Origin of the sequence: Streptomyces sp. NPDC053427 (assembly GCF_044544985.1) — a bacterium.
In the GTDB taxonomy this organism is placed as follows: Bacteria; Actinomycetota; Actinomycetes; order Streptomycetales; family Streptomycetaceae; genus Streptomyces.
Genome location: NZ_JBITYA010000018.1, coordinates 52,285 through 138,204, shown reverse-complemented (window position 1 = coordinate 138,204; position 85,920 = coordinate 52,285). Strand labels below are relative to the sequence as shown.

The following is an 85,920-nucleotide window of genomic DNA, read 5'->3' as shown; positions in this document are numbered from 1 at the left end:
TTCAACTGCGAAGTGACCAACGCGATCCTCTGCGAAGACGCGGTGCTGGGACACCGCATCGGCGTCAACTCCGCGCTCATCGGGGCGGGCGCCCACCTGTCGGCAAACGTCACCCTGGCAGCGATCAGCCTGAGCCCTGACATGCGACGACCCGAACGGGAAATCGTGCTGCGGACCCCGGGCGGGCTCTACCGGTGCGGGACAGCAGCCTTCTCCGCGCTGATCGGAGACCGAGTACAGACCGGCAACTCCATCAGCCTGGGGCCCGGGGTTGTGGTCGGGCGCGGCACCAGCATCAGCAGCGGCGTCATGCTGGCCGCCCGGTGCCTGCCCGCAGAACACCACGTCGCGGCCCCCCACGCCACCGACGCGCACGTCCGGCCCCGGCCCCGGTCGGCCGCCCCGCAGGACGCGACCCCGTGAGCAGCCCCGACTACCCGGACCAGCGGCCGCGCGGCAGCCTGCGGATCGCGATCGGCAGCGACCGGGCCGGCTTCGCCTACAAGCGCGCCCTGGAGACGGAACTCAGGCGGAGCCCCCAGGTGGGCGCGGTGCTCGATGTGGGAGTTGACGAGCGGGCACGAACGGCCTACCCGCTCGTCGCCCTCGCAGCCGGTCAGCTGATCACCGAGGACAAGGCCGACCGCGCCCTGCTGGTGTGCCACACCGGCCTGGGCATGGCGATCGCCGCCAACAAGGTGGCCGGCGTGCGCGCGGTCACCGCCCACGACCCCTACTCCGTACGGCACGCAGTGCTCCACAACGATGCCCAGGTCCTCGCACTAGGGGCCGGCATCGTCGGCCTGGCGGTTGCCCGGCAACTGGTCGCCGCATGGCTGAACCTCCGGTTCGACCCCCGTAGTTCCGCCGCGGCCAAGGTCGCGCTCCTCGGACGCATCGCCCCTTCACAGCCCCTGGCAGCCCCGCACGGTGAACTGCCGCCTGCGGACGGACGAATCGAGGCCCCCTGATGCCCACGGACCCCACCACAGTGCCTGACCTGCGCCGCCCCCTGCACTGGCCCGTCGAACCGGCCCAAGGCGGCTGGTACACGCCCGCCGAGCACGCCGCACTCGCCGCGGCGGCCGATGACTCCGCCAACTGGCGCACCGGCTGGAAACCCACCGCGGCCACCGTGACATTCGAGGAAACCTTCGCCGGATTCTGCGGAGCCCGGCACGCGATCGCCTGCAACTCCGGCGGCTCCGCCCTGGACATGGTGCTCGACGCCCTCGCGCTGCGGCCGGGCGAAGAGGTGATCTCCTGCGCCATCAACTTCGTCGGTCCGCACCTTGCGGTCATACGCCACGGCGGGCAGTTGGTCCTGGCCGAGCCGGACGCCACGACGCTCAACCTGGATGCCCAAGACCTACCTCGCCTGTTCAGTGCCCGTACTCGGGCCATCCTGGTCACCCATTGGAACGGCGCCGTGGCCGACCTGGCGCCCTACCTGGAAGTGGCGGCCCGCCATCCGCACCCGGTGCACGGGCCCCCGGTCGTCATCGTGGACGCCGCCCGAGCCTGCGGCGGACGCGACAGCGCCGGTGTACGCGTCGGGGCCGGCGGCCAGGCGTGGGCCACGGTCTTCTCCTTCGAGTCCAAAAAGCTGATGACGACGCTCGGGCAGGGCGGCATGGTCACCACCTCCGACCCGGTCTTGGCCGACCGCTTGCGTCGGGCCCGCGGGTACGGCGGGCTGGAGGAGTGGGGCACCAACCGGCTCATGACCAAAGCCCAGGCCCAAGTCGGACTGATCCAGCTCGCCCGCCTCGACGCCATGAACGACGCCCGCGTCGAAGTCGCTTCCACCCGCACGGCCGCACTCGGCGACATAACCGAGCTGACCATGCCGCCGACTCTGTCAGGCCAGCGCCACCTCTACTACCGGCACAACCTGCTGGTGCCCCCGAGCTGGGGAGCCGCCGGCCGAAACGCCCTGATGGACGCCCTCGCCAACGAGTACCGCGTCGGCAGCATCATCAGCGATCCGCCCACCTACCGCAGCCACCGCCTGATCGACTTCCACACCCACGACCAGCGCTGCCCACGAGCCGACGCCCTCGCCGACCGCCTGCTGTGCCCCATCCTGCACCCCCAGCTCAGCGACGAGGAACAGACGACCATCAACGCCGCGATCCGCGACGCCACCGCCGACGTCGCCCGCACCCACCCCACCTCCTGACCCGCCCCCGGGGTGCCCGCTTCACCTGGAGCCGACGCCCCGGGGCGACTTCCACACGACCAAAGAAGGGTCACATTGTCATGCTCGCATCCGCGCTCGACACCGAGACCGCCCGCATCCGCGCCCGCGAAACCGTCATCGGCCCCCCGTACGACCGGCCCGACGATCCGGCCGCCGCGGGTCTGCTGCGCATGGTCTTCCTCATCCCCTACGGCCACGCCTACAGCCTCATGTGCGGAGGCCCGATGGGCCTGTACGACATGATCAACCGCAGGGACGACCTGCCCGCCGTCGCCGAACGCGCCCTCGCCTACGACAGCCTGGTGTCCGAGGCCAACCGCTTAACCGTCGCGGACGGCGCCCCGTACCGCACCATCGAGTCGCCCGTCCCCGTTGCCCAAGCCGACATCGTCGGTGTCTCCGCCATCTACTCCGGCGGACTGCACACCATCCTGCGCATGCTCGACCTGGCCGGCATCCCCCGCCGCACCGCGGACCGCACCCCGGGCATCCACCCCCTGGTCGTCGGCGGCAACAGCGGACTGGCCAATCCCGAACCCCTCGCCGACTACCTCGACGTCGTCGCCCTGGGCGACGCAGAGGAGTCCCTGGCCGAGCTGATCCGCATCCTCCACGCCCACCGCTCCAGCCCCCGCACGGACGGACCCTCCCTGCACGAACAGCTCGCGCAGGTTCCCGGCCTGTACGTCCCCTCCCTGTACGAGCCCAGCTTCCTTCCGGGAGGGGGCGTGTCCGCCATGGCCCCCCGCACACCCCACACCCCGGCCCGCGTCCACCCCCAGTACCTGCCAGCCCACGCCCTGCCCGCCGGGCACGTCACCTACCCCATCACCGACGGCACAGCAGCCGGCCTGCACCCCGTCCTCGGCTGCCGCCACAGCTGCCACTTCTGCAACCTGGGCACCCCACCCTTCCGGCAGACGCCGCTCAAACTTCTGACCGACTACATCGACCGCCTCGAACAACTCCGCGTCTCCACGGTCATCATCAGCGCACCCACAATCACCCAGTACCGCCACCGCCAAGAACTCCTGGAGTACCTGGCCGGCTACGTCCAGCGAGCCGCCGCGCAGGACCGCACCGTCACCACCATCATCGGCTCCATCCGAGCCGATGAAATCAACGCCGAATACCTCGATGCCGTCGCTGCCCTCGAAGGCGGCCACCTGTTCACCGAGCTGCAAAGCAGCCAGCACCAGGAGCGCGGCATCATCACCATCGCCCCCGAATGGGCCAGCCCCGACCTGGTTGCCCTCTACGGCAAGACCATGACCCGCCAGCGCGTCGACCACGCCCTCGACCTCTGCCGGGAAAACGGTGCCGTCCGCACCCTGATGCTGTACTTCATCATCGGCGCCCCCGGCGAACGCCCCGAAGACCGACTGGCCATCGCCGACTACGCACGCGACGCCTACGACCGACTGGGCCACCCCGACGCCCGGGTGATCGTCAAACTCCTCCAGTTCATGCCCACCCCCAACACCCCCACCCAACGGCTCGCCATGGCCGACCCCGACTGCGTACGAACCTACGGCGACACCGTCCGCGACCGCCTCCAACACCTCGTCGGCCGGGAGAAGTTCGCTCACTTTGATGTCGTCTACGGCGAGACCAGCCGAATGCACCTGGAAGTGGTCTGCTCCCGCGCAGACCGCCGCATGGGCCATGTTCTGGAAGACCTCTTCAACGCCGGCACCGATCTCGAAACCGTCACCAAAGACGCCCTCATCACCGCTCTCACCCGCCACGGCCTGGACTACGACCACCACCGGCGACACATGGACGACACCGTCCTGCCCTGGCACCCCACCAACCAAGTTGCCCGCGCTGTTGAGGATCGACTCGCCAACGCCCTGTCCCGCCGCGAGCACCAGAGCGAGCCGAACGCATGAACGAGCACCCCGTCCCCCTGCTGCCCGGCAAGCACACCCTGCCGTCCGTCACTGACCCCGCCGAGCACGCCGCCTACGTCCGCACCCGCCACCCCAGTGCCACCCTCACCCACACCGCGGGCACCGTTTTGATCTACCAGCGCGCGCTCCTCGAACACGCCCGCACCCAACCCCACACCCGCTCCAACACCGGCTGGGTGCGCGGCGACCTGCTCATCCACGAGCCCCCCGGCCACGACCCCGTCGCCATCTGCGGCGGCTTCGGCGTCGGCGGCCCGGCAGCCGCCCTCGCAGTCGAACAACTCACCGCCCTGGGCACACCCCGCATCATCACCGTCGGCACCGCCGCAAGCCTCCACAACAGCCTCCTCCCCGGAGACCTGATCGTCTGCGACCGCGCCCTCCGCGGCGACGGCACCTCCCACCACTACCTACCGCCCGGCCCCTACGCTCACCCCTGCCCCCACCTCACCCGCCACGTCGCACACACCCTGCACGCCGCCAACACCCGCTTCCAACACGCGGCGACCTGGAGCACCGACGCCCCATATCGCGAAACAGCGCAGGAAGTGACCTACTACGCCGGCCACGGAGTGATGCTCTGCGACATGGAAACCGCCGCGGTCTTCGCCACCAGCGGCTACCGGGGCCTGCCGGCTGCTGCCGCCTTCAGCACCGCCGACTCCCTGGTCAACCGTCAGCCGCGGCGCCACGAACCGGCCACCGACGCAGGACTGCTCCAGCTCTACGACGCTGCCCTGACCACCTTGCGAGACACCAGAACTGCGCAATTCGCACGCTAAGGTGACCGGAACGCAGCCAGTCAGCAAACACCGCACGACACCCCGTGCATTCGAACGCGGCAAAGGACATCCATCCCGTGCAAACCAACGATGCCGCCCCCCGCGTCGGGGCAGTCGTCTTAACGATGAACGACCGGCCGGAGGACTTCCCCCGCGCGATGGCCACGCTCCTCGACCAGGAGGGCATCGACCTCCGCATCGTCGTCGTAGGCAACGGCTGCACACCCGAGCAGGTCCCCCACGCGGACAACATCCGCTGCGTCGCGCTGCCCGACAACGTCGGTATCCCCGAAGGACGCAACATCGGTGCCCGCCACCCCTACCTCGCGGACAGCGACTGCCTCTTCTTCTTCGACAACGACGCCGTGCTACCCGAACGCAACATCCTCACCGCCTTGGCCGGCGAACTGCGCCACCGTCCCGAACTGGCCTACGTCCAGCCCCGCATCACCGACCCCGACACCAACGTGACCCTGCGCCGCTGGGTACCACGCCTGCGGGCCGGAGACCCCGAACGCGGCGGCACCGTGACGGTCATGGCCGAAGGCGTCGTCATGATCCGCCGCACCTCGTTCGACGCTGCCGGAGGCTGGCCCGGCAGCTTTTTCCTCTTCCACGAGGGCATCGACCTGTCATGGCGGCTGTGGGACCAAGGCGGCAGCGGCCTCTACACACCGCACATCGTCGTTCACCACCCCGCCACCGACCCGGCCCGCCACGCCACCTTCTACCGCCTCAACGCCCGCAACCGGGTCCTGCTCGCCCGCCGCAATCTCCCCGCTCTGCTGATCCCTCTCAACCTCGCCACCTGGGTCGTGCTCACCCTCTGCCGCGTACGTGACCGATCCGCGCTCAGCACCTCGTGGGCAGGCTTTACCGAAGGCGTGCGCAGCCGCGATCACGGACGCCAGCCCATAAGCTGGCGAACCGTCACGCGGCTCACTCTCGCCGGACGCCCCCCGATCTTCTGACAGCGGCTCGCGCCAGCGGGGGGGACTGCTGGTGCCCCCGCTGTGTACCGCCTGGCCGTCTCTGCGGTGAGCCGTGGCGTGCCGCATGCCGACAAGGCCATCTTCGCCCTCGACGCATCGCTCGCCGACGCCTGCGCACCCCCCTGAGTGGCGCCCGGGAGTTCCTTCGTCTCATGAGGACGGGACGCAGAACGGTCGAGAGTTGTAACGCCTGGCGCGGTGACTACGTCTACAAGGCAGGTCAGGCGCTGGCGCTCGGCCATGATTTGATGTATCGCCGCCGGGAGGACCCGCACTGTGCCGACCTCGACTTCAGTAGTCCGCGATCAACTGGAATTCGAACCCTTCGCTGATCTCTTCGCCCTGCCGCAAGAAACTGGCGAGCCGGCCGCCGTCGTCGAAGAGCCGGAAGAGTCCTTGGCGCACGTCTGGATCGTCGCCGCAGAGATCAAGGTTGAGGACAGGGTGGCGAAGCTCGCCGACTTCCGCGGCTCGTTTACGACCGTCCAGGGCACCCGCGTTGACGCCCTTGAGGTGTACTGCCGCTCATGCCGTCGGCCGTACGAAGATGTTGCCGATCAGGACTGCGAGGCCCTGCTCGACAACCGGCACCTGATCGGTGGTGACCAGACACAGCGGGCCAAGCGGAAGGTCCCTGAGCTGCCATCGAATGCAAAGGTCATTCCCGGCGGCGTGATCCAGCGGCGCGGAATCGGTGCTTACGTCTCCGGAGTCTCCCGTCCAGCCCGATAGGTCACCGTGCAGGTACGAGTGCAGCGTCAAGCTGCTCGACGGCCCAGGGCAGCACGACACAGGCCAGCAGAAACCAGGGGTCGAATCGCTTCAGGTCCCAGCTCTCCACGTCGAAATACAGCCCCTCGTAAGAGCATCCGTGCATCTCTTCAAATGCACGGATAGCCGCTCGCAGGCCACCCTCGGTGCTGAGATCGTTCACAAGGCGGCCGTCGAGAAGGTCGCTGTCGATGTCGTAGGGCAGACGGGGAAAGGTGTCGGCCATGTCGGCAACGGTCTGGCGGATGTGGGCGACCGCTCGTTCCGGTGAGTGCACGCGCGCCGTGCCGCTGCCCGGGGCGAGCTTCCCCTCCCAATACAGCGGGTTGACCCGCTCCGAGTGCGAGTTGGGCCGGAACAGCTTGGTCACGTCCTCAGTGTCGACGAACATCCAGCTACCCAGGCCGCCGCGCAGGACGAGCGCGCCGGGCCAGGTAACGACCTCGCACCAGGCCCACGACGCCCGGGGGAAGACGAAGCGCAGGTGCCGATAGGCCCCATCGTCTTTGAGTACGGTCATCGCCGCCCCCTCGACTTCTCCGTCGAAGCGTTCCTTGGCCTGGGCGAGGTGCTGCGCCAGCTCGTCGTAGAGGTCAATCGGGCTCATGAGCGGTTCCTCTCGCTTGGACCCGGGCGCCTGTCGCCGAGCCTCCACCAGTACAACGAACGGCTCGACTGCTGGGGTGCGATGAGATGACGCCGAGCACAGACGGCTGACCCACTCGCCAGGCCGAGACGCAAGCCGCACGGCTTCCTACGGTCCGCCGCGTGAATCCTCCAACGCAGTCTCCGACCCCCGACCACCGGGCGCCCCGGCGTCGCATCGCCCGCGACCTGATCGGCCTCCTACTGGTAGGCACCGGGCTGGTCGGTCTGCTCGGGGCCATCTCCCTCACCGCCCCGCTTGTTGCACTCTTCCTGACTGGGCTATGCCTGGCCGGCGGCGGGATGACCGTCCTCTACCTCAAGCCGCCGCTCCCTGGATGGGCCCGGCTCGTGGCCGGCTACTGCGCACTGTCGACCGGCCTGTGGGTCCTGACCGGGCTCGCGCTATACCTCACGCCGTGGTCCGTGCTCTTCGCCCTGGTGCTCGCGCTCGGCGTCTTCCTGAGCAGCGAGGGGGCCTGACGTGGCGAGACGTCGATGGCTTCCCGCCCTGCGTGCGCGCTTCGCTACGTCACGCCCGCGGGACACCGAAACGAAGACGGTCTCCTGGACCGGCGGCTACACCTCTACCAGCTACGCGGGCACCGCGAACATCTGGTCCACCGAGGGCCGAGCGGACGGATGGGACATCGGGCGCGTCGTCACCGAGGGGTATGAGCGCGTCGTCTGGGTGTACAAGGCCATCGACACCATGGGCAAGCACGCCTCCCGGCTGCCGCTGGAGATCGGCCGGGGCCTGACCGAGGACGGCGAGTTCGCGGAGGTCATCGAGGACCACCCCCTTCTCCGTGTCCTCAACGGCCGTGCCAATCCGGTCGAGACCGGCGCCCAGTTCCGCAAGCGCCTGTCCGCGCAGATCCTGCTCTCCAAGCGCGGCGCGTTCGTCGAGGTCACTCGCTCCAACCGCGGCACCATCACCAGGCTCGACCTCCTGCCACCCGACCGCGTCATGCCCGTGCCTGACCCGCGCGGCGAGTACATCCTCCACTACGAGTTCACGACCCTCCACGGCGAAGTGCGGGAGCTGGACCCCGAACGCGTCCGCTGGATTCGCGACCCCCACCCGACCGACCCCTTCTCCGGCACGACACCACTGGAGGCCGCGGGGATCAGCGTCGAACTGGACCATCTGTCGCGCCTCTACAACGTGGCCTTCATCAAGAACGATGCGCGCCCCGGCGGCATCGTGGCCGTCGACACGACCTCCCTGTCCGACCGGGAGATGGACCGCCTGGAAGCCCGTTTCCTCCCGGGGAGCGAGTTCGCCGGCCACGTGTCCGTGGTCGGCTCCGGCCCCGGCGGCATGAACTACGTCGACCTGGCGGCTCGCCCCAGAGAGATGGCGTACGAGCACGCCGCGCAGAACGCCAAGATCGAAATCCTGGCGGCTTTCGGCGTCCCCGAATCCGTCACCGGCAACGCCTCCGGACGCACCTTCGACAATGCCGAGCAAGAGGAGTTCGGGTTCTGGATTCACACGGAGCTGCCCCACCTGGAACTGATCTCTAACGCGTTCGCCGGTGACCTTGGCGGCCTGGACCGGGCTCTCCGCTTCGACACCAGCACCGTCGAGGCGCTGGAACTCCCCCGCCGCAAGCGGCGTGCTGAGGCCCGCGAGGAGTGGGAGGCCGGGCTGATCTCCGCCGACGAGTACCGGCGGCGCGCGGGGCTCCCCGCGTTCGACAACCCCCACACCCGTGCCCTGTGGATCTCCCCGCAGAAGGCCCCCGTTCCGGCCCGACCCGAGGACGCCGCGGCGCTCGGCATCGCAGGCCCCGGCGACGCCTCCGGCGGCAGCCCGCCGCAGCTCCCGCCCGGCGCCGGCCAGCCCAGTCCGAACGTTCCCCTCCCGCCGAACCCCGACGCGGCCGGCGGGGAGGCGGCGGACGTCGTCGCGCAGGCCCGAGCGGAGGCCGACCAAGCGGCCGTTCCCGGGGCCGCCGCCGCGGCGGTTGCCGGCGCCCGCAGTGACGAGGCTGCAAGCGGCGAACCGGGAGCAGCAGCTGCGGCCGTGGCCGAAGCGCGTCAGGAGCAAGACCGGATACCCGGTGACGCGGCGGCGGCCGTCGCGGAGGCCCGCGGCATCCAGGTCAAGGCGCTGCCCGACGGCACCCCTGGATTCGAAGTCACCGACGACGACTTCAACCAGGCGCAGGAGGCCATCAGCTTCGCCCTGGCCCCGCTGTTCGCACGGCAGGAAGGCGTCATCACCGCCCGACTGCGTTCCCCGAAGGCCCGCAAGGGCACCCGCTTCTGGAAGGACGACGGGCCCACCGACACCCGCGGCGGAGGCCGGCTACTCGACATCGAGCGCATCGTCGGCACCGACCGATGGCTGGAAGAGATCGACAGCGCCCTGTCCCGGGCCCTGGCCGGGCTCGCTTCCGCAGTCGCCGAGCGCACCGCAGCCGCCTTCGGCGCACCCGTTCCGTCGTCGGTTCAGCCCCTGATCACCGTCAGGCTGCTCGACGCGGTGGCCGGCGCCGAGAAGGCGGCCCGGTCGTTCCTGACGAGCCTCGCGACGCTCCTCGCACAGGGCCAGACCGTCACCGACGACCTCGACGACCTGGTCGCGATCGTGCGGACCGCGTTCACCGACATGGCACCACACACGATCAACGGCGCCTCGGAGGCCGCGGCCGTCGCCACCGTCAACGGGACTGCTGAAGCGACCGCCGCGGCGATCGGCCCCGGCATCGTCCGCACCTGGGTCACCCGTCGCGACGACCGCGTACGCGCAGCGCATGAAGTGGTCGATGGCGTCACCCTCCCCGTCAACGCGCCGTTCGACGTGGACGGCTTCCCCATGCGCTTCCCCGGCGACCAGCTCGCCCCCCTCCACCTCACCATCAACTGCCGCTGCCGCCTGCGGTACCGAAATGAAGGAGACACCCTGTGAGTGCGATCGTCTGGGCCGTGTGGACGGCTCTGTTCGGCCTGTTCGAGACGTGGGCGCTGATCAACAAGAAGGACGGTGACACCCTCAGCGAGAACACCAGAAAGCTGTTCCGCACCCGCACTTCGAAGGCGGGCCGGGCCATCTTCGCCGTCGGCTGGATGGGGTTCTCGGGCTGGTTTCTCCTGCACATCCTCACCGAGACCATGTAGCCCGCCCGGCCGGAATTCGAGGACGCGACGTTAACCCCCTCGGGTGTGCATGGTCCGCCGCATGCAGATCACGAACGCCGCTGACCGTGTCGCCGCCACTCTCGAAGCCAAGCGCAGCCGCCGCTCCTGGAACCCTGATCTGCATCCCCGTGACTCGAAGGGGCGCTTCATTGAGACGGGCGGCATCGCCCGTATGTGGGGCGGCGGCATGGCCCGCGTCATCCGGGCGCTCGGTGGCCGGAACGTCCTGGTGGAGAACGTCACCACCCACCAGCGATCGACCGTCAATGCCTCCCGCCTCACGATGGTCGCCCGCCCCGACGGCACCGCCCCCACCCGCAGCAAGCGGAAGGTGCGCGACGAGGACGAACGCCGCACCGCCGACACCCGCCGCGGCAACGGCGTCGACACCGACGACCCGGGCGACAACGGCGACACCCCCGATGAGCCGCACCGCAAGGACGACGAGGGCGAGGACATCGGGGCTGACAAGGAAGGCGAGGACCACGGCGCCGGCCCCGAGCCCGCAGACGATGATCCGCTCGTCCACCGGGGTCGTGTCATGCCCAACGACAAGGACGACGAGGGCGACCCGCTCCCCTCCAACCTTGACGGCAACCGGCGCACCCGCCACCACCCGAACCTGCTGCCCATCGACGGCGGAGAGCGCGCCGGACACGTAGCCGGCCGGGGCGATGCCCTCCGAGCGCGCGGCCCCAAGGCCACCGCGAAGAACCCTGACCGTGAGCAGCAGTTCCAGGACACCGAGCACGCGCGCCGCGCGGTCGCCGAGCTGGCACACGACTACTTCGCCGACCTCGAAGCGGTCATGCCCCGCGACTGGGACAACGCCGAGGCACGCGCCGCATACGACGAGCTGTACGAGCTGTCGGGGGACGGCCTCGACCTCGACGAATTGATCGACGGCGACATCCCCCTGGAGACGAACAAGCCCCGGGGACAGTACGACTCCGAAGACCTCTCGACTATCCGAGACCTTGCGGAAGAAGCCGAACACCTCGCCGAACTCGCCGAGGCAGACGGTCGCGACGAAGTCGCCCGCTACGCCCAGAATCTTGCCGACGCCCTGAACCTGACCGTCGAGCGGTTCGAGGCCCACGACGGCAAGAAGATCCCCAAGGCCAAGAAGAACGGCAAGCCCACCCCGCAGGCCTGGGCGGACGAGCCCATACCGGCGCCGAAGGGCGCGCCGGCCCGACCGCGGCCCAAGAAGGCCGCGGCGCCGAACCGCCGCAAGGACCCCACCCGCCGCTTCAAGAGCCTCGACGACGTCCGCGCACACTGGGCCAGCGGCAACCTCACGCCGTACACCTCCGACAAGGACGCGCAGGACAAGCACACCGCCTCGACGGCCGAGCTGTTCGACAAGCTCAAGAACCCGCAGCTTTCCCGCAACGGGCACTTCGTCATCGGCGAGATGGGCGTCCAGCGTCGCAACGGGGAGATCCACCACGGGTGGGGCGTCATCCTCACCGACAGCGGCGTCCGGCTGGCCATGCCCACCCGCAAGGGCGAGGCCGCCGACTTCGTGAAGCGTCTGGAGGCCGCTCAGCTCAACGGCGAGCCGTTCGACTGGGACGCTCCCGACTACCAGTCCCGCCTGAACACCCCCGAGGGCCGGGCCATGGTCCAGGGCGCGGCGAGCGCCGCGCAGAAGGCCTTCGCCGATAAGGCGGCCAAAAAGCGCGCCGGAGCCGCCGCACGCACCACCCCCGCCCCGGCGAACCCCGAGCAGCATGCTGCCCAGGAGGTCGCGGCCCGCACCGGAGTGCCGGACACCAACGTTGGCGTCGGGCACGTTGGTCCCCAGCCGTTCGGCGACGAGCGCGGCCGTCCCCGCAACAGCGATGAGCTGCGCGAGTTCTGGAAGCGCGGCGGCAGCGACGACACCCCCGAGGCCCAGCGCGACGTCATGCGCCGGCTCGCCACCGACCCGAACATCACCTTGCACCTGGCCGACCACCGCGGCTTCGCCATCCTGGAGCACACCGACCGCGACGACGAGTACCGCTTCGAGGTGCGGGCCGTCGGTACCGCCCGCTCCCTGTCCGGGCTCGGAACCCGAGGCCTGCACACCTACGGCAACTTCGCAGACCGTGACACTGCCGACCGGTTCACGCTGTACCTTGGCAGCCGCCTGCGCGACCATGATGGCCGTACCGTCGACTGGGGCTCCCCGAAGCTGAACCAGGAGCTGAACGAGTTCCGCGACAAGGACGGCAACCGATCCGGCCGGGCGATCTGGGAGATCGCCGGAGAGTTCGACCGCGAGCGCAGCGTCGACAGCCATGCTGCCCGTACCGGCCGTCCCCGTACCCCGGACAACGACGAGCGCGACCCGAACCCCGACGCCCCGAACCCGAATGCGCCGGGTGAAGATGTCCCGACCCCGCAGCAGGCCGCCGGCCCGCAGCAGGAAGACCAGGAGGAGCAGCAGAGTGAGCGGCTACAAGGCGCTGGTGAAGGCGTACTGGGAGACGTACAGGCCGGAGGCGCTGGCCGCACTGGCGGAGACGACGCCGCCGGAGACGTTCTTCGCACAGATCAGCGCGGAGATCGAGGAGCAGATCGCGGAGAGGCGCGACGAGTTCAGGGAGGGGACGAAGCCGGGAGCGGACTTCAGGGACGCGCTGGCGGACGTCAACATGGCGACGATGCGGGCGAGGGAAGCGGTCCTGCACGAGATGCTGTACGACCTGCCGAAGGAGAGCGGGACGGAGGACAAGGAGATGCCGAGGGTGAGCCTGCCGAAGATCGCAGCTCAGTAACCTTCGGCTCCCCTGAGCAGGAGCAGACCGCACCGCAGTATCAGCCGCCGGAGGACGGGCGCAGTCTCGTCCCCACCGGTGTCCTCCCCCGCGTCAAGGCGAACATCGCCGCCATCGAGACGCTGCGCCGCCTGGAGGCCGAGAACCGGCCGGCCACCGCCGCCGAGCAGGAAACCCTGGCGCGGTGGTCCGGCTGGGGCGCCACTCCGCAGGTCTTCGTGGACGACCCGAAGCCGGAGTTTGCGGCCCTCCAGAAGAAGCTTCGTGGGCTGCTTTCCGACAAGGAGTGGGACGCGGCCAAGGAGAACACCCTCAACGCCCACTACACGGACCCGGCCATCGTCCAGGGCGTTTGGAACGCCGTCCGCGAACTCGGATTCGACGGCGGCAACGTCCTTGAGCCGGGTTCGGGCTCCGGCAACTTCATCGGCTACGCGCCGGACAACGCCGAGATGACCGGCGTCGAACTGGACCCGATCACCGCCGGAATCGCCAAGGCCCTCTACCCGCACGCGACCGTCCGCAACGAAGGGTTCGAGGAGACCCGGGCCGCGGACGGCACGTTCGACATGGCCATCGGCAACGTCCCGTTCGGTGACTACCAGGTCGTGGATCTCCGCCACAACAAGGGCGGCCACAACATCCACAACCACTTCATTCTGAAGAGCCTGGACCTGACCCGCCCCGGCGGCCTGGTCGCCGTCGTCACTTCCCGCTACACCATGGACGGCTCGACGCCCCGCGCCGAGGACGCCCGTATGGAGATGGCGCGCAAGGCGGACCTGGTGGGCGCGATCCGCCTTCCCACCGGCGCGCACCGTCGTACGGCCGGCACTGACGTCGTCACCGACCTGCTGATCTTCCGCCGCCGCGAGAAGGACAAGGACTTCACCTCGGGCCGCACTCGTACCGGCGCGGTCAAGACGCCGGACCAGCGGAAGAAGGACGACCCGCCGATGTGGGTCCACTCCGCGCGCGTCGAGGATCTGCCCGGCCAGGAGCTGGACGAGGACGAGAAGCCGGACGACGCGCCGAAGGTCTACGTCAACCCGTACTTCCTGACGAACCCGAGCCACGTCCTCGGCCACATGGCCGTGGGCCACGGCATGTACGGCCCCGGCGAGCTGCGCGTGGACGGCGACGGCGACCTCAACACGGCCTTCGACAAGGCCCTCAAGAAGATCGTCACCCGCGCGAAAGACGCAGGACTCAGCTACACCCCGGACACCGGGGAGCGCCGCAAGGTCGAGATGCTGCCCGAGGGCTCCGACCGGGTCGACGGACATGTGCAGGTCGCGCCGGACGGAACGTTCACTCAGGTCCGCGACGGCATGATCCATCCCTTCGAGGTGCCGAGCACTCAGGTGGAGGAGGCCCGACAGCTCCTCGACCTGCGCGACTCCATGAAGGCCCTGGTGCGCGAGGAGTCCCGCCCGGACACCGACGAGCAGCACGTCGAGGCCCTGCGTGCCGACCTCAAGGCCCGATACGACGCGTACCACGCCAAGTTCGGCTCCCTGAACCGCTTCGAGTGGGCCACCCGCAAGAGCACCGACCCCGAGACCGGCCAGCAGGTCGAGAAGGCGTTCCGCAAGCGGCCCCAGATGGGCGGGCTGATCACCAAGGACCCGACGATGGCCGTCGTCCTGTCCCTGGACTCCTACGACGACCACTCCCAGACCAGCACGCCGGCCGCCATCTTCACCAAGCGGCAGTCGCGGCACCGCACCATCGCCGACCGGGCCGACAGCCCCGAGGACGCCATGGCGATCGTCATGGAGCAGCGCGGCAGCCTCGACACCGAAACCCTCGCCAAGGTCATGGGCACCAGCCCGGACAAGGCCCGCGAGAGGCTGCTCGCTGCCCGCTCGACCGATCCCGACACCGGCACCGAATACCCGCTCGTCTTCGAGCCGCACAACGGCGGCGACCTCATCCCCGCGGCCGACTACCTCTCCGGCAACGTCCGCGAAAAGCTGGAGCAGGCGCAGGCCCTCGCCGCCGAGGACGCCCGCTTCGAGATCAACGTCAAGCAGCTCGAAGACGTCCTCCCGCCGGACCTCTCCCCGGGCGAGATCGACGCCCCCATGGGCGCGTCCTGGCTCGGCGCCGGCCCGGTGCAGGCCTTCCTGCGCGAGAAGCTGAACACGCGGAACGTCAAGGTCAGCTACCAGGGCGGATCGCTCTGGAAGGTCGACGCCCCCGACGGCGTGAAGAAGAGCCGCGCGGCCACCGAGGTCTGGGGCACCGGCGACTACAGCGCCATCAAGCTCGCCGAGACGATCCTCACCAACGGGCGCATCCGCGTCACGTACAAGGACGACTCAGGCAACACGTACGTCGACGAGGAAGCCACCGCAGCCGCGCAGACCAAGGCCGACGAGCTGCGCGAGGAATTCCAGGACTGGCTGTGGGCCACTCCGGAGCGCTCTGACCAGGTCAAGAAGCGCTACAACGACATCCACAACAACCTGGCGCTGCGCTCGTATGACGGCCAGCGCCGCACCATGCCCGGCCTCGCCGAGTGGTTCAAGCCGCACGCGCACCAGCACGCGGCCGTGGCCCGCATGGTCAATGAGCCGGCCGTGCTCCTGGCGCACGAGGTCGGCGCGGGCAAGACCGCCGAAATGACCATGGGCGTGATGGAGCTTCGGCGACTCGGGCTCATCAACAAGGCCGCCATGGTCGTCCCGAATCACATGCTTCAGCAGTTCCACGACGAGTTCGCGGAGCTGTACCCGGAGTCGGCGTCGAACGGCCGCATCCTGGCTGCGTCCAGCGAAGACCTCCAGGGCCGCAAGCGCCGTGAGTTCATCGCCCGGGTCGCGACCGGCGACTACGACGCGGTGATCCTCACCCAGAACGCCTTCGAGTCGATCCCCATGCGCCCCGAGGTGCAGCTCGAATACGTCAAGAGGGAGAAGGAACACCTCCAAACCGCTCTGCGCAGGCAGAAGGAGCAGGACGAGCTGGACAACCCGGGAGTCACCCGTGACTCCCGGATGGTCAAGGAGATCCAGAATCGGCTGAAGAAGCTGGAAGCCAAGATCAACGCGAAGATCAAGGCATCCAAGGACACGGCTGGCCTGTACTTCGAGGACACCGGCATCGACTACGTGGTGGTCGACGAGGCGCACCACTACAAGAACCTGTCGACGAACTCCGGCATCCCCGGCGCCGCGATCGAGGGATCGAACCGCGCGAGCGACCTCGACATGAAGCTGGAGTACCTGCGGGCGAACACCAAGTCCGGCCGCGTCGTCACCTTCGCCACGGCCACCCCGATCTCCAACAGCGTGACCGAGGCACACACCATGCTGCGCTACCTGCGGCCCGACCTCCTGGAGAAGGCCAAGGTCCGCAACTTCGACGAGTTCGCGTCCACCTACGGAAAGATCGTCAACGGCGTCGAGCTGGCCGCCGACGGCTCCGGGTTCAAGGAAGTCGCCCGCTTCGCCGCGTTCCGCAACATGCCCGAGCTGCTGCGCATCTGGCGCACCGTCGCCGACGTCAAGAACTCCGACGACCTCGCCGAGTACCTGGACACCCCGGACGTCGCAAGCGGCAAGGCCATCACCATCTCCGTCGAACCGACGGACGAAATGCTCGCGTACCAGAGGGAACTCGCCGCGCGAGCCAGGGACGTCAAGCAGGGGAACGTCGACCCCCGCGAAGACAACATGCTCAAGATCTCCAGCGACGGGCGCAAGGTCAGCCTCGACCCGCGCATGGTCGGCCTGGACGAGCAGGGCAACAAGCTGCCGAAGGCCGCAGAGAACATCGCGCGGATCTACGAGGAGACCAAGGACGCGGTCTACCCCACCTCGAAGAACAACCCCACGCCGCACGACACCCCCGGCGGCCTCCAGATCGTGTTCCTCGACATGGGCACGCCCCAGGACCCGGGCAAGGCCAAAAAGAAGGGGAAAAAGGACGACAGCCCGACCAGCGTCGAGGAACTGTCCCAGTCACGCTTCCCGGCCTACCAGGAGCTGAAGGATCTCCTGATCGAGCGCGGCGTGCCGGCCGAGAAGATTCGATTCATCCACGAGGCGAAGAACGACGCCGAAAAGGCCCGCCTCTTCAACGACGCCCGCACCGGCAAGATCGCCGTGCTCGTCGGCAGCACCACCAAGATGGGCACGGGCACCAACGTCCAGCTCCGGGCGACCGCCCTGCACCACCTCGACTGCCCGTGGCGGCCGGCCGACCTGGAACAGCGCAACGGCCGCATCATCCGGCAGGGCAACGCCAACCCCGAAGTCGCGATCTTCCAGTACGTCACCGAGCAGAGCTTCGACGGCTTCTCGTGGCAGACCGTGGCCCGGAAGGCGAAGTTCATTCGCCAGATCATGAAGGGCAACCTGACCGACCGCACCGTCGAGGACATCCCCGACGGCGTGTTCAACGCCGAGCAAGTCACCGCCATCAGCACGGGCAACCCGTACCTGCTGGAGCAGGCCAACGTGAAGGCCTCCCTCGCGATCCTCAAGCGCAAGCTCAAGGGCCACATGCGCACGATCGAGGGCTACAAGAGCACGATCCGCGGCGCCGAACTGCTGCGGGAGAGCACGGACACGCTCGTCGCCCAGCTCCAGGACGTCATCGCCCGCCGCAAGAGCACCCGCGGCGACAGCTTCAACGCCACCTTCGGGCACAACGACTACACCAAGCGAGATGAGGCGGCGAAGGCCTTCGCAACTGCCGCCCACGCCGTCCTCCGGCAAGGCAAGGCCGACCCATACCGCTCGGGCGGGCACCCCAAGATCCCGATAGGCAAGATCGGCAACATCGAGGTCACCGCCCAGTACCGCACCGCATGGGGCGACTTCGGCCGCGTCCACCTGGTCGACATCAGCTTCCCGGACATCCCGCAGAGCCGTCACTCCTACCAGGAAGACGACCTGAAGAAGGAGTCCACCCTCCCCATCACCCGCCTGGAAGACTCGCTCGCCGACGTCGACAAGCGGATCGTGCGGGCCGAGTCCCACCTCCGCCAGGAGGAGCGCGCGGCCGAGACCGCCCGCGAGCGGGTCAACCGCCCGTTCGAGCAGGCCGACGAACTGGACTCCGCCGAGCGCCGCTCCAAGCTCATCGGCGCACTCATCCGCGAGCAGTCCAAGGACACCACCAGCGAGGAAGCCGGACGCGAGAAGCGCGCCCGCCTCGATGCACTGGAACACCAGCTCCGTGAAGCCCGCCTGGCCGCCGGCGAGGAGTCCGGCGACGTGGACGACCCGGCCGCCGCGCAGGACACCGACCTCCTGCCGCGCACGCCGGCCGCCCCGTCCATCAGCACCGACGACAAGGGTCGGCCGCGCATCCTGTGGCCGGATGCCGAGGCGCGGAAGGCCGCCAAGGAGCGCGAGAAGAAGGCCAAGATCCAGCGGGCACGCGAGGAGCGCGGGGAGACCACCCTCGCCCCGGAGCAGGTCCGGTCGGACCTGGACTCTCTGCGCGAGGACGCCCCGGAGGAGTCCCCCGAGCAGCGCGACGAGAGCAACGCTCCGGAGGGTACGCCCGCAGCTCCGGATGCCTCGGAGGCCGAAGCGCCGCAGACCGACACTGCCGGGCAAGAGGACGACACGCGTGAGGAGACCACCACACTCGACCCGGCGGCCGTGCGCGCAGACCTGGACGCCATCAGCCCCGAGGGCCAGGACAGCGCCGACGCCGAGCCGGAGGACCGTACGGCCGACGTCACCTCCGTTCCCAGCACGGAGCCGGGGGAGCTGGTCGGCGCCGACCAGGAGGACACCGACGCCGCCGAGCGGGAAGAGACCGCCCCGACCGCGGGCACCGCAACGCAGGCCGACAACGACCAGGAGGAATCGGAGAGTGACGCCCCGGCCGCCGACCTCCCCACTGTCGGTGACCAGGTGAACAGCCCGGACGGGCTCGGCGAAGTCATGGCCGTTCACAACGGGTCGGTCCTGGTTCGTGCCGAGCGCGGCACCCGATCGCACGCGTTGAAGTACGTGACCCGCCCGGACGGCACCCCCTTCAACGGCGACCTCCCCGACAACACCAAGGAACAGCAGAACGCCGAGAAGATCGCCCAGGCCGCCACCCATGAAGGCACCGAGCTCTCCACCGGGCACCGACTGCGAGACCTCGACATGGACGCCGGGCACGGCACCATCGTGGACCGCGACGGCAACACGATCGGCTGGGTACGCGCACGAATCGGTGACGACGGCCGCCGTTACTGGTGGGGGCAGGACGCCGACGGCGGAGCCCCGGCCGAGATGCAGTGGCATGAGGAGATGGCCTCGCAAGCCGGGGCGGCACCGATCCGCGCCGCGTCGATCGTCCGCGACGGGCTCGACTCCATCCGCCTGAAGTACACCGGCAAGAACGACGAGAACGGCAAGCCGGAGCAGGAGAAGCGCAAGCCGATCACGCCGGACCGCGCTATCACCGAGATGACGCTCACCCCGGCTCAGGTGCGGGAGTTGAGCAAGCTCACCCTTTCCGGCGAGTACGCAGACGGCACCCCGATCGACACCTTGCCGTGGGACCCCGGGCACCGCCGTTACAGCCCCTACTCGGCACAGGCCGGAGCCATCGCCGCCGCCGCTCGCCAGGCCGCCGCGCAGCAGGACGAGGGCACCTTGGAGGGCCGACGCAACAAGAAGGTGCTACTCGGCGCCGCCCGCAAGATGGAGCGTCAGCAGTACGACTCCGCACGCAGCGCGGCGACCCTGCCCCCGATCGGCGAGCCGGACGCGTACGACAAGCCGTACGAGCCCCGTCCCGAGGAGCCGGAGACCGACACGCCGGACGTGACGCCCGAGCAGAGCGCTCCGGAAGCCGGCCGTGACGGCGCCGCTCCGGCCGGGCCTGACGAGCCTGATGAGACGGACGCGGCGCTGGACGATGACGCCGACGACTCCGAAGTCCTCGACCCTGGCACGGCGCAGATCGGTGACTACATCCGAGCGGAAACGCAGACCACCGCGGGCAACTCCGTCGTACGAGAGGGGTACCTCCTCGCCGCTCCCAAGAAGGTCACCGCGACCCGTGACCGGAAGTCCGTGAAGGCGTGGCGCCTCCACATCGGCCGGGAAGGCGAGAAGCCGTCCACCCGCAACGCCGTCACGATCCTGACGGACGAGAAGATCGAGCGTCTGCCGGCACCCGAGCCGATCACGGCTCCGGCACCGGACGACGATGTCGAGCACACCAATACCCTGGGCTGGAAGGGCCCGGAGGAGACGCGGGAGACGGTCGGAGAGCACGACGGTAAGCCCGTCGAGGTCGGCGGGCTGCACATCGACGGCCGGTCCGTCGGCCGCGCGGTCTACCTCGACGGCAAGCGCATCGGCCGCCTGCATGGTGAGAACGGCGGGTGGCGTGCCGAGAGCGACCGCCACGGCTCGGTCGGGAGCGGCTGGTTTGTCCGCGGCTTGGGGGACGACGACCCCACGGCCAGCGCCGCGCTCACCATTGCGCGCACTCACGAGGATGGGGAAGACGGTCCCCGAACCCGCTTTGAGCATGGTCGTGCCGTCTCACAGGACGAAGCGGAGCGGCGGATCGCAGAGCACATCGACCCGCGAAGGCCGGAGCTGGGCCCCCCGGCCGCTGCCGACACCCCCAGCGGGGGCGCGGCGACGGACGAGGACGCTTCGACCGAACGACCGCCGCTGAGCTTCCCCGACGGCGGAAGCCGGGCAGAGGAACCCCGACGTTGGGTCGGCGTGTGGGCCGAGCCCCAGCCCGCCGGTCTGCGCAACGTCTTCCTCGACCGGGTGATGGCTGCTCAGGGCGACCGCGGACTGCCGTCAGACCCCTGGGAGACGCGGTTCTGGATCAGCTCCGCCTTCGAGGCCGAACCGCTGGCACAGTTCGATGAGAACACCCGATACCACCTCGGCCAGATGCCGGAGAGCGCACGCCCGTTCCTTGCTGACCAGGCTGGTGAGCTGCGCTCCCTCGTGCAGCACCTCGGCGAGGAACTGCGGGCGGACATCCGGCCCGTCCTGATGGACAACATCGCCACCCGCAGCGGCCGGAAGAAGGCAAACGAACGGCTCAACCAGATAGTCCAGGATGCGTCGAAGAGGGCCCGAGAGGCAGTGCGCGAGCAGATCGCGCGAGCCCGTGAGGGCGCCGCGGAACACGGCCTCTCCGCGCAGCAGGCAGAGGACTTCATCGCCGACGTCGCTGGCGGAGACAACCCCGACCAGATGGCGTACGGGGTGCCCGGGGAATTCCCTGAAGCGATCCGACCGCTGGCAGCGGCTATCGCGGATGGCCGTGCCTACCGGGGCGCCTTCGCCGGCTGGGCTACGCAGGATGACACCTCGAACTGGGCCGGATGGCATCACATGAACGGCCGGCGGTCCGCGATGGGCTTGCCCATGACGCCCGCAGCCGATCCGCGGACCGGTACTGGAGAGCTGAAGATCGGTGAAGCCGCGCTGCCCAAGGGCATGAGGTGGGCGCGAGCCTCCGAGCTGCGGCAGGGAGACATCTTCCACCCCGTGCACCCCCGGATGGGAACGACCGACGCCTTCGACGGGATGCATTCGCCGCAGTACGTCATCCATACCCACCGCGACGGCCTTGAGGGAGCTATCCGCTCGGTGACGCTCGACTCCCACCGTGGTGGCCGCGACCCCGAGCCCGGCGACCACGTGGTGATTGTCGAGAACCCGGAGCCGGCCGTACGCAAGCGGGCCTCCCACCGGGCACGCACCGACGTGTACACCAAGGGGCAGCTGCCGAAGGATGAGGAGGCGTACGCCGCCCAGTCCCATCTGCCCAAGCACCCTGAAGGCGCGGCGGTTGCCCCGCAGTCCCTGGCGGAGGGCGACCTCGTGCGCGTCCGCGGCACGGAGCGCCACGGCGGAATCGGGCAGTTCGAGGGCTACCTGTACGAGACCCCGGAGCGCACCACGTTCTGGCGGCACGGCAAGGAGTCCGACGGCTGGAAGCTGCGCCTGGGGTCCAACCCCGAACAGCTCCAGAACCAGCACGCGACGGGCTGGAACTACTACATCGCAGCAGATGATGACGACAACTGGGTGGAGCGCATCGACTCGATGCAGACCCAGCATGCGTACAGGGCACTGGCAACGCGTCCCGACATGGACGGGCACCGAGCAGGCCAGGCCTCGGACGAAAGCGAGGCCCGCGAGGAGGACGAGCGCCAGGACGAGGACGCTGAGGACCGGGACTCGCGTCGGCGGGCGCCGGCCCGAGGCGAAGGGAACGAGCCGGACAGTGGCGATGGCGCCGATGTGCCGGGTGCCGGCGTACCCGCGCCGGACACTGCCGATGATGACCGCGCGGACGACGGCAACGGAGACAACGACGACCAGGCCGCCAGCGACGCCGAGCAGCCTGACGGCGAGGACCAGAAGGAGAACGACCGCGACGGGCGGAGGCGCCGCAACCGGCGTCGACGCCGTGACCGCGACGGCGGCGGGCGGAATGGGGGCGAGCCGAACGGCGGTCTCCCGCGCCTCCCCAACCTCCCGGATAACGGCAACGACCGCTCGGGCGGCGACGATGACGCCCGCGGCGCCGTGGGCGCAGGCCGCACGCGACGGCTGGCAGACCTGAAGGACCGGTACCGCTCCGGGCAGGCATCCACCCCGCGAGGCGCCAACCCGGAGGAGCACGCCGCCTACCTGCGGAACCTGGCCGACAACGACACACTTGCCCTGTCACCCGACGGCGGCCTGATCACCTGGTCCGACGACGACGGCCGCACCTGGCAGTTCGGCCACGCCGTGAGCGGCATGCACCTGGCCGGATGGGACGCCAACGGAGAGGAGATCGGTGGCGCCGCCGGTGCGCGCCGTCTCGCGGGCGAATACGAGCAGCTTCGGGACCCCAACGGCGACCGGATCGACTGGGCCAGTCCCGACCTCGACGAAGCGGCCCTGCGCGCCTGGCACAACGCTGAGGGGATGCCCCTGGGCAGTGCCGTCGCTCAGGCCCGGCAGTTCGCGGCCGAGCTCCACCGCGGCAACGCGGACCGGTCTGAGACACCGGACGCAGACATGCCCGGCCAGATGGGCGGCAGCCCGGATGGCGCGGACCAGCGGGACGACAGGGGGCAGAACCTTGCGAATGCCGTAGCCACTGCTACGGAAGGCTCGGATGGCCAGGACACGGCCACCGCAGGCGCCGAGCCGGCGTCTGCCGCCACGTCCCAGTACGCCGTCAACGCCGAACACCCGCAGGGAGAACGCCGCGCGGGCACTGTGAACGGGCGGCGCGTCCCCACGGCCGAGGAGATGAAGCAGTACGAGAGCGGGGGGAAAGACCGCGTCATCAGCGAAGAGGGTGAGCGTGCCCTCTTCGGATCGCCCGAGGGCATGCGGGAACTCGCGGCCCAAGGCTTCGTGCCCGCCCCTGTGATCCGTTCGGACCGCGACGGCGAGATCTGGCGCAACGGCCGGCTGATCGGCACTTTGCGTGAGCCGAACCGCTCCGGATACCACCTGTCTGAGCCCGATCCTGTGTGGTGGAGCGAGCCTTCCTTCGGACCGTCGCTTCATTTCTCCAGCCGGGAAGCTGCCATTGCCCATGTCGTGCTGCGCGACATGGAGCGCGGCGAACCGGACCTGAACATCGTCCACCCCGACATTGCGTGGGACATGCGGCACACCAACCGCAGCCTCGGGTTCCCGGACGAGAATCTGCGCGGCCTGGAGAGCTTGAACGACAGCCCGGCCGACATGGATCGCTACCGGGAACTGCGCCGGATAGTCGACAGGCTAGGCCGCGGGGAGACCGTCACCGGGAACGTGGCGGACGACCTCGACCACCTGCACGACGAGCTGCGGTGGCTCGACGCGGTCCACTACCAGCACCAGCCCGCCAACCTGAAGGACAAGTACATCCTCGGGCCCGGCTGGTTGGCCGACAAGATCCGCGAGTACCTGGACGTGCTGCGGCCCGAGGACCCTCGGGCGATGCACCATGACACCCGCAATGATCGCGCCGCCAAGCAGGTCCTCGACGCGCTGCGAGCCGACGGTGGCAGGGATCGCGCAGAGATTGCCCCTGTCGGCAACATCCGGCAGGGCGACGTCGTGTACCTCGATGGCCGGGTCACCGGCCGGTACGCGGGAGCCACCAGCCGCATGACCGGATACGTCATCGGGGAGCCCCGCAAGGCCACGCTCACCACCAATGGCAAGCGGCAAAAAGCCTGGCGCATCACGGTCGGCCTCAGCCCGCGAGACGGCAAGAACGCCGACTCCGAAACGTTCATCATCCCTGTCGGGGAGAACGTAGCCCGGCTCGCCTCCGTGGACGACATCGACCTGCCCCTCGATGAGCACACCTACGGCCGCCGAGTTGGCGAGGCCCCCCAGGTCGACGTCACCCCTGACCAGGCTGCGATGCCGGACGCACCGGAGGCCCGGACGACGCCGGACGGTACCGAGGAGCTGCGTCCGAACACGGCCCCTCGCGCCAACGCTCCCTCCGCAGCTGCCCAGTCAGGTAACGAGCCGGCCGCAGGCCCCTCCGGCGGCATCGACACCGAGCGTGCGGCCACCGACACACCCGAGCAGGGCAGCACTGCACCGGCCCCGGCCACGCCGCACGCCGAGACCCCCGGCAGCCGGAAGAAGAAGGAGGAGGAGATCCCGGCGCCCGACACCGATTCGGCCGAGGAGCCTCCGGCGCCCGAGCCGGTCGGCGGCCGGCCCGCGGAATGGGTCAAGGTCGGCGACCTCGGCCTCCGGGACCTGGTCCGAATCGAGGGCATCACCAAGGGCGGCACGCCGCGCACCCTCGCCGGATACGTCGTGGACGGCCCCAAGAAGGTACCCACGACCAAGGCCCGCCGCGTGCAGGACATGTACCGCGTCCTGATCTCCGACACCCCCGACGGCCGCGGCAAGCGGAACTCGATCTGGGTCATGCCGGACGCCACCGCGGCGCGCGCCACCCGCGACGACGCCGACCAGATCGACGGAGCCCCGCAGACCGGCGCCGACTCCGACGTCCTCACCGGCCGCATCGCCGACCACGTCCCGACCGACCGCAACGGCAACGGCCTGTTCCCCGGCTCCGTCGTCACCGACGATAACGGCCGCGAGGGAGTCGTCACCGGTGCAAGTGCCAGCACCACCCGCGTTCAGTTCGGCGACGACCGCACCGACGACACCCAGGCGCCAACCTCCCTCAACGTCACCGACGGCGGCGCGGGGCGGCCCACCGGCTGGACCACCGACGGGCACCTCGTTCGGCCCGGGAACGTCGTCGCCGACCACGACGGCAACATGCTCGGCACCGTCGAGGATGTGGACGGAGACACCGCCAATGTCGCCACCCCGCAGGGCATGACCGACCTGCCCATCACGGACTTGCGCGTCGTGGGCGGAGTAGCCGACGACAGCGACGCCGGCGGCAAGGTCGACCGCGTGGAGCCCACCACGGCCGGAGAGTTGGACGAAGGCGACGTGCTCGTACGGGACACCCCGGACGGGCCGCGCACCGCCCGCGTCACCCGCGCCGAGAAAGACGGCGAGACGTCGCTCCTGGACGTCGAGGACACCACTACCGGTGAAGCCGACCAGCTCAGCGTCCCCAGCGACTCCGAAGCCCTGCGCGCCCTCGGCGCGGACGGCCGCGCCCCCGAGCTTGGCCCGGACGACGCGGCTGACAACGACGGGGAGATCACCACCCACGAACCGGCTCCGGCCGTCGACCCGGTCACCGGGCCCACCGTGGACCCGCAGCTCTCCCCCGAGGAGCGCGACGCCATCGCGGACCGCGGCGACGCCCCGACTGGCGACCCCGCCGCCCAGCAGGCCGCCGCGCGCCTCGCCAACGACCTCCCAGTCACCCCGGACCAGGCCTCGGCGCTTGCCGACGATCTGCGGGACGGCGCGGACTCCTCTACCCCGGAGGGCCGGGCCGCGCAGCGCGCCGCGAACCACCTCGCCGCTGCCGCCGGCGAAGAGCCGGACGACACAGCGCGCCCCGAGCCGGGCACGATCGGAGCGGTCGGCGTCGGCGACACCATCGCCCTGCCGGGCGAGTTCGACCCCGACACCCTGGCCTCGTTCAAGATCGTCAAGATCGAGGACGCCCCCGGCGGCGCGCGAGTCCTCACGATCGAGGATGCGGACGGGATGCGCTTCAAGCGGTCCCTCGGCTCCGGACAGCCGCTGTACCAGCTCCCCGAGCCGCAGACCCCGGCCGGAGACGACGACGCCGACGCCAAGCCGCGGGACCCGAACCCCGCGCCCGACGCCGATCAACTCCGTTCCGACTACGCGGACTCCGTGGTGCGCGCCGTCGTCGACAACGCCATCCAGGGCACGGCGACCCCGGGCAGCATCCACCAGCTCCGGGAGCAGATCGCCGCGCAGCTCACCCCCGAGGCCCTGCGCCCGGCGATGCGGCGGGCCCGCAACGGTGCCCTCTCCGCGATCACCGACGCCGGTATCGACGGAGACGAGCGGGCGGAACTCGTGCGCTCCCTCCGCGAAGAGGCCGCGCGTGCCCGCACGGACGCCATCCGTGCTGCGGTCCGAACCCTCGACGACTTGGAGCCGCTGGATGGCGAGTCCGAAGAGGACACCGCCCGACGCGCGGCCGACCTGCTGCGCCTGATCCCAGACGCTCTGCGCAACCGGCCCGAGCCGGACATCGCCGACGGAGACTCCCGCGTCGATGACGCCGTGTCAGGGCACGTGGACGACGCGGTGGGCAATGCCCTCCAGGGCGCCGCTGCTGGCGGGCTTACCGAGGAGCGCCGCGCCGCGATCGTCCGTCGACTCGCCGCCCGGATGGCCGCCAACCGTGACGCCACAGCGCAGCGCATCGCCGCCACCCTGCCCGCCGGCCAGCGCGCCGGGCTCCTCACGCACATCGTGGCCGCCCTGGTCGTTCTCGCACGGAAGATCGTCGCAGTGATCGCCGCGTTCCTGAAGGGGCTGGCGCAGGCATGGAGGAAGAGCCGCGAAGGCCTGCGGCGCATGCGCGAGCGCATCGCCCGCTTCCGCCGCAATCTGGTCCAGCGCGTCAAGTCGTGGCCCGAAGCCCGCCGCCTGCGCCGCCTGGCCGCAGCGACGAATCTGCCCGGTCACGCCGACGGACTGTCCCTCGGTGACCGCATCGCCCACTGGGCGCGGCTTCTGCCCGCCCCGGGTCGCTTCGGGCAGGTCTCTGGCCGCTCCCGCTGGTACCGGCCCACCAGCCGGACGTCCCTCGCGGCCGGGCAGCTTCCGCCCGTGCAAGACGGTGTCCGCTGGGTGCCGGACCGCGCTGTCGATGGTGGCCCCGGACCGCAAGCTCTGCGGCATCTGGCCGCCGTACGGGCCGCTGGCCTCGACATGGACAGCGACATCGCCGCCCGTCTGACCGCCGCGGCGCCCGAACTGGGCAACGACCCGCACGGCACCGTCCGGCACGCCGCAGACCACGCGGACACGGCCGAGCGTCGCCTGCGTGACCTGCAAGCAGCGGAGGCCGGTGGCGCCCCGGACGCGGACATGGAGATCGATGCGGCACGCGCCGAAGCCCAGGCCGCCCGTCAGGAAGCGCAGCGCCTTCAGCGGGCGTACGCCGCCGCACTGCCGGACATCGTGCGGGACACCCTCGCCGAGATCCGCGACATGGGGCCGGCCGCCGGGTCCCACCTGATCACCACCCCGGACAGCGACCCGGAGGCCACCCGCGCGCTCGTGGACGTCTCCCGGTTCGTGCCCCGGGACTGGCTGACCCCCACCGAGGCGCGGTTCCTCGCAGCGCGGAACGGTGACGCGGGCAACTACGACGGGCAGACGGCCACGGTCGCGGACCTGGGTGACGCCGGGCGCCTCACGGCCGCGAACGCACTGCTCGCGCACCTCCAGCAGCACTATCCCGACCTCATGGCCGCCCAGGAAGCGTTCCACTTCTCCCGCACCCACCGCGGGCGGACCGGGGCGCGCCGCCGCACCTCACTGGACGTGCTGCTGGGCCGGCTGTTCCGCAACCGGGCCACACAGGGCACCCCGGACGACATCGTGCCGCTCGGCCTGGCGACGTTGTTCGACGGCCGGTGGTACGAGGACGACGACCTGCGGGCATTCCTTCTCGGACTGCTCGCCACCCGGTAGAAGGAGCACAGCATGTTGGTGACGGGAATGCTCGAAGACGGCGCGGCCTACCAGGTCGACGTCACCGGGCAGGAGGGGCAGCCGATCGTCGGCTCCCGCCGCGTTCGGGCGCTGGTTGAGCAGTACGCCGGGCAATCGGTACTGCTCGGCCCGCTCGGGCCGCAACGTGACCTGGAGGTGACGGACACCGCCGCGGTGATCGCGCTGCTGCGCCAGCACACGACGGTGGTCGAAGTCAGGTCGTGATTGCGAAGACCCACAGGTGAGGGTCCGGTCCTGGAAGGATCACGTAGTGGACGATCACGGTGCGCGTCGTGATGACGCGCACCGTTTCGTCCAGCTCATACTTGTCTGCCTGCGGCCACGACCAGGGGTCGCTGCACGCCTGGAGCACAGCGTTGTGCAGCTCCTCCTTGTCCGGGACGGGCATGTTCTTGATCGTCTCGCCGACGTTCGCGGCGAACCGTGCGGGGATTGCCGTCACGCGCCGAAGACCTCGCCCATGCTCATCGCTCCGTCCTCGGACTGTCCGTTGGCCTTCCACTTCTTATAGGCCGCCGCAGCGTGCATTTGTGCGCGAGCCTCGCGCAGTTCCGGACTGGATGCCGCGGCCTGGTCCGCTTCCAGCACCGAGGCGACGTAGTCACCGATGTTCATGCCGGCGCGAGACGCGGAGTCGCGCACCGCAGCGGCCAGCTCCTCGGGGACTCGCGCATTCAACTGTGTGGTAGCCATAGCAGAATCCTAGCGATTTGCTACGCGTCTCGACAGAGGCCGGGGCGAGACGTAAGCCGGGGCCGCCCTCCACTCTGCGCCCGTGGACTACGCATACGCCGTGAAGACGCTGCCCCAGCCCGACGACCCGGCTGCCGAGGAGGACCCGGCCGCCGCTGCACCGGAGGCCGAGCCCCCGCAGGAAGACGACGCGCGGCCGTGGGCCGGCGACGTATACGACGAAGGGGATGAAAGCGATCCCGCACAGGCGTACGCCGCCTTCTCCGGGCCGTCCGGAGAGCAGGCCTGGCTCGACAAAGCCGAGGACGGCACCCTGACCGGCTGGGTGCGCGACGAGACCGGTCAGGTGTGGCGCTATGCCGACCCTGAAGCGTGGGCAATCGACGTGGACGACGCGGGCATGTCCGAGACCGGCGGTACCCACGGTGCTGCGCCGGACGCCGAGCAGCCAGCGGATGGCGCTCCCGTAGACCCGGCGGCAGCCCCCGACCCGGCCGCGGCCGACCAGGCGCAGGCGGGCGGACTTCCCCTCGACTTCGGCACGGCCGACGAAGTCGTACCCGCCGACGGCGCAGCCCCCGAGGACCCCGCAACCGCCCCGGCGGACGAGGAGACCGACGAAGAGCCGGACGGGGATGAGCCGGCGGAGGACGACGAGGAAGAGGAGCCCACCGGCAAGGGGAAGCGCCCCAACCCCTTCAAGTGACCCAGGCGGCAGGCACGGCGGGACGCTAACCACCTCGCGGAGGCACGGTGCGCACCGCCGAGAAGCCCGCCCAGGAGGAACCCGCCGTGCCGAGAACACCGCCGCCGCCCAACGCGCCCTTGCGCCGCCCCACACAGGCCAAGGGAGTGGTACGTGCCATCTACGCCGTGACCGGCGTCGTGGACGAAGTCGCAGACCTGATCGTGCCCGGCGCGTTCACCCGCACCCTTACCAACCGTCGGGTCAAAGCGGCATGGCATCACGAGTGGAAGGACCCCGTCGGCACCGTCCTGGAAGTCGAGGAGTGGATGCCGGGCGATCCGCGGTTTTCCACGATCCCCGGCGGGATCGTCTGGCCGCGCGAGGCCGGCGCCCTGGTCGCCACCGTCCAGTACAACCTGCGCACCAGCCGGGGCCGCGACACCTACGAGCAGGTCAAAATGTGGCACGAGAACGGCGAGGCCCAGTTCTCCATCGGCTACAAGGTCACCGTCGGCGGCGCGTCCAAGCGGCACGACAACGTCCGCGTCATCCACGACCTGGACCTCTACGAGATCAGCCCCGTCCTGCACGGAGCGCACCCCATGACCCGGTCGTTGGAGGTGAAGACCGCCGCCCGCTCCGGCGGGCAGGAACTGGAGCGCAAGGCGACCTGGTCCGCCGTCGAGCTGAAGGCCGCCGAGACGCACACCGGCCGTGGCGTGATGGTCGCACTGAAGCTCCCCCCGGAGGTCGCCGCCCGCATCGCACACCCCGAAGGAACAGCGGCGGCAGACCTCCACGTCACGCTGGCCTACCTCGGCGACGCGGCAACACTCGGCGGCCACCCAGACGACCTGCGGGACATCGTCACCCCGGCCGTCGGCAGTCTCACCCCACTCAAGGGCAGCATCGGCGGCATCGGGAAGTTCCCGGACACCGGAGACGGCGAACCCACCTGGGTTCCCCTGGACGTGCCGGGCCTGGCCGAGCTACGGCAGCGTGTGGTGGACACCCTCAGCACCTCTGTCTACGCCGACAAGGTCAAGGGCAACCACGGCTTCACCCCGCACATCACTCTCGGCTACAACCTGCCCGACACCGAGCCCGTCCCGGCCACCCCCGTGACGTTCGAGCAGATCGCCGTGGTGCGCGGCCCCGATACCTCGTTCGTGCAACTCGGCGGCAATGCACAGGAGCAGCCTCATCAAGCTCCGGGCGCCCCCGCGCCGGATGCCACGTCCGCCCCGCCGTTGGAAGCGAAGTCCGCCTCGCAGATCGTCTTGGAGGCCAAGGCCGGCGGAGCGAACCGCAACCGCGGCGACGCCGAGCAGCTCCGTCGCTGGTACGCCGCCGGGGAAGGCGCGGCACAGATCGGCTGGGGCGCGGCAGGCGACTTCGACCGCTGCGTGGCCATCGCCTCGAAGCACATGACCGCCGATGACGCCAAGGGCTACTGCAACCTGCGGCATCACGACGCGCTCGGCATCTACCCAGCCACCCACGCAGCAGAGCACAAGTCCGCGACGCAGATCGTGCTCGAAGCCAAGGCCGCGTCCCTCGCTGTGCCCCTCACGGAGGTTCCGTTGACCACCCCCATGCCCTTCTCCTACGAACAGCTCCGCGCCCGGCTCACCGACGCAGCGCGCACCCTGCTGTCGCCCGAAGACGGCGACTGCTACGTGGCGATCGAGGCCACCTACCCCGACCGGGTCCTCGTCTCCCACCACTCCCGAGACGAGACCAACACCTACGCCATCCCGTACACCACGGCTGGCCGGGACGTCGACCTCGGCACTCCCACCCCGGTAGAGCTGACCACCGTGGCGCTGCCCGTCACCGGCGAGAGCCACGCGGTCGACGGAGACGAAGAGATCGACGCCCGGTTCATGCAGCCCACCGCCGCGGCGCTCCAGGACGCCACATCGCTGATCGAGGTCTCCGACGCCGGCCCTTCCCACCTCCAGCACCTCAAACCCGTCATCACCAACCTGCTGACCACGCTCGCGAAGAAGGGTCTCCCCATGGACGACAACAAGCGCCACGCCCCGGCCGGTTCCTCCCTCGACCTGTGGGATGCCGACTACGACGTCTCCGACGGCTGGGACGACGATGAGGGTGAGAGCGGCGAGACCACCGCCCCCGAGAACAGCGTCACAGAAGACGTTCCCGCGGCCGACGTGCCGGCCGACGACCCCCAGGACGAGGACGACGACGAGCAGGTCCGTCTCAACGCCGACGAAGTGAAGGCCGCACTCGCTTCACTCGCTTTCTGACCTGCACAAACAACGGGCTCCCGGCTTCGCGAACTTTCGCGTCCGGGAGCCCGAGACGTTAACCCCCGCACTGATCTTCCATGCGCCTCGCGTTGAGGCGTCCCGGTGCTGGCCGGGCGAGCGACGCACGCAATCGCCCATCCAGCACAGGAGAGTGCAACCGACATGGCAACCGCCACCACCGACAAGAGCCTCCTCCGCTCGCTCAAGGAACAGCTCGGAGAGAAGTCGGCCGAGGCCGAGCGCATCGCCTCGACCTTCAAGGAAGAGAACGGCGCGTTCGTGGTCAGCACGGAGCAGCGCAACGCGTACGTCAAGGCCGTGAAGGACGCCCAGGAGATCAAGGGCCTCCTCGACGCTGCCCAGGGCGCCGACGACCTCAGCGGCTACCTGGACGCCCCCGCCGGTTCGTCCGCGGCCGGACAGTTCTACGGCGGCGGCGCGGGCGGCACCGAGGTCAAGTCGCTCGGCGACATGTTCGTCGAGTCCGATGCGTACAAGGCTGCGGCCCGCGCCGACTTCAAGGACAGGCCGTTCATCCGCGCTGAGATCGAGGGGAAGTCCATCTTCTCCCTGTCGGCCGGCACGCACACCCACCAGGCGCTCGGCGGCGTCCAGGATCTCGGCATCACCGAGGCTCAGCGCCGCAAGTGGCACATCCGTGACCTGTTCCCGTCCGCCAAGACGAAGAACGCGGTCCTGCTCGGCATTCGCGAAACCGGGTGGGTCAACAACGCTGCGCAGGTCGCTGAGCGCCGGGCCGCCGATGGCGTCTCCGCGCCAACCGGGCTCGATACCGACGTGTTCGGCAAGGCCCCTCGCTCGAAGCTGAAGCTTGAGCCGGTCGCGTTCCCGATCGCCGAGATCGCCCACATGATCGACGGGCACAAGAACATCCTCTCGGACGAGCCGCGGCTGAAGCAGTTCATCAACTCGCGTCTCATCGAGGGCATCAAGTTTGCCGAAGACTACGACCTGCTCCACAGCGTCGGCGGCGACGGCACCTCGATCACCGGCCTGTTCAACACCCCCGGTGTCCAGCAGTACACGGGCGACGCCAAGGACAAGTTCTCGATCCAGATGCGCCGCGCGATGACGAAGTCGCTGCTGGCCGAGTACGAGCCGACCGGCATCGTCCTCTCCCCGACGATGTGGGAGCAAGTTGAGGTCGAGACCGACGACAACGGGGCGTTCCGCGTCGCGCTCCAGGTCGCCGTCGGTGCTCAGAAGCGCGTGTGGCGCATCAACGTCGTCGAGACCACGGCCATGCCCGACGGCCAGTACCTGCTCGGCTCGTTCGGCATGGGCGCCCAGCTCTACGACCGCGAGAACGTCTCGGTCACCGTCTCCAGCGAGAACAGCGACAACTTCGAGCGGGGTGTGCTGACGTTCCGGGCCGACGAGCGGCTGGCCCTTGAGGTCTCCCGCCCGGAGTCCTTCGTCATCGGCACCTGGACCACGCCGACAGTCTGATCCGCACGAGCCCGGTAGCCGGGCTCATCAGCGGAGACGCAAAGCGGGGCCGGACCGTACGGTCCGGCCCCGCTTCCTTGTACAGAGAGGACTGCCGTGGCAGACACGAACGGGCTGATCGCGGCCCTCACCCAGCTCGCCGAGGCGCCCCCGGCCTCCCGCGGTCCGCGGTGCACCGTCGGGGCCATCCTCGACGAACTCGACTCCAGCACAGCGCAGAAGGTCCGCGCCGTGCTCGACAGCCGGACCATCAGCTCGACGCAGATCGCCGACGCACTCACCGGCAGCGGCCACCAGGTCCAGGCTCCCGCCGTCGCCCGGCACCGCCGCCGCGGCGCCTCCAACGGATGCAGGTGCCCACAATGAGCCTTGACGCCCACCTTGACGCGCTGCTCGCCCCGGCCGCCGCCGAGCAGTCGACTCCGTCGGAGGTCACCCGGCCTGCGGCTATGGCTCCCAAGGGGTGGGAGCCCGGTGTCCGGTACGAGCAGGGCGGCTCGATGCTCGTCACCGCGCCGGCCGCCGACGTGCCGCCCCAGGACGAGACCGGATGGCGCGCCCGCGTCGAAGAACTCGGCCTGGTCGTCCCCAACGGCTACCGGGTGAGGCTTGTTGAAGCCCGCCATGACCCGGCCGCCTGGCATCGAGACGCCCAGGGCGAGGACGCCGTCACCCGCCCCGTGTGGCGCTGCCGGTACGTGGTCGAGCCGTCGGTGCCCGGCTGGGCGTCCGCCGAAGACCTCAACACCCTCGTACGCGACGCGATGCGGCGCCGCCGGAAGCCGCGCTTGGCGGCCGAACAGCCCGAGCGGGCGCTCGCCGTGGTGTACGCCGACCCGCAGGCCGGCAAGGTCGCTCGCGACGGCGGTACAAAGGAGTTGGTGGCCCGGGTCGCCGACCGGTTCGACCGGCTCCAAGACCACCTGCGTGATCTCGCCAGGGTCGGCCGGGCGCCCGACTCCGCGTACTGGCTCGATGCGGGCGACTGCATCGAGGGGTTCGAGAACGTCACCAGTCAGGCATTCACGAACGACCTGACGCTCACGCAGATGGTCAGGCTCCACCGGCGGCTGACGTTCGAAGGGCTGGACCGTCTCGCTGCGGCGTTCCCCCGAGTCGTCGCCGCGACCGTCGGCTCGAACCACGCGAGGGTCAGGCGCGGCAAGGATGCCGTCGGGCCGCCCGAGGACGACTGGGGTATCGAGGTCATGTCGCAGATCGCCGACGCCTACGGCCGCAATCCCGAGGCGTACGGCCACGTGTCCTTCGTGATGCCCGAGCCCTGGCGCGACACCGTCTCCCTCGACATGGCGGGAACAATCGTCGGCCTCAACCACGGCCACCAGTACGCCCGCCCGGAGAAGGCCCCAGACTGGTGGAAGGGCCAGTCCTTCGGCCGCCAGCCCATCGCCGACGCCAAGATCCTGGTCAGCGGGCACTTCCACCACTTCCGCGCGCAGCAGCTCGGCAATGGCCGCCTCTGGGTGCAGGCCCCCACCCTCGACAACGGCTCCGACTGGTGGGTGATGCGCTCCGGTGAGGTATCCCAGCCCGGCCTGCTCGTCTTCTCCGTCACCTCCGACGGCTGGGACGACCTGCGCATCCTGTAGCGCGCGACCCAAGGCTGCCCCTTCCGGCACCCTGCCCACCTCAGACCACCGAGAAGGGACAACCATGGGCCTGTACAACGCAGCTGGCGCCCGCATCACGAAGGCCGCCTTCCCCGCCACCGCGGTCACCGACCCCGAAAAGAAGACCACCGCGGACATCTACTCGACCCGCGCGCATGACGTCGGCACCCGCCCGAACGACACCCGCGACGGTGTGCCCGAGGGCTCGATCCGCACCCTGCTCTACAAGGCGGGCACTGTCCTGCGGCAGTCGCAGATCGACAAGCTCTTCCCCCCTGCGACGATCGCCACCGTCACCCCGAGCACCGGCCCGGCCGCCGGCGGAACCGTCGTCACCATCACCGGCACCAACCTCGACGGCGTCGCCGACGTGAAGTTCGGCAGCACCGCCGGGACCAACCTCACGATCCTGTCCGCCGGACGGCTCCAGGTCACCGCCCCTGCGGGCGCGGCCGGAGCCGTCAACGTTGTCGTCGGTGACGAAGCAGGTGCGGTCAGCAAGACGGGCGGGTTCACGTACGCGTGACCGCTGGGTTGTGGCCGGCCCCTAAGCCGTGGAGCCGTACGGGCGGCTGAACACCCGGGACGCCGTCACGCGGATTCGGCACACGAGCAGGCCCCCACAGTGCTAGCGTGAAAGCTGTTCGGCTACCTCGGAGCAATCCGAGGCCCGGCAGGCCCCGCATCTGCGGGGATGGACCTACAGATGGTGCCGTAGGACCACTTGGCCCCGCATCTGCGGGGATGGACCCGAATGTTTCTCGTTCGGCCCCTGTTCCCCGTACCAGCGGGGATGCTCCGCGGAAGCGGAGGTGAAGCACTTTTCGGCCCCTGAGAATTTCTCTCAGGGGCCGAAGTGCGTTCCGCGCAATGTCTGTTTCCGGTCCCAACAACGCGCCCGCGCGAGGGTTGGTGACGAAGCAGGTGCGGTCAGCAGGACGGGCGGGTTCACGTACGCGCGGGACATGTCGTGATGCCCGCGACGTAAGCCCCCCGCGGGGTTCAGGGTTCCTCCGCCAACGCCCGTACACCGGCAGGAGGACCCTGTGCCACCCCGCACTCGTAAGACCACCTTGGACGACACCGAGGTCGCGTCCTCGGAGGCTGCTGCCCCCGAGGACGCCACGTCCGACGCGACGACCGAACCGGAGATGCCGGAGATCGCCGAGGACAAGGCGGCCCCGGCCGACACCGAGACGAAGATCCCCGACGTCGCACCCCTCGAACCGCCGCGCACTCCAGAGCCGATCCCGGAGCGGGTGCCGCTCACGACCGCTCAGCAGCTTCTGCCAGCGAAGATGGGCGACCGCATCGTGGACGACGCCACCGGCGAGCCGCCGACCGACCCGGAAGGCGTGTTCATCCCCGTCATGCCTCACGGCGGCTCTCAGCGATGCACCGTCCGCCTGGTAGAGCACGTCGGCATGGGCGCGTACAACACCCCCACCGCCCGGCTGCTCGTCCCGATCGGCGCCGAGCTGCGCCGCGACCAGGCCGAGCGCGTCCTCGCCCGGCTTCGCGCGCAGCTCTCCACGTCCTCGGACAGCGAGTAAGGAGGCCTCGGTGGCGGTGTACGACTACCGACCCGTCTGGGCCGGCGCCTGGTGCGACCCGGAACCGGCCGGAGGACAGGTCAGCCGGATCGACCTGTACTCGACCCCCGAGCGCAGCGGCACCATCGTGGCGACCGCCGGGCCGGCCGTGCGGCTCCGCGCGACCGTGTACCGGTTCACGCTCCCCGACAACCTGCCCGACGGCCGGTACTGGTGCACCGTCACCGTCATTCCCTTCAAGGACCAGCCGCCCACCACAGACCGCACCGTTCGCGCTGACCTTCCGCTCGGCACAGGCCTGATCGCCTCCGCCGAGGACATAGCCAGCGAACTCGGCGTCCCGCTTCCGATCACCGCGGTGCAGCGCGAGAAGTACCGAGACGCCATCGGCAAGGCTCAGGCGGATGTGGAGGCGTACTTGGGCCGGCCGCTGATTCCGCAGCCCCGCACCCTGTTGGAGGTGACGCCGCTGTTTGGCTACGACCTCGACGACCCACAGGCATGGCCGATCCAGCACTACGACGACGTCGCCACCGTGGTCAGCCACATCGCCAATCTGGACGACCGGGACACGTACACCGTGCAGCTCCTCGTCGGCCTGGACGCCGCGGTCGAGGACCCGATCCGCGAGTACGTCGTGGCGCACGCCTCCGAACGCATCCGAAACAGCCCGTCCGCTGCCGAAGGGGAACGTCGCGTCACCTCTGTGTCCGCGGAGGGGCAGTCGATTAGCTACGACACCACGCCCGTCGCAGGCCAGCCGGGTGCTCTGCCCGCGTTGGACTCGCTCTCGGGCTACCGCAAGCGGCTCTACCGCCCCGTCGCCGTCACCTCAACCGCACCCTGGCCGTACGGACGCGGACGCCGCTACAGCCGCTGGTAACCCGGCTCACCAGACAGGACACCCATGGCAGACCTCTACAACTCGTACGCCGAACTCGCCGCCGGGGCGGGCTGACCATGGCCGTCCTCCTGCCCGACCGGCAATTGACCGCGTACGTCCTGGCCCACCCCTGGGGCCGGGACGCGCACGGCGTACCTGTACCGCCGCCGCCGGACGCCCGGCCTGAACCGCGCGGCACCTGGCCCGGCGCGGCGGCTGAGCAGAGCGACAAGTCGTGGACCCTGCGCGCCGACCCTGCCGCGTGGCCGCTCGAACCCGGCGACGTCCTCAGCGACGGCACCCTCACGTGGACGATCGTGACTGCCTTGCTGAAGAAGGTGCCTGGCTACGGGGCCGCCGACTACATCGCCGTCATCGCGACGCTGAACCCGCCGGAGGTGCCGTAATGGCGAAGTTCACCGCCAACCCGTTGCTGGAGCAGGAACTGGCCGCGATGATCGCGCCGAAGGTCCACGAGATCGGGCGGGAAGTCGAGCGGCAGGCCAAGGTGTTCGCCCCACCCACGAAGCAGTGGATCACCGTGGCCGACGACAGAGTGAGGCCCACCCACGTCGCCGCTCACGGCCAGGAGGTGCCCGGCAACCTCCGATTCAAGATCAATTCCATGAAGTGGGACCGCGACCACCGCGGCGTCGGTGCCCTCACGTACATGAAGGAGCCGCGGGACGAGTCCAGCCGCGCGGTCGCCAACTTGAAGAACTGCCGTTGCCACGCCCGGAGCATCCCCGACGGCATCTCCCGCAACATCCGAACGCTGCCACCGGTCGTCTCCGGCAGCACCGTCACCGTGAAGGTCGTCGCCGAAGGCCAGTGGGTCGTCCCCGCGGAGATCGGCACCGTCTACCCCGGCAACCTGGAAGCGAAGGGCGCCTACTACATGGCGCGCGCCGTCGCGGCCGTCGCCGCCCGCCACTGACTGTTCCCCTGGGGAACAGCCGAAAGGAGCGGGCGACACTAAGGCGCCGGGGGCTGCACTCTCCGCCCCATGACGAACACCACCACCAGGAAGACCGCAGCCGCCGCCGAGCCGGAGGCCGAGACCACCGCCACCGACAACACCACCGAGGCCGTCCTCGGCCCCGAGCTGCGCGCCGGCCAAAAGCCGCAGAGGGTCACCTTCGCCCACCACCTACGCATCCAGGGCCGGGACTTCAAGCCGGGTGACACCGCCAGCCTCTCGCCGGACTACGCTCGCCAGCTCCGCGCCAACGGCTACCTCGCCCGGGAGCGCGGCTGACCGTGGACGCCTACGCCGTCGCTGACGCCGATCCGGTGGCCGCCGTACTGGCCTGGCTCGCCGAGCACCCTAAGGTTCAGGCAGTGCTCGGCGGGCCAGGCCGCGTATCCGGCGCCCGGGAAGCTCCCTGGCCGCACCTGCGCGTCGCGCTCGGCCCCGGCGGCAGCCTCAACGACCTCACGTGGCTTACGCAGCCCGAAGTCTCGCTGGAGCTGTACGGCGACCCGGGCGGCTGGCCCGGCCCGGCCGCCATGTCCCGAATCCTCAAGGTCTGCGCGCTGGCCGCGATGGAACTCCCTGAGCACGCCCCGCCCGGCGGCCGGCCTGTCGTCAGCCATGTGCAGCCCTCCGGCCTCCTGCTCGAATCGCCTCTGGAGAACGGCCAACCCCGATGGGTCATCGGCCTTCTCGTCTCCCTCCACCCCAACCCGGAGAGCCCGTGAACCTCGCGAACGCCGGCGTGTCCATCGCCCCCGTCGGCACCAGCCCGACCGATCACGACGCGTGGACGCGGCGAGTGCTCGCACCGCTGTATCAGCCTCGCCAGTGCCGGGACACCTGCCGTCGGATCGAGCAGGCGGGCCGTAGGTGGCGCGTCTCCCGGCTCCTCGGCGCCGCGCTCGCGCAGCCCGTCGTTCTTCCGTGCCCACGCCCGTTCTAAGCCCGGGACGCTAACCCCCCGCTCTCTCCATCGTGACCCAGCCCCAACACCTGGTCACGAGGAGAGAACGCCATGGCTGGCGAAATCACCAACGCAACACAGATCGTCGTCCCCGCACGAACCCGGCTGTGGCTTGCCCCGGTCGGAACCGCGGCGCCGGCGGACGCCGCAATCGCGATGCCGGAGGGCTGGTACTCGGTCGGTCTGACCACCGAGGACTCCTTGAAGTTCAATGAGGAGCCCCAGTTCGAGCAGGTCAAGAGCGCGCAGACGGACTTCCCGTCCCGCACGTTCCAGACCAGCGACAGCGCGACCATCGAGGTCGACCTTCAGCAGTGGAACGCGAAGAACTTCAAGGCGGTGTTCGGTGGCGGCACGATCACGGAGATCACTCCGGCCGGCGGCACCGGTACGCCGCCGAAGCACTACAGGTTCACGCCTCCCAGGATCGGCGGGCGTTCAGAGGTCGCCGCCGTCATCGAGGTCATCGACGGCGCCAAGGGCTACCGCTACGTCATCCCACGCGCCATGCAGATGGAGGGCGTTCAGACCGACCTCCAGAAGGCGAAGGAAGCGATTCTGCCGCTGCGCCTGGCCGTGCAGGGGGGTGACGACGCCGACGCCTGGTATTTGATCACCAACGACCCAAGCTTCGCTGACGCGGCGTAACCTGGAGCGCGTACGACGAAAGGCCCGTGCCGGGGCGTGGGAGCTGCGGACTTCCACGACCGGTACGGGCCTTCGGCGTTTGCTGCTACTCGACTTCGAGGTCTGGGAAGCCGAGAGCCGTGGCTAGCTTGTTGTAGTCCTCCATCGGGTACGACGAGCCTGCGAATGCTGGGATCGTCTGCTGCAACCGGTGCTGCCGCGGGATGTAGCCGCTGTACCGGACCTTGTGGAGTTGGAAGTGCTCGCCGTACTTCTGCTCGATCGCCTCCACGGTCTCGTCGTACTCGACGCCCTTGTGCTGCGAGGTCGGAGTCCCACACATCACGATGTTCTTGATGGTCGGCGCTGGCCGCTGGCTACGAGTGGTCATCTCCTTGACCATCGTTTCCAGCTCCTCGAAGGTGTAGCCGAGGTCTTCCTCCTCCTTGTTCGTCACGAGAACCGGAGGCAGCACCTCATCGTCCTCGGTGAGCGGGAGCAGGGTCGACACAGTCAGCTTGCTGAGGCTGGCCGGAAGATCGAGCATCCAGATCTCGTCGTCGCCCTGGTACTCCCGGCACAGCTTTTGGAACCAGCCCATCAGCATGCCGGTGCCGGTAACGGCTTCGGCATCGAAACCCTTCACGTGTCGGGAGCCGCGCACAATCGTGAGATTTGGGATCTCGCTGAACGCGTCGTTCTCCCACCCGGTGCCGGTACGGAAGCGGGCGGGGAGGCTTGCCTCTTCCAAGCCGACCTTGTCGAGCATCAGGTCCCAGATGGTCGGGAACTGTTTGTCGTCCAGGTGCTTCACGCCGAAGATGTGGCTCAGGTTCCGCTGCTGGTCGAAGTCGAAGAGTCGAACCTTCCAGCCACGCAGGGCAAGGATCGTCGCCAGGATGCTGACGGTCGTTGTCTTCGCACTTCCACCGGAGATGATGAGCGCCGCGATGATGAGCGGCCAGTTGCGGCCACCGGGGCGCGTGTTGCGCCGAGGCAGGGTTTTCAGTGACACAAAGGCTCCAGTTCTCTGATCAAACGGCTGCTTCGTCCGCGGTCTTTTCCGCTACGAAGGTGACGTTGAACTTGGTGAGCTGCTCTCGCTCCCACGTGGATTCCGGCTGGTAATTCGCTGCCTGGATGAGGAACTCGACGTGTGCCGCGTCGGTGCGGTCCCACTGCCGACGGTTGTCCTTCGCGCGGATCTCGCTCGCCGCGAGAGCGGTCACGAAGGTGGCCAGCCGGATCAGCTCGTCGTTCCCAGAGGACAGTACGGCCTGGAAGTAGCTATCGGAATCGCTAACCCCGAGAACTTCCCTTCCCGCCTCACGAAGCCAGGCGTGTGCCTTCGTCTTCGCGGGGCCCTGCTGGATAGGCGAGAGCATCGTGCGGGCGAACAGGTCGGAGAGCTGCTTGTCGTCCGGCGTGAACTCGCTGCTGACCAGGTGCAGGCAGGCAGCAGTCCGGTCGGCCGCAGCGTTGTTGCGCTCGCGGGCGAAGCGATCCGCAGCAGGCACCACCCGGCCCTTCTGAGCGGGGGACTTCGGCTCGGGCTTCGCAACGACAGCCTTCTTCTCAGACTGCTCCGCGCCCTCCTCGTGCGTGGTCTCCTCCGGTTCGGCGTCGGCCCCAGCCTCTGCCTTGGTCTCCTCCGCCTCGGTGCGCTGCTCGGGGACGTCAAGCGCCCGTCCATCGGGCAAACGCCCCGAAATGACGGCCTTGATGGCGGCCTTGACCTTGACTTCCTCGTTCTGCACGAGGGCCCAGGCCCATTCCATCTGCTCGTGAGACTCCAGGCCCTCAACGAGGTCGCGCGCGGCGGTCACGCCCAGCTCTTGCTTGTCGACCGGCCCCTGAAGCGCAGGCGGGAGCTGCATAAGCTGGAGGCGCCGGGACACATGCGTCGAGCCGATCTTCACCTCCTTCGCGATCTCCCGGTAGGACAGCCCCTCTTCCTTGTGCAGGCGCCAGAAGTTGCGGGCTTCCTCCATGGGCGTGTATCCGACCCGCTGCAAGTTCTCGACCAGGAGAACGCGGCGGATCTTCGAGATCACCGCGTTCTTGAGAACAGCAGTGATCTTGGTCTTGCCTGCCTTCTCCGAAGCACGCCAGCGGCGCTCTCCAAAGGCAATGACGAACTTGGTCTCAATGCCCTCGGCCTGCTTAGGCCAAATCTTGGCGAACTCCGCCGCGTGCATCACGACGATGTCCTGAAGGAGACCGTCCTCCTTGATGCTCTCTGCCAGGGAGTCGAGATCGCCCATCGACCGGATGTCGTTGAACGGGTTGGGCGAGATGTCCGTCAAGTCGAGTTCGAGGCCGGCGCCCTCGGTTTCGACGCGCTGGTAGAAGTTCTGGGGGGCTTTCGGCTCCTCCGGGGCCGTTCCTTCACCACCGACTCCCGAACCCCTGCGGTTCGCAGCCCCTCCCTTGAGGCTCCTCATAGATAGGTCTCCGATTCTCGGACGATTGGTTCGGGATAGAGAGTAGCTGTCAGCACCCCCTGATCTGGTGCCACATGCCCGAGCTTCACCACACGAGCTGTTCCCCAAGGGAACAGCATGGAGCCGGCTGGCCTCTATCAAGGTTGATAGAGGCCAGCCGGCTCCACCCTTCCCAGGTCCGAGCCCGAGACGCAAGCGCGTCAGCGTCTCTACGTTCCCCGGGCTTCAACACCCACCCCGGGAGGACCGGCTCATGACCTTCGTTATCGACCTCGACGCTGAGCGCCGCGAGGTTCAGTACCCCCATGGCATCCCCGTGCTCCTGCGCGGCGAGCAGTTCATCTTCCCGGCGGAGATCCCGGCCGACTGCCTTGACCCGCTCTTCACGGAAGAGCTGGACCTCATGGGCGTTCTGCACGACATCGTGAACGCCGAGGACGGCACCACCACCACCGGGGAAGTGGTCGAGATGCTGTTCCGCCGGCCCCAGCTCCCCGCCCGGTTCTACGGCGCGGTCCTGGACATCTACAAGGCGCTCCTCGGCGAGGACACCTACCGCGAGTTCAAGAGGGTCCGCCCGTCCATCGGCGACTACGTCCGCCTGACCAAGGCCCTCATCGCCGTCTACGGGGTGGACCTGGGAAAGCTCTTCAGGTCGGCCGACTCCTCCGCGAGCGATGGGGAGATGTCGAGTCCGACCTCAGCCGATACCACCAGCTCGACGCCCGAAGGCTCTGGCTCCGCCCAGGGCAGCCCGGCTTCATCGGCGTCCGACGGCTGACCGTCCTCCTCGACGGCCTGCCCGAAGGGTCACGGACTGCCTCGTCGCCGATCGGCGGCTGGACGGTGCACACCGAACTCTTGGTGCAGCTCATCGAGGAAGTCTCACTGCTCGCCTCCGACAGGCGCCGTGAAGATCCTCGGACGATCAATCGCCCGTACGACACGGCCCCGGCTGTTCCCCAGGGGAACAGTTCGCCGGCGCAGCAGCCTGCCCCGCTGAACGGCCACCGCAAGATGCTCGCGGCTGCCGCCCGGAGAGGAATGGTGCGCCCCAGTGTCTGAGGGCTTGCAGGCCGGCCGCCTCGAAGTCACGGTCGTCTCGGTGCTCGACGGCTTCGCCCGTGAGCTACGGACGAAGGTTGAGACGGCCGCAGAAGGCTTGGCCGCCAAGGTCAAGATCGAGGTCAACGACAAGGGCCTGCGGAAACGCCTGAAGAACGCGGTGAAAGAGGCCTCCGCAGGCCTCACCGCGAAGGTCAACGTCCGCGTCGACAGGGACGGGCTCCGCGGCGAGCTGGAGGAAGTCGCCCGGCGGGCCGCGGACAGCGATGTCCGCGTGCCGATCCGGCCTGACGACGACGGTGCCCGCGGTGGCGGACTGCTCAGCCGCGTCCGGAGCCTGCTGGGCCGAGCACAGGGCGAGGCCGACCAGAACCCGGTCAACGTCCCCTTCGAGCTCGGCGGATCGGGTCGCGGTCGAAGCGGTCGCGGCCGACTGCGGTCGCTGGCCATGGGCGCGATCGTCTCGCTCGCGCAACCGGCCATCGCTGCCCTCACCCAGTACGGTGCCGGGCTCACCGCTCTGGTCTCCGCAGCGGCGCCGGCCGTCGGCGTCCTCGGCGCCATACCCGGGCTGATGGCCGCCGCCGGGACCGCGGCCATCGCGACCAAGGTCGCGTTTGGTGGTTTCGGTGAGGCCCTGAAGCAGACCCTCAAGGCGCAGGCTCAACTAGCCGAGGGCAGCAAGCTCACCAAGGCACAGCAGCAGGCGCTTGACCAGTCCCTCAAGGGCTTGTCGACGTCGGCTCGCGCCACCGTCAAGTCCGTCGCCAGCCTCAGCGGCGAATGGCGCGCGATGAAACGGTCCGTGCAGGAACGTTTCTTCTCGAAGATCGCTGACGAGGTGAAGCCTCTGTCCAACGCGGTCCTGCCGCTGCTGAAGTCGTCTCTCGGGGACGCCGCCGGGCAGATGGGCAATTTGGCCAAGCGCGGCGCGCAGGCCATGCAGAGCGGCCCGTTCGCCAAGGACTTCCAGACGGTCGCCAAGACCAACAGCAAGGTCATCGGCAACGTCACCGACGGCGTCGCCAACTTGGGCGCCGCGGCTGGGCACTTCCTCGTTGGCTCCGGCCCGTTCGTCGAGCGCGTCGCCGAGGCTGGGGAAAAGTTCACCCTCTGGCTGCGGGCATCCGCGCAGGCGGGCCGCGAGACCGGCTCGCTCGGCAAGTTCCTCGATCACGCCGCGGAGAAGGCCAAGCAGCTCGGTCGGACAACGCTCGACCTGGGCAAGGGCCTGGCCGGTGTCGGCCGGGCCGGGCAGGACGCCGGCAACGCGCTCCTCGATGGCCTCGAAGGGTCAATGGGCCGGTTCGCCCGCTGGGCGAACTCTGCCCAGGGGCAGGTGTCGATGAAGAAGGTGTTCGCCGACGCAGCTCCGACCTTCCACGAGCTGAACGCCTTGGTCGGCGACCTGGTTCGAGGCCTCGGCCGGATGGCCAAGGACAACGGCGTCACCGACCTGGTCCGCCAGATTCGCACGGAACTGATGCCCGCGGTCGGTGCCTTCCTCAACGCCATCGGCAGCTCGGTTGGGCCCGCGGTCATCGGCCTGATCTCCAACATCGCGAGCGCCTTTGCGTCCCTCTCATCTGCGGGCATCGGCCTCGGTACTCTCCTGTCCGCGCTGAACGGCCTGCTGAACATCTTCAACGGGCTGATGAACGTGGTCCCCGGAGCGGGGTTCGCCCTCGGAGCCTTCCTCGGAACGCTCCTGATGCTGAAGGTCGTCACCAGCATCTCGGGCAAGGTCCAGGGGCTCGTCTCGTCGATCCGCAACGTGGGCACCGTCTCGACCACCACGGCGGCCGGTGTGACCACACAGGCTTCGCTGTGGCAGCGCATGGGCACCGCGTACACCACGGCGGCGTCCAGCGGCGGTCGACTGTCCGGATCGATGCGAGCCGTCGGCGTCGCGGCCGGAGGCCTGCGCACCGCTGCGGGCGGCATCGTCACCGCCCTCGGTGGCCCCTTGGCCGCAGTCCTCGCCGGCGCCACCATCGCGGCCGGCCTTTGGGCCAGCAGCCAGGAGAGATCCGCCCGCGCCACGGAAGCACACAAGGAGCGCATCAGCTCTCTCGCACAAGCCCTGCGCGACTCCAACGGCGCGATCGACGCCAACGTCCGCGCCCAAGCCGCGCAGCTCCTCCAGGACACCAGCCTTGCGGACGGCAAGGGCAAGCTCGTCGAAAAGATGCGCAGCGCGAACGTCAGCTTGAAGCAACTGACTGACGCCTACCTCGACGAGGGCGATGGCCTCGAAAAGCTGGAGAAGCAGCTCCGTAAGGTCGCCGAGGCCAACAAGGTCTGGGAAGACTACGCCGGCGGCAAGGCGACCCGACAGGTCTACTCGGACAAGGGCCAGGTGTACAAGGACGCTGCTGACGGCCTGGCGTCCATGAGCGGTGAGCTGGAGAAGGGCAAACAGAAGTACAAGGACTTTGCTGACGCCACCAGCACCAGCGGCAACGCAGGAACCGATTCGTTCACCCGGCTGAAGACAGCCGTCGAGGGCATGTCCAGCTCGACTGCCACCGCAGACGACCGCGTGAACTCCCTGAAGCGTGCCCTGGATGAGTTGTCGGGCGGCACGCAGTCCTTCCACGACGCACAAACCCGTCTCAATGCTGCGGTCCTGTCGGTGAACGACGCCATCAAGGCCAACACCAGCGAACTCAAGAACGCCGGGAAGGAGCTGATCAACCAGGACGGCAGCCTGCGAACCGCCACCCGGGCCGGCCAGGACTACAACTCTCACTTGAGCGAGCTACGGGACTCCTCCCTCAACGCGGCGAACGCGGCCTTTGAGATGGCCAAAGCCAACGAGATCACTCTGCCCGAGGCCATGAAGAAGGCTGAGGGTGAAGTCCAGAAGGCCAGGGACGCGGCGATCAGGTACGGCACGGACCTAGGACTTACCAAGGACCAGGCCGCAGGCCTCGCCAACCAGATGGGTCTGATCCCGTCCTCCGTGTCCGTCCTGCTCCAGGCGAACGGCATAGAGAAGACCACGGCCGACATCCTCAGCCTGTCCACCAAGCTCCTCAACCTGCCCAAGAGCAAGACCATCACGGTGGCCACCCCGACAGCCGGCGCCATTGCCGCGTTGCAGAACCTCGGCTTTGAGGTCACCAAGCTGCCTGGCGGCAAGAAGGTCACCATCTCCGCGCCCACTGGCGCGGCGAGGTCGAACCTGGCTGCGCTCGTGGGCGACCTGTCCCGGGCGCCGGGCAGCAAGAAGATCACGGTGCAGACGCTGGTCAAGCAGGCGACCACCGACCTGACTGGCATTCGTAACCGGGTCGCGGGCCTGCCTGCCGGCAAGAAGCTGAAGATGGAGGCGCCGACCAAGCTTGCTCAGGAGGAGATCAAGAGCCTCGGCTACAAGGTCAAAGACCTCAAGGGCAAGAAGATCGAGATCACGGCACCAAACAGGACGCCAATCGCCCAGGTCCAGGCGATCCAGCAGCGCATCAACAACCTGACCGGCAGGACCGTCACCGTCACGGTCAAGTACAACTCCGAGGGCAAGCCCTCCGTCGTCTCCGGCCACGCCGACGGCGGGATCGTGAAGTACGCCGACGGTGGCATCCGCAGCATGACCGGCCGCGTGAGGGCGTTCGCGAACGGAGCCGAGCGGCACATCGCCCAGATCGCAAGGGCCGGCGAGATGCGCCTGTGGGCGGAGCCGGAGACCTACCCCGGCGAGGCGTACATCCCGCTGGCCCCGTCCAAGCGCAAGCGCTCGGAGGAAATCCTCGACACCGTTGCCCAGTTCTTCGGCGGGACCGTCGTGTACCCCCAGCGAGCACTGAAGCAGTACGCAAACGGGGCAGTTGCTCTCAACCGAGCCCAGTCCGTGCGCTCCCTGTCGGCCCCCCGCACCGCTGTTCCCGCGGGGAACACCGCGCTCGTCGGCGGGGACCTCAACCTGACCATGGCCGGCACCCCCATGTCCCCGAGCGAAGCCCTGGGCGATGCCCTGTTCGAGCTGCGCCGTATCCGCCGAGGAGGCGCACATGCCACTGGCTGAGGGCGAATGGAACCTCTCCTACAGCAGCAACGGCATCTATCCGGATGCCAACTTCACCTTCGGGACCTTCAGCAGCGGCTACTACCTGCTCGACCCGACCCCGTACGAGATCACCTATGAGGACGTGGACTCCGGCGATACCCCGAACCCACGGCGGGACGGCGTTCGGCTCGGGCAGGACTTCCGCGGCAAGGCCACCATCAGCTTCGAGATCGGTGTCGACACCGTGGACGCTTCGCCCACGCGCCTCGGCCGGCACGGTGCGAACCTCGACGCGCTCTCCGCCCTGGAACAGGCATGGGACGCCCAAGCCGTCCGCAGGCGCTTCGGCACCCCGGCCGTACTGCGAACCACGCAGGGTGGCCGAGCGCGCCGCTTCTACGGGCGCCCGCGAAAGGCCGCCCCCGCCCCCAGCCGCCTCACGCGGCAGGGCTACACCGCGGTCGTCGCGACCTTCGTCTCCGTGGATGGGATCGCGTACGACGACGTGGAGCAGGTCGCCACGGTCACGATGAACCCGGCGCCTCACCGCGGCCTCAAGGGGCCACTGACGACACCGCTCAAGATGACCGGCCAGGGGGCTACGAAGGTGCCGGGCGAGATCCTGGTCAAAGGCACTCGACCCACACCAGCCGTCATTACGATCTATGGCCCCGTCACGAAGCCGTCGTGCGAACTCGTCGGGAAGTGGACCGTGGGCCTCGACCTCACCCTCGCGGCAGGTGAGCGCGTGGTCATCGACTCCCGGTCATGGGCTCTGACCGTGCTCCGCAATGGTTCGGCCTCTGTGGCAGGCAACCTCACCCGCGCTTCGCCGAAGCTCCCCGAACTGCTGCTTCCGACCGGCCGGCAAGACCTGGTGCTCCGGGGCTCCGACGCCACCGGTAGGTCGTACATGACCGTCGCCTGGCGCGACGCTTACGCCTACCTCTGACGATCTGTTCCCCAGGGGAACAGCAGCCGCGGTCACCCCGCGACACAAGGTGTTCCCCTGGGGAACAGTCCCGCTGCCCATCACCGAGCAGCGGAGGACACCGAAAATGCCTTGGGATTCAGTGCCGTGGTTCACCGAGGGAGAAGCGGAGCACTCCAGCGAAGTCGCCCGCCTCCTCGCCTACGCCGCCTTCGCAGGGGCCGAGGGCATCATCGGGAACTCCGATCTCCAGGTGAAGGCCCTGGCCACTCCGGGCGCGGCCGTGCAGGTCATGACCGGAGCCTGCGCCGTTCTCAACCGGGCGGCCGGCGCGACGTACCAGGCGTACGCGGCCCGGCTGCCGACGGCGGACCAAGTGAACGTTGCGGCCACCGGCGCAGCGGCCAGATCCGACCTGATCGTTGCGCGCATCGAGAATCCGTACAGCTACGGCGAGACGTGGCCCCATCCCTCCGACCCGGCGAACGGCCCGTACGTCTACACGCGGGTCATCTCGAACGTCCCGAAGACGACGACCCGGGTCAAGCAGGTCCGGCCAAACGACAGCGCCATCACCCTCGCCCGCATCGACATCCCCGCCAACACGAGCACCATCACGCAGGCGATGATCAAGGACATGCGGGAGATGGCGAACCCGCGCCGACGCCGCGTCGTGCGGGCCCTCCGCGGAACGTGGGATACCCCGGACGAAGTCGGAAACGTGAAGTACCCATCGTGGGAGGAGTTCCCCAACGGGGCCCGCTGGGACATCGAGATCCCCGAGTGGGCAACGTCCGCGACCCTCATGGGGACGTGGGCCCAGCTCGACCAGCGCAACCAGAAGGACTCCTACGGCCGGCTGACCGTGCAGCTCGGTTCGATCAAGACATCCGAAGTCCGCTTCCACTGCGACTACACCGGCAACACCCAGCGGCACACCTTCGTCGGCGGCGGCACCATATCGATCCCCACGGCTATGCGCGGCACGGTCGTGGAAGCCCTCCTGGTCGGCGCCGGGGAAAGCGGCTACACCGGCGTCCTGGAGGCCGACGGCGGCTCCGCGGTGTTCCTCGACATCGAGTTCGTGGAGGACCCGACGGAGGACGCAATCTGATGCCCGAGGGCTGGCGGTTCATCGCCCAACGCGCGCTCGACGAGACGATCCTCGACTGGGACGTGCCCTTCGCACTGTCCTCCAACCCAAAGCGAGACCTCTCCGGACCCGGGTCGATGAGCGGCACCATCGAGCCCGAGTACGCCCGCATGATCGGCCCGGACGGTGCCCCGCTCCTCCAGGAATGGGGCACCAAGCTGTACGCCGAGGTCGACGGCCACATTCGCTGGGGCGGCATCGTCACCAAGACGAACTACGACGAGGCGAAGTACACCATCGCGTGCGAGGGCTTCTCCTGCTACCCGCAGGGCATCCCGTACGAGAGCTACCTGATCTCGGGGAAGCTGATCACGCCCAAGGACCCGGCCGCCGGCAAGGACAAAAATCACGACGGATGGGTGGACGGCCGGAAAGGCAAGCAGAAGGTCCCCAAGCCGCCGAAGCCCTACGGCGGGCCCAGGGTCGACGTGTACGACGCCTTCCGCAACGTGTGGAACCACGTCCAGTCGCGTCCGCTCGGCAACATCGGCCTCAAGATCGACAGTCACGACTTGGGCGAGAAGCTGGGCGCCGCAGACGGCACTGACCCGTGGGAACTGGCCTGGTGGAACAATCCGGACTGCGGCCAGACGCTCGACTCCCTCGCTCGTGATCAGCCCTTCGACTGGATCGAGACACACGCCTGGGTGGACAGCACCAGCAACCAGATCGAGCACCGCATCCGGCTCGGCAAGCCCCGGCTCGGCCGGAAGCGGTCGGACTTGAGGTTCGCCGACGGCGAGAACGTCACCGCCATCGCCAAGCCGGAAGGCCTGGGCGACGAGTACGCCAACGAAGTCATCGTCCTCGGCAAAGGCGAAGGACAGAAGATGAAGCGGGCGCAGGTCACAGACCTCGATCGGCGGCGGGGCAGGCTGCGACGTGTCGCCACCGTCGTGGACAAGACTCTGTCCTCCGCTTCGGCGCTGCGTACGCGCGGCACCCGAGAGTTGGCGGGCCGCAGCCAGGCGTTGCAGATCCCCGCCGTGCAGATCCGTAACCATCCCAACGCCCCCTTCGGGTCCTGGTCCCTGGGCGACGACATCCTCGTCCAGGTCCACGTCCCGTGGGTGGGAGACGTCGCGATCTGGCATCGCATCATCAGCGACGAGCTGAGCCCGGATGACTTCTGCATCCTCACCCTGAAGCGCTCGGACCAGTTCGTGTACTGATCCCAGCCGCTGCTGTTCCCCAGGGGAACAGCAGCCCGAGACGCAAACCGATCGCGGCCCCCAGCATCCGCGGCCATGGCGACCTTCCTGGACAACCAGTCGGATGCGCAGCGCTTCGCGCAAATGCTGGCCGACTACGACCGTCGGCTCCAGGCGCTCGAACGCTCCACGCAGGCCGGCTTCACATCGATCGAGGGCGGTGGGTCTCTCGACATCTACGACGACGAAGGCACCCTCAAGGGCAGCGTGGGCGTCCAGCCCGACGGCGGCGTCGCTCTGGTCCCCGTCAACACCGTCCCGCCGCCCACTCCCACGCCTCCCGCCCTCGAAGCGGTCCTCGCCGGGCTCCTCGTGGGCTGGGACGGCGAATGGGACGACGCATACGAGTCACCGTCCGACTTCTCGCTCGTCCAGGTCCATGTCGGCCCGACCGCGGACTTCACACCGGACGTGAGCACACAGGTCGCCACCATCACCGCTCCGCTCGGCGGCACCGTGACCATCGCGATCGAGGGCTACGACGCCGTATGGGTCCGTCTCGTCGCCGCGAACACCGCAGCGCTCACCGGCCCCGCTTCCACCGCCGTGGAAGGCACCCCACGCCAGGCCGTGCCGAAGGACCTGATCGACGGGATCATCACCGAGACGAAGCTCGCCGAACAGGCCGTCTCGGCGGCCAAGGTGAAGCTCGGCGCGATCGGCGCCGACCAGCTCGCGCTCGGCGCCGGCAACCTCGCCCCGGACCCCAGCTTCGAGCGACCGCAGACCGCGCAGCTCATCGCCGACCACCCGGAGTGGACCCTCACCACGCCCGGCAACAACAGCCCGACCGCCCTGTCCGTCGACAGCACGAACGCCATCAAGGAGTGGCGCAGCCTCCAACTCGCCTACCTGAGGGTGTTGCCCGGCGAGCGGCACTTCCTCGCCTTCGACTCCAAGGCGTCCTCCGACTTCGACGGCTCGGCAGCGAAGCTGTTCCTGCGATACGACGACGCTGACGGCAGGGTCCTCGGGTACGGCGTCGCCACCGCCCCCCTGGTGCTCGGCGGCCCATGGGCGCGTGCCCAGGATCAGGTACAGGCCCCGGCCGGTACGGTCGGCGCCTCCCTGCGCGTCGAGGCGTCGGAAGCCTCCGTCGGGCGGGTGTGGTTCGACAACGTCGAGGCCCGCACGGTCGTCGCGGCCGGCATGGTCGTCGCCGGGTCGATCAGCGCCATGGAACTGGCCGTGAACTCGGTGACGGCCGAAAAGATCGTCGCGCTCGGCATCACTGCGGAGAAGATCGCAGCCTTGGCGATCACGGCGGACAAGCTGGCCGCGTTGTCCGTAACCGCCGACAAGTTGGCCGCGAACGCGGTGACCGCCACCAAGATCCTCGCAGGCACCATCGACGCCACCCACATCAAGGCTGGGTCACTCACCGCCGACCGGCTGTCCGTCGGCACCGACGGCAACATCATCGCCGACCCCAGCTTCGAGGGTGCCGTCTCCGACCAGAGGGTGGCCGGTAGCTCGTACTGGTCCATCGTCACGCCGGGCAACGGAACTGCGCGGGCCCTCCAGGTCTCGACCGTGAACGCCACGGTGGTCACCCGGTCCATGACTCTCGCGACCCTTCCCGCCGTGCCCGGACAGAAGCTGTGGCTCGGCATGGACTACCGGGCCTCGGCCGACTGGAACGGCGCCCGGATCAGCCTGTACGGCCAGTGGCTCGACACATCGGGCAACGTCCTCGGATACAGCACCATCACCACCGGGGACGGGATCGCGGTCAAGGGCGCGTGGACCCGCGTCACCGGTCTGCCCACGGATGCAGCACCAACCGGCACCACGCAGCTCCGCGTCGCCTGCTCGTCGATAGACGGCACCGCGGGCACCGTGCAGTACGACAACGCTTCGTGCCGGGTCGTCATGGCGTCCGGCGTCGCGGGGGCCCGCGCGGAGATCAGCCCGCAGGGTCTGCAACTTTTCGACGACGCCGGCGAAGAGGCCGTGGCGCTGATGACCGGTCGACCGAACTACCTGACCCTCAGCACCGACGGTCTGCCGGTGGCCACCATCGACCAGGACGGCGGTGCCGGCTTCCAGCGCCTGACGGTCGCCGAGGGCTTCACTGTCGGCGGTGCCGACTGGACGACGTACCTCGACCAGCTGCCGCGCGGCATCCTCGCCATCGACTACCAAGCCAGCACCGTCACGGCCTCCGGCAGTGAGCTGGGCTTCGTGGAGCTGAGCGTCGACATCGACCCGACGCGCATGTATCGGATCGTGTTCGAGGTCCGAGCCAACCCGTCGGCCGCGGGCGGCGAACTCCAGCTACGACTGCGCAACGGTGGGAGCGGCGCGCCCACCATCACCAGCTCACAACTGCACGTCGCCATCTGGCCCATGGCCGTGGGCAACTCCTTCACGGCCCGGCTGGAACACATCGTCCCCGGCAGCGACCTGGGCGCGGGTACGAAGCGAATGCTCATCACCTTCGTGAACGCCTTCGGACCGAGCGGTCAGACCATCGCCCTCTACGGAGCTTCCACATCGCTCGGCAAGTTCTACGTCGAGGACATCGGGCCGCACGTCCCGGAGACCGGTGGATACAACACTGGCGGCGGCTCCACCACCCCGCCGGTGCAGAAGTACACCAAGACGTACTCGGCGACCTGGAGCGGGTCGTACGCCAACCGCGGCGCCTACAACAGCTACTGGGGCAACTCCTGCTACCAGGGCTACTACAGCTCCACGAACGGCGTCCAAGCCTCCCTGATCGGCTTCCCGTCCGCGCTCGGCACTGACCTGTCCGGCGCCACGATCATCAAAGCCGAGGTCTACCTGTACTTCGATCACTGGTACTCGAACAGCGGGGGCAAAGCCGTAATCAAGGCCCACAAGCACACGTCACGGCCTTCCACTTTCTCCTCCGATTCGGAGTCCAAGACCATCTCCTGGGCCCGCAACGAAGGCAAATGGGTCGACATCACGGCCGTGTTCGACAGCACGTCGTGGCGCGGCATCGCCCTCGACCCCAACAGCACGTCCTCGACGTACTACGGCCGCGCCCGCGGCTACGGCCAAACCAACCCTCCCAAGCTCCGAGTGACCTTCACCAAGTAGAAAGGCGGCTCTGCCATGCCCACGCTCCCGCTCTCCCTCACCGCCATGTGCGCGCTGGCCTGTGAGGCATCTTTACTGCCACGCATCCGCATGGGCATCGCCGTGGTGGCCAGAGAGGTACTGATGGAGAGCTCGGACACCCCGGGCTACCCACTGCGGATAAGCCTCGCCCGTACTGCGCTCAGCCCCAGCGAGGCGATGGCTGCCTCCATGACACCGGGCCTGGTCGTGGCCCCGAGTCTCCTCATCGCCGCGGCTGCCGCAGGGTCACCCGACCCGGCTCAAATGGCGGCAGCCGTCACGGATGACCTGATCCTCGACGCGATCCGTAAAGGGTGGAACGCCGCGGCCGGCGTCGTCTCCTCGTCGCCCCTGACCGGGGCGCCCTGACGCTCGGTACGCGAGGACATAAGCGAATCCAGTAGTGCAACGTGCGGGCTGCGGGGGGCCGCGGGCTACGGTCCCGGCTCCCGCGCACCCAACCCATTCATCATGAGGAGGCGCCATGGACTGGCTGAACTCCGCGGCGCCCGTCTTCGCTCCCGCCTTCGGTGCCCTTGGCGTCATTACCGGCGCCTTCTTCAGCTACCGGCAGGTCAAGCGCAGAGGCGAGACCGACGAACGCGTGGAGACCGTGAAGGCCAAGCTGACCGCCGAGGCCACCGAGGGTCAGACGTACGTCGAAGCGATGAAGACCGTGACTGCGGGCTTCTCCTCGCTGCTCGACCAGCAGCGCGGCATGCTCGATCAACAGTCGGTGCTCCTCGACCAGGAACGCACCATGCACGCGCAGACCGTCGACCGGGTCACGATGCTGGAGGCCGGGCACCTGGAGCTGACGCGCGAGGTGCGCGAGCTCCAGGAGGAGCAGCGCAAGGACCGCCGCTGGAAGGCTGCGGCCCTGGAGTACATCCGTGATCTGCGCGGCCTGGTCGCCCGGTCCCTGGGCCGGCCCGCCCCCGAGCCGCCGGAGGAGATCGCCGCGGACCTCGACGAAGGCAGCCGATGAACGTGGCCGCGACGTAAGGCCCGGCCCGGGTGCAGGGTCCAGTCGTCCCTCCCACCGACAGACGGGAACTCACCATGTCGTCCACACTCAACTCGATCGCCACGGGCTCCGCCGTCGGCGCCCTCTTGCCGCTCCTCACCGCCGTAGTCCAGCAGCCGCGATGGTCTGCCCACGTGAAGAAGGTCGTTGCCGTGGCCTCCGCGCTGATCGCCGGCGTCGTCACGGTCATCGCGATCGGCGGCCCGCAGCAGTTCCAGCACGGCGTGCCGACCCTCGCCACGTTTGTCGGTCTCCTGGCCGCATCCCAGAGCGCCTACGACCTGATCTGGAAGCCGACCCGCGTCGCTCCGGCCATCGAGTCCGCCACTAGCCGGAAATCGCCTACAGCGGCCGGATAACGCCGCAGCGTGCGGCCCTGCGGGGACTGCACGGGTATCATCCGCATCGAGGTGGCCGCCGTGCCGCCGATCTCACCGCCGAAGGAAGCATCCACGCGGTTCCTGGTCCATCTTCTGGTGACCCGGAGCGTAGCCGCGAGGAAGAGCGCCAAGATGGCCGGGTACTGGCTGCTACCCGGGACGATCCGGCCCGCGGGGGGATCGGTCGCACGGCGGCCACCTCGCCCTGCACCCCATGTCGGCACCGGCCGGCCACGAGCAACTTCAGGAGGGCCAGCCGGTATGGCGGCAACGCAGCAGAGCGGCCAGGCCAAGCCCGAGCGAGATCAGTGGACGGAGCCGGACCCGGCCAAGGTGCGCGAGCAGATCGACGCCTACCGCGCGCTGACCAATCGGCAGTTCGGCCAGGCGCTCGCCGCCTTCATCTACGACCAGGTGCACGGGGACGTGGACCAGGTCGCCGCGTACGCCATCCGCTCCCCGGAGCTTGCCCGCAAGGCTCGGCGGCTGATCCCCGACCTGGTGAAGGCTCCGGAGAAATTCGTCCCGGCGCCGGAGGGCGAGAGCAACAATGCTCGCCGGGCGCGCCTCGACGCGTTCCGCGCTCGGGCGGACCACGAGAGCCAGCTCCTGCACAACGTCGCCGCGGCCCTGATCGCGCGCCGTGGCCACCTCCCCCCGGAGTCGAACCCGCGGGCCCGCGCTCGTCGGCGCCTCGCCGACGAATACCCCGAGCGCTTCCTGGAGCTGGTGCGCGAAGAGCAGCAGGCCGACCAGGACCGCGCCGCCGCGGCGGCGGCCGAGCGGAAGAGACAGCGCGAGGAGAGCGCCGGCGCGTAGCGCGGCTCGATCGCAGTGGAGGGCGTACCCCAGTGGGTACGCCCTCTCTCGTTTTCGCCCGTACCCCGTACCCCCGCCGCTGGGGGTACGGGGTACGCCGTGACGGCCGGGCGGGGTACGGGGCTCGGCCGGGCGGGGGTACGGAGTGCGGGGGTACGGCCCAGCGGACGCGTTCGGGTACGGGTACGGGTACGGGGAGCACCACGGGTACGGGTTCGGGTACGCGCAGGCCGCCTCTTCGGTACGGCCGCATACGTGCAGGTCAGAGGCGCGTACCCGTCCGCCGGGTCCCGGCCGCAGTGCCGCGGTCTACGTGGTGCCGACGGCCGGCTGGGGTGTTCCCCAGGGGAACACCTCGGAGCCGTACCCCCCGTGCGCGGCCTGCGGGTCCGCGTACCCGGGCCGTACCCCGTACCCCGTACCTTCGGGCGGCGTACCCGGGCACGTCGGCCGGACCCCGTACCCCGTACCTTGCCGCCGCCGTACCCCGTACCTTCGTTGGGTCGTACCTTTCCGCGGCTCGGGGTACGCGGACCCGAACTGACCCGCCAGCACCCGGGCGCGCACCCGTGATGCTCTCCGTGCGCCTCATGGCGTGACGTGACGTGACGTGAAACCGCGCCTGCGCCGGGGCGGCGGAGATCCGTTTCGGCCCCTCCGGGACCAGGCACGCCACGTCACCCGTCAACGCGGCTGGAGCACCTTCTTGATGAACTGGTGGATGCCCCGTGCGGGCACCCTCTCGCCGAACTTCGCGTACTCGTCCGCCGCCACCGTCATTCCCTGACTCCGCAGCGCCTCCAACACCTGGGGGCGGTGCGTCCGGACATGGTCGAGGAGCCGCGATCCTCCGCGGATCTGCTCGATGCTGGTCGCGTCCTCGGGCAGCAGCTCGTCGAGGAAGTCCATGCTGCTCACGCCGAGCATCTGCGCCTGGAACGCCGCCTCCGCGAGCGAGTTGGCGAACGCCCGCTCCTCAGCGGTCATGTGCGCGCGAGGCGGCCGGGGAGACACTGAAGCGGGTTCAGATGTCTGGGGCGGGGTCGGTTCGGCGGCCGGGGCGGACGGCTGCTCGGGGGCCGGCTTGAGTCGGGCATCGATGGCGAGGAGCGCCAACTTGATCGCCGAGTTCGCTTCCATCGTGCCCCACTCGGTCTTCACCACGGTCTGCCGCAGCGGGCCCGGACCACACTGCTCCTGAAGTCCGGTGAGCAGTGCGCGGCCCTTCTCCGGATCGCGCAGAGCGTCGGTCAGGTACTGCTCGATCTCCCTCGGGTTGAGCTGCTGCGGCTTCTCCGGCCGCGTCTGCTGCTGCTGCGGCTGACGCGAGTCATTCGGCTCCGCCGGTCCGGACGGTTGGGTCGGAGTGGACGGAGGGACGTGGGTGAGCGCCGTGCCGATCGCCGAGTTCGCGTCCGTTTGCCCCCACGGGGTGGTGACCTGGACCTGCGCCAGGATGCTCGCCCCGTAGTGGGATCGGACCTTGACCAGCTCCTTGCGCTTGTCGCCGTCGGACTCGAAGGCGGTCCGGATGGCGGCGGAGACCTCGTCGGCGTCGGGCAGTTGTCCCTGTGCCGCCTGCCGACGGGCGTCCCGCGAGCGGGACGCCCGTTCGGCGAGCCGCGCCACCTCGGCGGCGTGCTCCTCGATGTAGGCCTCGGGCCGCGGGGCCACGTAGGTGCGCTGAGCGGTGGGCAGCTCGTGCAGGCCGAGGTCTCGCATCAGCTTGTCGAGGGAGAACCCCGGGTACGGGACAGTCGCGTCCGGGTCGATGTTGAGGCGCAGGCTGCGCATCCCGGTCAGGAACGCCCGCCGGTATCCGCGGAGCTGGACTGTGCCGGTGACCTCGAAGGGAAGCTTCCGCTCTGCCTGGATCTTCCACGTGCGATCTTTGGTCGGCTGCCCGGCTGCGTCGAACAGGGTGACCTCATCCATGCGCGCGCAGATGATGACCGGTCCGTCGTGATGACGCAGAGCATCGATCACCATGCCCCATCGTCGCTTGGCCACGTTCCACTGGTCGCTGGTGATGGTGTAGTCGCTCGGCTCAGGAGCGGGCAGCTTCTGCCGCGCGGCTCGAACGGCGGCGCGCTGGCGGGCGATCACGGCCTGCTCGTCACCGACGAGATCCCACAGGATGCTCGCAGAGTCCAGGACGATTGCGTTCGGCTTGCCGTCCTCGCCGCGGGGCTGCCAGGCGGCCCAGCGGACGGCGTCGAGGAGGTCGAGGAAGCCGCCGTCGTGCGGTACCAGCTCGTAGCGGGCGCCCGGCACAGACCCGTAGTGGTGGCCCTCACCCTCGCCGATCTCGACCCAGAAGGTCCGGCCGATCAGGTCGCTGCCGGAGAACTTGGCGGCCTCGTAGGACTTGCCGGACTTCTCCGTCCCCGCAAGGAGGAGCATGGGCCACGACGGGTGCCCGTTGGGCGTGATGGTGGTTCTCTGGCGCTCGGGGGCGACGCGTCCGGCCACGGTGATGCCTTCCTGATTGTTCGGAGCGTTCATGCCCCGGCTCGCTCGTGCCGGGGCATGGTGCGCCTTCAGGAGGCCTTACATCTCCCTTTGGCGTGGTTTACAGTTTACCACCTTGGCTAGGCATTCGGGGGTGTGAAGAGACTGGAAACCGGTGCTTGGGTGGCCGGATCTAGCAGACCGTCAGCGTGCCGCTTGTACCAGGCATCAAGGGCCTCGGCCGCTGCGAGACTTTGCTCCGGTTGCTCCGGGTCGGCGTCGTGGTCCTTCGTCCACTGGAGCGTGCTGTCCTCGAATTCCTCGCGCAGCGCGTCTTCATCGCGGCCGAGCGAGGCGGCCAGCTCGGTCCATGACGTCCCGCTCAGCACCTCGGCGCGGACGGTCCAGTTCAGCACCTGGAGGCTCAACAGTCGGAGCCGCCGGGCCGCGCGGATGCGGTCGGCCGCGGCGACATCGCTGGAGGAGTCGCCGACGATGCCGCGGGCGAAGTCCGCGACCTCGCGCGCATGGCCGGCGGCGAGAAGCCGCGCTTCAGCAGCCTGGCGTGAGGGGTCCATGAGGTCAGTCCGTTCACTGGTGCCGATACGACGACGGCGAGCGCCCCGAGAATACGAGGCACCCGCCGTCACAGAAGCGGAAGGCACGGATCAGCTCACGCCGATCAATTCCTTCTCCTGCGCCTGCTCCTTGCTCTCCAGATACCAACGCTCGAACTTGGGCTTTACGTTCTTGCGGCCGGCAGCATCCGTACGGCCCAGGCGGCGGCCAAGGTTGCTGCCGCAGAACTCGCCGCCCGGCGCGAACAGCGGGTTGTCCCTCTCCCAGTCGGCGAAGGTGTTCGCATCCCGGGCAGCCCGGTACAGCGCGAAGAGGGCAAGCTCAGCGTCGGACTGCGTCATCCCGGAGAACTCGTTGGCCATGACCACCGCTTCGACGGCCCGCGCCTGGCGCGGGAGCTTCGCATTGACCGCCGGTGCGGCGGAAGAGGCCTTGACCGGGGAGACCCTGACAGGCTGCGGCGTCTGGGCAGCGAGGCGTTCCTTCTCCTCGCGCTCCTCCCGGCGGCGGCGCTCGTCCGCCTCCCGGATACGATCCCGCTCCTCGCGGTCCGCCTTCTCCTTGTCCACTCGGGCCTGACGCTCGGCCCGGTCGCTCTCCATACGCAGGTCGTACTCGCGCTGCGCACGAAGACGGGCTTCCTCCCGGTCGGCGGCGTCCTTGCGCTCGGCCGCCTCGCGCTCGCCGCGCTCCTTCTCCATGGCCAGCTCGTGCTCGTGCTCCTGACGCAGTCGCTCTTCCTCACGCTGGGCTGCCTCGCGGGCGACGCGCTCCTCATGTTCACGCTTCTTCTGTGCCGCGGCTTCCTGTTCGTTCCGCTCGCGCTGCTGCTCCTCGCGCAGGCGCTTCGCCGCGGCCTCTCGCTCCTGGCGCTGGCGCTCGACGGCCGCAACCTTCTCGTTCTCGATGCGTGCGAGCGCGGCGCTGATGGCGCGACGGTACGACAGACTCGCCTCCGCAGTGACGATCAGGAGCAATGGGGCTGTGGAGTGCACGGCGACGCCGACCCAGTCGTGATGCAGGGCCGAGTTCCCAACGTTGAGCAGCAGCGTCATGAATCCGGTCATCCAGCGCAGGAGCGCCGGCCACGCGCCGCCGTTGCCGCCGAGTCGTGAGATGACGGAGTCGAGCTGAATCACGATGACGACCGCCGCGTCCACGACGATCGGCAGGATCGGAGCAGTCCACTGCCAGCCGGGCGGTGTGACGGACTCGACGAGCGGGGTCACGGTCAGCACGCTGAACAGGACGGCGCCCGAGGTGATCGCCCAGGTGCCTGTCTTGAGGACCCGTTCGGCGGCACGGACTTCTGCCTCGGACTTGTCGGCAAGAAAAGGGGATGGGGCCACAGTGATGTCCTCCCGGAGCGTCGTTCCGGTGCGCCCTCGCTCGTGAGCGCCCGGTCGCCGACAGCCTAGATCACTGTGGCCCATGGAGCCGGAATGTTCTCCCTGCGTCCTCCCAAAAAGCCACCTATCCTACCAAGTCTTCGGCATGCGGCGGTCGGATCCCTGCATGCTCAGGACCTGAGCGCGGCTGCCGATGCGGGACACCAGGGCCTCCCCGAGGATCACGGTCAACTGCGCGGAGTTGCGGTTCGTCGTGAAGATGGTGGGCCGGTTCGAGTGCATGCGCGCACTGATCAGATCCGACGTGTGATCGCGTACGTGGTTGGTCGCGTACTCGTCCATCTGCTGGCACACGTCATCGAGCACCAGGACGTCGCACCGCTCGTAGAACTCACGCACCATGAGCTGCGTCATCCCGGGCGGAGCCCCGTCGGGCCGCATCCACTTCAGGTAGTGGGAGTGCACGAGGAACCGGGCCATGAGCCCGCGCTCGACCGCGTAGCTCCCGGCCGCGACAGCACTCACCGTCTTCCCGGCGCCCGTCGTACCCGGAACGATCATGTGCATGATCTTCGGGCGGCGTAGCTGCTGCTGCTCGGCGGGCAGAGTCCGCTGTGCCCGGTTGTGGCGCCGTGCCTCGGCGTGGTGGTCGATGTACCTGCGGAAGTGCTCGCGGTGCTGCTCGACCTCGTCCAGGTGAGCGAGCTTGTACCGCGCGTAGTCCGAGTGCCCTGCGCGTACCAGGGAGTTGACCCAGGCTTGCTGGTACACCTCCCGCTGGTACTCCTCGGTGCTGTCCGGCCGGTCATCGTCGGCCAGCGCACGGTTCGGCTCCAGGCCGCGCCGCTGCAAGATGCTCGCGATGTGAGCGATGGGGCCGCCCGCGCGCACGGGTTCACAGCCGCTGATCTCCGGCGCCGGGGCCGGAAGGGTGAGTGACATGTCGTCCCCCCTCTCGTTGGTCTGGCCGTCAGGCCACGTCATCGTCTTCGAACCCGTACTCGCTCAGGTCGGGCGTGGTCGGCGCGACCGAGGGTGCGGACGGGTCGTCGCCGCCCTGGGTCCACTGGGAGTTGGTGAAGATCGGAGCCCGGCCGCTGGGGCGCCGGCCGACGGGGATGCCGTTGAGGCTGGCGAGAGTGGTCTCCCACTCGCGCTTGGCCGGTGACCACTCACCAAGCTGTTCCAGCGCCCGCCAGATGACGCGGGAGTCGTACCCGGCATCAAGAGCGTCACGGATCTTCGTGCGCAGGTTGAGGAAGTACCCGCTCTGCTGCCGCTTGCTGCCCATGAGCGGCTTCATCTTCTTCTTGTCGGCCAGATCCTTGGCCGTCGTCCACCACTTATCGGCCCCGTCCTGCGCCTTCTTGTCGAGGGCCAGTTCCTCGGGCGTCTTCTCCTTGGTGGCTGTCTTCTTCGCCGCAGTCTTCTTGACGGGCTTCTCGTCCGCAGGCCTCGCAGCAGTGGTCTTCTTCGCGATGGCAGTCTTCGCCGCCTTCAGTTCGGTGGCGTCTTTGCGAGGGCGCCCCGGCTTCGGCGCCGGACCAGCCGCCGCCAGGGCCTCACGGCGGCGCTTGTACCACTCGGCCACCGTCGTGACGCCCGTGTAGCCGGCCGGTGGCGTCTGGTGCACGTAATACAGCTTGCCCCGGGCCCCGTTGGGGCGTGACCAGTCCTCGGTGTCGATGGCACCGGCGGCTTCAAGCTGCTGGAGGTACTTGTCCGGCGACTGCTCGCGGGTCCAGCCGAGCATCTCAGCCATGGTCAGACGCGTCGGCCACGCGGTGTCATCCTTCTTGGACACGTTCACGTGCATCGCGAGAACGGCGTACACGGCCTTTGCCTGCGGGTGGAGCTCGTCGTGCAGGGTGATCCAGTCCGGGACCATGGTGAAGGGGGCCTTGCGGCCCATTACGGCCTCGTACTGCTCGTCGAGGTCGTCGGCGACGTGCGTGCTCACTGGGAGGTCTCCTGCTTCTGCGGGAGGGCGAGGCGGTACTCGACGCGCTGCTTGTCTCCACGCCGGCGGCGGGGCACGACGCGGCGGTCGAGGAGGCCTGCGGTGACGAGCTGGTGCGCGGCGGCGCGTGCCTGGTGGTGCGTCAGGGCGCCCGACGTTGCAAGGTCGGCGCAGCGGTGCCAGTCACTGACGTCGAGGTCGCCGCGGCGGAGGTGCCGGACGAACAGGCAGAGGGTTGCCGGGTTGACGCTGCCGCCGAGCTGGTCGGTGGCCTGGTCGATCAGCCGCAGGCGGGTGACGCTGGGGATCACGAGATTTCCTTGCGAGAGGTGCCCGAGCCCCCCGCGGTGCGCGGGGGCGGGCAGGCCGAGCGAAGTGGTCAGGCGGCTGCGGCAAAGCGCTGCTTCTTGGGCGGAAGCGGGCCGTAGGGGATGCTCATTCGCCTGCCTCCAGCGCCGTGAGGAAGTCACCCGCGGTCAGCTCGGGCAGCTTCTCCAATGCCAGGGCGATGAAGCCGAGCCGGGCGTCCAAGGCCTCGGTCCCCGCCTTGTTCCACTTGGGGCTGACGCTCGTGGTCACGCCGCCCGGGTCGTAGCCGACGCCCGGGACGACCTCGCCGGTGGTGGAGTCGATGACGACGCCCGTCTTGGGGTCGTAGCGCAGTCGGCTCAGCAGGTTCTTGAGGAACGCGGGGCGGACGACATACTCCGTCTCCCCCTGCTCGTCCGCGTAGTCGAGCACCTTCTTGTCGTCCACGACGACGAACTTGGCCTTGGACAGGGAGCGAGTGAACGCGCCAACCGGCATGGTCCCGCCGCTGTCGAGCGGCATCTCGGCCTCTGTGCTGCGCAGGCCCTTCGTCGCCTTGATGTGCTCGGCGTTGGCCTCAATCAGCGGGTCGCAGATCTCAGCGACGCGCGACTTCACGCGGTATGCCACGGCTGCTCTCAGCGCCAGGTCGCCGACATCAACGGCGGGGGTGTCCTGCTCTTCCGACTGTGCGGACATCTCTGGTGACCCTTCTGGTTCGCCGGTTTGCTCATACCGGCTTTGGAGCGTTGAGGTCTGGTGCCGGTGGCCTTCGTCGCTATGGACGGAGTGAAGGCCGAATTCGTTACACCAGACCTGGCGTAGCTGCTTGCTCGTGCAGCCAACGACGCAGACTGTACACCAGGTCAAAGCCGTCTGCGAGTACCGCGCACGCGACACAACCCGTTCGGCTCAGACAACGTTCGCCCCGGCCCGAGACGAGCCCGGTGGAACGCGCACCCGCCGAAAGCCCAGCTCAGGCCCCGACGTTGCCCCGTCCGGACATGTGGGACGACGTCGGCCGAGGAGCGGCCGAACGGTCCGGCCATGACGGCATGCCCCGGTAGCGAGCCGGGACGCCGCGGTTGAAGTCCGCGGGCTCGCTGACCGCCGGCCGCTCCTCAACCCCGGCCCCGAGCTGCGCGACAGGAGCAGCCGTGAGCCCCCTGCAAGCCCCCCGCCACATCACGTACATCCCGCTCACCGACCTCCCACCGGACCCGGGCAACCCGAAGAAGCACGAGATCGAACGGGTCATCAAGTCCATCCAGGACCACGGGTTCATTGAGACGCCCGTCGTGGACGAACGGACGAGCTTGGTCATCTCCGGGCACGGCCGCCGCATAGCCCTGATCGAGATGCAGAGCCGCGGTGAACCGGTTCCGCACGGCCTCCTGGTGGACGACGACGGTGGGTGGCTCGTCCCCGTCACCCGCGGCTGGTCCTCGCAGAACGACCGCCAAGCCCACGCCGTCCTGATCCTCCTCAACCGCCTCGGTGCCGCGGGCGGATGGAACCCGGGCCCGCTCGCCGAAATCCTGGAAGACCTCGCGACGTCCGACACCGAGCTGTTCGACTCCCTGTGCATCTCCGACGACGAGATGGAGGAGCTGCTGCGCCAGGTCGACCCCGAGGGGCTGCCCCAGGGGCCGGACAACGGCGACCAGGACAAAGACCGGGGCAGCGACGACTTCGCCGACGACGGATTCGGCGACACGGGCGACAACGAGCGCGCGGCCGGCGTGTGCTGCCCCTCCTGCGGCCACCTGTTCAGCCCGGGACGGTAGTTGGCGAGCTGATCTACGGTCCCCGCCATGTCCCGCCGCAAAGTCCGTCGCTCCGCTACTCCGGCGCGCGCCCGGCTCCTAACGCCGGACGTTGAAGCGCGCCTGATCGAGGCCAGCCGCGCCGGGCTCGCCGTCGACCTGGCGGCGGTCAACGCGGGCATCTCGCGTGCGACGTTCCTGCGGTGGATGGCTTACGGCCGCACCGAAGCCGTCGACCGCTCGGCAGGCAATGACCCTGACCCCGACCTCGATCCCTTCGTGGAGTTCTTCGAGAAGATCGAGCGGGCCCGCTCTGCCGCCGCGCTATCGGCCGCGCTCGACATCCGCCGTGCCAGCCGCGGCGGCATCGTCACCACACACCGCAAGTTTGACCCGCACTCCGGCAAGGTGCTGGAAGAGACCATCACCACGCCCCCCGACTGGCGCGCCGCGGCCTGGTATCTGGAGCGGCAGCACCGCAAGCAGTACGGCAAGGAAGACCACCTGGAAGTCGAGCTGACGGGCGCGGCGGGCGGCCCCCTCGCGGTCGAGCACACCGGGCCGGCCGCCGACCTCGCAACCCGCCTCGCCGAGACACTGCACGCCCTCCAGTACCCCGACGACGAGCCCGACGACGAGCCCGACGACGGTCCCGGCCCGGACGGCGGCTGAGCCCGGGACACAAACACCCACGGGCCCGCACGGTGCTGCCTCCCTGCTCACCAGCACCGGAGGAACCGTGACCGTCAACTACTACCTGGGCGCCAGCCGCGCGTACGACTACTCGTCCCGCTACGAGGGCGACGTGATCAAGCCGAACGCCGGCGTCATCCACACCACCGAGGGCACCTCGCTGCCGTCGTACGGCAACGGCGCCGAAGCCCCGAACATCACCGCGAAGCCGAACTTCGTGGCCAAGCGCCTGGACTTCTACCAGCACTACAGCTTCACCCGCTCCGCCCGCGCTCTCGTGAACGCCTCCGGCGGCGTCGAGACGAATACGCTCAACTGCATCCAGATCGAGCTGGTGGGCACCTGCGATCCCAAGCACGCGAAGTCCTGGAACGGTGCTAAGGCGGGCAAGGACTACATCTACTGGCCGGCCGCGCCCGACTGGGCGCTGGATGGCCTGGCCTCGTTCATGGCCTGGCAGTACAAGAACAACGGCATCCCGCTCACCGGCCCCGATACGTGGCTGGCCTACCCGTCCTCGTACGGCAACACCAAGGCCCGGATGTCGTTCGCTGCCTGGAACGCCTTCAAGGGCTGGTGCGGCCACTCCCACGTCCCGGAGAACTTCCACGGCGACCCCGGGAACATCGCCTTCGCCAAGCTGCTCACCCTTGCCAAGGCCAAGGCGAAGGTCCCCGGCGGCTCCGGCAACGGCGGCGGCACCGCCCCGAAGCCGATGCCCCCGTTCCCCGGGGCCTCCTACTTCGGGCCGGGCAAGAACAACAGCCACATCACCCTGCTCGGCAAGCAGCTCATGAAGAAGGGCTTCGGCAAGCACTACACGAGCGGGCCGGGACCGAAGTGGTCGGAGGCGGACCGTCAGAACGTCGCTGACTTCCAGCGTTCCCGCGCCGAACTGCGCGGCGACCCGGACGGCATCCCTGGCCCGCTGACCTGGCGACTCCTCTTCTCCTGACCCTTCCGGTCGGCCCGCTGTCCGGCGGGCCGACCCCGACCCCCGAAAGGCCTTCTCCTGTGGCAGGCGAGACCGTCATCACCGTCGTCGGCAACCTGGTCGACGACCCCGAGCTGCGCTTCACGCCCTCCGGCTCTGCGGTCGCGAAGTTCCGCATCGCGTCCACCCCGCGCGCCTTCGACCGGCAGGCCAACGAGTGGAAGGACGGTGAGGCGTTGTTCCTGTCCTGCTCGGTCTGGCGGCAGGCCGCGGAGAACACCGCCGAATCCCTCCAGCGCGGCATGCGGGTCATCGCGCAGGGACGCCTGAAGCAGCGTTCCTACGAGGACCGAGAGGGGGTGAAGCGAACCGTCTACGAGCTGGACGTGGACGAGGTGGGGCCGTCGCTGACGCGCGCCACGGCGAAGGTGACCAAGGTGTCGGGACAGCGGTCCGGGGCACCCACGGGCGGCGCTCCGGCCGGTGACCCGTGGAACAGCGGCGGCGGTCACCCGAACCCGCCGTTCTAGCCTGCCCAGGCAGTGGGCAGGGTGTCCATGCCCAGTCCGTCGTCTTCCGGCTCCTCCTGTGCGGGGGGAGCCGGAGGCGTTTCCGGCTGTACATCCTGCTGCTCGTCGCTCGTAGACAGCTCGTCAACCAGGTCTTCGACCACCGCCACGGGATCGATGGGTGCCGGGTCAGCAGGTACAGACTCCGGCTCCGGGGTGGTGGTGGCCGGAGAGCGGGGCTCCTCCGGCTGCGTGGCGGGCGGCTTGGTGTCGCTCGTCTCGGGCTTTGTCGAAGTCGTCTCGGCCGGCTTCGGCTCCGCCGCGGGTGCCGTCGTTGTGGCCGGAGAAGAAGTCGGCGCCGGCGGGGTGGGCTCGCTCGCCGCGGGCGGGGTGACCGGTGTCGTGCTGGCGGTCGGGGCATCCGGAGACAGCACGTCGGCCGAAGGCTCCGCGGGCCGGTCATTGGCGTCCAGGACAACGGCGACTGCGTCGTTCACACCGGATGGGACCGTCCCGAGCTGGCCCAAGTCCGCATTGCCGAGGATGAGTTGGACAGCCTGAAGGAGCTGAACGGACTGCACGTCGTCGCTGTGAACGGCCTGCTGAACCGATTCCTCGGTGACGCCGAGCGTACCGAACGCGAGAATGGCGAGACGGTCAGGAAGGGGCGCGGAGACCCTGAGCGGCTCGGGGTCGCCGGCATAGGCCATGGGGTGGGCGCCGTGATGCTGGCGGGAGCGGCGCTCCTCGTCGAGGAATGGCTGCTCCCACTCCGTGATGCGCTTCTTGTCCGTTCCCCACAGCACGACGCGGCCGTGCTGCTTCACGTTCTGGTACAGGTCTTTGTTCCCCTCCTCGGCGCTCCACGCTGAGGCTGAGTCGACGTCGGGGAAGAGCCGGAAGCCGACCTTCTCGAAGTCGTAGGAGAACGTGAACGCGGTCGAGGTGCCCACCGACGCCTCGCTCGTCATGACCTTGCCGTCCTGGTCCACGCACTTCGCCTCGTACGCGCCCATCGGGTCGCACGTTATCCGGCCCCCCTCGGCGATCTTCTCGAAGGAGGGGTCCTTGTACGTGCTGGCCGCGGTCTTGTCCTCCTGGCTGACCGACGGGGCGGCCGACGGGGCAAGTGGGCCTGCGGTAGTTGCCTTGGGGGCGGCGGGGTGGAGCAAGTTGGCAAGGACGACGCCACCGACGAGGGCGGGGGCGGCCACGGCCGCGATGCGGGCCCAGCGCGGGGGCCGGCGCCGACGGTGTGCTCCGCTGGACTTGGCCGGGGCGGGCGGTATGACGCCGGCGTCGGGAGCAGCCTCGAACCGCGGGACGTTCTGGTCGACGCCCAGCCGCTCGTTCATCTCGACGATGCTCGGGCAGTTCTTACGCACCAGGTCCTGGACGCTCGGGCGGTTCATCTCGGGGCAGACGCGCAGGATGGCCTCAACAGCGTTGCCGAAGGACTGCCCCGGTCGCAGGATGATGGCCGTGACGCCGGTCTCGGTGTTCTCGAAGACCAGGCAATCCGTCTCCATGTCGTCTTCGTAGACATGGAGTTCCTGTATGCCCTCGTTCACTGATTGCGGTCCGGAGCATTTCGCCGGATGCGGTCGGCGAACTTGGCCGCGATCTGCTCAAGGCGTTCGTCGCTGATCGCTTCGATGTCAGCGACGCGCATCTGCATGCCGGGGCCGACCTGGGCCACGCGGGCATGCAGGCCGGGGTCCGTAAGATCCTCGGAGTGCTCGGCGGTCAGGGGGCGGGCGCGACGGTCGGCCTCGCGCATCATGGCCGCGAAGGCACGCTGACGGGCGCCCTCGCTGACGGATCGCCGCGGAGCGAGAGCCGCAGCAGCCGTGAGCATGCCGCGTGTCGCGGGGTTGTCAGGCTCGGCGTCGCCGGACAGGCAGCTGTCAAGCTGGCCTGCGACGGCGCTATCCCCTAGACCCAGCATCGTTTCTCTTCCTCAGCATCACCGGCGCTGCGTGTATTACATCGTCTTCCCGCTGCGCTTCGGTAGCAGACAGCAGAAACGTTGCCAGACTGCTGCCGCCCTCGGGCATCAGCTTCCGCAGCTTGGCCAGTGCTCGGCACTGCAACACGCGAATGGTACCCACTGGTTTGCCCATGATCTCCGCAGTCTCTGCGGTGGAGTACCCGCAGGTGATGCGAAGGAGAAGGACCATATGTTGCTGGTCGGGGAGTTTGTCCAGCTTGCCTTTGATGGCTCGGCGCAGCTCTTCCCACTCGGCCAGTTCCTCGGGCCCCATGTCGGCGCTGGGCGCGTCGAGGTGCCACATCTCGCCGGTGGGCTGTTCGAAGCCGCGGTTCTTCATCGGGCGGAAGTAGTCGTTGTAGACGTTGCGCGAGATCGCCCATACCCAGGCGAAGACGCCGCCCCCGTTGTACTTGTCGATCTTCTGCACGATCTTCACGAAGACTTCCTGCGCCAAGTCCTCAGCCGTCGCCGGGTCTTGGATGCGTGCCTGCATGAATCGGACGACCGGCTCGTACAGCCCGTCGAACAGCTCGGCGAGAGCCGCCTTGTTGGTGGGGTCCTTGGCCGCCGCGGTTGCGGCGACCTCCAGAGGATGCCCGAGATCGCCGTCGCACGACTTGTGCTCGCTCGCGCTACGCGTCTGGGGCATACCGGATCGCTCCCCCGTCTTGATCGGCTCTAGAACGCAATCTTCCGACAGGCGGAGACACGTCCGCCAGCATCAAATCGCACGAGGGATCGAAAAACCATCTACTGAGGCAATTCCGTCATTCACGCAGTGTCAGAAGGTTCATCCCGGTTCGCAACGTCGCAATAGCGGACGTTCCGTCATATACCGTCGTCACGTGCGGGGTTAACCCCTGGGATGGCTGTTGCGGAACCGTTACTAAGCGAACCGTGTCTACAGATGCGTATGACCTGATTCCGGCCATCCATGCCTCTCCTCGCCGAGATCGCGACTTTGCCGTGGTGTGCACTATGGTGTGTGGTCAACCCACGATGCCGGGATGAGCAACCGGCACACCAGAAGTGAAGGGGGAGGCGGTCATGCAGAGTTCCCTGGCGGACCAGATCAACCGGCTGCCGTACGAGACATGGATGCGCGCCGACGAGAGCGCGAGACTCATCGGCCTGCCTGCCGTCGAGGTGGACAAGGTGCTCCGTGCCGGCCGCCGCCGCGGCACCATCACGGTGTCCCGCAGCGAGGAAGGCTCGGTTCTCTTCAAACGCGTACGCCGGCACCGGCTTCCGCAAGTTCGGCTCGGCGGGCCGCGCTCGTGGCCGAGCGCGACGCCAACAGCAGAAGAGGGCCTGGGGCCGGTTATCCCAGCACCGGGATAAGAAGCCGCCGAGGCCTGGAACCAAGCTCGGGGCTCGCGAGTCCTGCACTGCGAAACGACCTACGGACAGGTCCGCCCTGCCCGTCGATTCGGCTCAGGGACGAACAGATGGCGGAGGAAGCAATCACCGCGTGGCGGTCACGCACGATCGAGGCCCTTGAGACCGCACGAAGAGTTGGGCGCGAGGACCAGGTGCAGCAGATCGCCGAGGAGTTGGAAGCCGTGCACGTCGCACTCGGCGAGCGCCGTACAGGCACGCGCGAGGAGCAGACGACGTACCTCCTCGCCCGCAGGTCCAGAACCCCGCTCCCCGAGCTGCTGGCCGCCGGCCTCAACACCAACGAGTGGCCGCTCCCTGCCTCTGCTTCACCCAATGGCGGCGATCCGCTGCCTGCCTCCCCCGACACCGAGCGCCGTCTCACGGGCCTGTTCGAGGACGCCGGCACGCTTGCTCACCGTCCGCGCCCGACACCGCGGTACGAAGCCCGTTACCGGCCACAGGACGGCCAGCGCTTCAAGAACCAGGAACTGCCCTGGGCCCTGTGGGACACCCAGGAGGACATCCCCATCGCGTACCACGGGGACAAGGATCTGTGCGAGTACCAGGCCGACAACGCCACCACGCGGTACGAGCGGCGGCGCCGGTCATGACAGATCGTCACCGACACGGCCCGGCGCGCCAGTCAAGATGCACCCGAGAGGGGGACTGGAAGGTCTAGTCTGTGCACACGAATATCGTCGCGATCATGCGTGTCTCCCTTGGAGACCCTCCTGACGGCGGTATCACCACAAGACCACAAGAACCGGAAAAGCCCCGCCGCTCCCTGCAAATAAGGCCTGGAAACCTTGCAGCGAGCATCTGACGGGGCTATCTGGGAGACCTAATACGAGGATCGGTCTCGATGAGGACCAATGTACCTGCCCTCGGGCGGGATCGCGCAACACAGCTAGGCCCACCGGGTGGCGCGTCGTGCGCCGGCATCCGGTGGGCCTACGTGCGTTCTTTGGTCTTCAGTCTGGTCTTTTCCTGTCCCCCTCGACGGAGGTCTGCCCTACGCATTCGGCGACCGTGGCATCCGCTCTGTCCGTCTCTCCCCCTGTGGAGGTCGTTGTGACCTAGTCCTTGTCCTTGCACGGAGGTGCGACGTCGGTCCCGTTGGCAGCGGGTCGTCCGAACTCCTCCAGGCCGTGAACTCGATGTGGCGTCGAGCTACCGGCCGCTTCGTTACTCGGGCCTTGGCGTAGGCCCGTTGGCTCCCCGCACGTGAGTGCGGTTTTACCCGGTTCATCCCAAACCCGCGTTACCGAGGGCCTTTTTGTGCCCTCAGGAGACCCCAAGAGCACGGAGTCATGATGCCCCATGTCCATGCGCGCGGCCAGTCCATCCGGCCGACGCGCCGACAAATCGATCGCGCGAACATCTCTGCGACATCTCGGCCGCATCAGCGGCGGACTGTCGCCAAAGTTGACCCGGCCCTGACAAAGGGCCTCTCCGAGCAGATGAAACGGCTGCTCCTGGAGGGCGACGTCGAAGGCCGCTACGCCGGGCACAACGACTCCGAGGCCGGATACCGGATCACCATGGCTCTGGCGGTCGCCGCATCCCAGCCCGGCCGGGCCTGGAGCCCCGCGGACTTCCACCGGGCCCTGATCTACACCCCGACGGCCGGCGGCGAATGGGCGCGGCTGCTGCGCGCCCGCAAGGGACCCGAGTACGCCGAGGGCAAGCTCACCGGGATGCTGCTCAAGGCCCGGGAGTTCGTCGCCAACCGGCCCGCGATCTCCTGCCGCCACAGCGCGTGGGAAGCCATCGACGAGGTGCGCCAGGCCGTGAACCGGACAGCATGGCCCTGCCGTGGGGGGAAGGACACGGACCTCAAGAACCTGACCGTGCGACTGCGGCTGTGCGAAGAGTCCGGCGGGCTCGACCACAGCATCTCGGTGCGGCGGCTGGCCGAGGAGATGGGATGCGCAGCGGGGACCGCCGCCGACAGCAACCGCCGGATCGAGGAGGAGGGATGGCTCCGGCTGGAGTCCTCCGGTAGCGGTACGGACAAGGCTTCACGCTGGCGTCTGTGCCTCCCTGACTGGGCGAAGCCTGAACGTGCAGGACCGGTACACCCACCATCCGCAGACGCTAGGGGGGGCAGGAGCCCTGTACCGGCCGTGCACACCGACACCAAGAGCCTCAGCCGGCTCATCGGGCACGACGCCTTCCACCGCTTCGGCCACGGCACCACCGGAGCTCGCCTGCTGACCCTCCTGGACGAAGCTGAGGGTCAGACCGCGAAGCAACTGACGGAGGCCTCCGGCGTCCACCGCACGACCGTGGGCCGGCGTCTGAAACTCCTGCTCGCTGACGGCTTGGTCTTCGAGCTGGAGGGCCTGTTCTACCTTGCTCCGGTGCTCGCAGGGGAGATCGGAGTGGAGGCTGACGAGGAGGTGCTGAACGCCGCGGCGGGTCAACGTGGGACGCGCGGGGCGGGGCACCGGCGTCGGGTCCGCCACCGCCGGGAGCGACTGCTCTACCGGGCATGGCGGCTGCTGATGAGGAGTGTGAAGGCAGTTCGGCGCTTCCCGGACAGGGGGCCTCTGGTGCCGAAGGGTGTGGTCAACGAAGAGACGGGCGAGATCATCGACCCTGCCTGGCAGGGCTGGGATGTCTCTGATCCTGACCGGCCGGTGCCGGTTCCCGAGTGGGCTGTGGCGGCGTAGCAGTGAGCTGTTCCCCCGGGGAACACCCGGGATCAGACTCGGCGGATGGCAGCCCAGGTCTGGTGAATCGTGCCGTTGATGTGCGTGCCGTAGTCGTCTGCGATGGTCTTCACGACGTTGAGGCCGACGGTGGTCTGGTCTGCGTGCACCGGCAGGGCCTCGTCGTGCTCCACGGAAATGAACACGTGCTCGCTGTCCAGCCAGACCTCACACAGCATGTCGTGACCGCGGGTGCGGGTGTAAGCGATGGCGACCAGCTCGGTGAGGCAGTTCTCGATCCGGCGGGTGGTTCGTTCTGCCGAGTCGCCAGTGCCGAGCATGAGGGCGAGGACGCTGCGTGCGACGGTCCTGGCCTGAATCGAGGCTGACCCGTTGGCCTTCACCGCGAAGCGGCTGCGGCGGGTGATGGACAGCCCCGTGGGCAGGGTCGGCTTTTGGGAAAGGGGAGCGGGACAGTTGGCAGGGAGCATCATCGACACCGTGTGTGCGTCTTGAACGGCGCTGGGCGAAGTCCAGGGCTCCGGTGGCGTGTTCACTGATGTTCCGTCCCCTCGTGGCGCTGAGTGTGGCTGGGGTGGATTGGCCCCGAGTCGCCCGATCGGGCCCGTGCGCTGTTCAACCGAGTTAACAGTCACGATCCGTGCATGCGCAAGCCGGTACTCGTGAGTGGGAGGAATGCCACTTTTGCCAACCTCCTTACCTGATCACCAGGTTGCGAAATGCCGATAAACTGACTCGACCCTCGAACGCCGAGGGCATGGGGGAAACGCAGGCATTCGCCCGATCTGGAGAGTCAGCAGAATCATGGACGTGGGGGCCGGGATGAGCGGCGAGGACAGGGCTCCGGCGCCTGAGCCGAAGACGCTGCAAGAGAAGGTCAGGTGCATGCTCGCGGAGACCTTCCCGGGCCAGGAAGTCTCGGGACGCACCTTCGCGAAACGCGTCAAGGACGCGGGCGGCTCGCTCTCGCACAGCCACTTCTCGAACATCCTGCGCGGTGAGGTCACCGACGTCAGCGAGGACACTCTGCGTGCTCTCGGGCTCGGCTTTGGTGTGGACTGGCGTTACTTCAAGGACGAGTCCGAGGTCGAGGCTGACGTCGTCGCCGGATTGCAGTTCCTCGCAGAGAAGCGCTCCGGCACCATCACGGGCCTGGCCGGGCGAGGTATCGGCGACGCCGGTGTTCCCGCGGACCTCTTGCAGCTCGCGCTCAGCCTTGTCGACAAGGAGAAGCGACGCCGGGCGGAGCAAGCCGCAGATCAGCCCAGTAGAGCGCCCCGTGTTCGCTAACGCTCGTTACACTCGGCCGCCCTTCGGATACCGCGCACGCGCGGGAGGCACAAGGTGAGGTCAGGATGTCCCTGCGCGAGCTGAAGCGTCGATGCGAAGAGGGCCTGGAAGACCTTCCCATCCCGTACCCGTTCTCCATTGAGCAACTTCGGCTGAACATGGAGGAGGCGCGCGGAACGTCGATCATCTTTCACCCGATCCCCGAGTACCTGGTCTCGCTGAAGACGGCGTGCGGCCTGCGGATCGGCACGGACGACTTCGACGTCATCCTGCATCGCGAGCGCCCGACGGAGTACCAGACCGAACACATACAGCTCCATGAGCTGACTCACGTCTGGCTGAGGCATGGCACCAAGCTCGACGCCGAGGCCTTGGCTGAACTGGTGCCCGTGTTCCAGACCGACCTGATCCAACGCGTCCTGGAGGGCGGCGCCACGGTGCAGGCCCGCGCCAACTACAGGACCGACGAGGAGAAGATCGCGGAATTGGCCGCGTCCCTGATCCCCCGGATGGCACGTGACGTTCCGAGCGACGACATGCTGGGCCGACTCGGCGACACACTCTCGCGCCCATCCGGCGGCCGGGAACTCCGCCGCTTCGCCAACCTCTTCCGCCGTTCGTAGACCAAGGACCACCGTGCTCGACATAGCTGGCTACGCCGTAGCCACACTGATGACCGCTGTCGCCATATGGCGCGCGCTCGGTGGGTCTGACGCCCGTCGACGCTCCCTCTGGGGCTGCTTCCTCGGCTTCGCCATCGCCCTTTGGACCAAGACGGAGATCGTCCGCATCGGGCTTAACAACAGCTCGATCACGGACGCCTCGATCCTGCTCAAGCACTACAGCGCCGGCGCCGCCATCTTGGCGATCATGTACTACATCGTCGCTGTCTACGGGCAGTACCCGGCCGATGGCGAGATGGCGCGGGCCGTGAAGGTGTCGCGCTTCATCCAGCACGCGGCAGCGAAGACGGCCCTCTCCGCCTTCGCATTGATGACGGTGCTGTTCTTCGCCATCGTCGACCGTTCCAAGCCGAGCGACCGCTTCGTCTCGGACCACGCCGGCCAGTGGGGCGCCACGGCCTACATGACCGTCTTCTACATCTACCTGGGCTCCGCATCCGCAATCTGCCTCTACCAGTGGGCTGGCGCCTGGCGGCGCGAGGAGCGCCGGGTCCTGCGAGTGGGGCTCGGGATGATGGCGTTCGCCATGGTGCTCGGTGTCACCTACTCGTTCGGCCGCATGCTCGTCATGTGGTACTGGCTCGCCGTACAGCCCAGCCACGCCATCGCCTACGACATCGACGCCGGCACCGAGGCGATGCAGCAACTGCTGTTCGTGTTCTTCGCCCTTGGAGTGTCGGTCCCCGCTACGGAGAAGGGGCTACGCCGTGCCCGCGCCTGGCTCGCACTCGCGCGCCTCTACCCCATGTGGCACGAGCTGATGACGGCGTTCCCCAACACTCCTATGGAGACCCCCCGCTCCCGGCGCGAGGAACTGACTCGCCGAGACCTCGATGCCGGCCTCCAGCTCGACCGGTGGGTGCACGACCTGGCCGACGCCATCGAGAAGTTGCGCCACTACGTCCCCGACGGCCTGATGACCGCCGCGCAAGAGGCTGCCGGTCAGCACCACAAGACGAACCAGGGCGCCGTCGCACAGGCGTACTGGATGAAGGCGGCGCTCGCCGCCAAGAAACAAGGCGTCACGGCGGGCCCCGTCGCTGCGTACGAGCAGCAGCAGGCCACTGACCAGGACAGCGAAGTCGCCTGGCTGCGGCACGTCGCCGACGCCTATCGGAAGGCCGACACGACCCAGGCGCAGCGGCTGCTCGCCACCGCAGGAGCAATCTCATGACCAACAGCACGGTGGCTCGAACCGTCACCGACATACTCCAGCCCCGCAACGTCCTGCTGGCCGGCATGCTGGGCATCGGCGTCGCAGCCGCTGGCGACTGGACCGGCATCCCCTGGGGCCTGCTCGGCGCGCTGTGCGCTGGCATCATCCCCGCGGCCTATATCGAGTGGGAGCGCAAGCGGGGCACCTGGGGCGACCGTCACGTGGTGGACCGCACGAAGCGTGCCCCCATCTTCGTCGTCATCCTGGCGTCCATCGGCCTCGGTTCGCTCGCCATGGTTCTCGGAGATGCGCCGACCGGCATCCTCATCGCGATGCTCGCCCTGTGGGCCATGACCATCGGGCTCCTGACTATCAACACCGTCTGGAAGATCTCGGTGGACTCGGCGGTTGCCTCCGCCGTCCCCGCGCTGCTCGCCGTTGTCCACTCACCCTGGTGGCTGCTCGCCTACATCCTCACCGCGGCGGTGTGCTGGTCCCGTGTCGCGCTGACGTACCACACCATCGCCCAGACCGTGGCCGGAGCCTCTCTCGGCGCCGCGACCGCCGCGGCGTTCCTCCTGGCCTGACACCCGAACAGCATGGAGCCCCGGACAGTACGTCCGGGGCTCCGTTGCGTTCAGCGCGCTGGCGCTCAGTGCGGCAGGCGCACCGTCACGTCGTAGAGTCGCGTGATCTCGCTGGCACTCTCGCCATCGTCTGTCGTCATCCGCAGCCTCAGCCAGCCGCCGTGCTCCCGGCAGACCACGACGATGCCTTCCACGTTGCCAATCAGCGGGTTCGCCTGGTTCGGGATGTGCGACACAGCGCCGAGCGACGGGCAGGTGCCGCTCAGATCCGCCAGCAGCGTGCGCTGCGCGAACCGGACCCCGGGCTGGTCGTTGGCCAGAGCTTGCACGTCGTTGATGTCCGTCGCTCGCCGCGGGTCGGCGAGATACAACTTCGCCGTCCATCCGACGTTCACCGCGAAGGACCGTTCCAGCACCAAGTAGCGGCCGTCACCCGTGGCCGCGATCTCGGAGATTCCGTAGCCGGGCTCCGCGGTGTACGCCCACTGTCGAGCCAGCTGGAAGTCGTGGCGGCCATGCCGCTCCCACGTCTGGAACCGGCGGGTGTTCATGCCGTCGGTGGTCAGCCAGCCCTCCATCGCGGCGACGAGCGTCCTGCCGCCATGATCGAGCGTCAGGCCCTCCAGGGTTCGGTTCAAGATGCCGTGCCCGGCTGGGGCGACCCGGAAGTTGTCGGGCATCGGCAGGCGGCCGAGGAGCCGACCGCGCTGGTCGAAGCGACGGACGGACGGCTCCAGCTCGCTGGTGACCAAGAAGTCACCGTTGCGTTCGATGGCCAGGCCTTCGGAGTCCAGGGCGTTGCCGTGCTCGTCCGCCAGCGACCTGACGCCGGCCGGCTGGAGCTGGCCGTCCATAGCGAAGATCTTCGACCTGTCCGACAGAGCGAAGAGGTGGCCGCGGTGGTCCGTGGCGAGAGATGAGAGGTCGCCGACGAGCGCACCCTCGTACGTGGTCTTGTCGAGGGCGTCGGAGTAGCCCCGCATGGTGACCTGCCGAGAGCAGGTCTGCGCGTTGCTGGCGGCCTGGGCGGGACTGGCCATGGCCGTCAGGGTCGTGGCTGCCACCACCGCGGAGAGAGCAGCGGACAGCACGGATCGTATCTGCATGGCCGCAAAGTACGGCATGCCACTGACAATGGCGGATTCGCGCTCAACCGGGTAAGGCTGACTGACGCTATCGGCCGTCTTCTCATCGACGGTGGGACCAGGTTCGGGTGCCGGTAAGAACCCTGTCACCAGCCGCAATTTGGTGCCGTTGTAGCGAAGTGTGCGGGTAACTCGCCTATTCACCCGCACAATCCAGTGTCCCGGTGGCGGCCGGCCGGGGCCGCTACGCTGCCGCCCATGACCCAACAGGACACCGCCGCCTCCGACGAGACCGACGAGGCGGAACGGCCCAACGCGGGCCGGATGATCGAGAAGGCGCTGACGGCGCTCGGTATCGACCCCGACGGGGGCGGCGCCATTGAGTGCCCCGCCATCGCGGCCGGACGCCTCCTCGCTGCCGCCGAAATCCTCGCCCGCACGACCGTGTCCGTCCCGGGCGACCCGGACGGACAAGAGAGCACGGACGACCTGATGCACGGCTTCTACGGCACGGTCGTCGCCTTCAGCAACGGGATGCCCGCTGGCGCCTCGTCGGCCCTGCGCGGCGCGCTCCTGGAGGACCGGCTTCGCCGCGCCGAGAAGCAAGCCAACCTCGCCGGCGAAGAGGCCGACCAACTCGGCTCCGCGCTCAGCATCGCCCTCGCGGAGACCCGGCGGCTCCGTACGAAGGGCGGAGTCCTCTGAAGCCCGCACGGAAGGGCCGAGCAGCGCCCGATTGTGGCTGGTGACAGGGTTCATACCGGCACCCAACCTTGCCGGACGGCACTGACGCCGTTCCGGCAAGGTTGGGTCGTTCAGCGGTCCCTGGACGCCGATAGCGAGAAGCCTCAGTGGGAATCCGCAGGAGGCGTCGAATCCTTCGCGCTTTCGGCACGGAGCAGCTTCACTTGTGTGGTCGTCGCTCCTGTCGCCAGGGCGATGTCACGCAACGCTGTCCGCCGCAGAGCCAGGGCAGCCACCGCCTCGCTCAAGGCCGCAGTGTAGGCGTCCTGGACGGACCGCAGCTTCTCCAGCTCCGGCGTCACCGGGATGATCGTGACCTCCGCGGTCACGCCGATGAGTGTGAGCCCCTGCTTGACGTTCTCACCCACCGCCTTCAGCGTCCGCCCGTACCCGTACACCCCGTGCTCGGGGATGCGCACCACCCAGGTCCGGCCGCGTCTGCTTGCCCGGCACTCAATGGTCTCGCTCACGACGCGCTCCCCATGTCCTCGATGACCTGCTGCACGACCATGTCCGGGATGGGGGTGGGCAAGGCCACCTGCCGGCCTCCGATCCGGTACAGCGTGTGCGTGTCGTTGCTGCTGACCGCGGTGACGGTGAGACCCAGCCGACGGGCGGCGGCGCGGATACGCAGCAGCGAGCCGCCCTCCGCCCCCGCACGCAGTCCTGCGGTGACCTCCTGGGCCTGCTTCCACTCCTGCACGCTGACCACAGCCTTGTGCACGACCTCCGGCGACCACACCCACTTCGAGACCGGGTTCAGCTTGGAGAAGCCAGCCCGGCCGGTGCGGGGTGATTTCCGGTTGTACACCTGGTGACCGGTCAACTTGGGGTTCGCGATCAGCCCCTCTACCAGGCCGTGTGTCCACCGACCCGAGATCGGGTACTGGGCGGGCTCCGATTCCAGGATCGCGATGATGTCCGCGGCCCTCAGGTGCTCCTCCCGTCGCAGGCGGCACAGTTCCCGGGCTGCGTCGAACCGGCGCGAGTCGGGGTGCGGCGCCAGCTTCTTCCTTGGTCGCTCCGCACCGAACCGCCCCTTCTCCCGCACCGGGGCGTTCTCGTCGATCACCGCTATGTAGGGGTAGGCCGGGTAGCCGTGGTTCCAGCCGTTGATGGCGTGCTGGATCTGCCCGCCCATCGACATCTCCATCAGGTTCGCCCGGTAGACCTCCGCATCGACCTGGCTGTACCGGCGGGTGCGCAGCCGGCCGGACTCGGTGCCGCCGGTCGGCTCATTGGCGTAGACCACCTCCACGCCAGCACGCTCCAGCTCATGCTCCACGGTGAGGCTGGTCAGCATGGCGCGTGCCACGCGGTCGGAGCGCTCGGCCAGGACGTGGGTGACCTCCAGTTGCTCGGCTCGGTCCACGAGGTCCTGGAGTCCGCCGTCCCGACGGGTCGGAACGGCGAGCGCGTCGTACATCTCCTGGGGCCCGAGGCCCCGTAGTTCTGGGGGCAGCATCCCGGACTCGACGTCCCAGAAGTACGCGACGAACTCCTCCCCCGGCTCCAGGCGTTCGGAGGCGAGGACCACCTGCCGCGGTATGGAGGACGCGGGGTTCTGGTTGTCCTTGGTGGAGACGCGGCCCACGAAAACGGGGCGGCGGGGACGTGAGTCCGCCTGCTCGAAGTTGGCCAGGTCAGAGAGGTCGATGGGTGGTCCGAAGTGTGTCATGGCATTCCTATGGGCTAAGGGCCCGACGGGGCGGTGAACAAGGGCAGGGGGTGGTGGTCTCGGGGCCGCGCCGGCTGCGGGGCGCGGCTCTCGCGGACTGGGTCAGTCGGCGTTGGCGCGGCTGCCGGTGCGGCCCATGTCGTAGGCGGTCTGCTGGATGAACCGCACCGGCCATGGCAGCCGCACCGGTCGGTGGCGGCGGCCGTCGTCGGGCCGGTGGACCAGGAAGCGGGTGCCGGGGCGCCACTCGTGCGACGGAGGCAGCCACCCGGCGCCTGTGCCGTCGTGGGCCCGGGTTGTCTCGACCGCGTACACGTCGCCCTGGCGCCGCACCCGTCGACCGCGGGCCAGTGCCTGGGTCACCTCGGCCGGGGTAAGCCACTCCAGTGCGTCGTCGACGGTGGTCGCGGTGCCCGGCACGCGCACCGCCCACGGGCCAGATCCGGCGTCGTCCGGGCCCCACAGGTAGCTCAGACGCGCCATCCGCGCCGGGGACTTGCCGTACGCGCGCCAACCCTCGGCGTGTGCGAGGACCATGCCGCCGCTGCGGTCAACGAGGTCGAGTTGCACGGTGCCGTAGCGACCCTCGATGGAGGTCTCGCCGCCGCGGCGGCGGATCTCCCGTATCACGGCCGCGTGCCGCCGGGCGCGGGCGCGTTCGGCGAGCGGTTTCGGCTCCGGGGAGGGCTGGTTTCGGCGGGCGCGCTTACGGCGCAGGAGGGTGATTGCGGTTGCGGAGCGCTGGCCGGGCATCTTGTGCGCGGACAGGTGAGCTGCCAGGGCGGCCGGAGTGTGGACGAGTCCCGCGGGCAGAGTGGGACGGGTCATGACGGATTCCTTTCGTAGAGACCGGGGCTTCTGGGGCCGGGCAGCGAGGGAGTGGGTGTCGCCGGGCGGGCGCCGGAAGCGAGATCGGCGGCAGTTCCCGTCGTGGCCGGGCGAGTTGGGTCATCGGAGTCGGGGTGCCGGTCGTGCCAGGTCCAGGTGCGGCGGACGATGCCGCGGCCGGTGGCGTACCGGGCGGACATCACGGCGTCGGTCTCGCAGACCGAGGGCAGGTGGATGAGTTCGAAGGCCGTGTGCTCGGCGATGTCGTGACGGACGCCGGCGCGCGGGTCGAGCCCGCGGACGGCTGCCCATGCGGCGCGGTCCACGTTCAGGCGCCAAGAGAGCGTCATGTGGACCCGGCCGCCGGTCACGCGGAGGTTGGCGGAGCCGTAGCCGTGCGCCCACCCCTCGGCGTCGTCCAGGGCCTTGATGTCCGTGATGGACGCCGTGACGTACGCGCACAGCTCTCGCGGCACGTCGGCCGGGTCGCGCCCGTTGTCCTTGGCGAAGGAGTCCACGCCGACGCTCCACCACGTCTCAAGGCGGCTGATCACGGCTCGTCGCCGAAGCACTCGCCGCACGTCGCGCGTGGCTCCTCGGCGTGGTCCGGACACACCTCTGCGACCGTGTAGGGGGTGGCGCCGTCGTCTGCGCCGAACAGCTCCTCGGCGACGCCCTCCGCCTCCTGGCGCCCGGCATCGCCGTAGAACGGGCCATCGACCATCGCCGTGCCGTCCTCGAACACGCCGTACTCGACGCTCATGCCGCACGCTCCGGGCGGCGGTAGCGGTTGCACTCCACGTCGTGCGGCCGGCCGGGGCGCTCGTTGCCGTAGCAGTCGCAGTGTCGGGAGACCGGCGTGGTGAGGTAGTCGGCAATGACGGCCGCCGCGGCGGCGGAGTCCTCGGCGCAATCCACGAACGCGCCGTCCCCCGCGATGTACACCGGGTCCCCGAGCGGTTCACCGTGCTCGTCGTGCAGGAAGACGCTCCAGCCGGTGTGGGCGGCCGGCACGTGTCGCACCGAGCCGTCGCGGTCGGCAACGACCAGCCGGGCGTACTGGTCGCCGGGCAACGGCAGCAGGACCTCATAGCTGTCGCTGTGGCTGCTGTACGTGATCGCGAGCCCATCACCTGGGGTGATGCCGTACTCGGCGAGCGCCGCCAGCAGCACGAACCCGGCGAGGCGTCCGGCGAGCCAGTCGGCGACGGCCTGCGCGCACCGGGCGGCCTCCTCTGCGAGCGGACGCGCCTCGATCGAGGCGTAGACGGTGCCGAGTTCGTGGAAGTCGGGCGACCCGTCCGGCACCCACGCGGAAGCCCGCATCGGCGGCGCATCCGAGCTGGGGAACCACGCCTCCTCAATGGCGATCATGACGTGCATGCCGTCCAGGGCCTTCGACTGCGGAACGCTCGTCGGGTGGGCGTAGATCACGCGGTCTTCCGGGTCGAGGTAGGCGGCAACGCCGGCGTCGGCGAGGGCAGACAGGACTGCGTCATCCGGCGCGATGAGCGTGGTGTTGGGCATGGTGGCCTCTCGATGTGCTTGGACAGGGGGAACCGGGGTTCCGCACCTCCCCGCCCGTGCCGGAGCGCGGGCGGGCAGTGCGGCGCTCCGGGGCTACTTCGGGGAGACGAGACGGGCGTACGCGGCGACGAGCGAGGCGCAGAACGCGGAGTCCTCGGCGAGCGACGAGCCGGCCGGGGCGCCGTCGAGCGTGGTCACGTAATCGCCATCGGCGTCGTAGACCGAGGCGCCCCAGACCTCGTCATGCAGGGAGGCGACGCGGTCCGCCTGCTCCCCGGCGGAGATCCGCAGGTGCGCCCCCCGGTAGACGTCGTCCTCCCCCGTGCTCGGGTCCAGCGGGACCGCGAGCCAGGTGAACCCGCCCTCGCTGTCGTCGTACGCGGGGAAGCCGTAGGACTCCAGCGCGGCGCGCAGCACGTCGCCTTCGGTGTGCGGGGGCGCCATGTCGGTGGGGACCAGCTCCAGCACCGTCGTGGGCGTGGCGACGAACAGCCGGTCGTCGGTGTCGCGCAGCACCCACCCGTTCTCGGACTTGAACCATGCCGCGATCAGGGACCGCGCGCGGCTCTTGCTGACCATGTGGGTGTCGATCAGCTCCATGGGCTTGCCCGGCTCGCGCCGCCACAGGTGGGTTACGGCGTACCCGGGGGCGACAACGTCGCGCACACCGGTGGCCAGCTCGGCGACGACGGCACGGCCGCCGGCATCCTCCTTGGCGGCCTTCCGCCGGAACCACGCGCGTTCCAGCCCGGCAGACTCGTACGCGACCTCGGCGGCGGCGCCGTGGGCGCCCGCCGCGGCCATCGTGTCGGCGAGCCGGCGGAACTCTTCGGTGTCCTTCTGGACTTCGGCCGAGGTCTGCGGGTAGAGCGCGCTCAGCTCGTCGCGCTCGGCTGCCTCACGCCGTACGCCGTCGGCCTTGGTGCGCAGCTTGTTCATGGTGGTGCGCGTGGCCGTGCGTTCGAGGGTGGCGAAATCGAGCGCTTCACGGATGCGCCGCTTCTCGGCCTTCCGCTGCGCGTCTCTGCGGAGCCTGGTGGGCAGAGCGGCTAGTACACCGGGGCTGGTCATGGTGGTGCCCTTCTGGTTGGGCGGAGCGTGGGGGCCGACTCGCTCATGTCGGCCCACGAGGACTTCCGTACACCCGGCCAATGCCGGGGTGGGGGTACGGCCGCCGCGCCCGGGGAGAGCGGCGGCCGTACCGGGGTCAGAGGGCGCGGGCGGCCCGGAGCTGGTTGTCGACGGAGCCCGTGACGATGACGTTCACAGCGTCGGGCCGTTCGCCGTAATGGAGCTCCACCTTGACCACGCCATCGACGCACAGGGACGTGGTGCACTTCCCGCCCAGGCTGGGCCAGTTGTAGGTGTCGATGGGCCGCAGGCCGGGGGCCGCTGCCTTCATTTGCTGAGCGAGGCCACCGTAGACCGGCTGATTCTGCCGACTGTCCCGGTTGTCGGTCTGGATCGCGCGGAGAGCCGTCACGGCCTGGTCGGCGGTGAGGCCGTTCAGGCGCAGCCACGATTCGGCTCCGGGGCCGCCAGGAGGGTCACCGGCGCCGCGGGGGTGCGGACGGGTGTGGTGGCGCCCACGGCCGCCGCCGGGCACCTTCCACGTGGTCGTTGCCGCGCCGAACTCCCAGTGGGTTGCTGACTCGTGTGCCAAGGCGGCGCGCAACTTGCCGACGTGCAGCCGCGAGGCGCTACGGGTGTTGTGCGCGGGGACGTGGTCCCGGGTGATCAGGTCGGCGAGGGCACTGCCGTACGCGGCGGCAGTCTGCGCCACGGGGGCGGTCGCCCGCTCGTACCGCGTGCCGTCGGGCAGGAGCCCGACCGTGAAGAGGAACCCGCGCTCGGCGCCGAGTACGGAGACGTCGTGCCCGTGGTGTGAGCGGACGGTTCCCTCGATGCGCCCGTTGTGGGCGGGGAACGCCATCCAGCCAGAGCCGAGGACCGTACGGGCGGCGTCCATGACGGCCGCGGCCGTGAACGGCAGGGTGGTGGTGGGAGAGGACATGGGTGTCCCCTTTCTGGTCGTATCGGAGCGTTCGTTGTGCGGCTCGCTCGTGTCGCTCAACAAGGAAAACTGTACACCATGCCAAACGATGAAGGTAGGGGGAGGGCCCGGAATCCCTCTCCGGACCCTCCCGGCCACCCCGCACCGTGCTACTCGGCCGGCGGGAATGCTGTCCACGCACCGGACCAACCCCGGTCGCCCTCGACGCGCCACCCGGCCGCGCGCAACACCTCGGGCACACGCGCCGTCTGATCCGCCGACGGGCTCCCGATGCCGTCGATGTGTATACCCGGCACCCGCAGGTCCGACGGGTCGGCCGCGCTCACCATGAACCCGTCCGCCTCGCACATGACCGAGCCTCCGCCGATGGACTCGCCGTAGCGCACGGGCGTGAGCCCCGCCTCGATCAGCAGCGTGATCGCCACGGCGACCTCCGGCCCCCGCTGCCATTCCGCGTCCGGGAAGTACCCGACCGCCGGGGAAACGGACTTGGGAACCCAGTGCACGGAATACGTGTCAGGCCGGTCCTCCCCGGCCGTGGGATACGGCGTCTTGTACCCGACCAACCGGCCTTCCGGCGTGACCGCCTCGCCGCGCTGCAACGCGTTCGCGACGTCGACCAGGGCGTCGATGCGCTCGTGCCGCACGGGCTTGGTGTGCTTCACCACCTGGTGAACCTCCCGGCGCAGCCACGTCAACCCGTCGCCCAAGATCTCGTCCGCACGCTCCAGGAAGGCGTACAGCTCCGGCGCGGTGACCATGCGGGCATCGGTGAGGACGTGACGCCGCTCGCAGTACATCGCCTCGGCCGCGGCCTCTTCCTCGGTGTCCCCGACGGCGATGTGCGCGCGGGTCCACAGATCCATGACCAGCCACGGAGAGGTGAACGGGACATCGTTGGCGACGGGCGCGAACCGGGGGCCGGCGGTGTCGTGCGGCCGGTCGCTCACGTACACGTCCATGCGGCCCGGGACGCTCGTCACCGCGTATCCCTCACGCGTGAGCACTTCGAGGATCTGCGCCTTGTACTTCTCGCGGCCCAGGCCCGGCCCGTGCGTCCACACCGGACGGGTCGGCGTGCCGCCATGCCAGCGGACGAACATGCGGCGCGGCTCGCGGGTGTCGAGCGATTCGACGCGGAACCCCTCGTGCACCACCCCGGGGACGTACTCGGGGAAGGTGCGGGCGAGGAGCGTCGTCACCCTGGCGGCCAAGCTGACGGAGGGCAGAACGGCACGGGGAACGGTGTCGGTCATGGTCAGGCCTGCTTTCGCTGGAAGAGTTGGGTGAGGCGGGAGAACAGGGCGCCCGCACGGGCCCGCCACGGCGGCCGGCACGCGGCGCGCACGATGGCGGCCAGGGCGGAGACGTCGACCAGGTCGACGTGCATCTCCACGGACACGGACGCCACAGCACCGTCGAAGCGGGAGACGGTCAGGCGCAGCACGCTGGGCCGGGCGCCGTAGGCCACGAGCACCCGGGCGCGCCGGG

The 85,920-nt window shown here is 69.0% G+C and carries 73 protein-coding genes and 1 pseudogene (1 of these 74 only partly in view); 47 read left to right on the top strand and 27 right to left on the bottom strand.

Annotated elements, in window-relative coordinates:
• The 7 genes and pseudogenes from ACIGWZ_RS37520 to ACIGWZ_RS37490 all read left to right on the top strand — a co-directional run.
• A pseudogene (locus ACIGWZ_RS37520) lies at positions 1 to 423 on the top strand (transferase); the annotation flags it as partial.
• Positions 420 to 971 carry an RpiB/LacA/LacB family sugar-phosphate isomerase gene (locus tag ACIGWZ_RS37515; RefSeq protein WP_400072215.1) on the top strand — a complete coding sequence of 184 codons (552 nt, stop codon included), beginning with the start codon at positions 420 to 422 and terminating at the stop codon, positions 969 to 971. The pseudogene ACIGWZ_RS37520 and the gene ACIGWZ_RS37515, both read left to right, overlap by 4 nt.
• Positions 971 to 2,182: a DegT/DnrJ/EryC1/StrS family aminotransferase gene (locus ACIGWZ_RS37510; RefSeq protein WP_400072213.1), complete on the top strand. Its 1,212-nt coding sequence runs from the start codon at positions 971 to 973 to the stop codon at positions 2,180 to 2,182. The genes ACIGWZ_RS37515 and ACIGWZ_RS37510 overlap by 1 nt, the downstream gene beginning before the upstream one ends.
• 80 nt (positions 2,183 to 2,262) lie before the next feature.
• Positions 2,263 to 4,095, top strand: a complete 1,833-nt coding sequence (locus ACIGWZ_RS37505; RefSeq protein WP_400072211.1) for a B12-binding domain-containing radical SAM protein — start codon at positions 2,263 to 2,265, stop codon at positions 4,093 to 4,095.
• Positions 4,092 to 4,898, top strand: coding sequence for a nucleoside phosphorylase (locus tag ACIGWZ_RS37500; RefSeq protein ID WP_400072209.1), 807 nt, complete (start codon positions 4,092 to 4,094; stop codon positions 4,896 to 4,898). Before ACIGWZ_RS37505 ends, ACIGWZ_RS37500 begins: the two co-directional genes overlap by 4 nt.
• A gap of 125 nt (positions 4,899 to 5,023) precedes the next feature.
• On the top strand, positions 5,024 to 5,869 hold the full coding sequence (locus tag ACIGWZ_RS37495; RefSeq protein ID WP_400072207.1) for a glycosyltransferase family 2 protein: 846 nt from the start codon (positions 5,024 to 5,026) through the stop codon (positions 5,867 to 5,869).
• A gap of 297 nt (positions 5,870 to 6,166) precedes the next feature.
• A complete protein-coding gene (locus tag ACIGWZ_RS37490; protein ID WP_400072205.1) occupies positions 6,167 to 6,622 on the top strand; it encodes a hypothetical protein in 456 nt (151 codons plus the stop codon).
• A 1-nt stretch (position 6,623) separates the two neighbouring features.
• On the opposite strand, the gene ACIGWZ_RS37485 is transcribed toward ACIGWZ_RS37490, so the two are convergent.
• Positions 6,624 to 7,268, bottom strand: coding sequence for a hypothetical protein (locus tag ACIGWZ_RS37485; RefSeq protein ID WP_400072204.1), 645 nt, complete (start codon positions 7,266 to 7,268; stop codon positions 6,624 to 6,626).
• Between the two features lie 161 nt (positions 7,269 to 7,429).
• Here ACIGWZ_RS37485 and ACIGWZ_RS37480 point away from each other — a divergent pair, with 161 nt between their 5' ends.
• From ACIGWZ_RS37480 to ACIGWZ_RS37460, 5 genes are all read left to right on the top strand, one after another.
• Positions 7,430 to 7,789 carry a hypothetical protein gene (locus ACIGWZ_RS37480; protein WP_400072202.1) on the top strand — a complete coding sequence of 120 codons (360 nt, stop codon included), beginning with the start codon at positions 7,430 to 7,432 and terminating at the stop codon, positions 7,787 to 7,789.
• Position 7,790: 1 nt separating this feature from the next.
• Positions 7,791 to 10,226: a phage portal protein gene (locus ACIGWZ_RS37475; RefSeq protein ID WP_400072200.1), complete on the top strand. Its 2,436-nt coding sequence runs from the start codon at positions 7,791 to 7,793 to the stop codon at positions 10,224 to 10,226.
• Entirely contained in the window at positions 10,223 to 10,435 is a 213-nt protein-coding gene (locus tag ACIGWZ_RS37470; RefSeq protein ID WP_400072199.1) for a hypothetical protein, read from the top strand. The genes ACIGWZ_RS37475 and ACIGWZ_RS37470 overlap by 4 nt, the downstream gene beginning before the upstream one ends.
• Before the next feature lie 61 nt (positions 10,436 to 10,496).
• On the top strand, positions 10,497 to 28,307 hold the full coding sequence (locus tag ACIGWZ_RS37465; RefSeq protein ID WP_400072197.1) for a helicase-related protein: 17,811 nt from the start codon (positions 10,497 to 10,499) through the stop codon (positions 28,305 to 28,307).
• A gap of 12 nt (positions 28,308 to 28,319) precedes the next feature.
• Positions 28,320 to 28,553, top strand: a complete 234-nt coding sequence (locus tag ACIGWZ_RS37460; RefSeq protein ID WP_400072195.1) for a hypothetical protein — start codon at positions 28,320 to 28,322, stop codon at positions 28,551 to 28,553.
• Here the strand turns inward: ACIGWZ_RS37460 and ACIGWZ_RS37455 are convergent.
• Both ACIGWZ_RS37455 and ACIGWZ_RS37450 read right to left on the bottom strand, forming a co-directional pair.
• Entirely contained in the window at positions 28,543 to 28,791 is a 249-nt protein-coding gene (locus ACIGWZ_RS37455; RefSeq protein ID WP_400072193.1) for a hypothetical protein, read from the bottom strand. The genes ACIGWZ_RS37460 and ACIGWZ_RS37455 overlap by 11 nt on opposite strands.
• Positions 28,788 to 29,042, bottom strand: a complete 255-nt coding sequence (locus ACIGWZ_RS37450; RefSeq protein ID WP_400072192.1) for a hypothetical protein — start codon at positions 29,040 to 29,042, stop codon at positions 28,788 to 28,790. Before ACIGWZ_RS37450 ends, ACIGWZ_RS37455 begins: the two co-directional genes overlap by 4 nt.
• 82 nt (positions 29,043 to 29,124) lie before the next feature.
• On the opposite strand from ACIGWZ_RS37450, the gene ACIGWZ_RS37445 reads away from it, so the two are divergent.
• The 13 genes from ACIGWZ_RS37445 (at position 29,125) to ACIGWZ_RS37385 (ending at position 40,131) form a co-directional block, all read left to right on the top strand.
• A complete protein-coding gene (locus ACIGWZ_RS37445; RefSeq protein WP_400072191.1) occupies positions 29,125 to 29,748 on the top strand; it encodes a hypothetical protein in 624 nt (207 codons plus the stop codon).
• Between the two features lie 47 nt (positions 29,749 to 29,795).
• Entirely contained in the window at positions 29,796 to 32,003 is a 2,208-nt protein-coding gene (locus ACIGWZ_RS37440) for an HK97 family phage prohead protease (protein ID WP_400072189.1), read from the top strand.
• A gap of 165 nt (positions 32,004 to 32,168) precedes the next feature.
• Positions 32,169 to 33,476, top strand: coding sequence for a phage major capsid protein (locus tag ACIGWZ_RS37435; RefSeq protein WP_400072187.1), 1,308 nt, complete (start codon positions 32,169 to 32,171; stop codon positions 33,474 to 33,476).
• A gap of 96 nt (positions 33,477 to 33,572) precedes the next feature.
• A complete protein-coding gene (locus tag ACIGWZ_RS37430; protein WP_400072185.1) occupies positions 33,573 to 33,842 on the top strand; it encodes a hypothetical protein in 270 nt (89 codons plus the stop codon).
• Positions 33,839 to 35,086 (top strand): hypothetical protein, encoded by a 1,248-nt coding sequence (locus ACIGWZ_RS37425; RefSeq protein ID WP_400072184.1) that lies wholly within the window; start codon positions 33,839 to 33,841, stop codon positions 35,084 to 35,086. The genes ACIGWZ_RS37430 and ACIGWZ_RS37425 overlap by 4 nt, the downstream gene beginning before the upstream one ends.
• A 64-nt stretch (positions 35,087 to 35,150) precedes the next feature.
• Positions 35,151 to 35,633 (top strand): IPT/TIG domain-containing protein, encoded by a 483-nt coding sequence (locus ACIGWZ_RS37420; protein ID WP_400072182.1) that lies wholly within the window; start codon positions 35,151 to 35,153, stop codon positions 35,631 to 35,633.
• Positions 35,634 to 36,153: 520 nt separating this feature from the next.
• Positions 36,154 to 36,660: a hypothetical protein gene (locus tag ACIGWZ_RS37415; RefSeq protein WP_400072180.1), complete on the top strand. Its 507-nt coding sequence runs from the start codon at positions 36,154 to 36,156 to the stop codon at positions 36,658 to 36,660.
• Between the two features lie 10 nt (positions 36,661 to 36,670).
• The gene (locus ACIGWZ_RS37410) at positions 36,671 to 37,543 is read left to right on the top strand and encodes a hypothetical protein (RefSeq protein ID WP_400072178.1); all 873 of its coding nucleotides are present in this window, start codon (positions 36,671 to 36,673) and stop codon (positions 37,541 to 37,543) included.
• Positions 37,544 to 37,620: 77 nt separating this feature from the next.
• Complete coding sequence (locus ACIGWZ_RS37405; protein WP_400072176.1) at positions 37,621 to 37,950, top strand: hypothetical protein; 330 nt, start codon at positions 37,621 to 37,623, stop codon at positions 37,948 to 37,950.
• Positions 37,950 to 38,480 (top strand): hypothetical protein, encoded by a 531-nt coding sequence (locus ACIGWZ_RS37400; RefSeq protein ID WP_400072174.1) that lies wholly within the window; start codon positions 37,950 to 37,952, stop codon positions 38,478 to 38,480. The genes ACIGWZ_RS37405 and ACIGWZ_RS37400 overlap by 1 nt, the downstream gene beginning before the upstream one ends.
• Before the next feature lie 69 nt (positions 38,481 to 38,549).
• Positions 38,550 to 38,801 carry a hypothetical protein gene (locus ACIGWZ_RS37395; protein ID WP_400072172.1) on the top strand — a complete coding sequence of 84 codons (252 nt, stop codon included), beginning with the start codon at positions 38,550 to 38,552 and terminating at the stop codon, positions 38,799 to 38,801.
• Positions 38,802 to 38,803: 2 nt separating this feature from the next.
• On the top strand, positions 38,804 to 39,244 hold the full coding sequence (locus ACIGWZ_RS37390; RefSeq protein WP_400072170.1) for a hypothetical protein: 441 nt from the start codon (positions 38,804 to 38,806) through the stop codon (positions 39,242 to 39,244).
• Between the two features lie 290 nt (positions 39,245 to 39,534).
• Positions 39,535 to 40,131: a hypothetical protein gene (locus tag ACIGWZ_RS37385; RefSeq protein WP_400072168.1), complete on the top strand. Its 597-nt coding sequence runs from the start codon at positions 39,535 to 39,537 to the stop codon at positions 40,129 to 40,131.
• Positions 40,132 to 40,216: 85 nt separating this feature from the next.
• On the opposite strand, the gene ACIGWZ_RS37380 is transcribed toward ACIGWZ_RS37385, so the two are convergent.
• Positions 40,217 to 41,125 (bottom strand): ParA family protein, encoded by a 909-nt coding sequence (locus tag ACIGWZ_RS37380; protein ID WP_400072166.1) that lies wholly within the window; start codon positions 41,123 to 41,125, stop codon positions 40,217 to 40,219.
• A gap of 19 nt (positions 41,126 to 41,144) precedes the next feature.
• Entirely contained in the window at positions 41,145 to 42,554 is a 1,410-nt protein-coding gene (locus ACIGWZ_RS37375) for a ParB/RepB/Spo0J family partition protein (protein WP_400072165.1), read from the bottom strand.
• A gap of 253 nt (positions 42,555 to 42,807) precedes the next feature.
• On the opposite strand from ACIGWZ_RS37375, the gene ACIGWZ_RS37370 reads away from it, so the two are divergent.
• The 10 genes from ACIGWZ_RS37370 to ACIGWZ_RS37325 all read left to right on the top strand — a co-directional run bounded on the left by ACIGWZ_RS37370 (position 42,808) and on the right by ACIGWZ_RS37325 (position 56,239).
• Positions 42,808 to 43,335, top strand: coding sequence for a hypothetical protein (locus ACIGWZ_RS37370; protein WP_400072163.1), 528 nt, complete (start codon positions 42,808 to 42,810; stop codon positions 43,333 to 43,335).
• Between the two features lie 276 nt (positions 43,336 to 43,611).
• Positions 43,612 to 47,646 (top strand): hypothetical protein, encoded by a 4,035-nt coding sequence (locus ACIGWZ_RS37365; protein WP_400072161.1) that lies wholly within the window; start codon positions 43,612 to 43,614, stop codon positions 47,644 to 47,646.
• On the top strand, positions 47,633 to 48,580 hold the full coding sequence (locus ACIGWZ_RS37360) for a hypothetical protein (RefSeq protein WP_400072159.1): 948 nt from the start codon (positions 47,633 to 47,635) through the stop codon (positions 48,578 to 48,580). The genes ACIGWZ_RS37365 and ACIGWZ_RS37360 overlap by 14 nt, the downstream gene beginning before the upstream one ends.
• Positions 48,581 to 48,686: 106 nt before the next feature.
• Entirely contained in the window at positions 48,687 to 49,673 is a 987-nt protein-coding gene (locus ACIGWZ_RS37355) for a hypothetical protein (RefSeq protein ID WP_400072157.1), read from the top strand.
• Positions 49,673 to 50,884, top strand: a complete 1,212-nt coding sequence (locus tag ACIGWZ_RS37350; RefSeq protein ID WP_400072155.1) for a hypothetical protein — start codon at positions 49,673 to 49,675, stop codon at positions 50,882 to 50,884. The genes ACIGWZ_RS37355 and ACIGWZ_RS37350 overlap by 1 nt, the downstream gene beginning before the upstream one ends.
• 75 nt (positions 50,885 to 50,959) lie before the next feature.
• Positions 50,960 to 53,992: a hypothetical protein gene (locus ACIGWZ_RS37345; protein WP_400072153.1), complete on the top strand. Its 3,033-nt coding sequence runs from the start codon at positions 50,960 to 50,962 to the stop codon at positions 53,990 to 53,992.
• A 15-nt stretch (positions 53,993 to 54,007) separates the two neighbouring features.
• Positions 54,008 to 54,382, top strand: coding sequence for a hypothetical protein (locus tag ACIGWZ_RS37340; protein WP_400072151.1), 375 nt, complete (start codon positions 54,008 to 54,010; stop codon positions 54,380 to 54,382).
• Between the two features lie 115 nt (positions 54,383 to 54,497).
• Entirely contained in the window at positions 54,498 to 55,001 is a 504-nt protein-coding gene (locus ACIGWZ_RS37335) for a hypothetical protein (RefSeq protein ID WP_400072149.1), read from the top strand.
• Positions 55,002 to 55,075: 74 nt separating this feature from the next.
• Complete coding sequence (locus ACIGWZ_RS37330; protein WP_400072147.1) at positions 55,076 to 55,399, top strand: hypothetical protein; 324 nt, start codon at positions 55,076 to 55,078, stop codon at positions 55,397 to 55,399.
• A 282-nt stretch (positions 55,400 to 55,681) separates the two neighbouring features.
• The gene (locus ACIGWZ_RS37325) at positions 55,682 to 56,239 is read left to right on the top strand and encodes a hypothetical protein (protein ID WP_400072145.1); all 558 of its coding nucleotides are present in this window, start codon (positions 55,682 to 55,684) and stop codon (positions 56,237 to 56,239) included.
• Between the two features lie 684 nt (positions 56,240 to 56,923).
• Here ACIGWZ_RS37325 and ACIGWZ_RS37320 read toward each other — a convergent pair.
• The 7 genes from ACIGWZ_RS37320 to ACIGWZ_RS37290 all read right to left on the bottom strand — a co-directional run bounded on the left by ACIGWZ_RS37320 (position 56,924) and on the right by ACIGWZ_RS37290 (position 63,586).
• Positions 56,924 to 58,744, bottom strand: a complete 1,821-nt coding sequence (locus ACIGWZ_RS37320) for a hypothetical protein (protein ID WP_400072143.1) — start codon at positions 58,742 to 58,744, stop codon at positions 56,924 to 56,926.
• A gap of 86 nt (positions 58,745 to 58,830) precedes the next feature.
• The gene (locus ACIGWZ_RS37315; RefSeq protein WP_400072141.1) at positions 58,831 to 59,268 is read right to left on the bottom strand and encodes a hypothetical protein; all 438 of its coding nucleotides are present in this window, start codon (positions 59,266 to 59,268) and stop codon (positions 58,831 to 58,833) included.
• A 90-nt stretch (positions 59,269 to 59,358) separates the two neighbouring features.
• On the bottom strand, positions 59,359 to 60,618 hold the full coding sequence (locus tag ACIGWZ_RS37310; protein WP_400072139.1) for a DUF2637 domain-containing protein: 1,260 nt from the start codon (positions 60,616 to 60,618) through the stop codon (positions 59,359 to 59,361).
• A gap of 129 nt (positions 60,619 to 60,747) precedes the next feature.
• Positions 60,748 to 61,560: an ATP-binding protein gene (locus ACIGWZ_RS37305; protein ID WP_400072137.1), complete on the bottom strand. Its 813-nt coding sequence runs from the start codon at positions 61,558 to 61,560 to the stop codon at positions 60,748 to 60,750.
• A 28-nt stretch (positions 61,561 to 61,588) separates the two neighbouring features.
• Positions 61,589 to 62,578, bottom strand: coding sequence for a hypothetical protein (locus ACIGWZ_RS37300; protein ID WP_400072135.1), 990 nt, complete (start codon positions 62,576 to 62,578; stop codon positions 61,589 to 61,591).
• The gene (locus ACIGWZ_RS37295) at positions 62,575 to 62,889 is read right to left on the bottom strand and encodes a hypothetical protein (protein WP_400072134.1); all 315 of its coding nucleotides are present in this window, start codon (positions 62,887 to 62,889) and stop codon (positions 62,575 to 62,577) included. Before ACIGWZ_RS37295 ends, ACIGWZ_RS37300 begins: the two co-directional genes overlap by 4 nt.
• Before the next feature lie 124 nt (positions 62,890 to 63,013).
• On the bottom strand, positions 63,014 to 63,586 hold the full coding sequence (locus ACIGWZ_RS37290; RefSeq protein WP_400072132.1) for a hypothetical protein: 573 nt from the start codon (positions 63,584 to 63,586) through the stop codon (positions 63,014 to 63,016).
• 458 nt (positions 63,587 to 64,044) lie between these two features.
• Between ACIGWZ_RS37290 and ACIGWZ_RS37285 the strand changes: the two genes are divergently transcribed.
• From ACIGWZ_RS37285 to ACIGWZ_RS37270, 4 genes are all read left to right on the top strand, one after another.
• Positions 64,045 to 64,674 carry a ParB N-terminal domain-containing protein gene (locus ACIGWZ_RS37285; protein ID WP_400072130.1) on the top strand — a complete coding sequence of 210 codons (630 nt, stop codon included), beginning with the start codon at positions 64,045 to 64,047 and terminating at the stop codon, positions 64,672 to 64,674.
• Between the two features lie 27 nt (positions 64,675 to 64,701).
• A complete protein-coding gene (locus ACIGWZ_RS37280; RefSeq protein WP_400072129.1) occupies positions 64,702 to 65,325 on the top strand; it encodes a hypothetical protein in 624 nt (207 codons plus the stop codon).
• Positions 65,326 to 65,392: 67 nt separating this feature from the next.
• Positions 65,393 to 66,301, top strand: a complete 909-nt coding sequence (locus ACIGWZ_RS37275) for a peptidoglycan-binding protein (RefSeq protein ID WP_400072127.1) — start codon at positions 65,393 to 65,395, stop codon at positions 66,299 to 66,301.
• A gap of 59 nt (positions 66,302 to 66,360) precedes the next feature.
• A complete protein-coding gene (locus ACIGWZ_RS37270) occupies positions 66,361 to 66,810 on the top strand; it encodes a single-stranded DNA-binding protein (RefSeq protein ID WP_400072126.1) in 450 nt (149 codons plus the stop codon).
• Here ACIGWZ_RS37270 and ACIGWZ_RS37265 read toward each other — a convergent pair.
• From ACIGWZ_RS37265 to ACIGWZ_RS37255, 3 genes are all read right to left on the bottom strand, one after another.
• Positions 66,807 to 68,360 carry a hypothetical protein gene (locus ACIGWZ_RS37265; RefSeq protein WP_400072123.1) on the bottom strand — a complete coding sequence of 518 codons (1,554 nt, stop codon included), beginning with the start codon at positions 68,358 to 68,360 and terminating at the stop codon, positions 66,807 to 66,809. The two genes, ACIGWZ_RS37270 and ACIGWZ_RS37265, sit on opposite strands and share 4 nt — an antisense overlap.
• Complete coding sequence (locus tag ACIGWZ_RS37260) at positions 68,357 to 68,572, bottom strand: hypothetical protein (protein WP_400072122.1); 216 nt, start codon at positions 68,570 to 68,572, stop codon at positions 68,357 to 68,359. Before ACIGWZ_RS37260 ends, ACIGWZ_RS37265 begins: the two co-directional genes overlap by 4 nt.
• A gap of 145 nt (positions 68,573 to 68,717) precedes the next feature.
• Positions 68,718 to 69,431 (bottom strand): RNA polymerase sigma factor, encoded by a 714-nt coding sequence (locus ACIGWZ_RS37255; protein WP_400072120.1) that lies wholly within the window; start codon positions 69,429 to 69,431, stop codon positions 68,718 to 68,720.
• A gap of 398 nt (positions 69,432 to 69,829) precedes the next feature.
• Between ACIGWZ_RS37255 and ACIGWZ_RS37250 the strand changes: the two genes are divergently transcribed.
• The 3 genes from ACIGWZ_RS37250 to ACIGWZ_RS37240 all read left to right on the top strand — a co-directional run bounded on the left by ACIGWZ_RS37250 (position 69,830) and on the right by ACIGWZ_RS37240 (position 72,837).
• Positions 69,830 to 70,123 carry a hypothetical protein gene (locus ACIGWZ_RS37250; RefSeq protein WP_400072118.1) on the top strand — a complete coding sequence of 98 codons (294 nt, stop codon included), beginning with the start codon at positions 69,830 to 69,832 and terminating at the stop codon, positions 70,121 to 70,123.
• A gap of 107 nt (positions 70,124 to 70,230) precedes the next feature.
• Positions 70,231 to 70,773 carry a hypothetical protein gene (locus ACIGWZ_RS37245; protein WP_400072116.1) on the top strand — a complete coding sequence of 181 codons (543 nt, stop codon included), beginning with the start codon at positions 70,231 to 70,233 and terminating at the stop codon, positions 70,771 to 70,773.
• Between the two features lie 699 nt (positions 70,774 to 71,472).
• A complete protein-coding gene (locus tag ACIGWZ_RS37240) occupies positions 71,473 to 72,837 on the top strand; it encodes a hypothetical protein (RefSeq protein ID WP_400072114.1) in 1,365 nt (454 codons plus the stop codon).
• 32 nt (positions 72,838 to 72,869) lie between these two features.
• Here the strand turns inward: ACIGWZ_RS37240 and ACIGWZ_RS37235 are convergent, their stop codons facing one another.
• Positions 72,870 to 73,316 (bottom strand): hypothetical protein, encoded by a 447-nt coding sequence (locus ACIGWZ_RS37235; RefSeq protein ID WP_400072113.1) that lies wholly within the window; start codon positions 73,314 to 73,316, stop codon positions 72,870 to 72,872.
• Between the two features lie 406 nt (positions 73,317 to 73,722).
• Here ACIGWZ_RS37235 and ACIGWZ_RS37230 point away from each other — a divergent pair, with 406 nt between their 5' ends.
• The 4 genes from ACIGWZ_RS37230 to ACIGWZ_RS37215 all read left to right on the top strand — a co-directional run bounded on the left by ACIGWZ_RS37230 (position 73,723) and on the right by ACIGWZ_RS37215 (position 76,553).
• Complete coding sequence (locus ACIGWZ_RS37230) at positions 73,723 to 74,127, top strand: hypothetical protein (RefSeq protein ID WP_400072111.1); 405 nt, start codon at positions 73,723 to 73,725, stop codon at positions 74,125 to 74,127.
• A 65-nt stretch (positions 74,128 to 74,192) separates the two neighbouring features.
• Entirely contained in the window at positions 74,193 to 74,750 is a 558-nt protein-coding gene (locus tag ACIGWZ_RS37225) for a toxin (RefSeq protein WP_400072109.1), read from the top strand.
• A gap of 49 nt (positions 74,751 to 74,799) precedes the next feature.
• A complete protein-coding gene (locus ACIGWZ_RS37220; protein WP_400072217.1) occupies positions 74,800 to 75,984 on the top strand; it encodes an MAB_1171c family putative transporter in 1,185 nt (394 codons plus the stop codon).
• Complete coding sequence (locus ACIGWZ_RS37215; RefSeq protein WP_400072107.1) at positions 75,981 to 76,553, top strand: hypothetical protein; 573 nt, start codon at positions 75,981 to 75,983, stop codon at positions 76,551 to 76,553. The genes ACIGWZ_RS37220 and ACIGWZ_RS37215 overlap by 4 nt, the downstream gene beginning before the upstream one ends.
• A gap of 65 nt (positions 76,554 to 76,618) precedes the next feature.
• Here the strand turns inward: ACIGWZ_RS37215 and ACIGWZ_RS37210 are convergent, their stop codons facing one another.
• Complete coding sequence (locus ACIGWZ_RS37210) at positions 76,619 to 77,659, bottom strand: esterase-like activity of phytase family protein (RefSeq protein WP_400072106.1); 1,041 nt, start codon at positions 77,657 to 77,659, stop codon at positions 76,619 to 76,621.
• 237 nt (positions 77,660 to 77,896) lie between these two features.
• Between ACIGWZ_RS37210 and ACIGWZ_RS37205 the strand changes: the two genes are divergently transcribed.
• Complete coding sequence (locus tag ACIGWZ_RS37205; RefSeq protein ID WP_400072104.1) at positions 77,897 to 78,343, top strand: hypothetical protein; 447 nt, start codon at positions 77,897 to 77,899, stop codon at positions 78,341 to 78,343.
• A 143-nt stretch (positions 78,344 to 78,486) separates the two neighbouring features.
• Here the strand turns inward: ACIGWZ_RS37205 and ACIGWZ_RS37200 are convergent, their stop codons facing one another.
• The 10 genes from ACIGWZ_RS37200 to ACIGWZ_RS37155 form a co-directional block, all read right to left on the bottom strand.
• On the bottom strand, positions 78,487 to 78,852 hold the full coding sequence (locus tag ACIGWZ_RS37200) for a hypothetical protein (RefSeq protein WP_400072102.1): 366 nt from the start codon (positions 78,850 to 78,852) through the stop codon (positions 78,487 to 78,489).
• Entirely contained in the window at positions 78,849 to 80,060 is a 1,212-nt protein-coding gene (locus ACIGWZ_RS37195; RefSeq protein WP_400072100.1) for a recombinase family protein, read from the bottom strand. The genes ACIGWZ_RS37200 and ACIGWZ_RS37195 overlap by 4 nt, the downstream gene beginning before the upstream one ends.
• Positions 80,061 to 80,162: 102 nt before the next feature.
• Positions 80,163 to 80,888, bottom strand: a complete 726-nt coding sequence (locus tag ACIGWZ_RS37190; protein WP_400072098.1) for a hypothetical protein — start codon at positions 80,886 to 80,888, stop codon at positions 80,163 to 80,165.
• Positions 80,885 to 81,442: a hypothetical protein gene (locus ACIGWZ_RS37185; protein WP_400072097.1), complete on the bottom strand. Its 558-nt coding sequence runs from the start codon at positions 81,440 to 81,442 to the stop codon at positions 80,885 to 80,887. The genes ACIGWZ_RS37190 and ACIGWZ_RS37185 overlap by 4 nt, the downstream gene beginning before the upstream one ends.
• The gene (locus ACIGWZ_RS37180; protein ID WP_400072095.1) at positions 81,439 to 81,651 is read right to left on the bottom strand and encodes a hypothetical protein; all 213 of its coding nucleotides are present in this window, start codon (positions 81,649 to 81,651) and stop codon (positions 81,439 to 81,441) included. Before ACIGWZ_RS37180 ends, ACIGWZ_RS37185 begins: the two co-directional genes overlap by 4 nt.
• Entirely contained in the window at positions 81,648 to 82,415 is a 768-nt protein-coding gene (locus ACIGWZ_RS37175; protein WP_400072093.1) for a hypothetical protein, read from the bottom strand. Before ACIGWZ_RS37175 ends, ACIGWZ_RS37180 begins: the two co-directional genes overlap by 4 nt.
• 93 nt (positions 82,416 to 82,508) lie before the next feature.
• Positions 82,509 to 83,486: a hypothetical protein gene (locus tag ACIGWZ_RS37170; RefSeq protein WP_400072091.1), complete on the bottom strand. Its 978-nt coding sequence runs from the start codon at positions 83,484 to 83,486 to the stop codon at positions 82,509 to 82,511.
• A 136-nt stretch (positions 83,487 to 83,622) separates the two neighbouring features.
• The gene (locus ACIGWZ_RS37165) at positions 83,623 to 84,429 is read right to left on the bottom strand and encodes a hypothetical protein (protein ID WP_400072089.1); all 807 of its coding nucleotides are present in this window, start codon (positions 84,427 to 84,429) and stop codon (positions 83,623 to 83,625) included.
• A 149-nt stretch (positions 84,430 to 84,578) separates the two neighbouring features.
• A complete protein-coding gene (locus ACIGWZ_RS37160; RefSeq protein WP_400072087.1) occupies positions 84,579 to 85,685 on the bottom strand; it encodes a hypothetical protein in 1,107 nt (368 codons plus the stop codon).
• A gap of 2 nt (positions 85,686 to 85,687) precedes the next feature.
• Positions 85,688 to 85,920 carry the 3' portion of a hypothetical protein gene (locus tag ACIGWZ_RS37155; protein ID WP_400072085.1) on the bottom strand. 124 nt of this gene lie beyond the right edge of the window, so the window shows 233 of its 357 coding nt (coding positions 125-357); its start codon lies beyond the right edge, outside the window; it ends in the stop codon at positions 85,688 to 85,690.

What these genes read in the sequence shown, in the direction of transcription:
- ACIGWZ_RS37510 (WP_400072213.1), top strand. Translation starts at nt 971, where the DNA reads ATGCCCACGGACCCCACCACAGTGCCTGACCTGCGCCGCCCCCTGCAC.
- ACIGWZ_RS37505 (WP_400072211.1), top strand. Translation starts at nt 2,263, where the DNA reads ATGCTCGCATCCGCGCTCGACACCGAGACCGCCCGCATCCGCGCCCGC.
- ACIGWZ_RS37500 (WP_400072209.1), top strand. Translation starts at nt 4,092, where the DNA reads ATGAACGAGCACCCCGTCCCCCTGCTGCCCGGCAAGCACACCCTGCCG.
- ACIGWZ_RS37495 (WP_400072207.1), top strand. Translation starts at nt 5,024, where the DNA reads ATGAACGACCGGCCGGAGGACTTCCCCCGCGCGATGGCCACGCTCCTC.
- ACIGWZ_RS37485 (WP_400072204.1), bottom strand. Translation starts at nt 7,268, where the DNA reads ATGAGCCCGATTGACCTCTACGACGAGCTGGCGCAGCACCTCGCCCAG.
- ACIGWZ_RS37465 (WP_400072197.1), top strand. Translation starts at nt 10,497, where the DNA reads ATGCAGATCACGAACGCCGCTGACCGTGTCGCCGCCACTCTCGAAGCC.
- ACIGWZ_RS37460 (WP_400072195.1), top strand. Translation starts at nt 28,320, where the DNA reads ATGTTGGTGACGGGAATGCTCGAAGACGGCGCGGCCTACCAGGTCGAC.
- ACIGWZ_RS37450 (WP_400072192.1), bottom strand. Translation starts at nt 29,042, where the DNA reads ATGGCTACCACACAGTTGAATGCGCGAGTCCCCGAGGAGCTGGCCGCT.
- ACIGWZ_RS37435 (WP_400072187.1), top strand. Translation starts at nt 32,169, where the DNA reads ATGGCAACCGCCACCACCGACAAGAGCCTCCTCCGCTCGCTCAAGGAA.
- ACIGWZ_RS37425 (WP_400072184.1), top strand. Translation starts at nt 33,839, where the DNA reads ATGAGCCTTGACGCCCACCTTGACGCGCTGCTCGCCCCGGCCGCCGCC.
- ACIGWZ_RS37420 (WP_400072182.1), top strand. Translation starts at nt 35,151, where the DNA reads ATGGGCCTGTACAACGCAGCTGGCGCCCGCATCACGAAGGCCGCCTTC.
- ACIGWZ_RS37405 (WP_400072176.1), top strand. Translation starts at nt 37,621, where the DNA reads ATGGCCGTCCTCCTGCCCGACCGGCAATTGACCGCGTACGTCCTGGCC.
- ACIGWZ_RS37400 (WP_400072174.1), top strand. Translation starts at nt 37,950, where the DNA reads ATGGCGAAGTTCACCGCCAACCCGTTGCTGGAGCAGGAACTGGCCGCG.
- ACIGWZ_RS37395 (WP_400072172.1), top strand. Translation starts at nt 38,550, where the DNA reads ATGACGAACACCACCACCAGGAAGACCGCAGCCGCCGCCGAGCCGGAG.
- ACIGWZ_RS37385 (WP_400072168.1), top strand. Translation starts at nt 39,535, where the DNA reads ATGGCTGGCGAAATCACCAACGCAACACAGATCGTCGTCCCCGCACGA.
- ACIGWZ_RS37375 (WP_400072165.1), bottom strand. Translation starts at nt 42,554, where the DNA reads ATGAGGAGCCTCAAGGGAGGGGCTGCGAACCGCAGGGGTTCGGGAGTC.
- ACIGWZ_RS37370 (WP_400072163.1), top strand. Translation starts at nt 42,808, where the DNA reads ATGACCTTCGTTATCGACCTCGACGCTGAGCGCCGCGAGGTTCAGTAC.
- ACIGWZ_RS37360 (WP_400072159.1), top strand. Translation starts at nt 47,633, where the DNA reads ATGCCACTGGCTGAGGGCGAATGGAACCTCTCCTACAGCAGCAACGGC.
- ACIGWZ_RS37355 (WP_400072157.1), top strand. Translation starts at nt 48,687, where the DNA reads ATGCCTTGGGATTCAGTGCCGTGGTTCACCGAGGGAGAAGCGGAGCAC.
- ACIGWZ_RS37350 (WP_400072155.1), top strand. Translation starts at nt 49,673, where the DNA reads ATGCCCGAGGGCTGGCGGTTCATCGCCCAACGCGCGCTCGACGAGACG.
- ACIGWZ_RS37345 (WP_400072153.1), top strand. Translation starts at nt 50,960, where the DNA reads ATGGCGACCTTCCTGGACAACCAGTCGGATGCGCAGCGCTTCGCGCAA.
- ACIGWZ_RS37340 (WP_400072151.1), top strand. Translation starts at nt 54,008, where the DNA reads ATGCCCACGCTCCCGCTCTCCCTCACCGCCATGTGCGCGCTGGCCTGT.
- ACIGWZ_RS37335 (WP_400072149.1), top strand. Translation starts at nt 54,498, where the DNA reads ATGGACTGGCTGAACTCCGCGGCGCCCGTCTTCGCTCCCGCCTTCGGT.
- ACIGWZ_RS37330 (WP_400072147.1), top strand. Translation starts at nt 55,076, where the DNA reads ATGTCGTCCACACTCAACTCGATCGCCACGGGCTCCGCCGTCGGCGCC.
- ACIGWZ_RS37325 (WP_400072145.1), top strand. Translation starts at nt 55,682, where the DNA reads ATGGCGGCAACGCAGCAGAGCGGCCAGGCCAAGCCCGAGCGAGATCAG.
- ACIGWZ_RS37320 (WP_400072143.1), bottom strand. Translation starts at nt 58,744, where the DNA reads ATGAACGCTCCGAACAATCAGGAAGGCATCACCGTGGCCGGACGCGTC.
- ACIGWZ_RS37315 (WP_400072141.1), bottom strand. Translation starts at nt 59,268, where the DNA reads ATGGACCCCTCACGCCAGGCTGCTGAAGCGCGGCTTCTCGCCGCCGGC.
- ACIGWZ_RS37305 (WP_400072137.1), bottom strand. Translation starts at nt 61,560, where the DNA reads ATGTCACTCACCCTTCCGGCCCCGGCGCCGGAGATCAGCGGCTGTGAA.
- ACIGWZ_RS37290 (WP_400072132.1), bottom strand. Translation starts at nt 63,586, where the DNA reads ATGTCCGCACAGTCGGAAGAGCAGGACACCCCCGCCGTTGATGTCGGC.
- ACIGWZ_RS37280 (WP_400072129.1), top strand. Translation starts at nt 64,702, where the DNA reads ATGTCCCGCCGCAAAGTCCGTCGCTCCGCTACTCCGGCGCGCGCCCGG.
- ACIGWZ_RS37260 (WP_400072122.1), bottom strand. Translation starts at nt 68,572, where the DNA reads ATGATGCGCGAGGCCGACCGTCGCGCCCGCCCCCTGACCGCCGAGCAC.
- ACIGWZ_RS37255 (WP_400072120.1), bottom strand. Translation starts at nt 69,431, where the DNA reads ATGCCCCAGACGCGTAGCGCGAGCGAGCACAAGTCGTGCGACGGCGAT.
- ACIGWZ_RS37250 (WP_400072118.1), top strand. Translation starts at nt 69,830, where the DNA reads ATGCAGAGTTCCCTGGCGGACCAGATCAACCGGCTGCCGTACGAGACA.
- ACIGWZ_RS37245 (WP_400072116.1), top strand. Translation starts at nt 70,231, where the DNA reads ATGGCGGAGGAAGCAATCACCGCGTGGCGGTCACGCACGATCGAGGCC.
- ACIGWZ_RS37240 (WP_400072114.1), top strand. Translation starts at nt 71,473, where the DNA reads ATGATGCCCCATGTCCATGCGCGCGGCCAGTCCATCCGGCCGACGCGC.
- ACIGWZ_RS37230 (WP_400072111.1), top strand. Translation starts at nt 73,723, where the DNA reads ATGCTCGCGGAGACCTTCCCGGGCCAGGAAGTCTCGGGACGCACCTTC.
- ACIGWZ_RS37225 (WP_400072109.1), top strand. Translation starts at nt 74,193, where the DNA reads ATGTCCCTGCGCGAGCTGAAGCGTCGATGCGAAGAGGGCCTGGAAGAC.
- ACIGWZ_RS37220 (WP_400072217.1), top strand. Translation starts at nt 74,800, where the DNA reads ATGACCGCTGTCGCCATATGGCGCGCGCTCGGTGGGTCTGACGCCCGT.
- ACIGWZ_RS37215 (WP_400072107.1), top strand. Translation starts at nt 75,981, where the DNA reads ATGACCAACAGCACGGTGGCTCGAACCGTCACCGACATACTCCAGCCC.
- ACIGWZ_RS37210 (WP_400072106.1), bottom strand. Translation starts at nt 77,659, where the DNA reads ATGCAGATACGATCCGTGCTGTCCGCTGCTCTCTCCGCGGTGGTGGCA.
- ACIGWZ_RS37205 (WP_400072104.1), top strand. Translation starts at nt 77,897, where the DNA reads ATGACCCAACAGGACACCGCCGCCTCCGACGAGACCGACGAGGCGGAA.
- ACIGWZ_RS37195 (WP_400072100.1), bottom strand. Translation starts at nt 80,060, where the DNA reads ATGACACACTTCGGACCACCCATCGACCTCTCTGACCTGGCCAACTTC.
- ACIGWZ_RS37190 (WP_400072098.1), bottom strand. Translation starts at nt 80,888, where the DNA reads ATGACCCGTCCCACTCTGCCCGCGGGACTCGTCCACACTCCGGCCGCC.
- ACIGWZ_RS37180 (WP_400072095.1), bottom strand. Translation starts at nt 81,651, where the DNA reads ATGAGCGTCGAGTACGGCGTGTTCGAGGACGGCACGGCGATGGTCGAT.
- ACIGWZ_RS37175 (WP_400072093.1), bottom strand. Translation starts at nt 82,415, where the DNA reads ATGCCCAACACCACGCTCATCGCGCCGGATGACGCAGTCCTGTCTGCC.
- ACIGWZ_RS37170 (WP_400072091.1), bottom strand. Translation starts at nt 83,486, where the DNA reads ATGACCAGCCCCGGTGTACTAGCCGCTCTGCCCACCAGGCTCCGCAGA.
- ACIGWZ_RS37165 (WP_400072089.1), bottom strand. Translation starts at nt 84,429, where the DNA reads ATGTCCTCTCCCACCACCACCCTGCCGTTCACGGCCGCGGCCGTCATG.
- ACIGWZ_RS37160 (WP_400072087.1), bottom strand. Translation starts at nt 85,685, where the DNA reads ATGACCGACACCGTTCCCCGTGCCGTTCTGCCCTCCGTCAGCTTGGCC.